At 63.5% G+C, this 109,331-nt stretch carries 119 protein-coding genes, 3 tRNA genes and 1 pseudogene (2 of these 123 only partly in view); 47 read left to right on the top strand and 76 right to left on the bottom strand.

Going from position 1 to position 109,331, the window contains the following annotated elements:
• The 3 genes from BcanWU425_RS16770 to BcanWU425_RS16760 form a co-directional block, all read right to left on the bottom strand.
• Positions 1-181: the start of a TAXI family TRAP transporter solute-binding subunit gene (locus BcanWU425_RS16770; protein WP_231190886.1), read on the bottom strand. 1,187 nt of this gene lie to the left of the window's left edge; only the first 181 of its 1,368 coding nucleotides appear in the window; the start codon lies at positions 179-181; its stop codon lies off the left edge, out of view.
• A gap of 113 nt (positions 182-294) precedes the next feature.
• Positions 295-1,527 carry an HlyD family secretion protein gene (locus BcanWU425_RS16765; RefSeq protein WP_018458148.1) on the bottom strand — a complete coding sequence of 411 codons (1,233 nt, stop codon included), beginning with the start codon at positions 1,525-1,527 and terminating at the stop codon, positions 295-297.
• Complete coding sequence (locus BcanWU425_RS16760) at positions 1,520-1,930, bottom strand: hypothetical protein (protein ID WP_018458147.1); 411 nt, start codon at positions 1,928-1,930, stop codon at positions 1,520-1,522. The genes BcanWU425_RS16765 and BcanWU425_RS16760 overlap by 8 nt, the downstream gene beginning before the upstream one ends.
• A 181-nt stretch (positions 1,931-2,111) precedes the next feature.
• On the opposite strand from BcanWU425_RS16760, the gene BcanWU425_RS16755 reads away from it, so the two are divergent.
• Together BcanWU425_RS16755 and ppk2 are read left to right on the top strand one after the other, a co-directional pair.
• Positions 2,112-2,564 carry a hypothetical protein gene (locus tag BcanWU425_RS16755; RefSeq protein ID WP_204511558.1) on the top strand — a complete coding sequence of 151 codons (453 nt, stop codon included), beginning with the start codon at positions 2,112-2,114 and terminating at the stop codon, positions 2,562-2,564.
• Positions 2,565-2,600: 36 nt separating this feature from the next.
• Positions 2,601-3,401, top strand: a complete 801-nt coding sequence (gene ppk2, locus BcanWU425_RS16750) for a polyphosphate kinase 2 (protein WP_018458145.1) — start codon at positions 2,601-2,603, stop codon at positions 3,399-3,401.
• A gap of 100 nt (positions 3,402-3,501) precedes the next feature.
• On the opposite strand, the gene BcanWU425_RS16745 is transcribed toward ppk2, so the two are convergent.
• The 6 genes from BcanWU425_RS16745 to BcanWU425_RS16720 form a co-directional block, all read right to left on the bottom strand.
• The gene (locus tag BcanWU425_RS16745) at positions 3,502-3,960 is read right to left on the bottom strand and encodes a hypothetical protein (protein WP_083926504.1); all 459 of its coding nucleotides are present in this window, start codon (positions 3,958-3,960) and stop codon (positions 3,502-3,504) included.
• Positions 3,961-4,133: 173 nt separating this feature from the next.
• Complete coding sequence (locus tag BcanWU425_RS16740; protein ID WP_018458143.1) at positions 4,134-4,571, bottom strand: hypothetical protein; 438 nt, start codon at positions 4,569-4,571, stop codon at positions 4,134-4,136.
• A gap of 31 nt (positions 4,572-4,602) precedes the next feature.
• Complete coding sequence (locus BcanWU425_RS16735) at positions 4,603-6,303, bottom strand: aspartate:alanine exchanger family transporter (RefSeq protein ID WP_204511559.1); 1,701 nt, start codon at positions 6,301-6,303, stop codon at positions 4,603-4,605.
• Between the two features lie 14 nt (positions 6,304-6,317).
• Entirely contained in the window at positions 6,318-9,071 is a 2,754-nt protein-coding gene (locus BcanWU425_RS16730; RefSeq protein WP_204511560.1) for a decarboxylase, read from the bottom strand.
• A 168-nt stretch (positions 9,072-9,239) separates the two neighbouring features.
• Positions 9,240-10,973, bottom strand: a complete 1,734-nt coding sequence (locus tag BcanWU425_RS16725; RefSeq protein WP_204511561.1) for a SulP family inorganic anion transporter — start codon at positions 10,971-10,973, stop codon at positions 9,240-9,242.
• Positions 10,973-11,647: a YoaK family protein gene (locus tag BcanWU425_RS16720; protein WP_018458141.1), complete on the bottom strand. Its 675-nt coding sequence runs from the start codon at positions 11,645-11,647 to the stop codon at positions 10,973-10,975. Before BcanWU425_RS16720 ends, BcanWU425_RS16725 begins: the two co-directional genes overlap by 1 nt.
• 130 nt (positions 11,648-11,777) lie before the next feature.
• Between BcanWU425_RS16720 and BcanWU425_RS16715 the strand changes: the two genes are divergently transcribed.
• The 3 genes from BcanWU425_RS16715 to BcanWU425_RS16705 are packed head-to-tail and all read left to right on the top strand — an operon-like array spanning position 11,778 to position 14,369.
• A complete protein-coding gene (locus tag BcanWU425_RS16715) occupies positions 11,778-13,466 on the top strand; it encodes an aspartate-alanine antiporter-like transporter (protein ID WP_204511562.1) in 1,689 nt (562 codons plus the stop codon).
• A gap of 11 nt (positions 13,467-13,477) precedes the next feature.
• Positions 13,478-13,729 carry a hypothetical protein gene (locus BcanWU425_RS16710; protein WP_157643051.1) on the top strand — a complete coding sequence of 84 codons (252 nt, stop codon included), beginning with the start codon at positions 13,478-13,480 and terminating at the stop codon, positions 13,727-13,729.
• A gap of 28 nt (positions 13,730-13,757) precedes the next feature.
• Positions 13,758-14,369: an invasion associated locus B family protein gene (locus tag BcanWU425_RS16705; RefSeq protein WP_026233509.1), complete on the top strand. Its 612-nt coding sequence runs from the start codon at positions 13,758-13,760 to the stop codon at positions 14,367-14,369.
• A gap of 15 nt (positions 14,370-14,384) precedes the next feature.
• Here BcanWU425_RS16705 and BcanWU425_RS16700 read toward each other — a convergent pair whose 3' ends face one another.
• Positions 14,385-14,702: a response regulator transcription factor gene (locus BcanWU425_RS16700; protein WP_018458137.1), complete on the bottom strand. Its 318-nt coding sequence runs from the start codon at positions 14,700-14,702 to the stop codon at positions 14,385-14,387.
• Positions 14,703-14,946: 244 nt separating this feature from the next.
• Positions 14,947-15,570: a response regulator transcription factor gene (locus tag BcanWU425_RS16695; RefSeq protein WP_204513954.1), complete on the bottom strand. Its 624-nt coding sequence runs from the start codon at positions 15,568-15,570 to the stop codon at positions 14,947-14,949.
• 374 nt (positions 15,571-15,944) lie between these two features.
• Here BcanWU425_RS16695 and BcanWU425_RS16690 point away from each other — a divergent pair, with 374 nt between their 5' ends.
• Entirely contained in the window at positions 15,945-16,631 is a 687-nt protein-coding gene (locus BcanWU425_RS16690; protein ID WP_204511563.1) for a helix-turn-helix domain-containing protein, read from the top strand.
• On the opposite strand, the gene BcanWU425_RS16685 is transcribed toward BcanWU425_RS16690, so the two are convergent.
• The 7 genes and pseudogenes from BcanWU425_RS16685 to BcanWU425_RS16655 all read right to left on the bottom strand — a co-directional run bounded on the left by BcanWU425_RS16685 (position 16,579) and on the right by BcanWU425_RS16655 (position 22,706).
• On the bottom strand, positions 16,579-17,067 hold the full coding sequence (locus tag BcanWU425_RS16685; protein WP_051113036.1) for a potassium channel family protein: 489 nt from the start codon (positions 17,065-17,067) through the stop codon (positions 16,579-16,581). The two genes, BcanWU425_RS16690 and BcanWU425_RS16685, sit on opposite strands and share 53 nt — an antisense overlap.
• A gap of 147 nt (positions 17,068-17,214) precedes the next feature.
• Positions 17,215-18,327 (bottom strand): acetate/propionate family kinase, encoded by a 1,113-nt coding sequence (locus BcanWU425_RS16680; protein WP_204511564.1) that lies wholly within the window; start codon positions 18,325-18,327, stop codon positions 17,215-17,217.
• A 151-nt stretch (positions 18,328-18,478) separates the two neighbouring features.
• A complete protein-coding gene (locus tag BcanWU425_RS16675; protein WP_204511565.1) occupies positions 18,479-19,594 on the bottom strand; it encodes an AI-2E family transporter in 1,116 nt (371 codons plus the stop codon).
• Between the two features lie 83 nt (positions 19,595-19,677).
• Positions 19,678-20,190 (bottom strand): annotated as a pseudogene (locus BcanWU425_RS16670) (metal-dependent phosphohydrolase); the annotation flags it as partial.
• 357 nt (positions 20,191-20,547) lie between these two features.
• Entirely contained in the window at positions 20,548-21,303 is a 756-nt protein-coding gene (locus tag BcanWU425_RS16665) for an outer membrane protein (protein WP_204511566.1), read from the bottom strand.
• Positions 21,304-21,478: 175 nt separating this feature from the next.
• Entirely contained in the window at positions 21,479-21,754 is a 276-nt protein-coding gene (locus BcanWU425_RS16660) for a hypothetical protein (RefSeq protein WP_204511567.1), read from the bottom strand.
• Between the two features lie 433 nt (positions 21,755-22,187).
• On the bottom strand, positions 22,188-22,706 hold the full coding sequence (locus BcanWU425_RS16655) for a hypothetical protein (RefSeq protein ID WP_231190716.1): 519 nt from the start codon (positions 22,704-22,706) through the stop codon (positions 22,188-22,190).
• A gap of 1,296 nt (positions 22,707-24,002) precedes the next feature.
• Between BcanWU425_RS16655 and BcanWU425_RS16650 the strand changes: the two genes are divergently transcribed.
• A complete protein-coding gene (locus BcanWU425_RS16650) occupies positions 24,003-24,176 on the top strand; it encodes a hypothetical protein (RefSeq protein WP_162847287.1) in 174 nt (57 codons plus the stop codon).
• Between the two features lie 166 nt (positions 24,177-24,342).
• Positions 24,343-24,618 carry a hypothetical protein gene (locus tag BcanWU425_RS16645; protein ID WP_204511568.1) on the top strand — a complete coding sequence of 92 codons (276 nt, stop codon included), beginning with the start codon at positions 24,343-24,345 and terminating at the stop codon, positions 24,616-24,618.
• A gap of 130 nt (positions 24,619-24,748) precedes the next feature.
• On the opposite strand, the gene BcanWU425_RS16640 is transcribed toward BcanWU425_RS16645, so the two are convergent.
• The gene (locus BcanWU425_RS16640) at positions 24,749-25,045 is read right to left on the bottom strand and encodes a hypothetical protein (protein WP_231190715.1); all 297 of its coding nucleotides are present in this window, start codon (positions 25,043-25,045) and stop codon (positions 24,749-24,751) included.
• Positions 25,046-25,104: 59 nt separating this feature from the next.
• Here BcanWU425_RS16640 and BcanWU425_RS16635 point away from each other — a divergent pair, with 59 nt between their 5' ends.
• Positions 25,105-25,791 carry a hypothetical protein gene (locus tag BcanWU425_RS16635; protein ID WP_231190713.1) on the top strand — a complete coding sequence of 229 codons (687 nt, stop codon included), beginning with the start codon at positions 25,105-25,107 and terminating at the stop codon, positions 25,789-25,791.
• Between the two features lie 22 nt (positions 25,792-25,813).
• On the opposite strand, the gene BcanWU425_RS16630 is transcribed toward BcanWU425_RS16635, so the two are convergent.
• Positions 25,814-25,887 (bottom strand) — tRNA-Gly (locus tag BcanWU425_RS16630).
• 352 nt (positions 25,888-26,239) lie between these two features.
• Positions 26,240-28,651 carry an ATP-binding protein gene (locus BcanWU425_RS16625; protein ID WP_204511569.1) on the bottom strand — a complete coding sequence of 804 codons (2,412 nt, stop codon included), beginning with the start codon at positions 28,649-28,651 and terminating at the stop codon, positions 26,240-26,242.
• Positions 28,652-29,012: 361 nt separating this feature from the next.
• On the opposite strand from BcanWU425_RS16625, the gene BcanWU425_RS16620 reads away from it, so the two are divergent.
• Positions 29,013-29,726 (top strand): substrate-binding periplasmic protein, encoded by a 714-nt coding sequence (locus BcanWU425_RS16620; RefSeq protein ID WP_026233506.1) that lies wholly within the window; start codon positions 29,013-29,015, stop codon positions 29,724-29,726.
• Between the two features lie 7 nt (positions 29,727-29,733).
• Here the strand turns inward: BcanWU425_RS16620 and BcanWU425_RS16615 are convergent, their stop codons facing one another.
• Together BcanWU425_RS16615 and BcanWU425_RS16610 are read right to left on the bottom strand one after the other, a co-directional pair.
• Positions 29,734-29,937: a hypothetical protein gene (locus tag BcanWU425_RS16615; RefSeq protein ID WP_026233505.1), complete on the bottom strand. Its 204-nt coding sequence runs from the start codon at positions 29,935-29,937 to the stop codon at positions 29,734-29,736.
• 29 nt (positions 29,938-29,966) lie between these two features.
• Positions 29,967-30,188, bottom strand: coding sequence for a hypothetical protein (locus tag BcanWU425_RS16610; protein WP_231190711.1), 222 nt, complete (start codon positions 30,186-30,188; stop codon positions 29,967-29,969).
• Between the two features lie 166 nt (positions 30,189-30,354).
• Between BcanWU425_RS16610 and BcanWU425_RS16605 the strand changes: the two genes are divergently transcribed.
• Positions 30,355-30,741: a YciI family protein gene (locus BcanWU425_RS16605; protein WP_007611703.1), complete on the top strand. Its 387-nt coding sequence runs from the start codon at positions 30,355-30,357 to the stop codon at positions 30,739-30,741.
• Positions 30,742-30,750: 9 nt separating this feature from the next.
• Here the strand turns inward: BcanWU425_RS16605 and BcanWU425_RS16600 are convergent, their stop codons facing one another.
• Complete coding sequence (locus tag BcanWU425_RS16600; RefSeq protein ID WP_204511570.1) at positions 30,751-31,341, bottom strand: TMEM175 family protein; 591 nt, start codon at positions 31,339-31,341, stop codon at positions 30,751-30,753.
• A gap of 127 nt (positions 31,342-31,468) precedes the next feature.
• On the opposite strand from BcanWU425_RS16600, the gene BcanWU425_RS16595 reads away from it, so the two are divergent.
• The gene (locus tag BcanWU425_RS16595) at positions 31,469-33,526 is read left to right on the top strand and encodes an ATP-dependent helicase (protein ID WP_204511571.1); all 2,058 of its coding nucleotides are present in this window, start codon (positions 31,469-31,471) and stop codon (positions 33,524-33,526) included.
• A gap of 56 nt (positions 33,527-33,582) precedes the next feature.
• The gene (locus BcanWU425_RS16590; protein ID WP_204511572.1) at positions 33,583-34,563 is read left to right on the top strand and encodes an NADPH:quinone oxidoreductase family protein; all 981 of its coding nucleotides are present in this window, start codon (positions 33,583-33,585) and stop codon (positions 34,561-34,563) included.
• Between the two features lie 2 nt (positions 34,564-34,565).
• Here BcanWU425_RS16590 and BcanWU425_RS16585 read toward each other — a convergent pair whose 3' ends face one another.
• Genes BcanWU425_RS16585 through BcanWU425_RS16575 form a run of 3 tightly spaced genes read right to left on the bottom strand, consistent with a single transcriptional unit; the run spans position 34,566 to position 37,689 of the window.
• Positions 34,566-35,819 (bottom strand): metal-dependent hydrolase family protein, encoded by a 1,254-nt coding sequence (locus tag BcanWU425_RS16585; RefSeq protein WP_231190709.1) that lies wholly within the window; start codon positions 35,817-35,819, stop codon positions 34,566-34,568.
• A gap of 17 nt (positions 35,820-35,836) precedes the next feature.
• Complete coding sequence (locus BcanWU425_RS16580; RefSeq protein WP_204511574.1) at positions 35,837-36,334, bottom strand: GAF domain-containing protein; 498 nt, start codon at positions 36,332-36,334, stop codon at positions 35,837-35,839.
• The gene (locus BcanWU425_RS16575) at positions 36,331-37,689 is read right to left on the bottom strand and encodes an MFS transporter (protein WP_018458110.1); all 1,359 of its coding nucleotides are present in this window, start codon (positions 37,687-37,689) and stop codon (positions 36,331-36,333) included. The genes BcanWU425_RS16580 and BcanWU425_RS16575 overlap by 4 nt, the downstream gene beginning before the upstream one ends.
• A 171-nt stretch (positions 37,690-37,860) precedes the next feature.
• Between BcanWU425_RS16575 and BcanWU425_RS16570 the strand changes: the two genes are divergently transcribed.
• Together BcanWU425_RS16570 and BcanWU425_RS16565 are read left to right on the top strand one after the other, a co-directional pair.
• Positions 37,861-38,727, top strand: a complete 867-nt coding sequence (locus BcanWU425_RS16570) for a LysR family transcriptional regulator (RefSeq protein ID WP_231190707.1) — start codon at positions 37,861-37,863, stop codon at positions 38,725-38,727.
• 156 nt (positions 38,728-38,883) lie between these two features.
• Positions 38,884-39,915 carry an LLM class flavin-dependent oxidoreductase gene (locus BcanWU425_RS16565; protein WP_204511575.1) on the top strand — a complete coding sequence of 344 codons (1,032 nt, stop codon included), beginning with the start codon at positions 38,884-38,886 and terminating at the stop codon, positions 39,913-39,915.
• A 121-nt stretch (positions 39,916-40,036) separates the two neighbouring features.
• On the opposite strand, the gene BcanWU425_RS16560 is transcribed toward BcanWU425_RS16565, so the two are convergent.
• A tRNA-Tyr gene (locus tag BcanWU425_RS16560) sits at positions 40,037-40,122 on the bottom strand.
• A gap of 206 nt (positions 40,123-40,328) precedes the next feature.
• On the opposite strand from BcanWU425_RS16560, the gene rlmB reads away from it, so the two are divergent.
• Complete coding sequence (gene rlmB / locus BcanWU425_RS16555; RefSeq protein WP_018458107.1) at positions 40,329-41,159, top strand: 23S rRNA (guanosine(2251)-2'-O)-methyltransferase RlmB; 831 nt, start codon at positions 40,329-40,331, stop codon at positions 41,157-41,159.
• A 61-nt stretch (positions 41,160-41,220) separates the two neighbouring features.
• Here rlmB and BcanWU425_RS16550 read toward each other — a convergent pair whose 3' ends face one another.
• Both BcanWU425_RS16550 and BcanWU425_RS16545 read right to left on the bottom strand, forming a co-directional pair.
• Positions 41,221-41,754, bottom strand: a complete 534-nt coding sequence (locus BcanWU425_RS16550; RefSeq protein ID WP_085383403.1) for a hypothetical protein — start codon at positions 41,752-41,754, stop codon at positions 41,221-41,223.
• A 41-nt stretch (positions 41,755-41,795) separates the two neighbouring features.
• Entirely contained in the window at positions 41,796-42,281 is a 486-nt protein-coding gene (locus BcanWU425_RS16545) for a hypothetical protein (protein WP_204511576.1), read from the bottom strand.
• Between the two features lie 283 nt (positions 42,282-42,564).
• Here BcanWU425_RS16545 and BcanWU425_RS16540 point away from each other — a divergent pair, with 283 nt between their 5' ends.
• Both BcanWU425_RS16540 and BcanWU425_RS16535 read left to right on the top strand, forming a co-directional pair.
• Positions 42,565-43,065 carry a hypothetical protein gene (locus BcanWU425_RS16540; RefSeq protein WP_204511577.1) on the top strand — a complete coding sequence of 167 codons (501 nt, stop codon included), beginning with the start codon at positions 42,565-42,567 and terminating at the stop codon, positions 43,063-43,065.
• 167 nt (positions 43,066-43,232) lie between these two features.
• A tRNA-Thr gene (locus BcanWU425_RS16535) sits at positions 43,233-43,307 on the top strand.
• A gap of 79 nt (positions 43,308-43,386) precedes the next feature.
• Here BcanWU425_RS16535 and BcanWU425_RS16530 read toward each other — a convergent pair.
• The 7 genes from BcanWU425_RS16530 to BcanWU425_RS16500 all read right to left on the bottom strand — a co-directional run bounded on the left by BcanWU425_RS16530 (position 43,387) and on the right by BcanWU425_RS16500 (position 49,445).
• On the bottom strand, positions 43,387-43,614 hold the full coding sequence (locus BcanWU425_RS16530; protein ID WP_018455400.1) for a DUF6894 family protein: 228 nt from the start codon (positions 43,612-43,614) through the stop codon (positions 43,387-43,389).
• Between the two features lie 3 nt (positions 43,615-43,617).
• Positions 43,618-44,349 carry a Crp/Fnr family transcriptional regulator gene (locus BcanWU425_RS16525; protein ID WP_204511578.1) on the bottom strand — a complete coding sequence of 244 codons (732 nt, stop codon included), beginning with the start codon at positions 44,347-44,349 and terminating at the stop codon, positions 43,618-43,620.
• Between the two features lie 174 nt (positions 44,350-44,523).
• On the bottom strand, positions 44,524-44,937 hold the full coding sequence (locus BcanWU425_RS16520) for a GFA family protein (protein WP_204511579.1): 414 nt from the start codon (positions 44,935-44,937) through the stop codon (positions 44,524-44,526).
• 75 nt (positions 44,938-45,012) lie between these two features.
• Positions 45,013-46,851 (bottom strand): outer membrane protein assembly factor BamB family protein, encoded by a 1,839-nt coding sequence (locus BcanWU425_RS16515; RefSeq protein ID WP_204511580.1) that lies wholly within the window; start codon positions 46,849-46,851, stop codon positions 45,013-45,015.
• 102 nt (positions 46,852-46,953) lie between these two features.
• Positions 46,954-47,667 (bottom strand): class I SAM-dependent methyltransferase, encoded by a 714-nt coding sequence (locus BcanWU425_RS16510; protein ID WP_204511581.1) that lies wholly within the window; start codon positions 47,665-47,667, stop codon positions 46,954-46,956.
• A gap of 67 nt (positions 47,668-47,734) precedes the next feature.
• Positions 47,735-48,454 carry a class I SAM-dependent methyltransferase gene (locus BcanWU425_RS16505; RefSeq protein ID WP_204511582.1) on the bottom strand — a complete coding sequence of 240 codons (720 nt, stop codon included), beginning with the start codon at positions 48,452-48,454 and terminating at the stop codon, positions 47,735-47,737.
• 826 nt (positions 48,455-49,280) lie between these two features.
• Positions 49,281-49,445 carry a hypothetical protein gene (locus tag BcanWU425_RS16500; protein ID WP_007602663.1) on the bottom strand — a complete coding sequence of 55 codons (165 nt, stop codon included), beginning with the start codon at positions 49,443-49,445 and terminating at the stop codon, positions 49,281-49,283.
• A 102-nt stretch (positions 49,446-49,547) separates the two neighbouring features.
• Between BcanWU425_RS16500 and BcanWU425_RS16495 the strand changes: the two genes are divergently transcribed.
• Entirely contained in the window at positions 49,548-49,922 is a 375-nt protein-coding gene (locus BcanWU425_RS16495) for a hypothetical protein (RefSeq protein ID WP_018455392.1), read from the top strand.
• 304 nt (positions 49,923-50,226) lie between these two features.
• Positions 50,227-50,481, top strand: a complete 255-nt coding sequence (locus BcanWU425_RS16490) for a hypothetical protein (RefSeq protein WP_018455390.1) — start codon at positions 50,227-50,229, stop codon at positions 50,479-50,481.
• Between the two features lie 39 nt (positions 50,482-50,520).
• On the opposite strand, the gene BcanWU425_RS16485 is transcribed toward BcanWU425_RS16490, so the two are convergent.
• The 4 genes from BcanWU425_RS16485 to BcanWU425_RS16470 form a co-directional block, all read right to left on the bottom strand.
• Positions 50,521-50,763 carry a hypothetical protein gene (locus tag BcanWU425_RS16485; RefSeq protein ID WP_018455389.1) on the bottom strand — a complete coding sequence of 81 codons (243 nt, stop codon included), beginning with the start codon at positions 50,761-50,763 and terminating at the stop codon, positions 50,521-50,523.
• Positions 50,764-51,016: 253 nt separating this feature from the next.
• A complete protein-coding gene (locus BcanWU425_RS16480) occupies positions 51,017-51,724 on the bottom strand; it encodes an outer membrane protein (protein WP_085384994.1) in 708 nt (235 codons plus the stop codon).
• 286 nt (positions 51,725-52,010) lie between these two features.
• Entirely contained in the window at positions 52,011-52,406 is a 396-nt protein-coding gene (locus BcanWU425_RS16475; RefSeq protein WP_018455387.1) for a hypothetical protein, read from the bottom strand.
• A gap of 389 nt (positions 52,407-52,795) precedes the next feature.
• Entirely contained in the window at positions 52,796-53,170 is a 375-nt protein-coding gene (locus tag BcanWU425_RS16470; protein WP_204511583.1) for a His-rich protein BRANT, read from the bottom strand.
• 242 nt (positions 53,171-53,412) lie between these two features.
• Here BcanWU425_RS16470 and BcanWU425_RS16465 point away from each other — a divergent pair, with 242 nt between their 5' ends.
• Together BcanWU425_RS16465 and BcanWU425_RS16460 are read left to right on the top strand one after the other, a co-directional pair.
• A complete protein-coding gene (locus tag BcanWU425_RS16465) occupies positions 53,413-53,955 on the top strand; it encodes a tetratricopeptide repeat protein (RefSeq protein WP_085351154.1) in 543 nt (180 codons plus the stop codon).
• A 110-nt stretch (positions 53,956-54,065) separates the two neighbouring features.
• Positions 54,066-55,454: a serine hydrolase domain-containing protein gene (locus BcanWU425_RS16460; RefSeq protein ID WP_231190704.1), complete on the top strand. Its 1,389-nt coding sequence runs from the start codon at positions 54,066-54,068 to the stop codon at positions 55,452-55,454.
• Here the strand turns inward: BcanWU425_RS16460 and BcanWU425_RS16455 are convergent.
• Positions 55,441-57,006, bottom strand: coding sequence for a S10 family peptidase (locus BcanWU425_RS16455; RefSeq protein WP_204511585.1), 1,566 nt, complete (start codon positions 57,004-57,006; stop codon positions 55,441-55,443). The two genes, BcanWU425_RS16460 and BcanWU425_RS16455, sit on opposite strands and share 14 nt — an antisense overlap.
• Before the next feature lie 254 nt (positions 57,007-57,260).
• On the opposite strand from BcanWU425_RS16455, the gene BcanWU425_RS16450 reads away from it, so the two are divergent.
• From BcanWU425_RS16450 to BcanWU425_RS16440, 3 genes are all read left to right on the top strand, one after another.
• On the top strand, positions 57,261-58,040 hold the full coding sequence (locus BcanWU425_RS16450; protein WP_085351151.1) for an NAD kinase: 780 nt from the start codon (positions 57,261-57,263) through the stop codon (positions 58,038-58,040).
• 87 nt (positions 58,041-58,127) lie between these two features.
• The gene (locus tag BcanWU425_RS16445) at positions 58,128-58,673 is read left to right on the top strand and encodes a response regulator (protein WP_007611745.1); all 546 of its coding nucleotides are present in this window, start codon (positions 58,128-58,130) and stop codon (positions 58,671-58,673) included.
• A 31-nt stretch (positions 58,674-58,704) separates the two neighbouring features.
• Positions 58,705-59,283 (top strand): Hpt domain-containing protein, encoded by a 579-nt coding sequence (locus BcanWU425_RS16440; RefSeq protein ID WP_018455380.1) that lies wholly within the window; start codon positions 58,705-58,707, stop codon positions 59,281-59,283.
• A 122-nt stretch (positions 59,284-59,405) separates the two neighbouring features.
• Here BcanWU425_RS16440 and BcanWU425_RS16435 read toward each other — a convergent pair whose 3' ends face one another.
• The 4 genes from BcanWU425_RS16435 to folE all read right to left on the bottom strand — a co-directional run bounded on the left by BcanWU425_RS16435 (position 59,406) and on the right by folE (position 63,096).
• Entirely contained in the window at positions 59,406-60,581 is a 1,176-nt protein-coding gene (locus BcanWU425_RS16435) for a DUF2336 domain-containing protein (protein ID WP_204511586.1), read from the bottom strand.
• A gap of 206 nt (positions 60,582-60,787) precedes the next feature.
• Positions 60,788-61,822, bottom strand: coding sequence for a transglycosylase (locus BcanWU425_RS16430; RefSeq protein ID WP_018455378.1), 1,035 nt, complete (start codon positions 61,820-61,822; stop codon positions 60,788-60,790).
• Positions 61,823-61,953: 131 nt separating this feature from the next.
• Positions 61,954-62,376: a phosphoribosyl-AMP cyclohydrolase gene (gene hisI, locus BcanWU425_RS16425; RefSeq protein WP_018455377.1), complete on the bottom strand. Its 423-nt coding sequence runs from the start codon at positions 62,374-62,376 to the stop codon at positions 61,954-61,956.
• 27 nt (positions 62,377-62,403) lie between these two features.
• The gene (folE, locus tag BcanWU425_RS16420) at positions 62,404-63,096 is read right to left on the bottom strand and encodes a GTP cyclohydrolase I FolE (protein ID WP_007602630.1); all 693 of its coding nucleotides are present in this window, start codon (positions 63,094-63,096) and stop codon (positions 62,404-62,406) included.
• A gap of 231 nt (positions 63,097-63,327) precedes the next feature.
• Between folE and BcanWU425_RS16415 the strand changes: the two genes are divergently transcribed.
• Complete coding sequence (locus BcanWU425_RS16415; protein WP_007602629.1) at positions 63,328-63,783, top strand: iron-sulfur cluster assembly scaffold protein; 456 nt, start codon at positions 63,328-63,330, stop codon at positions 63,781-63,783.
• A 57-nt stretch (positions 63,784-63,840) separates the two neighbouring features.
• Here the strand turns inward: BcanWU425_RS16415 and BcanWU425_RS16410 are convergent, their stop codons facing one another.
• Positions 63,841-64,740 carry a COG3904 family protein gene (locus BcanWU425_RS16410; RefSeq protein WP_204511587.1) on the bottom strand — a complete coding sequence of 300 codons (900 nt, stop codon included), beginning with the start codon at positions 64,738-64,740 and terminating at the stop codon, positions 63,841-63,843.
• A gap of 253 nt (positions 64,741-64,993) precedes the next feature.
• Here BcanWU425_RS16410 and yidD point away from each other — a divergent pair, with 253 nt between their 5' ends.
• The gene (yidD, locus tag BcanWU425_RS16405; RefSeq protein ID WP_018455375.1) at positions 64,994-65,332 is read left to right on the top strand and encodes a membrane protein insertion efficiency factor YidD; all 339 of its coding nucleotides are present in this window, start codon (positions 64,994-64,996) and stop codon (positions 65,330-65,332) included.
• A gap of 91 nt (positions 65,333-65,423) precedes the next feature.
• Positions 65,424-65,636 carry a hypothetical protein gene (locus tag BcanWU425_RS16400; RefSeq protein WP_026232939.1) on the top strand — a complete coding sequence of 71 codons (213 nt, stop codon included), beginning with the start codon at positions 65,424-65,426 and terminating at the stop codon, positions 65,634-65,636.
• Here BcanWU425_RS16400 and BcanWU425_RS16395 read toward each other — a convergent pair whose 3' ends face one another.
• Together BcanWU425_RS16395 and BcanWU425_RS16390 are read right to left on the bottom strand one after the other, a co-directional pair.
• Positions 65,637-66,851 (bottom strand): hypothetical protein, encoded by a 1,215-nt coding sequence (locus BcanWU425_RS16395; RefSeq protein ID WP_204511588.1) that lies wholly within the window; start codon positions 66,849-66,851, stop codon positions 65,637-65,639.
• A 2-nt stretch (positions 66,852-66,853) separates the two neighbouring features.
• The gene (locus BcanWU425_RS16390) at positions 66,854-68,221 is read right to left on the bottom strand and encodes an APC family permease (protein ID WP_018455372.1); all 1,368 of its coding nucleotides are present in this window, start codon (positions 68,219-68,221) and stop codon (positions 66,854-66,856) included.
• Between the two features lie 328 nt (positions 68,222-68,549).
• Between BcanWU425_RS16390 and BcanWU425_RS16385 the strand changes: the two genes are divergently transcribed.
• Positions 68,550-69,890: an alpha/beta hydrolase gene (locus BcanWU425_RS16385; protein WP_204511589.1), complete on the top strand. Its 1,341-nt coding sequence runs from the start codon at positions 68,550-68,552 to the stop codon at positions 69,888-69,890.
• Between the two features lie 68 nt (positions 69,891-69,958).
• Here the strand turns inward: BcanWU425_RS16385 and BcanWU425_RS16380 are convergent, their stop codons facing one another.
• Both BcanWU425_RS16380 and BcanWU425_RS16375 read right to left on the bottom strand, forming a co-directional pair.
• On the bottom strand, positions 69,959-70,348 hold the full coding sequence (locus BcanWU425_RS16380) for a hypothetical protein (RefSeq protein ID WP_026232937.1): 390 nt from the start codon (positions 70,346-70,348) through the stop codon (positions 69,959-69,961).
• A gap of 92 nt (positions 70,349-70,440) precedes the next feature.
• Positions 70,441-71,613 carry an MFS transporter gene (locus BcanWU425_RS16375; RefSeq protein ID WP_085396177.1) on the bottom strand — a complete coding sequence of 391 codons (1,173 nt, stop codon included), beginning with the start codon at positions 71,611-71,613 and terminating at the stop codon, positions 70,441-70,443.
• Between the two features lie 186 nt (positions 71,614-71,799).
• Between BcanWU425_RS16375 and thrS the strand changes: the two genes are divergently transcribed.
• From thrS to BcanWU425_RS16360, 3 genes are all read left to right on the top strand, one after another.
• On the top strand, positions 71,800-73,881 hold the full coding sequence (gene thrS, locus BcanWU425_RS16370; protein WP_162496431.1) for a threonine--tRNA ligase: 2,082 nt from the start codon (positions 71,800-71,802) through the stop codon (positions 73,879-73,881).
• 93 nt (positions 73,882-73,974) lie between these two features.
• Positions 73,975-74,538, top strand: a complete 564-nt coding sequence (locus BcanWU425_RS16365) for a nitroreductase family protein (RefSeq protein WP_162496430.1) — start codon at positions 73,975-73,977, stop codon at positions 74,536-74,538.
• A gap of 63 nt (positions 74,539-74,601) precedes the next feature.
• Positions 74,602-75,870: a serine hydrolase domain-containing protein gene (locus BcanWU425_RS16360; RefSeq protein ID WP_085396171.1), complete on the top strand. Its 1,269-nt coding sequence runs from the start codon at positions 74,602-74,604 to the stop codon at positions 75,868-75,870.
• Between the two features lie 439 nt (positions 75,871-76,309).
• Here BcanWU425_RS16360 and BcanWU425_RS16355 read toward each other — a convergent pair whose 3' ends face one another.
• The 3 genes from BcanWU425_RS16355 to BcanWU425_RS16345 all read right to left on the bottom strand — a co-directional run bounded on the left by BcanWU425_RS16355 (position 76,310) and on the right by BcanWU425_RS16345 (position 78,436).
• The gene (locus BcanWU425_RS16355; RefSeq protein WP_231190702.1) at positions 76,310-76,756 is read right to left on the bottom strand and encodes a hypothetical protein; all 447 of its coding nucleotides are present in this window, start codon (positions 76,754-76,756) and stop codon (positions 76,310-76,312) included.
• A gap of 12 nt (positions 76,757-76,768) precedes the next feature.
• Positions 76,769-77,050, bottom strand: coding sequence for a hypothetical protein (locus BcanWU425_RS16350; protein ID WP_018455363.1), 282 nt, complete (start codon positions 77,048-77,050; stop codon positions 76,769-76,771).
• A gap of 312 nt (positions 77,051-77,362) precedes the next feature.
• Positions 77,363-78,436, bottom strand: coding sequence for a hypothetical protein (locus tag BcanWU425_RS16345; protein WP_204511590.1), 1,074 nt, complete (start codon positions 78,434-78,436; stop codon positions 77,363-77,365).
• Positions 78,437-78,678: 242 nt separating this feature from the next.
• Here BcanWU425_RS16345 and BcanWU425_RS16340 point away from each other — a divergent pair, with 242 nt between their 5' ends.
• Complete coding sequence (locus BcanWU425_RS16340) at positions 78,679-79,719, top strand: patatin-like phospholipase family protein (RefSeq protein ID WP_085361736.1); 1,041 nt, start codon at positions 78,679-78,681, stop codon at positions 79,717-79,719.
• Positions 79,720-79,735: 16 nt separating this feature from the next.
• Here BcanWU425_RS16340 and BcanWU425_RS16335 read toward each other — a convergent pair whose 3' ends face one another.
• Both BcanWU425_RS16335 and BcanWU425_RS16330 read right to left on the bottom strand, forming a co-directional pair.
• A complete protein-coding gene (locus tag BcanWU425_RS16335) occupies positions 79,736-80,164 on the bottom strand; it encodes a CBS domain-containing protein (RefSeq protein ID WP_085351136.1) in 429 nt (142 codons plus the stop codon).
• 189 nt (positions 80,165-80,353) lie between these two features.
• On the bottom strand, positions 80,354-81,130 hold the full coding sequence (locus tag BcanWU425_RS16330; protein WP_018455359.1) for a rhomboid family intramembrane serine protease: 777 nt from the start codon (positions 81,128-81,130) through the stop codon (positions 80,354-80,356).
• 526 nt (positions 81,131-81,656) lie between these two features.
• Between BcanWU425_RS16330 and BcanWU425_RS16325 the strand changes: the two genes are divergently transcribed.
• On the top strand, positions 81,657-82,211 hold the full coding sequence (locus tag BcanWU425_RS16325) for a PAS domain-containing protein (RefSeq protein ID WP_085361735.1): 555 nt from the start codon (positions 81,657-81,659) through the stop codon (positions 82,209-82,211).
• Between the two features lie 13 nt (positions 82,212-82,224).
• On the opposite strand, the gene BcanWU425_RS16320 is transcribed toward BcanWU425_RS16325, so the two are convergent.
• Complete coding sequence (locus tag BcanWU425_RS16320; RefSeq protein ID WP_204511591.1) at positions 82,225-82,611, bottom strand: COG4315 family predicted lipoprotein; 387 nt, start codon at positions 82,609-82,611, stop codon at positions 82,225-82,227.
• A gap of 145 nt (positions 82,612-82,756) precedes the next feature.
• On the opposite strand from BcanWU425_RS16320, the gene BcanWU425_RS16315 reads away from it, so the two are divergent.
• Complete coding sequence (locus BcanWU425_RS16315) at positions 82,757-83,263, top strand: GNAT family N-acetyltransferase (protein ID WP_204511592.1); 507 nt, start codon at positions 82,757-82,759, stop codon at positions 83,261-83,263.
• 32 nt (positions 83,264-83,295) lie between these two features.
• Here the strand turns inward: BcanWU425_RS16315 and BcanWU425_RS16310 are convergent, their stop codons facing one another.
• Complete coding sequence (locus BcanWU425_RS16310; RefSeq protein ID WP_204513959.1) at positions 83,296-85,293, bottom strand: DEAD/DEAH box helicase; 1,998 nt, start codon at positions 85,291-85,293, stop codon at positions 83,296-83,298.
• A gap of 368 nt (positions 85,294-85,661) precedes the next feature.
• Here BcanWU425_RS16310 and BcanWU425_RS16305 point away from each other — a divergent pair, with 368 nt between their 5' ends.
• Complete coding sequence (locus BcanWU425_RS16305) at positions 85,662-86,402, top strand: metallophosphoesterase family protein (RefSeq protein WP_204511593.1); 741 nt, start codon at positions 85,662-85,664, stop codon at positions 86,400-86,402.
• Positions 86,403-86,454: 52 nt separating this feature from the next.
• Positions 86,455-86,808 (top strand): cupin domain-containing protein, encoded by a 354-nt coding sequence (locus BcanWU425_RS16300; protein ID WP_085361730.1) that lies wholly within the window; start codon positions 86,455-86,457, stop codon positions 86,806-86,808.
• Between the two features lie 37 nt (positions 86,809-86,845).
• Here BcanWU425_RS16300 and BcanWU425_RS16295 read toward each other — a convergent pair whose 3' ends face one another.
• The 4 genes from BcanWU425_RS16295 to BcanWU425_RS16280 all read right to left on the bottom strand — a co-directional run bounded on the left by BcanWU425_RS16295 (position 86,846) and on the right by BcanWU425_RS16280 (position 89,646).
• The gene (locus BcanWU425_RS16295; RefSeq protein WP_085385015.1) at positions 86,846-87,358 is read right to left on the bottom strand and encodes a hypothetical protein; all 513 of its coding nucleotides are present in this window, start codon (positions 87,356-87,358) and stop codon (positions 86,846-86,848) included.
• A 114-nt stretch (positions 87,359-87,472) separates the two neighbouring features.
• On the bottom strand, positions 87,473-87,901 hold the full coding sequence (locus BcanWU425_RS16290) for a VOC family protein (RefSeq protein WP_204511594.1): 429 nt from the start codon (positions 87,899-87,901) through the stop codon (positions 87,473-87,475).
• 110 nt (positions 87,902-88,011) lie between these two features.
• A complete protein-coding gene (locus tag BcanWU425_RS16285) occupies positions 88,012-88,491 on the bottom strand; it encodes a DUF5680 domain-containing protein (RefSeq protein WP_085351128.1) in 480 nt (159 codons plus the stop codon).
• A 3-nt stretch (positions 88,492-88,494) separates the two neighbouring features.
• Positions 88,495-89,646, bottom strand: a complete 1,152-nt coding sequence (locus BcanWU425_RS16280; RefSeq protein ID WP_204511595.1) for a zinc-binding dehydrogenase — start codon at positions 89,644-89,646, stop codon at positions 88,495-88,497.
• A gap of 301 nt (positions 89,647-89,947) precedes the next feature.
• On the opposite strand from BcanWU425_RS16280, the gene BcanWU425_RS16275 reads away from it, so the two are divergent.
• The 4 genes from BcanWU425_RS16275 (at position 89,948) to BcanWU425_RS16260 (ending at position 94,001) form a co-directional block, all read left to right on the top strand.
• The gene (locus BcanWU425_RS16275; protein WP_204513960.1) at positions 89,948-91,144 is read left to right on the top strand and encodes an MFS transporter; all 1,197 of its coding nucleotides are present in this window, start codon (positions 89,948-89,950) and stop codon (positions 91,142-91,144) included.
• A 52-nt stretch (positions 91,145-91,196) separates the two neighbouring features.
• Entirely contained in the window at positions 91,197-92,363 is a 1,167-nt protein-coding gene (locus tag BcanWU425_RS16270; RefSeq protein WP_204511596.1) for an MFS transporter, read from the top strand.
• A 68-nt stretch (positions 92,364-92,431) separates the two neighbouring features.
• Positions 92,432-93,043 carry a PilZ domain-containing protein gene (locus BcanWU425_RS16265; protein ID WP_085396156.1) on the top strand — a complete coding sequence of 204 codons (612 nt, stop codon included), beginning with the start codon at positions 92,432-92,434 and terminating at the stop codon, positions 93,041-93,043.
• 331 nt (positions 93,044-93,374) lie between these two features.
• A complete protein-coding gene (locus BcanWU425_RS16260; protein WP_026232931.1) occupies positions 93,375-94,001 on the top strand; it encodes a transglutaminase-like cysteine peptidase in 627 nt (208 codons plus the stop codon).
• 527 nt (positions 94,002-94,528) lie between these two features.
• Here BcanWU425_RS16260 and BcanWU425_RS16255 read toward each other — a convergent pair.
• A complete protein-coding gene (locus tag BcanWU425_RS16255) occupies positions 94,529-96,100 on the bottom strand; it encodes a porin (protein WP_231190700.1) in 1,572 nt (523 codons plus the stop codon).
• Between the two features lie 472 nt (positions 96,101-96,572).
• Between BcanWU425_RS16255 and BcanWU425_RS16250 the strand changes: the two genes are divergently transcribed.
• The 6 genes from BcanWU425_RS16250 (at position 96,573) to BcanWU425_RS16220 (ending at position 101,794) form a co-directional block, all read left to right on the top strand.
• Positions 96,573-97,454 carry a recombinase family protein gene (locus BcanWU425_RS16250; RefSeq protein ID WP_231190698.1) on the top strand — a complete coding sequence of 294 codons (882 nt, stop codon included), beginning with the start codon at positions 96,573-96,575 and terminating at the stop codon, positions 97,452-97,454.
• 60 nt (positions 97,455-97,514) lie between these two features.
• A complete protein-coding gene (locus BcanWU425_RS16245) occupies positions 97,515-97,832 on the top strand; it encodes a hypothetical protein (protein WP_231190696.1) in 318 nt (105 codons plus the stop codon).
• Between the two features lie 703 nt (positions 97,833-98,535).
• Complete coding sequence (locus BcanWU425_RS16235) at positions 98,536-98,898, top strand: hypothetical protein (protein WP_231190692.1); 363 nt, start codon at positions 98,536-98,538, stop codon at positions 98,896-98,898.
• Positions 98,898-99,059: a hypothetical protein gene (locus tag BcanWU425_RS16230; RefSeq protein ID WP_231190690.1), complete on the top strand. Its 162-nt coding sequence runs from the start codon at positions 98,898-98,900 to the stop codon at positions 99,057-99,059. The genes BcanWU425_RS16235 and BcanWU425_RS16230 overlap by 1 nt, the downstream gene beginning before the upstream one ends.
• A 303-nt stretch (positions 99,060-99,362) precedes the next feature.
• On the top strand, positions 99,363-99,965 hold the full coding sequence (locus BcanWU425_RS16225) for an ATP-dependent DNA ligase (protein WP_231190688.1): 603 nt from the start codon (positions 99,363-99,365) through the stop codon (positions 99,963-99,965).
• A gap of 158 nt (positions 99,966-100,123) precedes the next feature.
• Complete coding sequence (locus tag BcanWU425_RS16220; RefSeq protein ID WP_231190687.1) at positions 100,124-101,794, top strand: GmrSD restriction endonuclease domain-containing protein; 1,671 nt, start codon at positions 100,124-100,126, stop codon at positions 101,792-101,794.
• A gap of 101 nt (positions 101,795-101,895) precedes the next feature.
• Here the strand turns inward: BcanWU425_RS16220 and BcanWU425_RS16215 are convergent, their stop codons facing one another.
• From BcanWU425_RS16215 to BcanWU425_RS16160, 13 genes are all read right to left on the bottom strand, one after another.
• A complete protein-coding gene (locus BcanWU425_RS16215; protein ID WP_231190686.1) occupies positions 101,896-102,318 on the bottom strand; it encodes a hypothetical protein in 423 nt (140 codons plus the stop codon).
• Entirely contained in the window at positions 102,315-102,467 is a 153-nt protein-coding gene (locus BcanWU425_RS37715; RefSeq protein WP_445818652.1) for a DUF6527 family protein, read from the bottom strand. The genes BcanWU425_RS16215 and BcanWU425_RS37715 overlap by 4 nt, the downstream gene beginning before the upstream one ends.
• An 83-nt stretch (positions 102,468-102,550) precedes the next feature.
• Complete coding sequence (locus BcanWU425_RS16210) at positions 102,551-102,979, bottom strand: hypothetical protein (protein ID WP_231190685.1); 429 nt, start codon at positions 102,977-102,979, stop codon at positions 102,551-102,553.
• Complete coding sequence (locus BcanWU425_RS16205) at positions 102,976-103,386, bottom strand: hypothetical protein (protein ID WP_231190885.1); 411 nt, start codon at positions 103,384-103,386, stop codon at positions 102,976-102,978. The genes BcanWU425_RS16210 and BcanWU425_RS16205 overlap by 4 nt, the downstream gene beginning before the upstream one ends.
• A gap of 180 nt (positions 103,387-103,566) precedes the next feature.
• Positions 103,567-104,142, bottom strand: coding sequence for a hypothetical protein (locus BcanWU425_RS16200; RefSeq protein WP_231190684.1), 576 nt, complete (start codon positions 104,140-104,142; stop codon positions 103,567-103,569).
• Between the two features lie 28 nt (positions 104,143-104,170).
• The gene (locus tag BcanWU425_RS16195) at positions 104,171-104,494 is read right to left on the bottom strand and encodes a hypothetical protein (RefSeq protein ID WP_231190683.1); all 324 of its coding nucleotides are present in this window, start codon (positions 104,492-104,494) and stop codon (positions 104,171-104,173) included.
• Complete coding sequence (locus BcanWU425_RS16190; RefSeq protein WP_231190682.1) at positions 104,484-104,963, bottom strand: hypothetical protein; 480 nt, start codon at positions 104,961-104,963, stop codon at positions 104,484-104,486. Before BcanWU425_RS16190 ends, BcanWU425_RS16195 begins: the two co-directional genes overlap by 11 nt.
• Positions 104,963-105,394, bottom strand: a complete 432-nt coding sequence (locus tag BcanWU425_RS16185) for a hypothetical protein (RefSeq protein ID WP_231190681.1) — start codon at positions 105,392-105,394, stop codon at positions 104,963-104,965. Before BcanWU425_RS16185 ends, BcanWU425_RS16190 begins: the two co-directional genes overlap by 1 nt.
• Positions 105,391-105,663: a hypothetical protein gene (locus BcanWU425_RS16180; RefSeq protein WP_231190679.1), complete on the bottom strand. Its 273-nt coding sequence runs from the start codon at positions 105,661-105,663 to the stop codon at positions 105,391-105,393. Before BcanWU425_RS16180 ends, BcanWU425_RS16185 begins: the two co-directional genes overlap by 4 nt.
• Entirely contained in the window at positions 105,660-107,072 is a 1,413-nt protein-coding gene (locus BcanWU425_RS16175; RefSeq protein ID WP_231190677.1) for a hypothetical protein, read from the bottom strand. Before BcanWU425_RS16175 ends, BcanWU425_RS16180 begins: the two co-directional genes overlap by 4 nt.
• A gap of 55 nt (positions 107,073-107,127) precedes the next feature.
• Positions 107,128-108,810 carry a hypothetical protein gene (locus tag BcanWU425_RS16170; RefSeq protein ID WP_231190675.1) on the bottom strand — a complete coding sequence of 561 codons (1,683 nt, stop codon included), beginning with the start codon at positions 108,808-108,810 and terminating at the stop codon, positions 107,128-107,130.
• Positions 108,807-109,241 (bottom strand): phage tail assembly chaperone, encoded by a 435-nt coding sequence (locus BcanWU425_RS16165; RefSeq protein ID WP_231190673.1) that lies wholly within the window; start codon positions 109,239-109,241, stop codon positions 108,807-108,809. The genes BcanWU425_RS16170 and BcanWU425_RS16165 overlap by 4 nt, the downstream gene beginning before the upstream one ends.
• Positions 109,238-109,331 carry the 3' end of a host specificity factor TipJ family phage tail protein gene (locus tag BcanWU425_RS16160; protein ID WP_231190672.1) on the bottom strand. The gene runs 3,695 nt beyond the window's last position, so the window shows 94 of its 3,789 coding nt (coding positions 3,696-3,789); its start codon lies off the right edge, out of view — the gene reads right to left on this strand; its stop codon occupies positions 109,238-109,240. Before BcanWU425_RS16160 ends, BcanWU425_RS16165 begins: the two co-directional genes overlap by 4 nt.

The following is a 109,331-nucleotide window of genomic DNA, read 5'->3' as shown; positions in this document are numbered from 1 at the left end:
GCCGGCTCGCCAACGCCGATACCAGACGCGTGGCTTCGCCATCCAGCGACCCGACCGCGATGGTCAGCGTCGTCGGGTGAGAGTACCAGCGGTAGCCGAACAGGCCCGCTCCAAGCACGAGCACAACAGCGCTGGCGACAATGAAGGAACGAAGCCAGATCGGCATTTTTGCGGGGACCATGTGGCGCTCATAGTGAATATGCGCTGGGTGGTCGGACTGGCTCATGATGCCAGACCGGCTCAACTGAGGCGCATCGCTGAACCGACGTGCGATTCAAACCAAAGCGAAGCCGGTCAGTGCCCGCTCAGCACCAGCGTCTTGATCGGCAGCAGCAGCGCCTGAATTCGCAAGAGCATGGCGTGCACGAGGCCGACACCGTCGACAACATGCAGAGCGACGGCCCGACCCGTGCCCGTCTCCTTTGCGGATATCTCCTCGTGATTGCTGGTATAGGCATTGACGATGCAGCTGCTGCCCGGCGTCACGCCTTCAAGTCCGCCCTTATAGAGCGGCTCAAGGAAGGCCAGGATCGTGCCGGGCCGGCCGACGTTCTGCGCTTCTATCAGTTGCTCGCCACTTCGGAACTGCCCGGCTGCGATGTAGTCCTGGACACTGGTGACGACCATGGGAATGATCACCCACGGCTTCGAGATGCAGGTTGCTTCCGCCACCATGCCGACCTTCATCACCTGCGCCTCGATCTGACCAAAGCCGGCCTGCAAGGCGCGCCTGCCGGCGCCGTCCGGAACCAGCACGCCGGCCGGGCGCATCAGCTGATTGACGACATCGCCGGTGCGGACCAGGAATTGCTCCACGCGGCCGTCGACACCGGCGCGAACGAAGGTCTTGTCCAGATCGACCTGCGCTTCCGCCAACGCCGCCTGGCCGCTCGCTTTTTCAGCCGGCAACAGCGTTGAAAGCCGCAATGTCGCTGACGTCTTGGACGCGGTGGCCGAGTCCACACCAGCCTGCCGCTGGTTGACCACGACCTGTAATTTCTCGATATCGCGCTGCGGGACGATACCGGGGTTGCGGCGCTGCAACTCCGTCTTGACATCCAGCTCGTCCTTGGCCTGCTGAAGGCTGGCCTTGGCTTCCTGGATCTGCGCTTCGGCTTTGACGACGTCGTTTTCGGCGCTTGTCATCGCAGCGTCGACCTCGGCGATCTTGCGGGTGGCTGTTTCCAACGCAGCCTTCTGCTTCGAACCGTCCAGCCTGAACAGCACATCACCCTTCTTCACGGCCTCGCTGTAGCCGACATTGACTTCCGCGACGCGGCCCGAGCCCTCGGGCAGGATCGGCACCGTGCGGAAATAGAGCGTGGCCGAGGTCGTCGACGGATGAAAGTAGAAGATCATCGTGATCAGAGAAATCGTGAGCATCAGGCAGCCGGTGATGCCCCATCGCAATTCGTACCAAATGGAAAAGAACGTGATCTCTTTGCCGAAACGTTTGCCTTGGGCATAGCGGCGGTAGAGGTAGTCCGGCAGGATGGTCAGAAGAGAGCAGAACATGAGCTCAAACATGGCTGTGTTCCTTCCCCTTGACGATCGGCTTCTCGACCGGCGGCAGGATTGGCAGTTCGGGCTCGCGGCCCTCACCGGGCGCCGCGTCAGCGATTCTCTCGACCGAGCCTGCGATGCTCCGCAGCGGCGTGCCGAAATCCGGCAGGTCGATCATTGCGAGCAGAAGGCCGGCCACCCAGAAAATGTGCATGTGCGTAAAGAGCGAGATGATGCCCAGCACGGCCACGATCTCGAACTGCAGCTTCTGCGACTTGTGCGCCATTCGTTCGGGGAGGCTGTGCAGCTTCCAATAGAGCGTACCGACCCAGAGCACGCTGCCGATCAGGAAGATCCCCATCACCACCATCAGCACGTCCGTGCCGCTTCCCGGCGCGAGATAGAACGGCAGATGATGCGGGGCCAACGGATGAATTTGCTCGGTCAATGGTCGCCTCCACAGAAGGGATCAGGGCGTTCTGCGCGCCGGCTCGTTACCGTGGCCGCGCAGGTGAGAAAATTGCTTGATATGAATCAAAGGTCCGGACGGCGCGAGCCATACCTTAGCCCTGACTCCGATCCCACAGCAAGCCAGGAACGCACCAATCATGCCCGGCATCGATGAGCTCATTCCCAACGCACTGCAAATTCGCAAGGAAGCTGCGCTCGAGGAAGCCAGAAAGGCCGAGGAATATGTTCGCCTCGCCGCCGCGGCCGAAGCCGAGAAACGCGACTTGATCGAACGGCTAAGCAAACCGTCCGGAAAATCCGAGGAGGAGAAAATCAAGCTCGCCTCGACCATCATCCAGCGCGCGGTTCGCAACGGCCTGACCGAAGTGCAGGTCTATCGCTTCCCGAATACCCTGTGCACCGACAAGGGCCGCGCGATCAACCAAATGGAGGCGGGCTGGGAGAAAACGCTGACGGGAATTCCAAAAGAGATCTTCGAGCTCTGGTCCGAATACCTCAAGCCGCGCGGCTATCGCATCGGCTATCAGGTCATCGATTTTCCCGGCGGCGTGCCCGGCGACATCGGCGTCATCATTTCCTGGGGCGACTGATCACGTTTCGGCCGAGTTAAGAGAAGGCGGAGCGGCATGGCAAAGGACGAAGCCTCAGAGCGGATGAAGCGCAAGGACTACGAGAAGGAGCTCGAAAAGCTCCAGATCGAGCTTTGCCATCTCCAGGATTATGTAAAGGAAAACAAGCTTCGAGTCATCGTCCTGTTCGAAGGCCGCGACGCGGCCGGCAAGGGCGGCACGATCAAGGCGATCACTGAAAAGGTTAGCCCGCGCGTGTTCCGGGTGGTGGCGCTGCCGGCGCCATCGGATCGCGAAAAGACGCAGCTCTTCTTCCAGCGCTACATGAAGCAGTTTCCGGCGGGCGGCGAGATCGTGATCTTCGACCGGAGCTGGTACAATCGCGCTGGCGTCGAATATGTCATGGGATTCTGCTCGCCCGCCGAGCACGATCGTTTCCTCTCGCTCTGTCCGCAGATGGAAAAGTACGTCATCGACGGCGGCATCATCCTGATCAAGATCTGGCTCGAGGTCGGGATGGACGAGCAGGAGCGCCGCTTCCACGCCCGCATCGACGATCCGGTGCGGCAATGGAAGCTGAGCCCGATGGACCTCGAATCCTTCAAGCGCTGGTATGATTATTCGCGCGCGCGCGACCTGATGCTCAAGAAGACGAGCACGAAGGACGCCCCATGGTACATCATTCGGTCCGACGACAAGCGGCGGGCGCGGCTGAACTGTATCGCGCACATCCTGGAGGCTATCCCGCACAAGCGGATCAAGAAGGACGAGGTGAAGCTGCCGAAGCGCTCCGACAAGGGACGTTACAATGACCAGGCCCCCTTGCGCGGGATGAACTTCGTCGCCGAACGCTATTGACGAAGTGATCGGGCCGCACGGCGCGCGCGGTCCGATCGTTGACGGTCAGATCGATGCTGCCGACGGACTTCGCTGGGTCCGTCAGCAGCGCATTCCCTCCTCAATACGGATACTGGTTGGGGCAGACCCAATTGCCGTACGTGTCCTGATAGCAACCGTTGTTGTAGTTGTTGTTGTAGTATCCGTAGGCGCCCGCGGCGGCCGCACCGACGGCAGCAGCACCGTAAGCCGCGCCTCGATAGCCATATCGCGGATAGCCTCCAGGATAACCGGCGACGGGACGGCCCGGACGGCCCGCAACGGGGTAACCGGGGCGACCCGGACGACCGGCGATCGGATGGCTTGGCCGCGGACCTCCTACGTAATGGCGTCCGCCTCCGCCATGGATCCGCCCGGCGTGAACGGCGCCGCCATGGAAACCTCCGGCGCGCATGCCCCCTCCACCTCCGCGATAGCCACCACCACCGCCACCTCCGCGGCGGGCATAGGCATCATCGGGAATGAGCGTGGCCGTGAGAAGAACGACGGCCGCAACAAGAGCCAGAAGATAACGAAGCATGGCATGTCCTCCCTCGATATGGGTGCCGTGATCCGCTTTCGACGATGCCTCGCGGAACGCGGTTGGCACCCGAACATGGCACTGAGTTGCGGCCGCTTCCCTGACTTACGTGCATGAGAGAAGCAGCCGCCATTCAAGAGCGCCGCGACCGCCGAATCGGCGCGACTGCCGCTCTACCGCTTCAAAGCTATCGTCACGCCCCCCACAGCGGCTGACAGCTCCGCACCGACCTTCGGCCCGCTAAGCTGCAGAATCACGCCGTTGCCGTTTTGCAGCTGAACGGCACCTGCGCCGGCGGCGACGGCACCGCCCGCACCGCCCACAGCATAAGAGCCTTCGATCGACTCCGGCCCCCTCAGGTTAAGAGCGCGGCCGACCAGCTTGGTGGTCGAGGCGCCGATCGTGAAGCCGACGCTCATGCCCGAGACGGTGAAGGGATATTTGTGGCCCCGCAGCAGCAGAACGCCCTCGCCGCCACCGACGCCGACGATGAATCCGCCTTTGGTGAAGACCACGGCGACCTGGCCGGTCTCTGCCTGCGACGGCGTGCCGAAGCCGGCGACGCCTGCCAGCGAGGCGACCAGGGCGGCATAGATAGCAACTTTTCTCATGAGTTTTATTTCCTCTGGTTGTGACGCCGAGCTATTGAGCCAGGATCATTGCGAAGTAGCCGAACACGGTGAGCAGGATGCCCGATACGGCGTAGCCGACTGGGAACCCGATCCAGGGCACGGAGCTCTGGATTTCCACCGCGGCTTCGCGGCACGGACCGGAGTGCGACCGCGCACCGGCAACGCCGCCCATCAACACGGCCGGATTGATCTTGAAGACGTGATACCCGATCGCCCAGACGACGAACGGCGGGATCGTGCAGGCGATGAAGCCGGCGACGAAGATCTTCAACGCGACCGCACCCGTGAGCTGCGCCAACAACCCGGCGCCGGCATTGATGCCGACGATGGCGACGAAGACCACGAGACCGAGATCCTCCAGCACATTGCGCGCCGCGTTCGGTGTGTTGCCGAAGAAGCGCAGCCGGGAGACCAGCGAGGAGACGATCACGCCGGACAGCAACAATCCGCCAGCATTGCCGAGGCCGATCTTGGCACCGAAGGCCGGGAATTCGATCATCCCGATCAGGAAGCCGATGATCATGCCGGCGGCGAGCGTCAGCAGATCGGTCGAAGTGTTGGTCCGCGCAATGCGTCCCCACATCTCGCCGAGCTCGTTGACGGCCGACTTGATACCGACCACCGAGACGATGTCCATCCGCTGCAACTCCGTCTTGAGACCGGCCGGAATCTGCACGCCGCCACGTTCGACCTTGGTGACCTGCAACTGACCGGCAATGGCCGTCTCGCGGAAGGATTCAAAGGTCCGTCCGGCCATCTCCTTGTTGGTGACGAGGATGTCCGCCTGATCCATGGGAATGCCGAGCGCCTTGGCGTCGGCAACCTCGGGACCGATCAGGCCCATCTTGTCGGTGAGATGCTCGGTCGAGCCGCCGAGCGCGACGACGTCGCCCTTTTGCAGGACGAATTCGGGATCGGCGCCCTGCGGTTCTCCTCGGCGCGCCACATTGACGATGCGATATTCGGGATTCATCGTGCGGAATTTGGCAATGCTCATGCCGACCTGGGCCGGATTGTCTAGCCGGTAGGCACGGAGGCCGAACTGCCGGTAACCGGTCAGGCCACCACCCTCGAGGTCCTTGACGCCAAACTCCTGCTCGTACTGCTTGGCTGCGACCTTGGCGTCGACGCCCCACCAGCGCGGCAGATATTTGCAGATCAGGATGATGCCGACGGTGCCCCAGATATAAGTGATGCCGTAAGACAGCGCGATCATGCCCGACGCATCTTCGGGCTTCATGCCTTCAGGCAGCTTGACAACGCCGGAGGTGATGGCCTGCTCGGCCGAACCGATCGCGGCCGACATGGTCTGCGACCCCGCCAGCATGCCACCGGCAGCTCCGATCGGCAGTGCGAAAAGCTTTGCGCAGATGACGACGAGCGCCAGACCGAGCACGCTCGACACGAGGGCCAGGAGGCAGAATTTGAGCCCATCCCCCTTCAGGCTGTTGATAAAAGACGGGCCGACACGCAGGCCGACGCCATACATAAACAGGTAGTAGAACAGGCTCTTGGCAAAGTTGTTCAATTCGAGCTTCACGCCATAGATCGACGCCCACACGGATAGGCCAGCGCCCACCACGATGGCGCCGGCGACCATGCCGAGGCCGTAACCCTTGATGCTGGCCCGGCCGATCCAGACGGCGAGCCCGACGACGAAGAACAGCAACAGAAACGGGTTCTGCTGCAAGAACGTGAAAAACCCTTGCATGTCCGTCCCCTTTATTACGATGCCGCCTTCAGCTTCGGCGCGGCGCCGGGCTTGGGCCGGCCGATCTTCGCCAGGGCTTCGGCACGTACGAGCTTCAGCCCCTCCTTGGCGTCGTAGCCGTGGATTTCCTTCACATCGAGCTTGCGCATGAAGTCGATGGTTTCCTGGGTGATGACCTGCCCCGGCACCATGATCGGGAAGCCCGGCGGATACGGGATCACGAAACTGGCAGAGACGAGGTCGGGACCGGCCTTGAGGCGACGGTCGATCTCGGAATCGCCGAGCCGGATATATTCGCATCCCGCTGCGTCATAGGCCGAGTAGAAGCCGCTGCGGATATCGCCCTCATTGGTCCTGGTGCCGGCATCGCCACGGAAACTGTCGTGAAACTGCGAGAAGTTCGGCAGGTCGGGCACATCGGTCATCAGACTCTTGACCCGCGCCTCGAAGGTCTTCGTCGCATTGGCGCCGCCCTGAACCAGCCCGCGGTCGACCTCGCCCGCAATCTCGGCCAGCACCCTCACCAGATGCGCAACATCGCTGCGGGTGTTGTTGATGTTGGACTGGAACAGCACCGAGTTGCGCGAGGTCTTGTTGATCTGGATGTTGTACTCGTTTGCCAGGATTCCCTTGAACTGCGTACCGTCGTATCCGGCGGTGCCGCACACCAACGTCATGCGGGTCGGATCGAGGCAGAACTCGTCGTCGTCGAGGCTCTTCAGGACACTCGCCCAGTTTGTGCCGGTGGCCAGATAGTCGGTAAACCCGCTCTGGCGGTATTGCGCCGGCACCATCGCGTCCGCACCGAGAATCCGGAAGTATTTGGAGATCAGCGGATTGTTGTTGACCGCCCGACGGATCGCGAACGCGATTTCGATCGCGTTCGCCACCAGACCGTAGCCCTCGAGCTCCATCTGACGCCGCGAGACATCGAGGCTCGCGATGAGTTGCTGGTTCGGGCTGGTCGACGCGTGCGTGAATACCGCCTCCTTGAACTGCTGCTCGACGGTGTGGAATTCGACGTCCTTGACCGACAGCATCGAACCCTGCCGGATCGCCGACATCGACTTGTGGGTCGAGTTGGTCTGGTAGACGCGCAAGCGTATCTGGCGCGGGTCCGGGATCAGGCGAGTCTTCAGAAGCACCTCATCCGCGGGGGTCTTGCCGAGGTCGGCCTGCTGCTTCTCGTAAGCCGCGGCCGATTTCGGGTCATGCATCCAGGCCTCGATCTCGTTGGCGGCGCCCATCGCGGTCCGCCGCCGCAGGAACGGGGAGAAACGTGCAAAGCCGAACCAGGCTTCGTCCCACAGGAAGATCAGATCGGGCTTGATCGCGAGGCATTCCTCCATCACCCGCCGGGTGTTGTAGATGTGGCCGTCGAAGGTGCAGTTGGTCAGGTCGAGCATCTTGACGCGGTCCAGTCGGCCGTCGGCCCTCGCATTCAGTAGGGCCTGCTTGATGGTCTTCAGCGGCACCGCGCCGTACATCGAATACTCGGTCATCGGGAACGCTTCGACATAGATCGGCTGGGCGCCGGCCAGAACCATGCCGTAGTGGTGCGACTTGTGGCAGTTGCGATCCACGATCGCGATGTCGCCTGGCCCGAGCAGCGCCTGCACCGCCATCTTGTTGGAGGTCGAGGTGCCGTTGGTCACGAAGAACACGCGATCGGCGCCGAGCGCGCGTGCCGCCTTGTCCTGCGCTTTCTTGATGGTACCGGTCGGCTCCAGCAGGCTGTCGAGACCGCCGGTGGTCGCGCTGCTCTCCGCCAGGAACAGATTCAAGCCATAGAACTCGCCCATATCGCGGATCCAGTCCGACCTGAAGACAGATTTCCCGCGAGCGATCGGCAGCGCATGGAACGTTCCGATCGGGCGTTGTGCGTATTTCTTCAGGTTGTCGAAGAATGGCGTATCGAATCGATCCTGGATCCCTTCGAGGATGGAGAGATGGAGCTCGAGGAGCTCCTCGATGGAGTAGAATATCCGCCGAACCACATTGGCCTCGGGGTTCCCCGCCATTTCCTCGACGTCGCGATTCGACATCAGATAGATGTCGAGCTCGGGACGTACCCGCTTGATGACGTGGGCTAGCCGGAGCGCGGACGCGTCCGACTCGTGATTGATCCCCGCGGCGGCGGTCATGGTGCGCAATACCGGCGCGTCGTGACGCGAGCGCAGACCGAACCCCTCGTTGATGACGACGGCGGCGATATTGGGGTTGAGCATCGTCGCGCAGAAGGCGTCTTCCAGACTTCCGACGATCACCGGCTCATAGACGAACGAATCGACCGGACGGCGCAACTTGCGCCATTCGGCAGCGAGAGCTGGCCACTTTTCGGAGGAGACGCCGGTGACGACCAGCGTTTCGAAATAGGGTCGCCGAGCTGCATGCGATCCGAAAGTTGACGGCACAAGCTCGGGCGCATCACCGTCGCCGTCGTCCTTGGCATCCCAGTCGCCGGCAAGCTGGCGGAAGGATCTCGTCATCAATGCCTGCGTGATGCGCGTCGCGAGAGCAAGTGAACCCGCCGCATCCCCGGCCGAGGCGGCTTCCCGCAAAGCCGCCATCAACTGCAGCCCCGGATAGCCGTGAAACTCCTCTATCACGGAGAGATCGGCCAGGGCCGCGTCAAACATCGCACGGTCGCCGCCGCGCGCCCATACCTTGGCTGCTTCGACCAGATCGCGCCAGTCGTCTGCCCGTCCGCCGGGCCCGGAAATGAACTGATCGATGCGCTTCTCTGCAGGCTTGGCGTCCTTGGACATGTCTCTCTCCGGATCTTTGCGAGGTCGCAGCCGGATCGTGATGCCCGCTCACCTCAGTTTATTGATCCAAGTCAACGGACGCGCATCTTGAAGAGACGCGAAGCACCTCGCGATGCAATATCGTCCGAGGTGGTTGCCCGATTCCGATTGCAGGCGAGAGAGATCGGATCAGAGCCGGGTGGCCAACACGCCGGCCGGATCCTCCGATCTGGGATCAGACGATTGCTTGCTTTCACCGAGCACGCTGTCGACCGAGCGAAGCCAGGTCGCACTGTCGGTCTTTTCCGCCAATCCCTCGGCCCGCAGCAGATCGCGCAATTGTGCATGTGCACCGACGATGCAGAAGGCGATATGGACCGAGGCGAGCTTGTCGTGAAGGTCGCGCAACATGCGCGCCCCAGCCAAATCAATGTAGGGCGAAGCGGAGAGATCGCAGACAACCAGCCTGATATCGGACGACTTCAGCAAGGCATCCGACACTGTCTCCAGGATTGTTTCGGCATTGATGTAAAGCAGCGAGGCTTCCGGTCGAAAGGCGATGATACCGACCAATGGCTCGACGCCTTCGTGCCTCGCACCATCGGAGTAGCGGCCGGTGCCCGGGAGCCGGCCGAGGAAGGCGACATTCGGACGTGAGGCTCGCGCCAGGAGCAGGACAATCGAGGCAATCGCCGCCAGCAGAACGCCTTGCAATATCCCCAGGAGCAGCACGGATACCAGCGCAATTGCCGCAGCGTAAAAGTCTATGCGGCTGACCTGCCACATCCGCAACAGCGCGCGGATGTCCACCAGCCTGTACACGGCAGCAAAGACAATCGCCGCCAGCACCGTCTTGGGTAGATTCGTCAGGGCTCCCGTGAAGAACAGCAGGCACAGCGCCAGTGTCGTCGAACAGATGACCAGCGCCAGCGGCGTGCGCGCTCCGGCATTATCGTTGACCGCAGATTGCGACAGCCCGCCGGCCACGGGATAGCCGTGGCCGAAGGCGGTGATGAGGTTGGCCGCGCCCAGCCCCAAAAACTCCTGGCGGACATCGAGGGCATAGCCATGCTTGGCAGCAAAGCTGCGCGCGGCGGAGACGCCTTCTATGTAGGCCAGCAGCACGCATCCCGCAGCCAGCGGGAAGAGCTCGTCGGGCTCCAACAATCCAAAACTCGGCAACCCGATAGCTGGCAATCCCTCTGGAATTTTCCCGGTGACTGGTACGCCAAGCGACGGAAGCCCAAGCAACGTCGCTACGACAATCGACAGCGCCACGATCGTGAGTCCGACCGGCCTTCCCGGCAGCCGCCGTTCTCCCACCAGCAGCAAGAAGAGCGCAATGGATCCAATCGCCAGAACCAGCCAATTGATGCCGCCGAGCTGACCCGCGAGCTTGATGGCGCGATCGAAAAAATTGTGACCGCCTCCGGCAACGCCGAACAGGCTCGGCAACTGGCTCATCATGATGGTAAGTCCCGCGCCGGCCTTGAAGCCGACCAGGATACTGTCGCTCACCAGGCGGACGAGAACGCTGAGCTTGAACAACCATGCGATCAGGCACAGCAACGCCACCGCGCAGGCGGCCAGGCTCGCGATCTGGGCGTATTTCGCCGCGTCTCCGCCGGCCAGCGCCCCGACGGTGGCCGCAATCATCAGAGAGATCGCAGAGGTCGGACCCACCGCAAGCTGGCGCGACGACCCGAGCAGCGCATAGCCGATGCCACCAAGCATGTAGCCGTAGATGCCGATCTGAGGCGGCAGGCCCGCCAGCGTCGCATAGGCAAGTGACACAGGGAGGGCGTACGCCGCGAGGGTGATTCCGGCGATCACGTCCGAACGGAGCCAAGCGCGGTGATAGTGCGCCAACCAGGTTGCAGGCGGAAACAAGAAGATCCAGCGCCATTTCCGCCCGGAAGACATCAGAGCCTGCCCTCGTCGCTAGAGACTTCGCAGAGCAAAAGCACGACCAGAAGCGCGATCACGGGGAGACCGAGCGCGAGATTCGGGATTTGCTTTGTCGCGAAGGCGCCCACAGCCGCTCCGAGACCGAAGGTTACACATAAGGTGGCGAAAATGCCGGGGGGACGGAGCGTCCCATCCCCGGAGGCCGCAGCGAACAGGCCTTCAATCGCCTGCCGCATGTTGCCCGTGATCATGACGGAGCTGTAGAGCACGCCCTCGACCTTCGTGAAGACGGCGCTCTGCACGGCGGCGACGAAGGAAATGCCAAGCGTTCCCGCAAGATCCGGCAGGCGATTGTGCAGGATGGCGATAGTAACCAGCAGCAAGATTTCGATCAGCGTACCGATCGCGCTGGCGCGCGCTCCGGTTGCCCGTCGCAGCCATGCAGCGACCAGGATACCGGCGGCGAATGCAAGGATCGGCGGAACAAAGTGCAGCGCCTTCGTCCAATTTCCGATCGAGCCATAAACCCACAACAGCACAAGGTTTGCGGTCTGGGCATTGGCCATCACGCCGTGGATGATCCACGTATAGGCGTCGATATAGCCTCCGGCGAAGGCAAGCAGCAGCGCAATCGGCACCGTTTCGTCGCGGCGTATCGACGAAGCAGCGGCAGTATCCATCGTGCTCATGTCCGAAGATCGGCTTTGACTCTTGAGGCTCCACAAGGAGCAAGCTTGCCGCCGACCAGGATTGATCTGGATCAACTGTCGCCAGCTTTCGGCAACGAGATTGACCCCTAACTACTGGAGGCAATGCGCCATGATTACCGTCAGGTGGATCATCTCTGCCGCGCCGGAAATCTTCCTGCTGCTGTCGGTCGCGCTCGGCACCATCCTTGGCCGCGTCCGTATTTTTGGATTTTCGATCGGCACCACCGCATGCACGCTCATCGTGGCGGTCCTGATCGGGCAGCTCGGCACCTTCACATTTCCAGCGCTACTGAGAGTCATCCTCTTCAGCCTGTTCGTATTCACGATCGGGTACCGGTCGGGGCCAGAGTTCTTTGCTTCTCTGAGCATCCGGACCTTGGCGCAGGTCGCCCTCGCGCTCGTGCTTGGCGGCACCGGGCTCGTCATCGTTCTCATATTTGCCAAGGCATTCGCACTCGGTCCCGGCACCGCTTCGGGGCTCGCTGCGGGAGCCCTGACGCAATCTTCGGTGATCGGCACCGCATCCGGCGCGCTGGCCCAACTCGGGCTCGCCAAGGACGTGCTGGAGCAGCAGGACGCGAATATCGCCGCCGGATACGCGGTGACGTACGTCCTTGGTTACATCCTCACGCTTCTGTTCGTACCCTTCGTCGCGCCGAAATTGATGCGGATCGATTTGAAGGCGGAGGCTGCGAAGCTGGAAGCGGAGCTGTCGGGAGGAAACCCGCCGCAGACCGAAAATCTGCATTATCGAAAGTTCCAGGCGCGCGCGTACCGGGTGTCGGCAGCGGCGGGACGCACGGTCGGCGCGCTCGAAGACGAGATCGGCAGCCGCAGCGTAATCGAGCGGATCGTGCGCGGGGGAGCTGACGTCGAGCCGCATCGCGACACGGTTCTTGAAGCGGCCGACGACATCGTCATCGCGGGTCGCACGGCGGCCATTGTCGCCGCAAAGCCGATTGTTGGCACCGAAATCGACGCCGACGAGATCCTGAAGGCTCTTCCAGGCAATGTGGTCGACGTCCTCGTCGACAATCGCAAGCTCCACGGCCGCTCCGTCAAGGACGTGGCCGACCGCGTCGGCGACGCCGCGCGCGGCGTGTTCCTGCGCACCTTGATGCGGATGGGACGCGAAGTCCCCTTGAGCGCGGACACCCGCGTCTATGTCGGTGACGTCATGACGCTGGTCGGCAGCACCCGCAACATCGAGCGCGCCGCCTCGCAGGTTGGACAGATCCTGAGCTCCGAAGATCGTACCGACATCGCATTCCTTGCCGCAGGCATTGCCATAGGTCTGCTTGCCGGTCTCGTGAGCGTCAAGATCGGGTCTGTGCCCCTGACGTTGGGAGGTGGCGGCGGCGCCCTGATTGCAGGGCTTTTCTGCGGCTGGCTGCGCTCTCGGCGGCCGACGATGGGTGCAATGCCCCCCGCAGCGCAGCAGACGCTGAGCGATCTCGGCCTTGGTGGCTTCATCGCTGCGATCGGGCTCGGGAACGGCCACGCGGCCTGGGTCGCAATCCAGTCGCAGGGCATGTTGCTGGTCGGCATGGGCCTGGTCGTCACGCTGGTGCCGCTGATCGTGACCACCCTGTTTGCCCATCGCGTACTCCGCATGAACCCGGTCATCATTTGCGGAGCGCTGGCCGGCGCCATGACGGTCGACGCCGCCGTGACCGGCGCCTGCGAAGTAGCAGAAAGCCAAACCCCCGTGCTCGGGGTCGCCGTACCTTACGCTGTCGGCAATGTTGTGCTCACCGTGCTTGGACCGATCATCGTGGCCAGCACTTTCGCCGGTTGAAGGAGGCGCGCATGAACCTGCGGCATGCTTCGACAGTGACCTACTTCGCCGCGGCATTGAGCATCCTGGCCTGCTTTCTAGCCCCGGGACGCGCCGACCACAATGTTCGTATCCAGGAAGAGGTCTGGGCCTTGCCACTGCCGCTACCTATGTTCGCCTATGTGGTTCGGCCCGTCAGCGAAGGACATTTCCTCATCGGCTCGCCCGATACGATTCCGATGTGGGCACCGCTCGTCGAACGATTCCTTGACGCGCAGAAATAGCCGCAGAGCTGGCGCCTGGAGGCAGAACATGATCGACGCAACTTCAGTGCTTTTGTCCGGGCGTGCGCTCGTCTGCGTGTCGATATTGTTCGCGGCGGCTGTTGCCCGACCAGCTTCAGCGCAGAATATAGCCGCGCCAAAGCCGACCCCAGAGGTAAAGTCCGCCGAAATCGCACCTCGCGGGCAGCGCGAAGCCGAGGAGATCACCTATGGCGGCTGGACGAAGCTTTGCGTACGGCCTGCAGGAACGCCGATGCTGTGCCGAACCTCGATCACGGGGCGGTTTGCTACGGGTCAGATGGCAATCCGCGTGGACCTCATCGAGCGTGACGGCGACCCCATTGCGCGCCTACAAGTGTTTGTTCCCGTCGGCATGTATCTGCAGAAGCCGGTCAAGCTGACGATCGACGGGGCCAACGTCCAGTCATTGCCTTACACCTGGTGCCTGAGCAATACCTGCATTGCCGCCGACGCAGCCGATCCCAAGTTCATCAACGACATGGATGCCGGCACGGCTCTCGTCCTTGAGGTCACCGACTCCAACCTTCTGTCTCTGACGACGTCATTGCCGCTGGCACAGTTCGGCCCGGCTCACAAAGGCGCGCCTGCACAGATCCTGGAGCAGGACATCGAGGAGTGAGCAGGTGAGAACAACTCAAGCGCTCTTGGCGCAGGCGCGTTCAACCGTTGCGATCAGCTCGCTGGCCGCGAAGGGCTTGCTCAAATAGGCCGCACATCCGGAATCGATCGCGGCCGCCTGATTTGCCTGGCTGTCGTTGCCCGTGATGTAGACGACAGGCACCTTAGCGCCGTCACTTGCCAGCTTGCGCCGCAGGGCGATACCCGACTCGCCGTTCAGATTGACGTCCAGCACGAGGCAGCACGCGTCTTCGAGGTGGCCATGACTAAGCAATGCACCGGCGGACTCGAAAACAACCGCGGTAAAGCCGTGGTTCCGCAGCAACCGCTCCATGCTTCGCCGCATCGATGAATCGTCATCCACAACGTATATTGACCTGCGTGCAAACAATGGGTGAGCTTTCTCATCGAACACTCTGCACCCGCCTCACAACGACGAGGCGCCGCAAATGTTCCTGCGCAAATCCAATGGCCAACTAGGCAGTCGTTGCCAGAATCTGTCAACAATATTTCGTATTGTCCTATCGTACAGGTCTGATCGCGAGATTGACGTCACCTACCGCAAACAGTCCGACGGTTCACGCCGGCTGCGAGCTCAGAAGTCCGAGCCGCTCGGCGACGGAGACCAGCTCGGCCAAGGACGGCACCTGCATCTTTGTCATCACCTGGTGCCGATGCGCCTTTACGGTGCGCTCGGTGGTTCCAAGCTCGTAAGCGATTTGCTTATTGATCTTCCCGCGCACGATGAGGTCGAAGACCTGTCGCTCGCGTCGCGTCAGAGACGTCAAACGAGCACGAAACGAATCCAGCTTGCCCTGTTGGCCGCGCACCACCTCTTGTCGAACCAGTGCGCGCTCGATCGCGCCGATCAACTGTTCCGAAGATACTGGTTTGGTCAGAAAGTCTTCCGCGCCGGCCTTGATCGCGCGAACAGTCGTTGCGGTATCAGCATGCCCTGTCAGGAATACGATCGGCAACGGCGAAGGTCGTTGGGCGAGGCACGCTTGCAACTCAGGGCCGCTCAGGCCCGGAATCTGCACGTCGAGCAGGATGCAGCCCGGATGTTCGGAGCCCGGGGGATCCTCGAGCAATTGTTGCGCCGACGCGTAGGTCACAACCTCATAGCCGGCGAGCTTGAGCCGACGCTGGATGGCGGTGCGAAACGATGGGTCGTCATCGACCACATAGACGAAGCCAGGCAATGTTTTCCTCCCGACCTGTTCTTGCAAGCAGAACACCCACCGCTCGCGCAAGCCTTAGAAGCAATTCAAGACGCCTCGCACCCCGAGGTCAACATCAATGAAAGCAGCCCGCCCGCAGTGGCACGACTTCAGGCGGAATGCGCGACGTAAGCCTAGGCCGCGCAATCCGACAGATGTTCTGACAGGTTTCTCATCCAGCGCACCATCGCCGTCCCTGTACTTTGGTACAATGCACCTACAGACAATGGTTGCAAAGCCTGCTTTTGGCTTAAACAACCTTTGCGGGAAGGGTGATTTATCGGCGGCTCCGTATTCCCGGTGATGGAAATAAGCTGCTCGCGGCTATCGCGTCAGCACCAGTTCGGGAGTTGGCCATGCTGGTTCGCAACGCTGCCGACGCTTCCTCGCGGCACCATTCACTCCGCGAGCTTGGCCTGAATACCAGTTCAAATCCGATCATCAGTTTAAACGAATTTACCTATAAAAAAGGCATCGAAATCTACGGCGAGAAAGAGCCGGCCGAATACGTCTATCAGGTCAAATCAGGCGCCGTGCGAAGCTACAAGCTCCTGTCAGACGGGCGTCGCCAGATCGGCGCCTTCCACCTGGTTGGCGACATCTTCGGGCTCGAAAACGGCAGCGAGCATAGATTCACAACGGAAGCGATCGTCGACACGACCGTACGCCTGGTTAAACGGCAGAGCCTTGAACTCGTCGCAGAAGGCGATGCCATGGTTGCCCGGAACCTGCTCAGCATGACCACCAACAACCTTCAGCATGCGGAAGATCACATGCTGCTGCTCGGCCGCAAGACCTCGCTGGAGCGGGTGGCGGCCTTCCTGCTCGAGATGGATACGCGGCTAACGGCCGCAGGAATTCTGGCCCTGCCAATGTCCCGGCGCGACATCGCGGACTACCTCGGATTGACCCTGGAGACCGTGTCCCGCGCCCTGTCCCGCCTTCACGACCTCGGCATCCTCGGCTTCATCGGCAACACCCAGCGGCAGATCATGCTCCTGGACCGGCATCAGCTCGCAGCTCTTGATGATCTCCAGAATTGAAGCCGGGCGCCGCGATTGCCGAGAGATGTTCAAGGGTCTTGCGTAACACCTCGAACAGGACTGCGGTCGACCAGCCGAACATCAGAATGCCGTTCATGGCAGTCATCGGCCCCGTCAGCCGCCATCCCTGCACTGGCGTGACATCGCCGTAGCCCAGCGTGGTGTAGTTCACGAAGGTGAAATACAGCAACTCGCTCCCCTCGGGCGCGGCACCAACCAGAGCGTAAGCCAGCGCCCAGACAAGAACCTCGACCGTGTGTGCAACCATCAAAATGACAGCTATCGTGACCATCACCGCCATCATGTGAGATCGGGGCCGCATTGTATGCTTCAATCCCGCGCTGCGGGCGATGTCGATCGCTGCGACGGTCACCAGCGCATGAATCATGATGTTGATCACGCTGATGAAAGTGCCGAGCAGAAATTGGACGACCATCGCGAGCTCCCGGACTGGTGCGGTTTGATTGGTCAGCACTGCCATCCGGCCCGCGGTACGATGCGGGCGTTTGATGCAGATCAACGTGCCGCGGGCGTGCACGCGCATTGCGCACACCCCGGCCACCAGGGAGCCCGATCATGACGCTCAGCTTGGCGCTCCCGGGCTACGGTTCATCAGCAGTGCCAGCGTGTGCCTGGCGATCATGATATCCTCGTCGGAGGGCACGACGTAGACCGGGATGCGGCTCGCTGGAGACGATATCAGCCGCGATTGCAGTGCGTTCTCTTTTGCATCGAGCTTGACACCGAGCCATGCGAGCTGCTCCGCCACGCGCGAACGGAGCAATGCGGAGTTGTCGCCGACCTCTGCCGTGAAGACGAACGCGTCAAGGCCCTGCAACGCAGCTGCGAGCATGCCCGCGTTGAGACCGATTCGATAAACGAAATGATCGATGGCGAACTTCGCGCTCGCGTCCTTACTTGCTTTGAGCTGACGCATATCACCGCGGACCGCGACTTTCGGATCGATTTGCCCCGCTCGCACCCCCATCGGCAATCCGTCGAGCGCGGTGAAGGCCATTGTGCTCTCTACGCTTAGTCCACCGCTGAGCGCGCACATCGATGCCTCGCTCCCGAGACGCGCGACTATCACCCGTCTCATCGCGATTTCCGGCGCAATCCTGGGCAAGGCCTTCGCAATATATTCGTAAGTGAGACCATGAGAGCCGTAGCGTCGTACGCCCTCGGCATAGAGCTGACGGGGAATGGCACAATCGTCGGCGACCGCGGCACGCGTTCGGTGAAATGCGGTGTCGAAGCAGGCGACCTGCGGGAGCGCCAGGAAATTTGCCAGGATCGAACGGATTGGCGCCAGATTATGCGGGAGGTCAAACGGCGCCAACGCGGTCAACCGCTCCAGGCACGCCAGGACTTCGTGATCGATGAGGACCGGCCGGTCATGCTCTGTACAACCGTGAATGACGCGGTGCCCGACTGCAATCGGATTTATATGAAGCTCGTCCCGCAACCAGGTGCTGGTGATGTCCATCGCAGCCGCAACATCCGGCACTGTTTCGACTGGATAAGCGCGATTGGCGAGCGGACCACCGCCAGCCTTGCTCGCCCGCAAGCGCGGACAGCGCCCGATGCCGTCCATCTGCCCCTTGAGCCATTGCCGTAGCCTGCCGTCTCCTTCGACAGAGTAGATCTGGAATCGGAGATCAGAGGAGCCGGCATTGATGACAAGGATGGTGTCCATGGCACTCACACGGCAAATGTTGCGGCATGCCGACGCCCGGCATCGACTCTGACGGTCCGAGCAACGTCAGCTGGCCATCCAGGCATTTCCACCACCATCTCCGACCGGTCGTCGTATCTTCACCCGAGAGCTTCCATCGAGCTCATGGAGGTCAACGCTCGATTGCCAGCTGTGCGGGCGCAGCCCGTTCAACGCGGATCCAGGCGACTGTCAACTCCCAGACGACAGACAGAATGATCGGTCCGATGAAGAGGCCGATGATTCCATGGAAGAGAGTTCCGCCGATCACTCCGATCAGGATGACCAGCGCCGGCGTGGTCAGGCCGCGCCCCATGACGAGCGGTTTCAGGATATTGTCGAGCACCGACACGATCACGAGAAACACCGTCAGCAGGAGCGCGATCGGGAATTCCTTGTCGGTCCATATCCAGATGATGACCGGCAGGATGACGATGGTCCCGCCGATCTGCACGATCGACAGCAACAGCACCACGAAGGCAAGAAGGCCCGCGCTGGCGATGCCGGCGAGCTTGAAACCTATTCCCGCCAACAAGGCCTGGATGATAGCAACGCCGATCACGCCTTGAGCCACCGCACGGATCGTGGCTCCGGCCAAGTCCAGGAAATGCTCGCTTTGGTCCGGCACGATGCGCGACAGAAAGCTGCGCCCTGCGGCCACGAGCTGAGGTCCATACGGAAACAGCACGCCGGCCACCGCCACCGACAGCAGAAACTTGACCGTTCCCACACCGGCATTGCCGGCAAACCCAAGCAAGGTGGTCGCGAATGGCTTCAAATAGGGCACGACCGCGCGCAAGAGCGACCGGAGGTTGGTCGTCGCCTGATCCCAGAGATCGAAGAGCTGAGGCCCGATGAGTGGCCACTCCTTGAGAGACTGCGGGGGCGAAGGCACATGCAATTCACCAGCCGTCACCTGGGCGGCGAGATCCGTGATCCCGTCGACCGCGCCCATGCCCAGCCAGGTCGCCGGACCGATCACCACAGCCAGGTTGACGAGCGTGAGGATCGTCGCCGCAAGCTTCGGCCGCCCACCGAGAATGTCGCTGAGGCGGCGAAACACCGGGTTCAGCGCAGCAGCAAGCACGACACTCCAGGCCAATATGGGGATGAATGGACGGACCAGGAGGAGCGCCCAGACGAGCAGCAGCCCCAGCAATCCGAGCCGGATCAGAAGCTGGATGATCTCGTCTCCGGAGAATATCTGACGGAGTGTTTTCACGGACGCGCCTTCAGTCATGCCGCGCATGCTGAGGCGAACTAGCCCCTGCTCTCACGCCGCACGCTTGATCCAGATCAAGCGTCGAGCCTCTTCTAGGGCTGTGGTCCGGTCTAGGGCTGTGGTCCGGACAGAGTCAGCTCGCGCTCGGCCCGAACTACGTTGCCGTAGAGACTCGTATCCATTGCCGGCCTCGGGACGTCACGTTGAGATGACGTATCGCCGGCTGGATCTGGGGAGCTACGTTACTCCAAGAGAATGGCGGATATTTGTAAACGATATCCGCCGGCGTCGCGTAGCCCAGGGTCTTGTTGAGACCGATCTCCTCGAATTCGTAGAACAGCGCGTTGGACTTCTTCAGATAGTTGGGATTGCCGAGCTGACCGATCAGATCGGCGGCCCGTAACAGCAATCCCTCCTCTTCAATGAGGCTGTCATTCGAAGACATCGTGTAAGGAAACCCGGGTGTATTCGATCGCCCGAGAGACCCGGTCAGCATCCACCTGCCCGACGGAATCCAGCCGCTCCAGCACGAACAGTTTTGAGCGATCGACATGGTATGGCGCGAGAGCCGCATCGGACGATCCTCGCGGCAGACGAACCGTTGTGCCGGTAACGTCCGCAACGCGCAGCTTCCACTACGGCTCCAAAAACAGGAGGCCAAAAATGAAGCCATCCATCGCATTAGCAGTTGCATTGATGACGGTCGGGTTCGTCTTCACGAGTTCTGGGAGCGCCAACGCCGTCGCATACTGCCAATACGTTGGACTATCCCGCGCATTGCGTTGCAAGACCGGGCGTCGTCCTGGAGTGCGTCCCGTCGCGCGCGCTGCCGCACGAGAAGCAGTGCGGCCCGGCACTCCGACCAATCCCGGCGGTCCGGTCGATCGCGTGGTCAGGCGCTGAGGATAGGACGCGACAAAGCGCAAAAAAAGAGGGCCGGCGTTGCTGCCGGCCCCCTGAAGACATCCGATCGGGAGAGTTCAATACCTCGCGACGACCGGATTGCTGCCCCAGCCAAACCGGTAGTTGAAGCGCACGGTGAGCATATCCACGGCCTGGGTGATCCGATCGTTCACGAAAGCAGCAAGTCGCGGATCAGCGACCGTAAACGAATTATTCCGGTGCCCCATGAACAGATGGTCGTATTCGAGACCCACCGACCAGTTCGGCGTGAAGCCATACTCGAATCCGACACCGATAACACCACCCCAGCGGGTTGCGCTTTGCGCCGCGAGCTCGGCGCCGGTCGCAGTATCAAGTACGCTGAGGCGATTGTCTGTCACCGCAGCGCCGCCCTTCACGTAGAGCAGTGACGCATTCCAGGCGTAGCCAATCTGGCCGGTGAAGAGGCCGATAGCGCTCGTTTTGGCGCGCGTTGAGAGCGTTGGATCGAACAGGCTGACGCGCTGATTGCTCAAGTCCGCCCAATCGCCCTGAGCTTCCAAACCAAACACCCACTGGCTGGCCTGCCAGCGATAACCAAGCTGGCCACCGATAACACCACCGGAACGATCGCGGCAGCCGGAAGCGACGGCGATGCCGGCCGCGTCAAGGAAATCGACACAATTGTGGTTCTGCGCCCAGCCACCATTGCCGCCGATGTAGAGCCCCGTCCAATTGTAGATCGGAATAATCGGTGCCGGGGGCGGCGCCTTCACGGCCATATCGGCAGCCATGGCGGGTCCCATGGCCAGCGTCACCACGCCAATGGTTGTCAGCAGAAGTCTTTTCATCATGCTCTCTCCTTGCCGGCCGCTTTTTGATTGCTCGAACGGCGACTTGTTGCACTGCGATCATCCCCCAACTTCCAGCTGAAACTCTACGGGCGAGGGCACAAACTCCACGTGCCATAATGGCAACACTCAAGACATTTCGAACGCGATATCGGCATGAAGCACCAAGACATGCTGCCTATTTCTCCGGGTCGCGCTTGTCATCGTGGCCGCCAACCTCTTCGCCTCGGTCTTGCTCTATCCAGGACGGAATGTCGCTCGAGGGAATCAGCCGTCGTGGCAAAAAGGGATTGAGCGTGCCTGCAAACACGATCAATCCCTCATTGAATTTCTCTCGCGCGAAAGCCCGCGCCTCGGCTTCGCTCTCGAATGTGCGTGTCTCCCGTGGACTTCGCCGCTTCGGCAAGGTCCCACGCTTGTGCACCTCGAATGTGACGTACCAGGTCTGCGGCATCCGCCAGCTTCCGGATCGCGATCAAGCAGACATCTGCCGGCCAACGATGATCGGTGAGAGCATGTTGACGTCCTAGTTGCGCCGCTCTTCACGGCGCTCCGTGCGCCCTGTATGCCTTTCCTGGCGGCGTTCAGTCCGGCCCGTGCGCCGTTCCTGACGCCGTTCGTGGCGGGCTCCCCGCCTCTCCTGGCGTCGCTCCATGCCGATCGTCTGCGCCGACACTTCTGTTCCTAACAGCACCGTGCCGGATGCCGCCAATCCGAATACAGCGGCCCATCCGAGCAATGAAAGAGCCCCGCGACGATCGATGCCGTCAGACCTTGACCTTTCACTCATGCCAGTTACTCCCGATCTTAAAGGACGTTTGATTGGGCAATGCCTCGACGTGCACTCGTTGATAGTGTCGATGGCGGGCGCCCCCCTCCGAAGATGCTCACCAAACCTGGTTGCCAAACCAGCCGTACTGCGGCGGCCGCGCGACGAGCCGGATATTTCTTTCGATGTGCCTCCTCGCACTTTTGTTTTGACGCTGCGGCTTCACATCAGCTTTTGTCGACGGACGCGCCGGCGGTCGTTCGGCATCGGCTGCTCCTAGCTGAGCGAAGGCCTCGCGAGCGCGCCTCTGTGAGAGGTCGGCGCCCGGCAGGGCACCAGGCTCGACCTTGGCGATGTCGGTTGCGACAATCGTCGGCAGGCTGGTGTCGATCACGACCCGCTCGGGCAATTTCCAATCGGAATGGATGCGGATGGTGGCGGAGCGCGCAGCTCCACCGTCGATGGCAGGCCGATCCTGCAACAGGGCGTCCACAACGAAGAGCATCGCGAGCAACGCACCGCCGACATAGACCAGATATCGCGAGATGGGCATTGTCGGCGCCATTGCCGCCGCAGACCTTCGTCTGGCAAGCAACGGGCCACGGCGGAAGGATTGGCGAAGAAATGCGACCTGCATGGGCATGGCTGCCTAAATCGAGCCGCCGTTGCTTCCGCCGCGGCGCGCCCCTGGTGAAGCACTTGCTGATGCATCGGTGGCGCTTCACTGGTAAGCGCACGCACGCTGCAGCAGGCTAATGTTCACCGCGTTCGAATGCGGCGTCGCTTGAGCCAGATCAACAAACTGAATTTTCGCAACACCGCCTCGCGTAGTATCGCGCGGCTTGGTCAGTGGCTGTGACATGCCCCTTGGTACAATGACCGGAAGGTCAATTGCAGAGATGTGGCACGCAACGCAGAGTTTTCACCGCGTACATCGAGCTTCTGGCAGGGAGGGACGATGATGAGTCAATTCGAGCTGAGTTCGCGCGCAGCACTTTGTCGGCAGCTCGCAAGCGAGGATGCGGCAAACCGCACCGTCTGGATGGCTGAGGCAAGAAGCTGGTCGCTTATGGCGGCAGAGGCGCTTCGTGATGAGCGCGGATCGGACGAGGGTATCGTCGCCAGATTCTTCTTTGCGTTCAGCAAATTGGTCGCTGCGCAACAGGATCCTACGAACCGATCGGCAGAGATGATGAAGAGCAGATCCCGAACCGCGATGCCGTCTCCGAGCTCGTCCCCGACTGCCTGAAGCATTCTGGCGAAAAGCACTCGCACAATTGCATACTTGGCTCCAGTGCAGAGAGAGCCGGCGCTGCCACCGTGACAGCGAGCTTTCCGATGGCGGGCCGCACTTGTCGGGCTGGAGCGCTATCCTCCAGATTCGCATTATTTGATCCGAACTGATTCGGCGAATTCGAAGGAGAAGCAGATTCGATTTGTTTGATTCCCTTGATCTAACGCAAATCGCCGCCCTGTTGTGGCGTTGAAGTTCATTTTTTGAGAACGTCCATGAAGTCGATAAGCGCAAGGAAGATTGCCGTTGCCGTCGCCGCGCTCGTATGCGGCACGACGCTGTTCATTGGCTTGACCGACTGAGGCGGGATCTCGCTGCGACTCGACAACGCCCAAGCGGCCGCCCGATTGTACGTCACTCCTTATTGTCGCGGTCACTACTACACGAATGACGGTTTGTCCTGGTACGCGGTGCGAGCCTATTACTTCGGCGGATCGTGGAGTTACGGCTATAGCGGCTGGCCGACTATGCGGCGCGCAATTGCACCGGATGCGTCCCAGGCTCGTTGGTGAAGGGCGGTGATGGCATCATGTATGTGTGCCAATAGAGCTTGATGATGGCGCGATGGGCGGCGCTCATTGAGCCGCCGCCTCTCGCGCCAATCTGCGCTCAGGAGATCGACGCCTAGGGGAGGATACCATGACCTATGTTCTGGTCGTCATCAGCTGGCTTGGCGTCGCGAATGGCGCCGTCATATCGACACAAGAGTTTTCAAGCGCAGAGCGTTGCGAGGTAGCCCGGATGGCGTTGATGGAATACGCAAAAGCGCGCAGCAGCGACGAGACGCTGAGACCGCTCTGCGTGCAGAAGTAAAGAGTCGGAGAAGCTCGCTCCCGCCCCCATTCTGCTGGAAGCGTCTTCGCGTGTCGCCCGCGCTTACCAGCTGCACCGTTTTCTTGCGATTCCTTGACCTTGATCAATGGTCCGAGCAGCGAACCATGGAGCGATCCAAATTCCCTCTCACAGGACGGAGACCATCATGAAGCGTGGCATGCTCACAAGATTATCTCTCGCAGGTGCCGTGATCGCCCTCGGAGTGTCCGGCTCAATCGACTGGTCGGCCGACGAAGGCCTGTCGCTCTCGGTAGGCCGGGCAGAAGCACGGGTCGGACGCCCCTTGACACCCGTGTCAGTGGCCGGCGTTGCACGGCGCACCACCAGGCGTGCGGTCGTAGGCGGCGCGGCAGTTGGTGCGGCTGCGGTGGGCACCGCGTGTGTCCGCGTTCTGGTTAACGGCAGCTACGTCTGCCGCTAACAGCTCTTGCTGGCAGTACGTATACCGCATCCTGCAGGATGAGTTCTTGCAGGATGTGCTGTTCAGGTCGAGCTTCAGATAGCTGGCGCATGGGCGGCGAGGACGCAAAATCCGATTGGCATTGGCGTGGTCATCGGCACGGTTGATTGGATGTTTCATCTCTACCGTCAAACGTGGTCCCCAGAAGACAGCTAAGCGACTTCAGCCTTTGAGCCCCGGTCAGTGCCGGGTTCATGAGACTGGCATCAAAATAATCGGTGAGTACATCTTGCAAGATGGCCGACGACTGGGGACGCGCCGGGTCGCAAGTATTGACACCGCTTTCGTCGATCAGCTCTTCGAAAGACTGCTCTTCAAAGAAGTGAAAGGCGAAAAGATCGAACGCCGTACGACGGTCATCACGCGATGAAGACCGCACGTAGCGCATGGAACGTCATTTCCCGAGCACATCCGGGCTTGCTCCCGCCTCGGAATCCCTTCGAAAAGATGGGCCTGCAGTCCAGTTCGCGCGAAACGTCGCACGCGACCTTTGCGGAGCTTGCAGCTTTCCGGACGAAAGCGATCGAAATGGGTTATCCGTCGCTTGCCACCAGTGCACTGATCGGCTGGGAGTTGCTTCAACGCGAGGCCCACATTTTCATTGGTTCCACGGCTGATCACTACCGCCCCCCGAGCCACGTCTACGTCATCAACTACAAGACCAGCACTGGATCTTGGGACCCCCTATTCAACGCCAAGGGGAAGGCACTTTACCCGCTGCTAATGGCAGAGCTCGACGCGATCAAGGAGCTGCGTCCGACAGGAGGTCTGATGTTGCGACGTGATGGGAGCAGTCTACCCTGGTTTGGCAAGGGCGAGACGCTGACTCAAGTCCAACGCATCACGAAGAAGATTATCTTGGCTGCAGGTTTACGGCCCGAGCTAACTTTTACCTCTTTCGGCCGCCACCGCGGCACGACCGAAGCAAGGCACATCCGGGCTCACGGAAACGCAGCTAATGAAGAAGGGTCAGTGGTCGTCGACGGCAGCTATGGCGCACTATCTGCACGACGACGATCAGGCAAAGCAAGATGCGCAAATGAAATGCATCAAGCGGCGTGCAAAACAAGCGAAAGGAAAGTGAACGTTTGTCAGAATGAGAATGCGCGGCTTGTCAGAATGGAAAGGCCTTAACGCGCTAAGTTATTGAAATAATTGGAGCGGGTGAAGGGAATCGAACCCTCGTATTCAGCTTGGAAGGCTGCTGCTCTACCATTGAGCTACACCCGCGACAGGGGCTCCCTAACACGGCCGGGCGGCGGTCTCAACTGCCCAGGATCAACTGCCCAGATGGGGCTTCCAGCGCTTTCCCGGCCTTGCGAACAGCCGCTGGTTCCTCCGGACCCGCCTCCCCTTAACAATGGCGGAATTGCCGCCTATATTGAAATCTTCCGCAACCAACGAAAGGAGGTGATCCAGTGTCTTTTACCAAGCGCTGTCACCTCGCTGGGATCGCCCGCTAAGCCTTGAATAGAGGCTTGGCATCGGGGCGCTCTCAGCCCTGGACCAGCGAGCAAGAAATCGGGCGCGACGGGGGCCTTCCCCCGCCGCGCCTTTTTCGTTGGCATCGCGCGCCGGCTGCTCAGGCGGGCGGCTCGCCGGCGAGCACCTCGCGGATCCTCGATGACAGGTCCGCCTTCCGGTACGGCTTCCTCAGCAACGCAACGCCGGGACCGAGATGACCGTCGTGGTCGAGGGCGTTGTCGGTATAGCCGGACGTATAGAGCACCCTCATCCCCGGGCGGAGGCGGCGCACGGCCTCGGCCAGTTCCTGCCCGTTCATGCCGCCGGGCATGATGATGTCGGTGAACAGCAGATCGAATTGGGCGCCCTGCTGAACCAGCGCAAGCGCGGTTGCGCCGTCGCCGGCTGCGAGGGTGCGATAGCCGAGGCTGCCGAGCTGGGCGATGACATAGCCCTGCACCAGCGGATCGTCCTCGACGACGAGAATCGTCTCGTGCCCGCGTGCCGCCGCGGGCGCCTGCAGCGACCCGGGCCTCGCCTGCGCTCCGCCCGCAGATCGCGGCAGAAACAGCCGAATCACGGTGCCGCGGCCTTCCTCACTCTCGATCGCAACGCTGCCGCCGCTCTGCTTGGCGAAGCCGTAGACCATGCTGAGGCCGAGCCCGGTGCCGCGACCGACCCCTTTGGTGGTAAAGAACGGCTCGAACACGCGGTCGCGGATGTCGGCGGGGATGCCATGGCCGGTGTCCGCCACCGCGACCATGATGAAGGCGCCGCGCGTGGCGTCGCCGTCACCGGCACCATCCGCGCCATCGAATTCGCGGTTCGCGGTCTCGAGCGTCAGCGTGCCGCCGCCAGGCATCGCATCCCGCGCATTGACGGCGAGATTGATGATCGCCGACGACAGCTGCGACGGATCGGCCATCGCCGGCCAGGCGTCGTCCGCGAGGCGGGTCACGATTTCGACGTTTCCGCCCAGGATCGGCTTCAGCAGCTTCGCCGTCTCGAGCACGAGGCCGTTGACGTCGATCTCGCGCGGTTCCAGCGGCTGGCGACGCGCAAAGGTCAAGAGCTGCGAGGTGATCTCCGCGCCTCGCGCCGCCGCATCGTCGATGAGCTGGGCGATCGCGGCGAGGTCGGGCTTGTCCGCCAGTCCCTCCCGGATGATCTCGATGGTGCCGGTGATGACAGTGAGCACGTTGTTGAAGTCATGCGCGACGCCACCGGTGAGCTGACCGATCGCATCCATCTTCTGCGACTGGCGAAGCCGCTCCTCCGTCTCGTGCTGCTCGGTCAGATCAGTAGCCGAACCACGATACCCCATGAAGCGTCCGTCGGCGCTGAACACCGGCTGGCCGTTAACGCTGAAATGGTGCGCGCGGCCAGCCGCATCGCGGCCACGATACTCGAACTTCCGGAACGGCTCGTGGCGATCCAGCGTGGCCCAGTGACTGCGCCATTTCTGCGGCTCGGCATCGTGGTCGAAGGCGGCGTCTGAACGGCGCCTGCCGATCAGCGCCTTGGGGTCCATGCCGAAAGCACCGGCCCGATCTGAAATATAGGTGAACACGTGATCCGGACCGGTCTCCCAGAACCAGTCGGATGCGGTCTCGGCATAGTCACGGAAGCGCTGCTCGCTCGCGCGGGCGTTCTCCTCGGCGCGCTGCCGTATCTTCAGGTCACGCTCGAGATTCCCATTGGCCTCGCGCAGCTCGCCATAGGCATGTTCGAGGTTGGCACACATGGCGTTGAAAGCAACGACGACCTTGTCCAGCTCGTCGGCATCGTCAGGCGACCGGCGCTCCAGGCGCAGAGGCGGCGGCGGCCGTCCGAGGCTGTACTTGCCGACGTATTCAGCGATGGCGACGAGATGCCGGGTCACCAGCAGATGAAACATGTAGATGATGAACAACGAGACGAGGAACGTCTTTGCCGCCTGGCTTGCCAGAATGACGAGGGCCCTGTTCAGCAATTGCTGATAGACGTCGCTCAGCGTCGCCTCGACCCGGAGCGTGCCGATGGCGCGCGAGGTCCCCTGCAACACGGTGGTCAGCGGAAATTCCCGGGTCATGATCGAACGGGTGTTTCGCTCGCCGACTTCGACACGGATCGGATTTGGCCGATCGGCGATCTCGCGGACTTCCGCCGCACGGATGTCAGGCAGCCGCAGAATGCCATCGAGCTGGAGCTTGAGCTGGTTCTGGTCGAGATTCCACAGGCTCTCTCCGAGGCTGCCCGTAGTGCTGCGGCCGATCTCGTCGAGCCGCGTCTCAATCAGTCCGACCTCACGATTGTAATCCAGATAGAGCTGGAGCGCGGTCAGGGTCAGCGTCACGACCGATGAGAACAGCAGCACGGCGGCAAGCAGCCGAGGCCCGACGCCGCTGCGCGACCAGTTGAAGATCCGCGACAGGAGCGCCGCGAACATCGGAGGCGCGAGCGGGGCGCCGATGCCGGTCAAATCCTGCTTCGCAGCCGCCGGCGCAATGGCGCGGCCACGCTTGATATCATCGTCACCTGCGTCGCCCATGCACCATGTCCTCGAAAATGGCGGCACCTGCTCAGCTTACCGATCGCAGCCGCGAGCAGGTGAACGGTTGAGGCGCTGCCTCAGCACGCGATACACGTGGCGATCTTGTCGGCCGATGATCCTGTTGGCCCTTGGGCGGCTTGAGCTCGACGGGGTCATATCTTGCGCCCAGCAGCAGGATTCCCAGGCAAACTACCACCTCGCGTGCTAGAATGACATCGGTGAAAGTCCGGAGCCGCCATACAGCGGGAACGCGCTCTCAACGTTGCGGACCGGCGCAGCCGCCATCTCCGGTAGATCGCGGCACCGGAGTCCGATGGTAGCAGGGCACGCCCAAGAGGCATGGCCAGGGAGATGCGTCATGAGGCGGATAGTCGTGGTCTGCCTGTTGCTGCTCGCGGCAGGCCCGTCGCAGGCGCAAGAGGTCATCAGGCTGGCGCGCATCGCCGATATCCCCGATCAATATGTCGGCGGCGAGATGCTCCGCGCGGTCTATGCCCGGCTGAACATCAAGCTCGAATTCGAGGATGTGCCCGGCAAGCGCGCGCTCGCGCTGTCGAGCACCGGCGAGGTCGACGGCGAGGTCCAGCGGATTGGAACGCTCTCTCGCGACTATCCGACGCTGATCCAGGTGACACCTGCGATCAATTACATCGAGCCTACTGTCTTCACCACGAAACTGCAGTTCGACGTCGCTGGCTGGAATTCAATTAGGGACTACAGCATCGGCATCGTACGCGGCGTCGGCTCGTCGGAAGCCGGTACGCGCGGCATGACCCGGGTCACGGCGACGACAAGCCTCGACAACATGGTCAAGATGCTCGACGCCGACCGCATCGACGTGATGGTCACCGACCTCTTCAGCGGGTTGGCTGCGGTGAGGAAACTCAATCTCCAGGCCAGGATCCACCCGCTCTCACCACCCCTCGAGCGCATCAGCATCTACCACCATCTGCATGAACGGCATCGCGATCTCGTGCCGAAGGTCGGAAGGATGATCGAGCAGATGGAGGCGAGCGGCGAAATCGCCCGGTTGCGGGAAACCCTGATCAAGCAGGTGCTGAGCGGGATGTGACACGCGGTCAGGTCGTGCGAGTCCGCTCCCGCACCGCAACCGCCGCGATCAACAGCCCGACGCACCAGGCCATGGCCGCCCGCGGCGGCTCGCTGCCGAGAAGCACGGTGAAGATGCCCGCCAGCAGGCTTGGCGCCATCGCCTTGCCGGACCTGCTCGCGAGCGAGAGCAGGAACGGCATCGCGGCGATCGATATCTGCACGACGTTCATGGTTACAGGCTGTTTCGCAAGCGTCGGGCTTAGAAGCCGCAAACGCTCATTGCACGCGGGCGCTTGCCGCGCCGGCTTTCGACGATGCGCTCGCCGCCGCTCTCGGCCGAGCTGCCGTAATAGCGATGGTGGCCGCTCTGGTCGTGCAGATCCGCAAGCTCCGACTTTCCCGCCCGACGCGCGTCGCAGATGATCTTGCAGATGATCTTGATGGTCGACATGGCCGCCTCCGAAGTGGTCTTGGTGGCCATCAGTCGCGCCGATTTCGGGCAGCGTTCACACTTTTCGGCCGTAATCGGGTTTCGGGAAGGTTTCGTCGCCGCACCCCGCGACGCAATATTTCCGCAGCCCCATTGTCGGCGGCGACGGTGGTGATACGTCCTTCGGACACGCGCAGCGAAAATCAACGAGGTGACGATGCTTTACGCCATCCTGGCCTATCACGTGGAAGACGAGATCTTGTCCTGGACGCCCGAAAAGGATGCCGCAGTCGTGGCCAAAGTCATCGAGGTTCAGGCGCCCCTCCGGGCAAGCGGGCATTTCGGCCCGGCCGCCCGCCTGGATGAGACCCGAAAGGCCCGCACCTTGCGCGGCCCCGGCGCGGGCGTGGTGCTGGACGGCCCGTTTGCCGAGACCAAGGAGCAGCTCCTGGGCTTCCACCTCGTCGAATACGACACGGATGAGGAGGCGATCGCGGCCGCGCGGACGCTGCGCCAGGTCAATCCGTCAGCGGTCTACGAAATCCGCCCTGTCAAGCTTTACGTGCCGGCCGATGGGTTCGGCGCGACGCCCTCCGGCGAATGAGCGGCAGGCCTATTTGTCCGTCCCGGTCGGCCCGACATAGAAGCGCTGGATCAGCAGGCCACCGAAGGCGATGAACCACACGAACGGCGCGGCTTGCGGCGCGAACGCCGCAACGACCGTGCCCGGGATAAACACCAGCAGCGGAAACAGCGAGGCCATGATCTCCTGGCGCCAACCGCCCAGGATCCTCCACCACAGCCAGGCATTGAGGCCAGCGATCGCAGTCAGGTGCAGGCCGTAGAGCACGGCGACCGCACTGCTCGTGGGGTAGTTGGTGTAGAGGCCGTTGGTCACCGGCAGCAGCACGATCGACAGCAGGAAGAACAGATTGAGGATCACCGCGCCGCGGCTGCCGACCGGCTGGCGCGCCAGCCGGCGGTGATGGCTGATCCAGAACACGCCGGCGATGATGAAGCTGAGCGCAAGACCCGCGAGCTTGCCGGAATAGACCCGGGCGAGATCGTTCCAGTCGGGCGCGCTGGTGAAGACCGCGGCCCTGGGCAGGTCGTAGGCGAGCAGCGTCATGGCGACGCCAAAGATGGTGTTGCTGAGCGATTCCAGCCGTCGCATCTCGAACTGGTCGGATTTGAGCTCGGTCATGCCGGGTGGCGCTTTTCGGAATGGAACCTTGGGCCGTCTTGTCCCTAGGTCTTAACATCGGTCCCGTCCAGACGCATTGCGATTCGCAGCGGGATCGCCGACTCTGGCTGTTTCACCGGGGCGATTCGTGGCGACATATCTGGACACGCTCAATGCGGAGCAACGCCGCGCCGTGGAGCATGGCGTGGCCGATGGTGCGACCGTGGGCGCGCCCCTGCTCGTCATCGCCGGTGCGGGCTCCGGCAAGACCAACACGCTGGCCCACCGCGTCGCGCATTTGATCGTCGCGGGCAGCGATCCGCGCCGTATCCTCTTGATGACGTTCTCGCGCCGCGCCGCGGCCGAGATGGCCGGCCGGGTCGAGCGCATCGCCCGAAAAGTGCTCGGCGAGAACAATGCCGCGATCATGCGCGACGCGCTCACCTGGGCCGGCACGTTCCACGGCATCGGCGCACGGTTGCTGCGCGAATATGCCGAGCGGATCGGCGTCGATCCTGCCTTCACCATCCACGACCGCGAGGATTCCGCCGACCTGATGAATCTGGTCCGGCACGAGCGCGGATTGTCGAAGACGGAGTGCCGCTTTCCCGCCAAAGGCACCTGCCTGTCGATCTACTCGCGCTGCGTCAATGCCGAGATGGAGATCGAGAAGGTGTTGGGGGCGCACTATCCCTGGTGCGCAGGCTGGGCGGCCGAGCTGAAGGGCCTGTTCGCGGCCTATGTCGAGGCCAAGCAGGCCCAGCACGTGCTGGATTACGACGACCTGCTGCTCTACTGGTCGCAGATGATGAGCGATGCGCTGATCGCGGAAGAAATCGGCGGCCGCTTCGATCACGTCTTGGTCGACGAATATCAGGACACCAACCGCCTGCAATCCTCGGTCCTGCTGGCGCTGAAGCCGGACGGACGCGGCCTCACCGTCGTCGGTGACGACGCGCAGTCGATCTATTCGTTCCGCGCCGCCACGGTCCGCAACATTCTGGATTTTCCGCAGAGCTTCTCGCCCCGCGCCGAGATGATCACGCTCGACCGCAATTACCGCTCGACGCAACCCGTGCTGGCGGCGGCGAACGGCGTCATCGGCCTGGCGCGCGAGCGCTTCACAAAAAACCTCTGGACCGACCGCAGCTCCGCGCAAAAGCCGCAGCTCGTCACCGTGCACGATGAGACCGACCAGGCCCGTTACATCGTCGAGGAAGTCCTGGCCAACCGCGAGCAAGGCGCGCTCCTGAAGCACCAGGCAGTGCTGTTCCGGACCTCCTCGCATTCGGGCCCGCTGGAGATCGAGCTGACCCGCCGCAACATCCCGTTCGTCAAGTTCGGCGGGCTGAAATTTCTCGATGCCGCGCATGTCAAGGACGTGCTCGCGCTGCTGCGCTTCACCGAAAATCCGCGCGACCGCGTCGCGGGATTTCGCATCCTGCATCTCTTGCCGGGCATCGGACCGGCGACTGCGCAGCGCGTGCTCGACCAGATGGCGGAGAGCACCGATCCGCTCGCTGCGCTCGGCCAGCTCCCGGTGCCGCCGCGCACCGGCGCGGACTGGACCGGCTTCGTCCGCACCATCGAAAATTTGCGCTATTCGGAATGGCCGGCCGATCTCGAACGCGTGCGGCTCTGGTACGAACCGCATCTCGATCGCCTCCACGAGGATTCCGAGACCCGCCGCGCCGATCTGATGCAGCTCGAGCAGATCTCGAGCGGCTATGCCTCGCGCGAGAAATTCCTGACCGAGCTCACGCTCGATCCGCCGGATGCGACCAGCGACAAATCCGGGCCGCCCTTGCGCGACGAGGACTATCTGATCCTCTCCACCATCCACTCCGCCAAGGGCCAGGAGTGGAAATCGGTGTTCGTGCTCAACGTCGTCGACGGCTGCATGCCGTCGGATCTCGGCGCCGGCACCAGCGCCGAGCTCGAGGAGGAACGCCGCCTGCTCTATGTCGCGATGACGCGCGCCAAGGACGACCTGCACCTCGTGGTGCCGCAGCGCTTCTTCACCCACGGCCAGCAAGCCAAGGGCGACCGCCACGTCTACGCCTCGCGCACCCGCTTCATCCCGGAGCCGCTGGTCTATCTGTTCGAGCGCACCGCCTGGCCGAAGGCTGGGGCAGGCGCGGCCCGCACGGCGGCGCAAGGGCCGAAGGTCGACATCGGGGCGCGGATGCGCGGAATGTGGCGGTAAGACACAAGAGGCTGGTGTCGAGACGTGTCAGCATAACTGGACAACAGAGGTCCGACATGAAAGCCGTCGTCGTCGAGCAATACGCGCCGATCGATCAAATCGCCCTGAAGGACGTTCCGTCTCCACACATCGGGCCCGGACAGCTGCGTGTCCGGGTAGAGGCTGCAGGAATCGGATTTGTGGACGGTTTGAAGATGGAGGGGCGCTATCAGACCAAGGATCCCCTGCCCTTCATTCCCGGAACCGAATTCGCAGGCATCGTGGACGAAGCCCCCGGCGCACCGGGCGGCTATCAACCCGGGATGCGCGTAATGGGGATGACGCGCTCGGGCGCGCTTGCCGAAGAGATCGTCGTCACCCCCGAAGCGCTCTATCCCCTGCCGGACAGCGTCGCGGCGGAGGTCGCCGCTTCGTTTCGTGCCAATTACCTGACCGCCCTCTATGCGCTGAGTGCGCGCGCGTCGCTCGGCGCAGGCGAACAGCTTCTGGTGCTGGGCGCAGCGGGCGGCACGGGAATCGCGGCCGTCCAGATTGGCAGGCTGCTCGGCGCCCGTGTGATCGCAGCGGCATCGACACCAGACAAGCGCGAGTTCGCGCGACAGCACGGCGCCGATGCCGTGGTTGACTACACGCAGACCAACTGGCGCGACACGCTGAAGGAATTGACCGAAGGACACGGCGCCGACGTGATCTTCGACCCCGTCGGCGGCGAGATCTCGGTGCAGGCCTTTCGCTCCATCGCCTGGCGCGGCCGTCATCTCGTGGTCGGTTTTGCCGCCGGCGCGATCCCTGCATTGCCGTTCAACCTGCCACTGCTGAAGGGCGGCGCCCTGCTCGGCGTCGACCTCGCGCAGCTTCCAATCCGCGAGCCCGAGGTGCAGAAGCGCCTCATGTCGGAGCTGACGGCCTGGTTGGTCGACGGCCAGCTGAAGCCTGTGGTCGGTCGCATCTTCGCGCTGGATGACTTCCGGGAAGCGTTCAGGACGATGCAGACGCGCGGGGCGCTTGGCAAGATGGTCGTGCGCATCTCGAAATAGGATTAGCTACGCGCCCCCAGCCGGTCGAACTGGACCTTGCCTGCCTTCATCACCATCGGGATGTGCTCGCCCTGGCCGAGCAGGCAGGCCACGTCGCGGAGCGGATTGCCATCGACCACCAGCAGGTCCGCAATGGCTTCGGGCATGATGCGGCCGAGCTTGCCCTCCATGCCGAGGACCTCGGCGCCGACCAATGTCGCGCTGGCGATGACGGCGCGCGGACCGAGAATCTCGGCGCGGATGCGGAATTCGTCGCTCTGCAGACGCTGCGACGGTCCGAGCAGGTCGCTGCCGAACCCGATCTTTACGCCGGCGTCGCGGTAGATCGTGAGCGAGCGCAGGCCCGCGTCGCGGACATCGGCGATCTTGGCAACGCTTTCGGGCGGCAGGCCATATTGGGCACCCTCGTTAGCCAGCGCCTCGTAGGTGACGAGCGTCGGCACCACATAGGCGCCCTTCTCGGCCATCAGCTGCGCGGTCGGAGCATCGACCAAATTGCCGTGCTCGATGGTGCGCACCCCGCAGCGCACCGCGCGTTCGATCGCGGCAGCGGTGTAAGCGTGGGCGAGCACATAGGTCTGACGCCCGCGCGCCTCCTCGACAATGGCGCGGATCTCGTCCTCGGAGTACCCGAAGGCGCCAACCGGATCGGTCGGTGAAGCGACGCCGCCGGAAGCCATGATCTTGATCTGGTCCGCCCCCATCTGGAGTTCCTCGCGCGCCGCCTTGCGCACGCCGTCGACACCATCGGCAACGCGCGCCAGCGCGCCGACACGCACGCAGCAGGGGCACGGTGCGTCGCTGGCAAGATAATCCGAGCGGGCCCGCATGTCGCCGTGCCCGCCGGTCTGGCTGAGCGCACGACCCGAGACGAACAGCCGCGGACCGTCGGTGAGACCGGTCTCGATCGCCTGCTTCAGCGCATGGCCGGCGCCGCCGGCGTCGCGCACGGTGGTGAAGCCCCGCCGCAGCATGCCGCGCAGCAGCAGCGTTGAGCGCAGCGTCACCAGCACGTTCGGCATGTGCACCTGCTGCGCCAGATTGAGCTCGACGGCGATCGCATGCACATGCAGGTCGATCAGGCCGGGCATCAGCGTCTTGCCCTTCAGATCGACGGTGCGGTCGGTTTCCACTTGGAGCGGCCGATCGGAGACCTCCTTGATCAGACCGTCCTCGACCAGCACGTGATGTCCCTCCAGGAGGTCCGGCTGAAGCGGATCGAGCAGAGCGGCGTTCTTGAAGAGCACACGGGACATGACGACTTCCTGTCTAATCAGGACTGGATGAGCAGCGCGGGCAAGGCGAACTGGGCGAATGGGAGACACGCAGCGACATCGTCCTTGCCGTACCAGCCTGCCTCATGGAGCAGATTGAGCGAGCCGAGCGTGCGCCCGCGCCAGCGCACGGGCATGTTGAGCACGCTTTCGCAGCCGAGCGAAGCGATCAGCTCGTGATCGGAAAACACCCCGCGCAGATCGTCCCGGGTGCGGCCGATATAGGCCTCGCCGCGGTCGAGCACAGCCTCGGTCCACGGCCCCGGCGCCAGGCGTTTGCGGCCGCCCGCCGGGTAAGGTCCGGGAAGATTGGAATACACCCGCGCTGCTTCCCTCGTGTCGGCGTCATAGGTCAGGATCGTGAACAGCTTGTGCCCGATCGCCGACTTCAGGGCGTCGTCCAGCGCCGAGTACAGGGCATCCGGCTGATCCGCCCTGCCCTGCGCGGCCGCCACCGCGCAGAGCAGCGGATCGGATCGGTGTTTCGTCTCCCTCATGCGACTTCGCCTGCCGCGATCTCTTCCAGCGAACGGCCGCGTGTCGGCACGCCCATCAGCACCACGGTGAGCGCGCCTAACAGCAGCACGCTCGTGGTGAGGCCGAACACGCCGGCGAAGCCAAAATTGGGATAGAGATAGCCGACCAGGATCGGCGAGACGATCGCACCGATGCGGCCGATCGCGGAGGCGAGCCCGGCGCCGGTGGTTCTGACGGCCGTCGGAAATACCTCGGCGGTATAGGCATAGACCCCCGCATAGGTGCCGTTCATGAAGAAGGACAGCAAGATTCCGGCGACCATGATGTGCTGATCGCTCTGCGCGAATGCAAGTCCAAGCGCGCTGGCGCCGCCGAGCACCATGTAGGAGGCAATCGTCGCCTGCCGGCCGATGCGCTCGTTGAAGTACGCAGCGCTGAAATAGCCGGGAATTTGCGCGCAATAGATCGCGATCGAATAGGCGAAGCTCTTGGTGATGCTCATGCCGTTCTGGACCAGAAGGCCGGGGATCCAGACGAAGAAGGAATAGTAGCTGAACGTGATCGTAAGCCACATGATCCAGGTCATGATGGTGATGCGCGCCTGGCGGCCGGCGAGGAGCGCGGCGAAATTGGCAAGCAGCGTACCACCAGTCACGGCAGGCGCCGTGATTTCGACGACCGGTTGCGGCAGGACATGGCCTTGGCTCGCAAATCCGGCCTCGATCCTGTCCAGCACGGCTGCGGCTTCCTTCTCCCGGCCCCGGCTTTCCAGCCAGCGCGGCGATTCCGGCAGCGCCCTGCGCCACCACAGCAGCATGACGACCGGCACCGCGGTGATCACCAGTACGATGCGCCAGCCGTTCTCAGAGGCGGGCACGATGAAATAGCCGAGCAAGGCCGCCGCGACGAAACCGAAGGAGAAGAATCCGGCCAGCGCGCCGGTAAAGCTGCCGCGGTAACGCCGTGCGACGAATTCCGCCAGATAGGGCGCAATGATCGCGCTCTCCGCGCCGGTGCCCATGCCCGCGACGACGCGGGCGGCGAAGAAGGACGACCAGTCGTTCACCGCAGCGCTGACGATGGATGCGACGCAATAGAGTGCCAGCGCCGACATCATCACCGCGCGACGGCCGATCAGGTCACCCAGCGTGCCCGCCAGCAGCGCGCCGAACAGGAAGCCGATATAGGTGCTGCTGCCGAGCACGCCGATCTGGACGCTCGACAGATTCCAGGTCGTGCGCAGCACCGGCAGGATGAACGCCAGCACGGCTGCGTCCATCGCGTCGAACATGTAGCCGAGCCCGCCCATCAGCAGTAGATGCTTGTGGAAGCGTGCGAATGGAAGGCGCTCGATCCGCGCCGAGATCATCGACATGAAAGTCCCCCTCTGTCTGGCGGCCCGGCACTCCGCTCGTTCCCGGGCGGAACCATAGACAAGGAGATATTATCGTCATAATTTATAATCATGATCTAGTACATCACTGGGGTAAATGTTCTGTCGTTTCGCTCGCTCGACCTCAACCTGCTGAAAGTGTTCGAGGCCCTGATGACCGAGGGCAGCGTCACGCGCGCCGCCAACGCGCTTCTGATGACGCAGCCGGCGGTCAGCAATGCGCTCGCACGCCTGCGGGACGCGCTCGGCGATCCCCTGTTCGTCAGGTCCGGCACCGGCATCCGTCCGACTCAGCGCGCCGTGGTGCTGTGGGAGCCGATCGGCGAAGCGCTCGAAACCGTCCGCGGCGCGCTCGACGAGCAGGTGTTCGATGCGCACCGTGCTCAGACCGAGTTCAGCCTGTCGATGTCGGATTACGTCGCCTCGCTGGTGATGCCGAACCTGCTGAACCATTTCGGCAAGGTCGCGCCCACGGCGCGAATCCACACCGTTCCCAACACCATTTTGGAGATCGCCGACCAGCTCGAGGACAATCGCGTTGATTGCGTCCTCAGCGTCTATGTCAACGAGGCGCAGCAGCCGGCCGCCATCCGCTCGCGCTCGCTGTGGACCGTCGACTACGCCTGCTTCATGCGGCGCAGCCATCCACTCGCCGCGATGAAGCGGCTGAGCACGCGCAGCTTCCTCAACGCGGGGCATGTCGATGTGAGCCTCGCCGGCAAGACCTTGCCGTCCTACGACCTCTTCCTCGCCTCGCGCGGGCTGTCGCGTAACCTGGTCGCGACCGTCAATCACTACAGCGCCGCCTACGAAATCGTGCGCCAGTCCGACCTGATTGCGGTGCTGCCGAGCGATCTGCGCTCGCAATCCCGGCACGCGCCGTTCCTGCACGCCATGCCGCTTCCGCTCAAGGCGCCGCCGCGCATCGTCAGCCTGTTCTGGCACCAGCGCAACGACACCGTACCGGCGCAGCGCTGGCTGCGCGACACCCTGGTCGAGATGTTCGCCAGGTCCGACTGAGCCGCGGGCGGCGGGGCCCCCCGAAACCACGAAAGAAGGGAAACAATGGGTTTCTCGAAGCAGCATTGTGTTCCAGTTCCTGCTGCTTAGCTCCAACCAAAGCAATCCCCTCCCCCAATGACAGGCGCGCAAGCCGCGCCCGCAGAGATCTCATCAATGACCGCACCGCTCGAATTCGGACTGGACACCTTTGGCGACGTCACCAAGGACGTCTCCGGCGCGATGCTTCCGCACGCGCAAGCGATCCGCAACGTCGTCGACGAGGCGGTGCTCGCCGACGAGCTCGGCCTCGACTTCATCGGCCTCGGCGAGCATCATCGCGCCGACTTCGCGGTCTCCTCCCCTGAGACCGTGCTGGCGGCAATCGCATCGCGGACCAGGCGCATCCATCTCGGCTCGGCCGTGACGGTGTTGAGCTCGGACGATCCGATCCGCGTCTTCCAGCGCTTTGCCACGCTCGATGCACTCTCGAACGGGCGCGCCGAGGTGATCCTCGGCCGCGGCTCGTTCACGGAATCCTTCCCGCTGTTCGGCTTTGATTTGCGCAAGTACGAAGAGCTGTTCGAGGAGAAGCTCGATCTGTTCGCGGCGCTGCTGTCGCAGAAGCCGGTGACCTGGGAAGGCAAGCTGCGTCCGCCGCTGAAGGATCAACTGGTCTATCCCCCGGTCGAGAACGGCACGCTCAAGACCTGGATCGGCGTTGGCGGCAGCCCGCAATCGGTGGTGCGCGCGGCGCATTACGACTTGCCCTTGATGCTCGCGATCATTGGCGGCGATCCCGCGCGCTTCGCACCCTTCGTCGATCTCTATCATCGCGCGTTCAGGGAGTTCGGCCGCCCGGCACAGCCGATCGGCGTGCACTCGCCCGGCTATGTCGCCGAGACCGACGACCAGGCGCGCGAGGAGCTGTGGCCCGACTACAAGGCGATGCGCGACCGCATCGGCAAGGAACGCGGCTGGCCACCGATGGGCCGCGACGAGTTCGTCAATGAGGCCGAGCACGGCTCGCTCTATGTCGGCTCGCCGCAGACGGTCGCGCGCAAGATCGCCAAGACGGCAAAGGCGCTCGGCATTTCGCGGTTTCAGCTGAAGTATTCGGCGGGCCCGCTGCCGCATGGCAAGCTGATGAAGAGCATCGAGCGCTATGGGCGGAAGGTAGTGCCGATGGTGCGGGAGATGATGGGGTGACTTGCGCGCTTACCCAGTCCGCCTGCGCCCTCCGGGCTGCGGCGCGACAGCCTTCGCTCACTTCGCGCCATGACCATCGGTGCCGGCTTGCCGAGCCGTAGCTCGCGAAGCGAGCGAAGGCTGGTGGGGGAGGCAGGACTCGAACCTGCGAAGCCATAAGGCGGCTGATTTACAGTCAGCTCCCTTTGCCACTCGGGACACTCCCCCGCTCGACGGCAGCACAATCGGGCCGGACCTTGCCGGCGACCGAAGACGGCCATGGAACGTGAAGGCCGCGACAGCCCGGATGGGGGCGCGACCGGGCGCGGTTATCGGCGAAGCGATGGGGTAAAGTCAACCGAGGCGAACAGCTAAAATCGCCCCCGACACCACCCAAATTGCCATATTCCGGGACCCGTGACACAAGCGAGCCCATGAAGGATCGAAAATTCAACCCGAGGGGCCCCCGCGGCGGGTCTAAGCCCTTCAACAGGCCCGGAAAATCGGCCGGTCGCCCGGCCCGCCGCGATCGCGATTCGGACGCCGACGGGCTTGTCATCCTCTATGGCTGGCACACCGTCTCCATGGCGCTCGCCAACCCCCAGCGGCAGATCCGCAAGCTGACGCTGACCGAGAACGCCGCAAGGCGTCTGGCGGACGAGAACATCGCGATCCCGGTCACGCCCGAGATCGTCCGGCCCCAGGAGATCGACCGGCTGCTGTCGCCCGACGCCGTGCACCAGGGCCTGCTCGCCGAGGCCGATCCCCTGCCCTCGCCCGACATCGAGGATTTGGAGCAGGACGGCATGGTGCTGGTGCTCGACCAGATCACCGATCCGCACAATGTCGGCGCCATCCTGCGCTCGGCGGCCGCCTTTGCGGTGAAGGCGATCGTCACCACCGCGCGTCACAGTCCGGAAGCGACCGGCGTGCTGGCCAAGGCCGCCTCCGGCGCGCTGGAGCTGGTCCCGATGGTGACGGTGCAAAACCTCGCCCGCGCATTGACCACGATGAACGAGCTCGGCTTCCAGACTGTCGGGCTGGACAGTGAAGGCAGTGCGGATCTTTCCGAGGTCACCCTGCGCGAGCCGCTCGCGCTGGTGCTGGGCGCGGAAGGCAAGGGCCTGCGGCAATTGACACGCGAGACCTGCAGCGTCGTGGCGCGGCTCGACATGCCCGGAGAGATCAAGAGTCTCAACGTCTCGAATGCCGCCGTGCTCTCGCTCTATGTCGGCGCGAGCCGGCTCGGGCTGATGAAGCGGTAACAAAACAAAACGCCCGTCCGCATCGCGGACGGGCGTCTCGTTGGCTCAACCGATCAAGCGATCAGTAATAGCGGCGCAGCACACGGTGGCCGCCATAATACGGCGCATGGCGCGGGGCGTAGCCGTAGCGCGGACCGTAGCCGTAATGCGTGCGCGGCAGATAGCCGGCGCGCGGGCCGTAGCCGTAGCGATACGGACGGTAATACGGGCGGCGGTAGGGATAGGCGGCCGGCGCTTCGACCGCGGCGGCACGATAGCCATAGCCGTGCCCATAGCCATAACCACGGCCGTAGCCGTAATTGGCGGGCGCAACCACCGCGTCCTCACGATAGGTCGGATACGGCGCGAAGGCGCCCGGGCCGGTGTAGGTCGGGCCCTGGTTGACGTGATAATATTGCGTGGTGGGCTCGGCGAGACGCTCATAGGCGCCGTAGCCATACCCGTAGCCTGCCCCATAACCGCCGCAGCCGGTGTTACAGCCGGAATAGACCGGCGCGACCGGCTGGCACGGATCGAAGCCGCAGGCCGCGGCGGGCGCGGTGGCGGCGAACATCACGGCAGCCGCCGCGACCAGTCCCGAAATCATCTGACGCATTACTCTCTCCTGTTGATTTCCGTTTTTTGGATTGTCGTTTCTTAACCCGGCGGCTTGCCGGGCATCTCTGCACGCGGCCGCGGCCGAGGACGCCGCGGCTGGTCGTTGAACTCAGGCGCGAGGATCACCGGCGGCGAATTGACGGGCACGTCCATCTGCGGCGGCAGCGGCGCCGATTGGGCGCCCCAGCTCTGGTGATAGCTATCGGGCGGCTTGGGCAATTTGCGGTTCGCGGGCGGTTCGACCTCGAGCCGGCCATAGCCGGGCCGCAGGCCCAGCGTCGGGTAGTAGTGGCCGACGTCCGTGGGCTGGCGCTCGGCGACATAGCGTCCGCCATAGATCGTGGGCTGCACTTGGACGTTCTTCCCCAGGCCCCAGGTCCCCTCGATCACGGCATAGGACGCGTCGATGTTGTTGATGATGATGGGCACGCCGGGGCGACCGGGAACGACGATATCGAAGCCGCCGCCGGCAAACGCCGTCGCGGGCAGTCCGATCAGAAAGGCGGCGAGCGCAGATGCGCGCATGAGGGGACCCCATTTATTCGGCGACAACCTACCCGATGGCGGCGCAGAGAGGGTTAAGGCCCTCTCACCAATTGCCGGTAAGCCTAATGTGTAAGGATTGCGCGCCGCTCAAATGCGCCAAAGCGAACTAGCGAAGCATTAACGCCGCCGGATCCTGCAGTCCGGAACCGTCGCGCGTGCTCACTTCCGTTTGACTATGGCTGACGAAAATCCGGCGGTTTCAGCGGAACGTCCGGCGTCTTCCGCGTTTAGCCCCCGTCAACAAAACGGGAGCCAAACAATCATGAACGTCAAACTTCTCGGAGCCACGGCGATTGCGGCGACCCTGGTGGCAGGCTCTGCCATGGCGCAGACCGTGATCACCAATCCCGGCCGTTGCGCGGCGCAATTCCCCAACGCCAACTGCCAGAACGTCGGACCGGGAAATCCGTACACCGACAGCGGCTATCGGCATCGTCGCGTGTCCTATCGCCAGACCAACAACGGCGATTGGAATAACGACTGGAACAGGAGCCGCACCGGCTTCTGGCCGACCGACGTCGCCGCCGGCGCGGTCGGAGCAGCCGCTGGCGTCGCCGGCGCAGCCATCGGGACTGCGGGCGCAATCGCAACCGCCCCGTTCCGCGCCACGAACGACGCCTACGCCTACGACAACAGCTGGGATAACCGCGGCTGGGACAATCGGGGGTGGGACACCCGCACCTACGCCCAGCGCAACGGCTTCGTCTGCACGCCCGGCGCCTGGTTCAAGGGCGAAGACGGCCGCCGCCACATCTGCCAGTAAGGCGGTTTGAACCGAACGCGACAGATCGGGCGGCCCTCTTGGCCGCCTGATTCATGTCTGCATCGGGGCTCCCGGGTTCTGGCACTTTCCGGTCAAGTCTGGTATTGCGGCGCGCACGGGCGGACAGCCCCGGCATAGGCCGGGCCTGCCCCGCTTCTCCAGGCGTCGCCGGCTTAGCTCAGCGGTAGAGCAGCGGTTTTGTAAACCGAAGGTCGGGGGTTCAATCCCCTCAGCCGGCACCACCGATTTAGCCGACACCGCGGCCTGATAGATCGGGGCACTCCTCCGTCTAACGACAGCTAGAATCGATTTCCCACGCAATCACGTCAGAGCTTTCCGGGCGACCGTTACACTCAACTCGAGCAGCGGGTGCTTCTCGTTCCTGACTATAATGAGGACCTGCGCCCCCTTTGCCGACGCAACGTCTCTGGCAATCGAGGTCGCCATTGCGATCGCCTCTTTTTCGGCGGCTTCCGGGCCGGGCAAATCCACCCCATCCTCGTCGACCGCAGCGAAAAAGTCGTCCTTGATATCGAAGTAGAACTTCATGGCTCAGAGCGACGGATTGAGATGAAGGTAAAGCACGTCGAAGTCTGCTATTTCGCGCAACCTGGCTTCATCAAGGATCGATATTCTTCCCCGCTCCAGGTCCAACACGCGCTGAGCACGTAGCTGCTGAACGACCCGATTCATGTGGACCACACTCGTGCCGACGGCGTCGGCGAGGAGTGCCTGAGAGGCCGGAAAGTCGAAGGACAGGCCGTCCGCTCGACCGATCGCCATCAATCTGGTGTAAAGCTCAAGCACGAGATGCGCCACGCGGCTTGTGGCTTCGCGTTGACCAACGTTGCAAATCCACTCCCGGAAGATCGCGGCGTCGGTCAGTGTATCGCGCCAAAGCGCTTCGGCCACGTTAGGCCGCTTTCTTATCAGTGAGCGCACCGCTGCATGCGGAATGAAGCCGAGAACGCTATCGCCAAGCGTGCTGACGTCATGGTCCATCACATGTAGAAAGAGACCCTGCAGATCGGGAATGTCGCCGGGTTGGTGAAAGGCCATGATTTGGCGGTGGCCATTGCCGACGATCTTTGATCTCAGGATAAAGCCATCAACGACAAGGCAGCACGCCGAAGGTCGATCTCCGAGAGAAACGACCGGCTGACCGCCAGCCATCCGTTTCACCGTGATTGGCAGATGACGGATAGCGGCCTCGTCCTCTTCATCAATTTCGGTGCTGACCCGCAACCGCCTCAAGAAAGGTTCGAAAATTTCCGCGTTATTCATCGTTGGCTCCGGTCGGCAAACGAGTTTCTGTCACGTTCGTTCCAACCCGGACCGCTAGCTATTGCCTCACGCGAAGCAGAGGGACTGCCGCAGATTCCACCCTCGCGGAACCGCACGGGAACGGCGTCAATTCATCTCGCCGCGAGCCTTGGAGCGAAATTTGACGCGCAACGCTCACTTCGAATGCTTCGGTGCGCTGCTTTGCTGGAAGTGCTCGGCGCCTGATATCTCCACCCAGGCATGTTTCGACTGTTCGAAAACCGAGCGGATGGGCGCCGGGTAGTTCGGAACCGCGATCGCGCCCACGGCAACGCCGATCATCGCAGGCAGATTGTCCGCTTTCCAATAGACCGTCGAACCGCACTCGGGGCAAAAATAGCTGCGGACCTTGCCGCCGCTTGCGGCTGTCCGGACGTACTCCTTCGACGTCCCTGAGATCGTGACGCCCTCCGCCGGATAGAACGCACCGACCCCGAACGGCGCGCCGGTTCGACGCTGGCAGTCAATGCAGTGGCAGGCGACGACGAGGCTGGAAGGTCCTGGAAGCGACAGCGCGAGAGCGCCGCACCTGCATTGGGCATCGATCATCGAAGCTCCTTCCTCCTCAATTGGCTGACAGGTTCTGTCGCTCGGCTGGAGCGCAGGGCAATCCAGGACGGACCCTCACTCCTTCGCAACCTCGAACGCCAGCAGTGCGTTGCCGGCGACGCCGCCCCACTGGCCGTAGCCGGAATTGGTGTAGAGCATTCCGCCGGCGATGATCGGCCCGGGGCCGTCGATCGCGCCGCCATGAGCAGGGGCGCCGTTCACCGTCGTATAGTCTCGCGCCGTGTCGTATTCCCACAACAGCTTTCCGTCGGCCGTCGCGTAGGCGCGCAGAAAGCCGCTGACGCCGCCGGAAAACACGACGCCGGGGATCAGGCTCACGGCAGCCGACAGCGCAGGGCTGCATTGGAGGCGATCGCCACAGGCGACAGGAGATACTTCCATCGCAATTTTCCCACTGGCGAGGTCGAGGCCGAACAGACCGCCGCCTTGGGTGGCATCGAGCCGCCGCGTACCATCGCGCAGGAACCGCACGTCGGAGTTCGCGACATAGATGCGATCCTGGTCGGCGGCCGAGCCCCACTCGCTGCCGCCGAGCGCACCGCCCTTCCCGATCCGCGTCTGCCACAGGATCTTGCCGCCATCATCAGGATCGAGCGCGTGCACGACGCCGGACTTCTGCGCGATGGCAAGAACGCGCCTGCCGTCACGCAAGGTCACGAGGATCGGCGACTGGCCAAAATCGTGGTCGGGCCCGTGATCTTCAGGACAATTGGTCTTGTCCGCGCCGAAGCACGCGACAATGAAGGCGTCGCTCGGCGTCGCCTGCTGCTTCCAGAGCAGCTTACCGGTCGCAAGCTCGAAAGCGAGGACCGCATCGGCGGTTGCGGCCGGTGGATTCGAATAGGAATTGCTGGTCGCGACGTAGACGGCGTTGCGTTTCGGATCAATCGTCGGTGCCGACCACACCGCCGCGCCGGACGGGCCGAACAGCTGCGTGCCTCTCGCATTCTTGCCGGTCGGATGCGCCACCTCAGGGATCGTGTAGGCCTGCCACACCGGCTTGCCGGTCACTGCCTCGAGCGCGACCACGCTGCCGCGGAAAGTACAGCATTCGTAACTGGCCTGCGAACCGGCGGCCTCCTCGAGCGAGGAGACCGGGATATAGAGCACGCCGGAATGCAGCGTCGGCGCTCCGGTGATGCGAGCTGCCGGGTGCTCCTCGACCTTGGTCTTCCAGATCAGCGCACCAGTCAGTGCGTTCACCGCATAGGCATTGGCGCGCAGGTCACCGAAGAAGATCGCGAACTGATCGGTGCCGGGAAGCGGCCCGAAGCTGATCGCCGCGCGAACCGCGGCATCGGTCGGCAGCGTCCACCTCGTGCAGCCGCTTCGCGCGTCGAGCGCGTGCACCTTGCGGTCAGTGCCGCCGATAAACAGCAGACCGCCCACGATGGTCGGCGGCGCAAACGACACCGAGGCGCCGGGAAAGGCATAAGCCCATTTCAACCGCAGGCGCGGTACCTCTTCCCCGGTCAGGCCGGCCATTTCGGTCGACTGGAAGCGGCTGTTGGCAGCGTCGACGCCCCATCCATTCCAGCGCGGACCATCGAGCGGCTGCGGAAAGAAATTGACCTGCTGCGTGCAGCGTCCCTCCGCATCGACTGCATTGTCGCCCACCGCGGCCTTGCCGGTGACGAAGGCGGCAATCGCGCGCCGTTCCGATTCGCTGCGGTCCTTCGCCATTGCCGCCATGCTTCCAGAAGTCAGCGTTCCCAGCACATGATCGAACGACATCGCCTGCATGGCACCGCGGCCTGGCACACGGCTCTGGCCATCACCGCCATCGTGACATTGCGCGCAGTGGCTTGCGTAGAGCGCAGCGCCGTCCTGCTGCGCCAACGCGGGCGCGCAGCACCAGACCAGCATGGCGACGGCGACAACACTCGGTCTCATGGCGTGCTCCAACATCGTCACCGCAATGCGAGACGGCATCATGCAACCCAAAGTATAGCGCGAGGGCAATCACTCACGCAACGGACGTTCCGCCCGCGTCCGTCATATCCCCCGGGCAGTGAGGACACGATCGGGCAGTTCATCGAGCCGCCACAGCCCGAGGCTCTTGTCGCGCCAGCCGCCACTGCCCTCTTCGCAACGCTCGTTGATCAGCACGCGCGGCGCCGGCCAGTCGAACGGCGCCTTCTCCATGTTCAGCGCCCGCCAGTCGCCGTCCTCGCAATCGCGATTGTCGTCCCATTCGGGAAACGTCGTGACCAGCAGGAAACGTGCGCCGCTGGCGCGAAAGTTCGCGACGGCGCGGACGATGTTGTCGAAACTCAAATGCACCAGGCAGTCCCGGCACAGCACCACATCGGCGCGCGGCAGTGCATCGCGCGTGATGTCGGCAACGAGAAACCGGCCTGACAACTCACCGCCAGCCACGCGCTTGCGATTGGCCGCGATCAGCGACGGCACGATGTCGATGCCGGTGTAGTCGAGATGCAGCTTCAGGCGGCCGATCCACCCCGCGTCGCCGCAGGGCGCATCGAGCAGCGAGCGCGCGCCGAGCCGTTGCAGCAGTGCAGGAAGCATCTCGCGGACCGCGACGGTCGCGGGATCCTCCGAGCCGAGGCCCGACACCGAACTGGCCGCGCCCCACAGGTTGGTCCGCTCGATCCGCTCGAACCGCGCGGCCAGATCGAGGCCGACAAAATTCTCGCGGTCGGCGGTGAACCGCTCATGGGCGAGCACGGGTGGGCGCTTGGAGATCATCGTCCGGACCTTAAGATTACGTTGTGAACACTGTGGTCATGCGTTCCATCCGAATCTCATCCCATCCTCAAACCGGTTTCTGCCACTCCATGATGTGGAAGTAAGGCACCCGGCGATGAAAGGCATTCCTGTCGGGGTCGCCGCCGCTGGGCTGCGGCTCGACGAAAAGGCGCAACAGGAGCCCCTGATCGAGTAGCAGCGTCATGTAGGTGCTGAGCGGACGATGCCAGTTCAGAATTCGGATGCCGCGCCAAGTCACCCAAGTCGGCCGCTCCTCCATGTAATGATCGATGTTGAAGCGCAAGGCGCCGTCGCCGTCACGCGTCCAGCCGTCGGGCGGACCCGCGGTGTTGAAGCTGGTCAGATTGGCAATCAGCAGCGTACCGCCCGGCCGCAGCGCTGCCACGATCTTCCCGATCGCCGCACCGAGATGGGGCATGTCGACCAGGCTGAGATAGCTGACGACCAGATCAAATGGCGCTTCGATCTCCATTGTTTCAGCTCGGCCAAGCCGGTAGTCGCCCTGCGGGTCCAATTCCATGGCACGCGCGAGCAGCGCTTCGGTCGGGTCGATGCCGGTGGTGCGGATGCCGGCGCGCTGCATGATGCGACAGAAGCGCCCCTCGCCGCAGCCAACGTCGAGCGCATTGCGGAAGCCGCGCCCTTCGATCCGCGCTCGCATCGGCGCGTCCAGCACGAAGCGGCGACCATAGTCGCCGTCTTCACCCTGCTCGACGATCCAAGCAGCCGCGGACGCGGTCCAGCCGTCGCTGATATCCTCGTTCATGGATCGACCTTCGGGAATGGACGTTGGCCGCACGCATTTCGGGCGCGGCTACTGACCACAGATTGGATCAGAGTTGAACATGAGGTAGCATGCGCATCCCATGCGTCCCTATACCAGCCGAGAGATCGCCAAGATCACCGCGGGTGCTGTCGCGGCGATCGTCGCAACGGGCTTCCTGTTCGCGATCGCGATGTCCCTCTTGCTGCCGCAATAAATCAGCTGCTTGCCGGGGCGCCGTGCCGCCGGAGTTTGTGCCACCCAGCCGGTTGCTGTCGCTCACCAGCATCTTGGCCGTGGAAAGCACTTGGCCAGCGTCGAGGACGACGCTTTAAGCTCGGTGGACGCCGCGCCCACCGTCTTGATCTCGCCGGCTGCGCGCTCAAAGCCGTCGGCAAGGTTGACCATATCGCGCTTGCGCTGATGGGCGGCTTGCTTCTCAACCTCGATCTGCGCTGCCGTGAGACGACCTCGATCCGTGGTTTTTGAAGATTTGTCTTTGCAGATTTGTCCTGGCCATGTCCCGATCGCGTCCCGCCGGCAGTTTGGGGAGCGATCCGGGCATGGTCAGGCGGAACCCGTCAAGGGCGTCGGCCGTTGTCGACCCATGCGGATCAGGGAAGAAAATCGAAACATGTTTCTGCTGGCCACGGTGACGCTGTGCTGTAGCGCCTTGGCCGGGGCTGTTGCGCTGTTCGAACAGGCTCCCTGGCCGGCTCCGGCAAAGCAGCGGGCTGAAACGGTAGCAATAGACGGGACCACGCCGACGCCGGTTCGGGTGGTCGGGGCGCCGTTCGAGCCCAACCTTAATCCGCGGGAGCGCTAGCGCTCACCCCGGCGAGACGTCGGCGCCCTCCTCCGGACGGCGTTTGGCGCGGGCCAACTCCTCAACGAACGCGATCACCTCCGCCCGTTTGTCGGGCGGCAGCGATAGGAACGCGCGGACGAGCCTCAAGCCCTCGGCTTCGGCTGAATGGTCTGCTTTGGCATCCATTCCCCACTGTCGGGCGGCCGGGAAAAATATGCAATCCCCCACCCAACACCTTCTTGATTCGGCCGGCCAGCTTTGCTGGAATGGCGCCAACAGGGGTGCACCATGAAGTGGATCGCGGAACGCGACGCGCTGATCGCGCAGACAATGGCTTTCGTCCAATCGGTAACCGGCAAAAAGGATGACTTGCATCCACCGGAGATCCCGACGGCGACAGTGGCGGCGTCGGTGCAGATCGCCCCCGTCAACACCATCATCGGGACCGAGCCACTTAAGGCCGCTCCGCCGCAGCCGTTACCTCTCCCGTCGCCCCGGGTGGCGAGCCACGACGTCCGCACCGAAATACAGGCCCGCATCGCCAATTTCCGCAAGCATCAGGAGCGGTTCGAGCGGGAGCGCGAGGAATATTGCGCGGCCACCCTGACCAAATTGCGGGCCGCCATCCGCGAGCCCTCCTCCCGTCCACCGGCTGACAAGTAAAGCCGGATCTCCCGTCGCTGGCCTAAAGCCAGGACCACACTAGCCAGAGATTGGCCGCGCAGGCGCCGAACAGGGCCAGCGTGAGGGGCAGCAGCATGTGCCCGCAAGAGGTTTTCAGGTCCGTCGTCATGACCGAAAACATCCGCTGATTCCGCCAAATGAGTCCCGTGGATTCTTTTTTCCGGGATTCAGGACTCGTTAAGGACTCAGGACCCGGCGGCCCTGATCACGGCCGCGTGATCGACCGGCGAGCGGAACCCCTACCCCGTCAAATTCGTTAATGCGCTTTCCAGGAGCGGGAACAATGCCCTACGCCCTGTTCTGCAACGATGCCCAGATCAGCAAGGCCTATCCTGACGAGTCCGACGTCTGGAGGCTCGCGCAGCGAAGTGGCCTCGTCGTGGACGTAACTGCGGATGACAACCGTCCCGGGCCACGCCGGGTGCTCGACAACGATTACGAGATCAAGCCGTGCCGGGCCGCACAGGGCGAGGACCCGGCCCGGAACAAGGCCGAGGCTGATCGCCAAGCGAGGATGGAGCTTGAGCTGAATTCCTAAAGAGGAATCGAAGCTGGGAAGCCAGAGCTCAGGAAAAGCTTAGGGGGTCGCGGTGGCCAGTGACGCCTGCTCGCCCGCCAGAGCCACGCAGGCCTTCCGGCGATGCAGCCCACGGATCGCGCCGGTGACCTTCAGCACCTTACCGGAGGAGCACGAGGCGTCCTTGACGAAGGCCACCTCGTAGGGTGCCAGCATCAGAGGCTCGGATTTGAGGATTGTTTGGGCAGCGCACGGCAAACTGACGAAGCACGAGAGCACCACAGCCGACACCAAGATACGCATGTCCGTCGTCCCACCAGCCCGGTAATTGTCATATAACGCGTTCCGGCGCGCGAGTTCCGTAAGCTGCAAAAATTATTTTTGCTTTACCCCAGCTCCATGACGCGCGCGAGAAAGCGCCCGCCAGAACGTTTGCCTGCAAATGACGCGCCAGATGGTTGACGCGATGCAAACAAAGGACTTGCGAACGAGGGCTGGGCAAACGAAAGGCCGGCGAGAGCCGGCCTTTGTCAGGTCGTGGGTCGCTGGTGGCGCGTCAGTAGCGCGAGGCTGCCGGACCGCCCCAGCCGAAGCGGTAATTCACGCCGACCTTGACGGTATGCTCGTCCTCCCGGCCGCGGACGCCGACGACGTCAGCCGGACCGGAGGTGATCGTCGTGTTGCCGAAGTTGTAATATTGGTACTCGGCCTTGGCCGACCAGTTCGGCGCGAACATGTATTCGAGGCCAGCGCCAACGGTATAGCCGTCCTTGCTGTTGCCGGTGGCGGTGAAGGGCTGCGGGACGCCGGCGACATTGACGCCAAGACCGCCATTGCGCCAGGCATAACCGCCCTTCGCGTAAAGCAGCGCCGGTCCCCAGGTGTAGCCGATGCGACCGGTCACCGAGCCGAGCTGGTCGGTATTGGAGGTCACCTGCGTGCCCAGCGGGAACGTAGCGCCGCCGTTGTTGGTCGGCAGCCAGGAATACTGGGCCTCGACACCCATGACCCAATTGGGCGCGAACTGGTAGTCGAAGCCGCCCTGAACACCGCCGAGGAAGCGCGCGTCGCTCGACTGGAAGCTGCTGTCGCCGGCAAAGGCGCCGCCGACATGGCCACCGATGTAGAAGCCGGTCCAGTTGTAGATCACCTGCGGCGGCGTGTAGGCCGGAGCCTTGGTGTAGGTGCGCGCCTGCATGTCGGCTGCGGCAGCCGGCGCAGCCAGCGCAAGCAGGGCAACCGCGCCCAGCAAAATCCTCTTCATGATTATCCCCGTTCTTTCAATTCGACACTCAGGAAACAACGTGGCGTGAATTGGGTTGCTTCGAGGCGATGCCGGAACGTTGATCGTTCGTTACTGTGACGGAGCGGCAACAGCGCGATTTTGTTCCGTCCGACAGGCGCGTGCCGACGGTTTTTTCCGTCGGAAACAAAACCTTCCGTAACGATTAGTCGCAACGCGAAACCACCCCGTTCAAAGCTCCCCGAAATGTGATCCGGCAGCTCCGGCGGGCTTTGTCTATCACCAAGCGATGAAGGTGGGCTTTGCGCTACCGCGTCATCTTTTCAAGTTCCGGAAAGGGTACGTAAACCGCGCCCGCGCACAGCTCGCTGGCGCGATCGACGACGCGGTCCGCCCGGCCGTTGACGAAGATCACGGCGCGCTCCCTCATGGCCTTGTAGGTGCCGTCGGTCTCGCGTGGGGTGAAGTGCAGGCAACTGACGTAGAACTGGCGGCCTCCGACCTCGCGCTGCGCCGGCTCGGCCATGCTGGCGTCACGCACGCCGACGGGATTGTTCAGATAGCTGCGCATCAAGGCCAGCGTGTCGCCGCGGAAATTATCCGGGAACGGTTGTGGACCTCCGGCCTGGGTCCCCTCCATCAGGGTTGGACGGTCACCATCGCTGCCGAAACATCCCGTGAGCGCCAGCGGCAGTGCCAGCATCAACGCCAAGCTCACTGCGCGTTCCGCTAGTCGCCGCACCGCTTACGCTCTCCGCTCGATCAGTCTCGGAGACGTTCCAGCCCCAAGGTTGCAATGATGCATGTCTACAGGTGTTTTGCCCGACGAGTCAAACGGATTCGTAAAATCCGCAAATACGCCACCCCTTAAACCATTGATTTATCTACGACCCGCTACTGTGCATGGGGTTGTTTTCGAGGTTTTGTTTGCGGCCGCCAAATCTGGGACGTTGCTCGCGGGCTTCAGCATGGTCATACCGGCCCGCCGCCAGCACCTCGAGCTTTCGCGCAAGGCGTGACGAACGGGCCGGGCCTGAATTCCTCACGCGGCGGCCGGGGCAATGCTAGGACGCCGCCGCGCAGGCTCAGTCGTTAGCTGCGCTTCTCCATCGTCGCCGGCTTGGTGACGTCCGGCTGCGTCTTCAGCGACTTCTTCGCTGACAGATGCTTGTGGTGGTGGCGATGCTTGCGCACGGTCTTGTGCTCGTCCGGTGTGACGGCGGCGTTGGCGTTCATCGCCTTCGACTTGGTGTCCACCTTGGCATCGGCCTTGACGTCCGAAGCCTTGACATCCGAAGCCTTGGCGTTGGTCTTGAGGCCGGCATCGGGTTTCGCGGCGGTGGTCGACACCTTGGTCTGGCTCTGGTCTGCCTTGATCACCGGCGTGGTCGTGGTGGTCTCGGCTGCGAAGGCCGGGGCTGCGATCACGGAGGCTGCGAGCAAGGCTGCGGAAATGGTCTTCAACATGGTTGGTCTCCTCTTGGAAGGATCTTGAGGCGGGCGCCCTCTCGCCAACCCTTTGATCGTAGGTTGGAGCCTAGGAGGCTCGCACTGAACCCAATCTGAAGCCCACAGCAGGCTCCCGTTCATCTGGATGACAAGTTTGTCATCCGCCCTAGGCCAGGATGCCGGGAATGTTTTTGCCTGATGGGTGTTCCGGTCTTTGGGCAATCGTGTAGGATCGCCACGTTCCATACCGGAGAACTTATATGCGCAAACTCTCAATGCTTCTTGTGCCGGGACTTGTCGCCGTGTCGTTGGCAGCGGCTCCGGTGCTGACCAGCGCCTATGCCGCCGGCAGCGATGAGCCCTCCTCGCCACCGAAATCCGACACTTCGACCAAGAAGGGCAAGAAGAAGAGCTCCTCGGTCAGCGATCCGAAATTCCTTGCTGCCTATCGCACCGCCTACACCACGATCTATGACAATCACGACTACACCGGCGCGATCGGCCAGCTGAAGTCGCTCAAGCGCGACGACGTCGCCGACGTCGCCAATCTGATCGGCTACTCCTATCGCAAGCTCGGCGACTACCAGTCGTCGAAGGTCTATTACGAGCTCGCGCTGAAGGACGATCCCAACCACGTCCGCACCTGGCAGTACTATGGCCTCTGGCAGCTCGAGCAGGGCAACCGCGAACAGGCGCAGTATCACCTGAACAAGCTCGCCTCGCTCGCCGGCACCGACAGCTCCGAATATCGCTCGCTCGCCGCGGCACTCGACAAGCCGACCGGGGCGACTCTCGTCTATTAAGAACATCGCATCTCCGGATGGGACGAACGGGCACAACCGTAGGGTTGTGCCCGTTCTGCGTTCTCGGTTAGCCTCTCGCATCAAACACTCTCCTGGTAAATCGGTGCGCAATGGACAAGTGGCTGCGATCCGCGATCGACTACATCGGCTCCTGGATCGAATTCCAGCACACCACAATCCAGCAGCCGGGCGTCATGGTCGCCTTCGTCCATCGCGGCGAGGTGGTTGCCGAGCATGCGTTCGGCCTCGCCAATCTCGACACCGGCGAGAAGCTCACCCCGCGCCACCGCTTCCGCATCGCCTCGCACTCGAAGAGCTTCACCTCGGCCGGCGTCATGAAGCTGCGCGAGCAGCGCAAGCTCCGGCTCGACGATTCCATCGGCCAACATGTCGCCGGCCTGCATCCGCGCGTCGCCGAAACGACGATTGCGCAAGTGCTCTCGCACAGCGCGGGACTGACGCGCGACGGCGCCGATTCCGGCCAGTTCATCGACAGCCGTCCCTATCTCGACGCGAACGAGCTGCTCGCGGAATTGAAGCGGCCGACCGTAATCGAGCCGGGCACACGCTTCAAATATTCCAATCACGGCTTTGGGCTGATCGGTCTCGTCATCGAGGCCGTGACGAAGGAGCCCTACCCGGTCTGGATCAAGCGCGAGATCATCGAACCTGCGGGCCTGCGCGAGATCGAGCCGGACGCGCCGCTTCCCAAGGGCGCGTCGTTCGCGCGCGGCCACACTCGCAAGCTGCCGTACGGAGAGCGATGCGTGATCCCCGGCGACAATCCCGCGCACGCGATGGCCTCCGCCGCCGGCTTCATCGCGACCGCCGCCGATACCGCCCGCTTCTACGCGCAGCTCGCGCCCAATGCGAAAAAGAGCGTGCTATCGGTCGCAAGCCGCCGCGAGATGACGCGAAACCATTGGCGCGTGCCGCAAAGCTTCGAGGCCTATTACGGCCTCGGCGTCAACGCCGGCAAAACCGACGGCTGGGATTGGTTGGGCCATGGCGGCGGCTTTCAAGGTTACATCTCCAGGACCTGCTCCATCCCCGCTTGCGAGCTCGCGATCAGCATCCTCAGCAACTCCATCGACGGCGCGGCCCCGTTCTGGATGGACGGCGCGATGCAGATCCTGCGCGTCTTCCAGTCCCGTGGTGCACCCGACCGCCGCGTGCGCGACTGGACCGGCCGTTGGTGGACGATCTGGGGCGCGAACGACCTCGTGCCGGTCGGCAACCGCGTGCTGGTCGCCAATCCCCAGTTCAACAACCCGTTCATGGACGCCGCCGAGATCGAGGTCACCGGCCGCGACACCGGCAAGCTCGCCTGGGCCGCCGGCTACTCCAGCCACGGCGAGCCGGTCCGCCGCGTCCGCGACAAGCGCGGCAAGGTCAGTTACGTCTGGATCGCGGGCGCCAATATCAAGCCTGCGGCCGTCGTAGCCCGCGAGATCGCGCGGCGATACAAGCCGCGCAAGCGACGGGCTACTCCCGAATGAGCGTCTCGACCTCGCTTCGAAGGGCCTGCCGCGAGCCGTCGCGCGAATAGAACATGTGGCCGCCGGGATAGACCACGAACTTGACCCGCTGCGTTGCGAAGGCCGGCAACTGGTCGAGCACCCGCTTCGATCCGAAATAGGGGGTGGCGAGATCGAACAGGCCGTGCGCGACCAGCACGTTCAGCTTCGCATCCGTGGCAAGGATCTGTCGCAGCTCGGAGACTGATTGCGGCGGATTGATGCCGCGGCCGAAATCCCAATGACCCTCGACGGCGCCGTTCAACACCTCGTAGGAGCCATCGGGCCGCCAGTTGAGCTTGTGTGTCAGCAGGTCAACCGCCGCACTCGTCAGCGGCGCCTGCAGCGCATCGCCGGAGGGATCACCGAACCGCGAGCTGCTCGAATCCGGATAGGGATCAAGGCCGCGTACCGAGCCATCGTAGCGCCCCGTCACCTTGCCGTTCTTGCGGTCGAATTCGCGGCGGAATTCGCCGACGTCGAAGCGGCCGGCAAGCCGACGGCTCACCGCCTGGTCGATGCCGGTGAGCTCGGCGACCTTGTCGGCAAGACGATTGGTGGCCTCCTTGTCCGCCTCGCCCTTGACGAGGTCGGCCAGGAATTCGCCGCGCGCGTAAGCCTCGACGTCGGCGAGATCGGCGCGCTTGACCGGGCCTTTCGCCGCGCGCGCCACCGCCACATAGCTCGGCAGCGTCGCGACATATTGCAGGAGGCTGGTGCCGGTGAATTCGCGGAAGTCCAGGAGCGGCGACACCAGGATCAATCCCCTGACGCCGACGCCGTGCTGGAACTGCAACTGGCGCACCACCTTCGGCCCGCGAATGCCGCCATAGCTTTCGCCGGCGACGTATTTCGGCGAGGTCAGCCGCTCGTGCTTCTCGAGCCAGCGGCGGATCACCAACGCGATCGAATTGACGTCGCCGTCGACGGAGTAGAACGACTTGCGCGCGTCTTCGCCGGTCGCGACGAAGCGGCTGTAGCCGGTGCTGACGGGGTCGATGAAGACGAGATCGGTGAAATCGAGCCAGGTCTCCGCGTTCGGCTTCACCTCGGGCGAGGCGGACGGCGACAGCGCTTCGCCATCGAGCGGCAGCCGCCACGGCCCGGCCGCGCCGAACTGGAGCCATGCCGAAGACGCACCGGGACCGCCGTTGAACAGGAAGGTCACGGGGCGCGTCGCACGGTCGGCGCCGTCGAGCTCGTAAGATGTATAGGCGATATCGGCCAGCGGCTCGCCCTTGCCGTCGAACACGCGGATCGATCCAGCGGTCGCGGCGAAATTGAGCGTGCGGCTGGGAAGATCGAGCGTCTGCTTCGTGGTCGAATCCGACGGAAGACGGTGCGGCTCGGCGGATGGCGATGCATTCTGCGACGCGCTTTGTGCGCCGCCGCGCCCGCCCTTCTGTCCGGCTGGCGCTGCCGCCTCGGCGCGCGGCTGCGGCGGATCGTCGGCGCGCGCCAATCCTGCGAGCGCGAATGCCGATACCGCCAGCACCAGGGTCGCACGGCGGAGCACCGGCATATTCATATTCATGGTCGTTCTCCCTGCCCGGCGACGACCACCGGTGCGGACCGCAAGGCTAGCGCGGAATTGCGACGGTTTGGGGATCATGGCTCCGGCGGCGCCTGAAGAGCCCGGTGGGCCACAAATCGACCCGGTTTCATCCTCAAATCGGAATGGGCAGTTGCCGGACTGCTGTGAAGGGTGGTCATCCTCGACAATCGGGGTCGAGATCGTTAGACGAGCCCGGCGGAACTTTCTCGAGCCAGCGGCCCTGCCCGGAAACCATGACCAAGCCAGCGCGATACGACCGGATCGCCTTCGTCGCCAGCCCGAGCAGCGAGGCGCAAGCCGCCTTCGGCCAGCTCACCAGGGACTTCGGCAATTGCGATCCGAAGGACGCCGACATCGTGGTCGCACTCGGCGGCGACGGGCTCATGCTTCAGACGCTGCATCAGCACATGCATACGGGCAAGCCGATCTACGGCATGCACCGCGGCACCGTCGGCTTCCTGATGAACGAGTACTCGACCGTCGATCTTCGAGCCCGCCTCGAGGCCGCGCAGGAATCAGAAATCCACCCCCTCCTGATGCGCGCGACCGATGCCAACGACCGCGTCCACCTGCATCACGCCATCAACGAGGTCGCCCTGTTCCGGCAGACCTACCAGGCCGCGCGCCTGCGGATCCTGATCGACGAGCGCGAGCGCATGTCCGAGCTGATCGCCGACGGCATCATGGTGGCAACGCCAGCCGGCTCGACCGCCTACAATCTGTCCGCCCAAGGACCGATCCTGCCGATCAACGCCGCGCTGCTGGCGCTGACGCCGATCAGCGCCTTCCGCCCACGACGCTGGCGCGGCGCGCTGCTGCCGAACACGGCTTATGTCGTGATTGAGGTGCTGGAGGGCGACAAGCGCCCCGTGGCGGCGGTCGCCGACCACGACGAGGTGCGCGATGTTCGCCGCGTCGAGGTGCTGTCCGACAAGACCATCTCGATGCGCATGCTGTTCGACCCCGGTCACAGCCTGGAAGAGCGCATTCTGCGCGAACAGTTCGGCTCCTGAGCCGCCCGCCGGACTGCCGATCGCAACCCTTCATTAACCCCCGGCGAGATATGGTTAACGAAAGTTGACCACTTCGGCCCGGGCTCCATGTTCCGCATCGATTTCAACAAGCTGCGTTTCCTCGTCTGCGACGACAATCCGCACATGCGTCGCATCCTGCGGACGCTGCTGCATTCCTTTGGCGCGCGTGAAGTCTACGAGGCCGAGGACGGGGCCACGGCGCTGGAAATGTACAGCCATTACGTGCCCGACATCGTCATCACCGACTGGGCGATGCCGATCTTCGATGGGCTCGAGCTGGCGCAGATGATCCGGCAGCCGGAATCCAAGGGCAATCCCTACGCGCCGATCATCATGCTGACCGGCCATTCCGAGAAGCGCCGCGTCACGGTGGCGCGCGATGCCGGCGTCACCGAATTTCTGGCCAAGCCGATCTCGGCCAAGGGGCTCTACCAGCGCATCCTCAACGTGGTCGCCAGTCCCCGCCCCTTCATCAAGACCAAGACCTATTTCGGCCCGGACCGCCGCCGCAACATCAACTCAGCCTATATGGGCCCCGAGCGCCGCGTCGGCGAAAAGCACGAGGTGCTGCAGCAGCCCTCGCTGCTCGACAAGGCCCGCTCCTCCATCTAGCGCAACGTCTCTCACGATCGAGGCCGATATCATGGCGAAGAACAGCGCAAGAGACATCGAGATCACGGCCTTCGCCACGCATCAAATCATCACGCAGCCCAACCCGCTGAGGTCGGTCCTGCGCCGCGTCGAAGACAAAGACATGGACGATCCGATCGGCCGCGCCGAACAGGCGCTCGCGGGCCTTGCTGGCGAGTTCAAGGACTGGATGGCGACCGAGATCAACCGGCTGTCGGCCGCCTACGTCGCCATCCGGCACGACGGCTTCAGCAAGGACAGGCGCGACGAGTTGTTTCGCGCCGCGCACGACATCAAGGGCGATGCCGCGACTTTCGGCTATCCGGCGGCGGCGGGCGTAGCCGAGAGCCTGTGCCGCGTCATCGAGCACGCGCCCGATCTCGAAAAGGTACCGGCCGAGCTGTTCACGCACCACATCAACGCCATCCTTGCCATCGTGCACGAGAACACCAAGCTCGACAGCATCAGCGTCTCCGCCGAACTCAGCCGGCGCCTGCGCAAGGTCGCCGATGACTATCTCGCCGACGCCAACCGCGATCGCCCCGAGCATCTCGAGGTGATCCTGGCACCGAGTATCGCGCCGGCGGGGTAGCTTCGCCGTTCGCGAGGTGTTGTAGGGTGGGCAAAGCGAAGCGTGCCCACCAATCGACATGAATTGTGCGGAGAGACGGTGGGCACGGCGCAATGCGCCTTTTGCCCACCCTACACGTCTCGTTACGCCGCAATCAGATCGTCATAGACCGGATCAACCGTCTCGTCCGCGACCAGCTCGTCGCAGAACAGCCTTGCCTCTTCGCGCGCGGATTCGGTGGCGAAGCGGCGGAGCAGGACCATCAGCGGCTCGGTCGCGCCGCGGTCGGTCTCGCAATGGGTGAGCACGCGCTCGACCATGCGGCGGCGCAGCCTTGCTGCATTGTCGTCGCTGTCGACGAAGCCCTGCTCGTGGCAGGCATCGAGCGCGACCTGGAAGGCTGCAAACGTCGCCTCGGGAAGCCCGGCGCGGCGGAGCAGCGCGTGCAGGCTGTTGCCGCCGCGATCGTGCAGCAGCGCGGACACGCGCGCCAGCGGCAGCTCGGCGAGCTCAGCCAGCGCCGCATCGAACAGGTCGAGATTGCTCGACAGCAGCGCGCGCAGAATGAGACCCGCGGTGAGCTGGCCGGTGATGCGCAGGTGCCGAACAAGCCCTTCCATGTCTTCGCCGCGCGAGCGCGCCGCAATGTTCATGGTGGAGCGGTCGCGCGCCTCGGTCGCGATGCGCTCGGCGCGGTCGGCAGTCAGCCAGTTCCGGGCTACGACGAATTGGGCCAGCGTCTCCGAGAGTTTGGCCACCAGCGCGGCGCGCGTGGCAGACGGCAGATCCTCCAGCACCAGCATCGCCTCGCGGATCGCGGCGAGATGGCCGTGACGCTCGACGATGCGATCCCAGGAGAAGGGCGCAAGCTCGGCATGAGGATTTTCGATCAGCTCGAGCGCTGCCGCCGCGCAGCCGACTTCGGCAATGGCGGCGCAGACCGATACCGGCAGCGCGATGCGGCGGGCGACCGCGCACTGCACCTCGTCGTTGCCGGTCGCGACGATGTCGACGAGATCGGCGTCGATCAGCAGCGGAGAATGTTCGAGCACGGGCAGCGCGACGGTCGGCTGGTCCGCCGACAGCGCCCGCACGATCGACGCCGGTGCCTCGGTACTGCGCGCAAACGCCTCGGCCATCGCCTGCCGCACCAGCGGCGAGGGATCGTCAAGCAGCATCAGAAGCGCGCCTTCAGCGGCAATACGGTCGTCATGGGAAAGGTCTGAGATCAGCCAGGCCCGGGCCAGCGCCCGCGTCGCCTCGGCCCGCTCGCCGGCGGGCGCCGTCCTGATCCAATTGATGAACTGCCGAACAATCATGGTGCTTCCGGCTTACGCAACGAAGACGAAGCGGTGACGGCTTGTCACCTGCAACACAAAATAAACCACGACGCTTAATAAAGCGTTCACCATAACTGGCTGGTTTTATTGACGTTTTGTTAAGGGAACAAAGGCGGCCCGTTCACGCACCGGGCCCTGCGCAGCAGCGTTCCCGCTGCGACGTGTCCGAGACACGGGAGTGCGTATTAGCTTGAGAACGTGCCGCTGCGATCGCTGAACAGATCAAGCGGCTGGGGCGGCCGGACGTCAGGCGTCCCCGATGCGGCCGAGGTCGCGGGTGCGACCGAAGTGAGCGAGGCATTGTTGCCCCACAATTTCTGCACGGTCGTCGAGACCGGCTGGGTGGTGTCGCCGGGCTGATAGATCGAGCGAAACACCGGCGTGATCGGTGTATTGTCCGCGGCCGTCGTTGGCACTGTCGCGCTGACCGGCATCACCGCGCGTGTGTTCGGAAAGGTCTGGAGATACGCGGCATTGTCGATCAGCGGCGCGGCAGGCTGTACGCCGTTGGCGCTCGCGACCTGCGTGGTCGACGTGCCGCCATACATCGCCATCGCGCTGCGGGTGGTTTTCGAATTTGCCGCGCCGGCGTAGCGTGCATCCAGCACGGAATAGACCTCGGAGATGCTGCGCGCGCGGCCGTCCTTGGCGTAGAAGATCGAGCGATTGGCGGACGCCGCGTTAGGAAACAACCGCGCGCCAACCGCTTGCGGATTGTCCTCGGCATTGGCGATCAGTTTCGCGGCGCCGCCGACGCCCATGAAATGCGCCATGTAGAGTTCGCTGTCGGACGGCCTGCGGCCGAGCAGGCCGGTGAGCTTGAAGCTGTTCGACTGCGTCAGCGCAGCCGCCATGCTGGAGGCGGCCTCCGGATCGTCGCGCAGCTTCATGATCGACCGCTTCATCGCGGGATCATCGACGGTGTAGGTGCCCGACGACGTCCTGGTGATGGCGTCCGAATAGTTGCCATAGCCGAGCTGGGTGCCCGCTTCCTTCACCGTGCCAAGCCAGGTCTGGTCGATGAACTGGTAGAGCCCGTGCGCGGATGACGTAGTCGCCCCCGCCGTGGGATCGAAATCCGATTCCATCTTGGCGGTGGTCAGCATGTACTGGAAGCTGACGCCACCTACGTTCGAGGCCTGCTTGATCGCACTGGCGACGCGTGCCCGCGACGGATCAAGGACCGCCGCCTGTGAGACACTGGAATTGTCGACCGACATGATGAAGTGCCCGCCCGCATGGCGTTGAGGCGCGCCGGCAATTCGACGCCCTGTCGTCTCACCGTGGGACAGATATGGTTAATGCGGGGTAAATTCGGGCCGCCAGCGCCGCCCTCCGCATGACGGCAGGACTACTTCTTGTACACCGCGTCCGGATCGAACAGCCTGTCCGCATCGACAAAGACGAGCCTGGCGCCGCCGTCTTCGGCCTCGACCTTGCGGTAGAAGCAGGACCGGCGGCCGGTGTGACACGCAGCGCCGATCTGCTCGACGCGCAGCCAGACCGCATCCTGATCGCAATCGGTGCGGATCTCGAGCACGCGCTGGGTCTGACCTGAGGTCTCACCTTTTCGCCACAAGGCATTGCGCGAGCGGCTGAAGTACCAGGCTTCGCCGGTCGCGATGGTCTTGCGCAGCGCCTCGTCATTCATGTGCGCGACCATCAGCACGTCGCCGGTGGAAAATTCGGTCGCGACGACCGTGACGAGCCCGGCCGCATCGAATCTCGGAAGGAAGGCGAGACCTTCCTCGGTTTCATGGGAGTGAGCGGACACAACGCCCTCGCCGGTCTATTCGCGAGGTCAGCGCTGCAGGCCTCGCACCAGGGACAGAAAACGCGCCTGTTCCGCCGGATTGTCGCGGAACATGCCGGTGAAGCGGCTGGTGAAGGTGGAGGCACCATGCTTGGCGACGCCGCGCACCGACATGCAGGTATGCTCGGCCTCGATCAGCACGGCAACGCCGCGCGGCTTGAGGATCTCGTCGATCGCTGCCGCGATCTGCGCGGTCATGTGCTCCTGGGTCTGGAGCCGGCGGGCGAAGATGTCGGTGAGGCGCGCAAGCTTCGACAGGCCGACCACGCGTTCCACCGGCGTATAGGCAATGTGCGCCTTGCCGTAGAACGGCATCATGTGATGCTCGCATTGAGAGGTGAACTCGATGTCGCGCACAAGGACGAAGTCGTCATAGCCGGCGGTCTCGCCGAAGGTGCGATCGAGCACCTCGGCCGGGCACTGGTGGTAGCCCTGATAGAGTTCGTCGAAAGCCTCGACCACGCGGCGCGGCGTGTCGAGCAGTCCCTCGCGGTTGGTGTTCTCGCCGATATAGGCAAGCAGCGTCTTCACCGCCTGCTCGGCCTCGGCGCGCGCCGGGCGCGGCTGGTCGGCGCGGACGGCGGCTGCAAGGAATTCGGAAGGATCGAGCTCCGCCGGACGGCTCTCGGGCTGCCGATCGGAGGGCTTGTTGGGGCGGATGGATTTGATGGTAGCGTCCATGTCGACTCCGTTCGACGGCCTTGCGGCCGGAGTGTCACCGGCAGACGGGGCGGCGAGCCGCCGGACGCCTGAGAGAACAGTTTCGGCGAAAAGGTCTTCAAATTATAACGCCGGCAGCACGGTTCTGGATCACACCATCGCTGCGGCGCTGGACTGTTTTTCCGCCAGTTCCGACCTTATATAGGGCCGTGGACGGCGCACGCCAAGGCCGGTCCTGCTGGACTCCATCACATGCTGAACGACATTTATAACAAGCGGATCATCGAACTGGCCGGGAATATTCCGCGGCTCGGGCGGTTGCCGGATCCCGATGCCACTGCCACCGCCCATTCCAAGCTGTGCGGGTCGACCGTCAAGGTCGACCTCAAGATGGAGGGCGAGAAGGTCACTGACTTCGCCCATGACGTGAAGGCCTGCGCGCTGGGACAAGCTTCTTCCTCCATCATGGCAAGTCAGATCGTCGGATCGACTGCGAGCGAACTCCGTGAGTTACGCGAAACTGTTCGCAAGATGCTGAAGGAGAACGGCGCGCCTCCTGAAGGCAAATGGGAAGAGATCAAGTTCCTCGAGCCGGTCCGCGACTACAAGGCGCGCCACGCCTCGACGCTCCTGACCTTCGATGCCGTGGTCGATGCCATCGGCCAGATCGAGGCGAAGGCGAAGCAGCCGGCTGCGGCGCAAGGCTGATTCCGGAGGCTGATCCGGGCTCGTCGCTCGACCCGGAAATAGATCAGAGATTCGAGGCTACTTCTGCGACGCCGCAACCGGCGTGGCCACGCCGCCCGTGGGCACTAGGGCTTCCGCCGTCTTGGTCGACTTCGCAGGCTGCTCCGGTTCCGCACCGAACCTCGCCTGGGTCTTCGGTGCAAGCTCCGCCATTGCCGGCGCGGAGATGTCGACATGCGGCAGCACGTCGGCCACGAGATCCGTCGTCACGAGATTGGTCAGCTTGAGCTCGCCTGCATCGAGCTGATGCAGATCTTCCCAGGGCGGGACGCTGAGCGCGAGCGACAGCAGATCGCCGGCACCGCCCATGTCGAACGTGTATTTGGCAAGCCGGCCGATGTCGCGCTCCACGATCATCAGGTCCTGCGCGCTGTAGCTCGCCGCCTTGGCATCGTCGGCGCGATCGCCCATCCAGATCTGGTGAACCCGGACATGGGCCGCTTCCGGCACGTAGCGCTTCTTGCCCGCCAACAGCAGGAACACGCACATGGATTCGCAATAGGCCTCCGGCGCGACTGCCGGACGGGCCGACTGCCCGCCGCGGTTCTGAACGCTAACGCCGACCGTGGTCAGAAGTCCGAGATTGCGGAAGCGCCGGCCGAGCGTGATCGCGTCGTTGACGGAACCGCCGCTGGAATCCAGCACCACGGTGGCGCCGCCGAGCTGGCGCCCGCGGGAAAACTCTTCGAAGTCCCGGGGCGTATCGGCGGTGATGATGCCGACTGCACTGACCCAACCGCGGCAATTCGGTTCGCAGGCGACCCAATTGAACTTCATCGGCAGCTTGCGCTCTTCGAGGGCAGCACCGGCCCGGGCAGACGACCCGAGCATCGCGACGGCGCCAGCCAGCACGACTCCACAAGCGGCGATTCCTACCAGCAACCAGCCGCGAAGATTGAGCGCCTTCAGAAGTTTCAAACTGGTCCCTTCCCCAAGTCCCAAGCCTTAGCCCAAGCCTTACGGCGAGCCGACTCAGCCAAGCCCCGTTCCGACATTCCAATGAGTCTCACATGGACGTCACAAAAATGGTATCCGGGGGAATACAGCTCGTCCATAGGCATTTGCTGCACTGCTCCCAAAAAGCACGCAAAATATGACGTACAAACAACAGCTTACAGTTCCCTGCACCGGAACCGCGCAAAACCTCGCCCACGATCTCAGCAAAGCGCCCATGAAGCAATCAGCCCGCGAGCCCTGTTCCAATCCCGTCGCGGGCGCGCTCCGGCTTCCACGCAGATTCGCCCGCGCGCTGATCTGGCTCTACCGCCACACGCTCTCGCCGCTGGTTGGCTACAATTGCCGGCACCTGCCGACCTGCTCCACCTATGGCGACGAGGCAATCGAACGGTTCGGGCTGTGGGCCGGCGGCTGGATGACGCTCGCACGCCTGCTCCGTTGCAACCCTTTCGGCACCTCGGGCATCGACAACGTGCCCCTCACCGCACCACAGGGCGCGCGCTGGTACTTGCCTTGGCGCTACGGCCGCTGGCGCGGCGTCAACGCATCCTGAGCATGATGCGGCGCCTCAGGTGTCGCTACCTTGAGTGGAACCGAAACTCTCTCCTCGCGTTGCTGTGATGCTCCCGCGGGAGGAAACAACAATGCGCTGGAAAATCAGCCCTCATTTTCACGTCAGACTTGGACCGGATTCCCGGGGTGGTTCGCGAGGCCACGATCCCAGAACCCTCGACATGCTCGCCATCATCGCCCTGCTGCTGCTCGTGGTCGGCTCCGGCTGGTATCTGGAGACGAGTCTTGCCACGCCGCCTAGCACAACGGCGTTCATCGTGCCGAGCCAGAGCGTGCACTGGTAATTAGCGGGACCAGAAAAAGCGTCCGGGTGGCGGCGGGACCGGCTCAGGCGGACGTGGCCGCTTCGGACGCAGCGGTTTCGGCGATGGCTCGGCGGACGAGGTGGTCTCCGCCCCCGGCGCCGTCTCGCTTCCCGGCACCTTCACCGCCAGCAGCAAGTTCGACTCGTGCATCCGCCAGCGGTAGCCGACGCCGAAATCGATCGGCTGGGCGCGCGTGAACAGCGCGGCGTAGCGTTCCTGGTAGCGGCCGGGGAATTCGCCGATCGGTCCGAGATAGCGGCCGAACGGGAAGAACCGCCATTGCCGCGAATTGTAGCTCGAAAGCGGAATGCCGGAATCGTCCTGGACGATGGTCGCGCTGTTGGTGAGCAACCAGTCGCGCGCCACGGTGAAATTGCCGGAGTGCAGCAGATAGGACGCACTCTTGATCAGGCTGTTGCCGGGTCCGAGCGTCTCGCAGAACTTCAGGAATCCTGCCGCGCGTGCACCTGAATTGGAGAGATCGGTCGAGAAATAATACAGCGTGCGCGCCTCGCCGTCGGGGCCCGCAAAGGTGATGCGGGCGCCGCGCGTCGCGTTCGGTCCTGGATTGTCGTTGCCGACATGCACGCCGCCCCTGTCGTCGAGTGCGACCATCTCGACATTGCGGATGATCTTGCCGGAGCGAACGAGGAAGACGTAGAGGATCGGCAAGGTGCCGTTGACCTGGTTGGTGTGCAGGTCGACCTTCATTTGCTTGGTGATGAAGAAGGAAAAACTCAGGATCGAGCCGAGCGAGCGCTCGACATCATAGAGCGCGGCGCCGACCGAACTGCGCGGCAATCGCGTCAGGTCAGCCACTGCACCGACCGGCTCCAGCGCGCCAAGCACGTAAGTGCTGGCCTTGGGATAGAAGGCGTTGGCGTAGAGGAAGTCGGGGCCGCTGAACCAATAAAACATGGTCGGCTTGGTCGCCGCCAAATTGACGTCGGCCCAGTTGCGGATCTTCGCGAGCTGGCGCTCCTCGAGCTGGGCGAAGGCACTGTCGAAGAATCTCGCGTGGCGTTGCCAACCCGAGTCCTTTGTGAGCGGCACCAGCGGCGAATCCGCCGAAGGCTGCATGCCCGCGAGGAAGCGCGCGGTGCCGTCGAAGGTTGCCTCGGCAGCACGTGCGGACGAGACGGCCGCAGCCAGCAAGGCGAGAGCCACGGCCGCAATTCTCATGGGTCGAAACATGTCTATTCGCGATTGTGTGACGTGCCAGCGGCGACTGGCCGCCTGCGGAAAACAGCATAAATCAACAGGCCCGAGACCATGACGAGCATCCCCGATAGCGATTGCACCGGCCGCTCAGTCAATAAATAGTACATCATGAACGCGGTCACGAGCAGGAACACGAGCGGCGTGAACGGGTATCCCCAGGCACGATAGGGCCGCGGCAAATCGGGATCCGTGATGCGCAGCTTGATCACGCCGGCGACCGTGAAGAACGAGCAGAACAGCAGCGCGAACTGGATGAAGTCGAGCACGGCCTCGAAGCTGCGCGTGAACAGCAGCAAATTGGCGACGGCGAGCTGAAACAGGATGGCATAGGCCGGCGCGCCGCGCACCGATCTCCGCGAGAACACGCGCAGCGCCGGAATATCCTCCCCCATCGTCATCATCACGCGCGGGCCGATCCACATCATCGCGCTGATCGAGGAGATCAGGCCGAAACAGATCATCGCGCCGACGATCCGGCCGCCGAGATTGCCGAAGATCGCGCTGCCGGCGACGCTGGCGACGTCGAGCTGACCCGCGAGCGCGCCCACCGGCGTAGAATGGAGAAACACCGCATTCAGCGCGACGTACAGCACGAGCACGATCAGCGTGCCCGCGAGCAGCGCACGCGGCAGGTCCCGCTGCGGCATGTTCATCTCGCCGATGATGTAGGTCGCGGCATTCCAGCCCGAGAACGAATACATCACGAATACGAGCCCGATCGCGAAAGGCGCGCTGACGATATGCACGAGATCACCCGCCTGCGGCGTGAAGGCGATCGGCTGCGGCACGCCGACGATGAAGCCGGCGACCAGGAAGGCAACGATCAGCACGACCTTCAGGATGGTCGAGATCAACTGGAACGTCGAGGAATGCCTGACCCCTGTCAGTTGCACGAGCGAGACCAGCCACACCACGGCGATGGCAAGCGGGATCGGCGGCACATCGGGGACCACCGATTTGGCGTATTCGCCAAAGGCCATCGCGGCGAGCGCGACGGGTGCTGCAAAGCCAACCGTCGCCGACACCCAGCCGGCGAGAAAGCCGAAGGCGGGATGATAGGCTCGGCCGAGGAAATTGTATTCGCCGCTCGAGCGCGGAAACATCGCGCCGAGCTCGCTGTAGGAGAATACCCCGCATAGCGCAACGATCCCGCCGACCGTCCAAAGCAAGAGAATCGAGAAGCCCGAGGGAATGTCCTTGACCTGGAAGCCGAGGCTGGTGAAGACGCCGACCCCGATCATGTCGGCCACGACGATGGCGGTTGCGACCAGAACGGAGACCCCGGACCCGCTTCCGGTGAGCCGGCCGGTCCAGGGTGCAGTACCCGCATCTGATGCCGTCATCGCCGTCCTCAACCTCAGGCGTCACGCCTCGTGGGAAGCATCGTGCAGCTCGGTCCAGTCAATCCAAGCAGGGTTAACAAGGGTTAAATGAGGCGGGGCCAAATCGGTACTCCAGCACCATCAATGCACGAACGGGCAATAAAGCGTCGTAAACACCGGGACATCCCGTCTCCCTCCCCCACAATCGCGACACGATTGCGTGGTCCCTTTGAGCGTTCCGGATGTGGGGAAGTTTCTCCGGACACTTAACGTCGCCTAAACGCCCATCGGCTCAATTGCCTTAATGATTGCCGATGGACTTGTGGTCATGACTTGGGGTCATGGGTGAATGGTCGGGGCCGTTCCGAAACCGAGAGCTGACATCCGCGCCGACCGGACCACGTCCGGCGCACGCGGTCGTGCGCTTCGGACCGCTCTGATCTCAGCCTTGGTGCCGTTGTCGCTGACGCTGGTTCAATGCGGCAAGGCACCCAATCCGGCAGCACTCGCGGCGAACTCGCAGGCCAACGTCCAAGCCAACGTCCCAGCCAACGTCCAGGTCGTCGCGAAGACAAACCAGCTCGCAAGCAGCGACACGTTCGAGGATCGCTTCCCGGCCCCCCAGTTCAGGGAGCGCTTCCCATCCGCGAGCGAGGGTTTTCTGCAACGGCAGATGTCGGACTTCTCACCCAAGCGCGCCGTGCAGCCGCAGCCGGAGCAGGCGCCTTACAAGGTTGCTTCGCTCGCGCCGCAGGCCCCCTACCAGCGTCCGCCACGCGAGGACCTGACGACGCTCGTCAGCATGAAATCGTCAGCCTTCCCCTATTTCGGCAACAACCCTGCCTCCGACGCGCCATTCCTCAACATCTCCAAGGGCGACCGCCGCGGCCACCGCAGCTATTCCGGGCGCGTGTTCTGGCAGGACGAGACTTACAACGATAACCGCGTCCTGATGCACGTGCCCGAACATTTCGACGTGCGGAAGCCAGGCGTGATCGTGGTGTTCTTCCACGGCAATGGCGCGACGCTGGAGCGCGACGTGCGCGACCGCCAGCTGGTGCCGCAACAGATCACTGATTCCGGCGCCAACGCCATCCTGCTCGCACCGCAGATGGCGGTCGATGCCGCCGATTCCAGCGCAGGAAAATTCTGGCAGGCTGGCGGCCTCAAGCGCTTCATCGACGAGTCGGCGAACCATCTCGCCCGCCTCACCGGCGATCCCAACAGCGCCCGCGCCTTCGCCAACATGCCGATCGTGATCGTCGGCTACAGCGGCGGCTTCCTGCCGACGGCCTGGAGCCTCGAGGTTGGTGGCATCGGTGACCGTGTCCGCGGCGTCGTGTTGCTCGACGCCGTCTATGGCGAGATGGACAAGTTCGCCTCATGGATCGAGAGCCACCGCTCCGGCTTCTTCGTCAGCTCCTACACCCGCTACACCGCACGGCGCGACCGCGAACTGATGAGCACGCTGCGGCAGAAAGGCATAACCGTCTCCGAAGACATGGACGGCCCCTTGCGTCCGGGCAGCGTGGTGTTCGTCGAAACCGGGGACGGCATCACGCATCGTGACTATGTGACGCGAGCGTGGACGCGGGACCCGCTCAAGGACGTCCTCGTGAAGATGTCGGCGACGCCATCACTCGCGCTCACGCGCGTGGCCTCCACCAATCCATCCCCGTCGGGCCGGTAAGCCCGCGATATTGCGCCGTCGGTATTTTGGCTAGGTGGGCCTGTAACTGTCGCAGGCCCTGATCTGCCTCAGGTCTTTGGCAGCTTCGGAATGCTTTCGGCAAAGCCGTTGAAGCAGGCCAGCCGCTCGTCCTCTTCCTTGAAGAAACGGCAATCGGCGTAGCCCTTGGCCTTGGCCGGCTTCGGCTTTGGCGTCGGCGGGATCACGGCGTCGTAGCAATTGAGCCGGTCCTTGGTGCCGTCATCGAGGTCCAGGCAAGCCTGCAGCCGCGCCGCGATGGATTGTGGCTTGCCCTTCGGCGCGGCAGCCGGCTTGGCCGCAGCCTCCTTGGTGCCCGCCTTGGTCCCTTTGGGCTTGACCTGCACCAACGGCTTGTCTCCGATCATTGGTGGCTTGTCGGCTTGCGCGAAAGCGGAAGCTGAATAGAGCACCGCGGCAACCGCCAGAATCATCCTCATCTCAGTCAACCCTCTTTGGTCCCCATGACCGGCCTTCTAGCCTCCCGGCGCGCGGTTTGCCAAGCACCTTGCGCACACAGGCACGCTTCCGTTCAGGCCGGGGCGGCTGTTGCCGGCCGGGGCCGGGTCAGGACGACCAGGATCAGCGCCACCACCACGAAACCGACTGCGACGAAGCCGAGCGTATGCAGGAGCTCGCGGGCGAACAGCAGTCCGCCGACGGCAGAGCCGACCGCCTGGCCGATATAAAGGACGGAGGTGTTGAGTGCGACGGTCGCCGATGCCAGCGACGGTGCGGCCGAGACCAGCCGCACCTGCTGCATCGAATTGGTCGCGGCAAAACCGAGGCCCCAGATCGCGACCGCACCCGCCATCAACGCGAGCGTGCCGGCGCCGAGTGCCCAGCCCGTGATTCCTGCAAGCAGCAGGCAGGTGAACAGCAGCGAGGTGCGATAGGGTCCCGAGGTGTCGACGATGCGGGTCGCGATGACAACGCCGAGGAAGCCGCAGACGCCATAGAGAGCGAACACCAGGCCGATCGCATCGGGCCCTGCGCCGGTCAGCTTGTTGAGCAGCGGCCCCATGAAGGTGAACACCACGAACTGCCCGGACATCTGCAACATCGTGATCGCAAGCAGAAGCCGGATCGTTCTGTTGCGACCGACCGCGCTCCAGGTCTTCAGATCCACCGGCGTCCCCTTCAAGCCCCCCGGCAGCCGCATCAGCAACAGCAGGAAGCTGACGCAACCGAGCGCGCCGATTCCGCCATAGGCCGCGCGCCAGCCATAGCGGCTGGCGATGAAGGTGATCAGCGGCAGGCCGACGGCGGCAGCGAGCGACCAGCCGAGAAAGATGTAGGCAATCGTGCTGCCGCGACGCTCCACCGGCACGATCAACGCCGCCGTACCGGCGGCCTGCGGCGTGTAAAGCGCGCCGACCGCGAGCATCACCAGGCGGATGACGAGGAGGCTCGCATAGTCGGGCGCAAAGGCCGAGGCCAGATTGCCAAAAGCGAGCACCGCCAGCGTCGTGGTGAGTAACGCCCGGCGCTCGATCCGGCTGGTGAGCCAGGCCGTCAGCGGCGAGCCGATGCAGAGGATGACAGCCCCGAAGGTGATCAGGAGCGCAGCCGCATGGATGCTGACGTCGAGCCCCGTCGCCAATTCCGGCAGCATGCCCGCCGGCGCCAGTACTGAGCAGCCGGTGACGAGATTGCCGAGCATCAGGGCGGTTGGCGCGAAACGGCCGGCGCGTGCATTTTCCATGCAAACGCATGTAGAGCCGCCTTGCGACCAGTTAAAGGGCGTTGCCCGGAATAGTTCGTGCAGCGCCTCCGCTTTTGCGCGCCGGTTTCTTGGAAATGCCGGATTGCGCAGGCCGACTCGCCTGATATATCGCTCGTTCCCGCTTACCTGCGCTCGTTCGCAGGAGTGAGCCTCAGGAGACATGCCATGACCGACCAGCCCAAGGACCCATCCAAGGACCAATCCAAGTCCGAGCAGCCCAAATCCGAATCCGGCTTCCAGTACAGCCTCAGCAATTTGAGACCCGTGACCCCACCGGAAAAAATCACCCTCACCTTCCCCGACGGCGCCCGGCGCGAATACGCCAAGAGCATCACCGGCCTCGAACTCGCCAAGGGAATTTCGCCGTCGCTGGCCAAGCGTACGGTCGCGATGGCGCTCGACGGCGTGGTCTCCGACCTCGACGATCCCATCGAAGCCGATGCCAGGATCGAGCTGATCAACCGGGACGATCCGCGCGCGCTCGAGCTGATCCGCCATGACTGCGCCCACGTGCTGGCCGAAGCCGTGCAGACGCTGTGGCCGGGCACGCAGGTCACCATCGGCCCCGTGATCGAGAACGGCTTCTATTACGATTTCTTCCGCAACGAGCCGTTCACGCCGGAAGACTTTGCAGCGATCGAGAAGAAGATGCGCGAGCTCATCGCGCGCGACAAGCCTTTTACGAAGGAGGTTTGGGATCGCGAAAAGACCAAACAGGTGTTCCGCGACAAGGGCGAGGCGTTCAAGGTCGAGCTGGTCGATGCCATTCCCGGCAACGAGCCGATCAAGATCTATTACCAGGGCGACTGGTTCGATCTCTGCCGCGGCCCGCACATGACATCGACCGGTAAGGTCGGCAACGCCTTCAAGCTGATGAAGGTGGCCGGCGCCTATTGGCGCGGCGACAGCAACAACCCGATGCTGACCCGCATCTACGGCACGGCATTCGCCAAGCAGGAGGACCTCGACGCTTATCTGAAGCAGATCGAGGAAGCGGAAAAGCGCGACCATCGCAAGCTCGGGCGCGAACTCGACCTCTTCCACTTCCAGGAGGAAGGTCCGGGCGTCGTGTTCTGGCACGCCAAGGGCTGGACCATCTTCCAGCAGCTGATCGCCTATATGCGACGCCGCCTGGCCGGTGACTATAGCGAGGTCAACGCCCCCCAGATCCTCGACAAGTCGCTGTGGGAGACCTCCGGCCATTGGGGCTGGTACCGCGAGAACATGTTCGCGGCGCAGTCGGCCGGCGAGGAGGCCGAAGACAAGCGCTGGTTCGCGCTGAAGCCGATGAACTGCCCAGGCCACGTGCAGATCTTCAAGCATGGCCTGAAGAGCTACCGCGACCTGCCGCTGCGGCTCGCCGAGTTCGGCGTGGTGCACCGCTACGAGCCGTCCGGCGCGATGCACGGATTGATGCGCGTGCGCGGCTTCACCCAGGATGACGCGCACATCTTCTGCATGGAGGATCAGCTCGCCGACGAGTGCCTGAAGATCAACGAGCTGATCCTGTCGACCTATGCCGATTTCGGCTTCACCGGCGATCTCACTGTGAAGCTGTCGACCCGGCCGGAGAAACGCGTCGGCACCGACGCGATGTGGGATCACGCCGAGCGCGTGATGGCGACGGTGCTGCGCGAGATCCAGTCGCAGAACAATCACATCAAGACCGAGATCAATCCGGGCGAAGGCGCCTTCTACGGACCGAAGTTCGAATATGTGCTGCGCGACGCCATTGGCCGCGACTGGCAGTGCGGCACCACGCAGGTCGACTTCAACCTGCCGGAACGGTTCGGTGCGTTCTACATCGACCACGACAGCGGCAAGAAGCCGCCGGTCATGGTGCACCGCGCGATCTGCGGTTCGATGGAGCGCTTCATCGGCATCCTGATCGAGCACTATGCCGGCAACTTCCCGCTCTGGCTGTCGCCGGTGCAGGTGGTGGTCACCACCATCACGTCGGAAGCCGACGAGTATGCCAAGCAGGTGCTGGAGCAGGTCCGGCGTGCGGGACTTCGAGCCGAGATCGACCTGCGCAACGAAAAGATCAACTACAAGGTCCGCGAGCATTCGCTCGCCAAGATTCCGGCACTGCTCGTGGTCGGCAAGAAAGAGGCGGAGACGCAGTCGGTCTCGATCCGCCGGCTCGGCAGCGACGGGCAGCAAGTGACGACGACGGTGGAAGCCATCGCCGCCCTCGTCGACGAAGCGACCCCGCCGGATGTGAAGCGAGCGCGCAGCGCGGCCTGACATCTGAAATCGGTCTAAACTCGCTTTCGGTTGCGGGCGTGCATTCCTATGTGGGGATTGCACGCCCGACGACCAGCCGAAGAGGAAACCGCAGTGCCCGACGCCATCGAACTCCTGAAGACCCGCCGCTCGGTCAAGCCGCGCGAGATGTCCGGACCCGGCCCCTCCCCCGCCGAGCTCGAGACCATCCTCACCATCGGCGCGCGCGTGCCCGACCATGGCAAGCTCGCGCCCTGGCGCTTCATCATCTTCGAGGGCGATGCGCGCCAGCGCGCCGGCGAGGTGATCGCAAAGGTGTTCGCCCGGAAGAATCCCGGCGCGGCGGCGGCCGATGTCGAGACCGAGCGCAAACGCCTCATGGATGCGCCGCTGGTGATCGGCATCGTCAGCTTCACGAAGCCGCATCCGAAGGTGCCGGCCTTCGAGCAGGAATTGTCGGCCGGGGCCAGCGTTATGAACATCGTCACGGCCGCGGCGGCGCTCGGCTACGGCGCCTGCTGGCTGACCGGCTGGTTCGCGTTCGATCGCGACGTGCTGGATGGCCTCGGCCTCAAGCCGGACGAGAAGCTCGCGGGCTTCGTCCATATCGGCAAGCCGACCAGGCCGAGCGGAGACCGTCCGCGACCGGTCCTTTCTGAAATCGTGACGCGATTTTAATCGAAGGCGTGTTGACGCCTTCGACGTCTTGCGGCTTTGATCCCGGCGAGGGAGGAAGCCCGGATGAAGCGTCGTGAATTTCTGGTCGGAGCCGCGCTGCTGGCCGGCACGATGGCGCGAAGCCGCGCCGCCGACGTCCCCGCGCCGTCGTCCGACGGGCTCGACCGTATCACAGCGTATTTCGACAACGAGGTGACGAATGGCCGGCTGCCCGGCGCCGTGGTGCTGGTCCAGCAGCACGGCAAGCCGGTCTATCTGAAGACTATTGGCGTGCGCGACACCAGGACCGGTCTCGCGATGACGCCCGATACGATCTTCGCCATCCACTCGATGACCAAGCCGATCACCTGCCTTGGCGCGATGATGCTGATCGACGAGGGCAAGCTCGCGCTCACCGACCCCGTGTCGAAATACGTTCCCCTCTTCGCCGACACCAAGGTGGGCCTCGAGGTCACCAATCCCGACGGCACGTTGCACCTGGATCTCGTGGCCCCGGTCCGTCCCGTCAACATCGAGGATCTCCTGCGGCACACCTCGGGCATCAGCTACGACTACATCGGCGGCAAATGGGTGGAGCAGGCCTACAAGGCCGCCAATATCTTCGAAGGTCAATTCAACAACAGGGAATTCGCCCAACGGATCGCAAGGCTGCCGCTGGCCCGGCAGCCGGGAACGCTGTGGCGCTACGGTCATTCCACTGACGTCCTCGGCAGCGTCATCGAGATCATCTCGGGCCAGACGCTGTACGAATTCCTCAAGCAGCGCATCTTCGATCCGCTCGGCATGAGCAGCACCAAGTTCGCGCTGGCGACCGAGGACGAGCTTGCGCGGATGGCGCGGCCGCTGCCGAACGACAACATCCTGCTCGCCGCCGAGCGCGAGCGCCTCGATCACCCCGAATGGCAGTCCGGCGGCGGCGGGCTGCTCTCGACCATCACCGACTACCAGCGATTCGCGCAGATGCTGCTCAATGGCGGCGAGTTCGACGGCAAGCGCTATCTGAGCCCCGCTGCCTTCAAGGCCATGACGACCGATCACGTCGGGCCGGGCTCGGGCGTCGGACGCGATTACTTCTATTTTCCGGGCGACGGCTTCGGCTATGGCTATGGCCTCGCGGTGCGGACCGATCCCGGCAACACCAAACCGCCGCCGCCGGGCTCACTCGGCGAGTTGAAATGGGACAGTGGCAGCGGCACCTATTTCGGCGTCGATCCCAAGCTCGACATGGTCTACCTGCTGATGCAGCAGACCCAGAACGAGCGCAGCCGCATCACGCCGGCCTTCAAGGCGCTGGTCTACGACTGCTATCCGTCCGAGTTACGCCGTCCGTGAATCTCGCTCGCCGAAATCGGCGAGCAGCTTTGCGATGTCGGCGGCGTATACTCCCATCATCCTCGTCATTGCGAGCGCAGCGAAGCAATCCGGACTGCCCACGCGGAAAGACTCTGGATTGGTTCGCTGCGCTCGCAATGACGGAGTCTGTGGGTGGAAGCGTCGCACTTCCATTCGCATTCCGGATCGCAGACGCACCTTCGCATCCTCGCGGCTTGTTCGCCCGAGCTTTGCTTGGTCGTCTGACCCTCGATTGAAAGAGGGCGCAGGGAAGACCGGGTGCCGGCTGGCACCCGCGGTCCACTGTGCGAGATTGTCGTAACAAAGATTGCACAGCGGCATACAGGTGAAGCCAAAACAACCGGCCTTCCCTGCGCAGTGGCTTTACGGCTTATGTCGTGCTCTCCCCGGGGAGCGATGCACTATTGCCCCCGTCGCCTTACGGATGGCTGACGCGTGCGCCCGGTTGGGCAACCCACATCACCGCAACGCTTGACGCACAGACCCCGGGCGTCAGGACCACACGATTTTGCCGTACGCCGATCACACCGGTCGTGTGCGCGAGGCCTTCGCTCACGGTTGCCCGCCCTGCGAAGCCGATCGCGCCGATGTGACTAACGTCCACCGCCGTCCGGCCCGCGTTCGTGACGATCGCGATACGCCCCTCTTCCTTGGGCCGGGTTGCGGCGACACATACGTCCTTTCCGAAATTCGGTAAAGCGGAATATTTTCGCGGCTCGCGTTGACCGACAATTTGGGTGTTTTGCCCGTCGGGCAACGCAAGGTCTTGTAGCCCGGATGAGCGAAGCGACATCCGGGATTCCGACCACGAGCTGTCCTGGGTATCGCTTCGCTCACCCGGGCTACGGGACTTATCGGACTGCACGCGCAGTCCCGACTAGTCCTCGCTGGACGTCGCCAAGCGGTTGCGCAGATGGGCCTGCGACAACAGAAAGAACAATGCGCGCTCGCCATGATATTTGGCGGACGGCCGAGTGCGCTCGAAGCCATCGGCAAATTTCTTGCCGGATTGGTCGCACACCTGCCACCGCCAGCCGAACCGCTTACGCCTGGTGAGGATCACTTCGAACATGCCGACGAGCTTGGTCCCCTGCTCCTTGCCGGTCTCGCAGACGCACGAGCCTGCTCCGGCCTCCCCCGTTGGAGTGATGTCCGACATATAACGCGGCAGGATGGAAAGCGAATAAAATTGATTATCGGAAATAGGTATCTTGCACCGGCTGTGAGGAAGTCGCGGCGCCGCTGGAATAAGCCGGCGGTGCCGGTGTTGATCGGTCCTGCTTGGTAGCGCTGCCAGAGCTGTTCAAATCGAAACGCCAACAATCGCAACAGCAAGCGGAGCAGCGGAAAGCATCTGCTTTCGCACACGGGACTGGCGGTAATAAGATATGGGAATCCATGCGCTGAATGAGAAGTGTTCACCAGGCACGAAGACCAGCGTCGGGCCGCATGCGGCATCACCGCTCAAGCACTACCGCGCGACGACCTCGACTTCGCCGTCGACGCCGTTGACGACATTGAAGCCGCGCTCGTAGACCTTGCCCTCGTTCTTGGCGATGGCGCGGTATTCGCCTTCGGAGAGCACGACGCGGGGAAAGGCGCCGATCGATTCCTTGATGACGTCGCCGCCCGGGGTCAGTACCGACCAGGCGGTGTTGGCGAGCGCCTCGCCGCCCCTGTCGCTGACGAGCTTGAGCGTGATGACGGCAGCGCGGTGGGTGATGGTGACGTCGGTGAGCTTGCTGGCCTGGACGCGGATGTCCGAGCGCACCACCGAATTGGCGTCGCCGTAATTCGAGATGATGTAGTAGGTGCCCTCCGGCAGCAGCACGACGTCGCCGGCGGCGACGTTCGGCACCAGGGAGGCGCGTTCGCCGGATTCGAACTGGCTCCCCTTGTAGATCGCGAACGAGATCTGGTTCTGCGGAATGCGACTGGTGCCGACGCGGCCCTCGATGCGCAAGCCGCCGGCGGGCAGCACGAAGGACTCGCGATCGGTCTCGGCTTTCAGGCTGACGGTGCGCACCGCGCTGACGAGGCCAAAGGCGACATGCACGACGTAATTGCCGGGCGGCAACACGATGTTTGGCGTGGCATTACGATCTTCGCGAATCAGCTTGAAGGTGCCGTTCTCGTCGGGACGATCGGCAAACACGCGCCAGACCAGGCCGCTGGTGATCGGCGGGGTGTCCTTGCCGTATTTCGCGGTCAGCGACAGCACGCCCTGTCCGGGCACCGCCGCGTTGAGCGGCGGGGCGGATGGCACAGTCGTGACCGCGGGCGGCGGCATGCTGGGCGTGGTCGGCTGCAACAGGGTCGGCGGCAGGCTCGGCGGTCCGGCACCCGGGCCGGAGGGCGGCGCCAGACTGACGGCACCGCCGGGATCGGGCACCGAAGCGGGCGGCACCGGCGGCGGACGATCGGAGAAAAGCTGCGCCTGCGCAGCATTTTGGCCAAGAGTATAGAGGCAGGCAGCAAGGACCAGCACCGGCAGCAGCGATGTGCTGCGCCGCCATCCGATGATGCCGTCACCCCCGAGAGTCATGCCACCTGCTTTTCACCGAAAACGCGGCAAATTCAAGCCTCTGGATCCCCGAGAAATACGGCCAATACGGTTCTTTGGAACCCGGCTGACGCCTGCGTGATTACCCCAGGGGCACCCGTCCCTCGCCATACTCCTGCCCCGCGCGCTTCCCAAACCGGCATAAACCATGCTTCGGCCCGGTTCTGGCGGAGCGCGAGTGCGGTGCCTAGTCTGATGGCGGGTCCCGGCGTAGGAGAGTTTCGGTGCTGGACATATTGAAGGGTCGGGGTTCGAACAGCGATAAGGTCGGCGAGAAAGTCGGCTTGGGCAGCATCCGCCGGCCGGTCATCGGCCTTGCCCTCGGCGGCGGCGCGGCGCGCGGCTTCGCTCATATCGGCATTATCAGGACCCTGCTCGCCAACGGAATCGTGCCTGACGTCGTGGTCGGCACCTCGATCGGCGCAGTGGTCGGCGGCCTCTATGCAGCCGGCCGGCTCGATACGCTGGAAGAATGGGGCCGCAGCCTGCAAGGCATGCGCAACATCCTCGGCTATCTCGACATCCGCCTCAACGGCTCCGGCCTGATCGGCGGCGAGAAGCTGGCGACCCGGCTCGAGGCTGCCTGCGGCCAGAGCCAGATCGAGGATCTCCCGGTCAAGTTCGCCGCCGTCGCGACCGAGGTCCGCACCGGCCACGAGATCTGGCTGACGCGCGGCCGCGTAGTCGACGCGATGCGCGCCTCCTACGCGCTGCCCGGCATCTTCTCTCCGGTCCTGATCGGCGATCGCTGGCTGGTCGACGGCGCATTGGTGAACCCGGTGCCGGTCTCGGCCGCCCGCGCGCTCGGCGCGGAAATCGTCATCGCCGCAAATCTTTCCAGCGACATCTTCACCTATTCGACGACGGTCTATTCGCACGGCGCGATGCCTGAACCGGTGATCCCCGCGACCGAAGAGCCGGCGTCAAAGCGGCGCTTCCCGAGATTCTTCTCGCCTGAGAAGACGGTGAAGCGCGAGTTCTTCGGCGGCGGCAGCGCCCGGCCCGGCCTCTCCTCGGTGATGGTCGACGCTTTCAACATCATGCAGGACCGTATCACCCGGGCCCGCCTCGCCGGCGATCCGCCCGACATGCTGATCACACCGCGGATCGGCCAATTCGGCTGGTTCGATTTCCACCGCTCCGAAGACCTCATCGCGCTGGGCACCCGCGCAGCCGAGCGTGCGCTGGAGTCCATCCAGGAGGCAATCCACGAACTGGCGCCCGCGCCCGAGGGCGCCGCGCCCAAAGCCGACCAGCAGGCCTGATCAGGCGGTCTACTGATCAGGCAGTCTTGATGTAGTCGCGCAGAGCTTCCTGCTCGGCCTCGTATTCCTGCACCCGACGCTTGACGATGTCGCCGATCGAGATCAGGCCGACCACCTTGCCGTTGTCGACCACGGGCAGATGGCGGAACTTGCCGGTGGTCATCATCTCCATGAGTTCGGCGACCGTGTCGGTCTCCTTGCAGGTGACCACCTTGCGGGTCATGACCTGCGAGACCGGCTCCTCCAGCGCGCCGGCGCCGCGCTCGCCGATCACCCGGACGATGTCGCGCTCCGACAGGATGCCTTCCAGCCGGCTCTGGTTCATCACCAGCACCGCGCCGATCTTCTTGTCGGCGAGCAGTTTGACCGCGGCAGCCAGCTTGGCGTCGGGCTCGACGCTCATGATCTGGTGGCCCTTGGTGTTGAGAATCGAACGTACCGTCATTGTCGCCTCCCTGAATCGCAACCGTCCGCTGTTCGCGGTCCGGACTTGTTCTTCGAGTCTTCAACTAACAGTTTCAGCGCCGGTTTCACGTTCAGGCGCTTTGCGAAGCATCGCCGCTAGCGGCCTGTCGCTTCGGAACATTCTTCTCGGGAATGATGGATGAATTCGGGCGGCGCCGCAAGCGCCGCTTCAAATGCGGTCTGAAATGTCCCGTGATGACGCATCCGCAGCATCACTTCGCACGCGCGGCACCGGATCGAACAGCGCGAACAGCAACAGGCCGGCAAGGAAGCCGCCGATATGCGCCTGCCAGGCGACGCTCGTGGTCTCGCTGTCGACGCCAATCGCGCCGACGCCGAAGACGATGTTGACGCCGAACCACACCGCAAGAAAACCGAGCACCCGCCCGTCGCGCAACGCGCGCGACAGCGGCAACGCCGGAACTCTTGCGGCGGTATCGGCATCCGATCGGCTGAACGACAGGAAGCTGCCGCGAACGAAGGCGAAGCGGATCGCCGCCGCCATCGCGCCGGACACCGAGGCCGAGGCGCCGATCATCGGCGCCACCGCGTGCTCATGGGTGACGAGATGGGCGAGCGCGCCGGCCGCCGCCGTCACCGCGAGGAACAGGAAGAACCTGATGGCGCCAAAGCGCCGCGCCAGCGCGCTGCCGAACGGCAACAGCCACAGCACGTTGAAGCCGAGATGGGTGAGATTGGCATGCAGAAGCGAATAGGTGACGAAGGTCCAGACCTTGGCGCCGGCTCCGCCGGGGATCTCCAGATTGAGCAGCGAGGAATCGTAGCGCTTGGGGATGAAGCCGAAGACGTCGATGGTCCAGTTCTCGAGCTCCGGCGGCAGCAGCACCCGCAGATGGATCACCGCGAGCAGGAGGATATAGGCGGTCAGCGCGAACGGCAGCGTCAGGATCGGCTCGCGCGGAGCCTCCTCAACGACGGCCGGCACCCCCAGCGAAGCATCTTGCGACGAAGGATCTTGCGGCGGAGAATTTGGCGGGAATTCCAAGGGCGGCTTCGCTTTCAGGCGCGATCGGAGCGACAGGCTTCACGACAAGCCTTGGAGATAGTCGCCTTTGCCCGCGCTGCGCAAGTGCACAAAAGGAAAAGGCAGGGCCCTGGGAAAGCCCTGCCTATCCGTGTCGGACTTCCGGTACCCAGAGAGACGGGAGTATCCCCACCCCTCCCCGCGGCCGGTGACCAAACTGTTTGACGCCTGTGTACAGGCCTCGCCGAGAACCTGGAGAAAAGCGGCGAGGCTTGCGACCGCGATCACCATAGCAGCGGGGCGGTGCACGGAAAGCGCATAGTTAATTTAACGTTAACGACGCAAAGGCAGCGCCAGGAGCACCGAAAATGCCGCTGCGGCATGGACGCTGCAAAGCCCCTCCTGCACAACAACACAGGGATCGCGGCTGCACTGAAGCGGGACAGGTTTGTCCCGCGAGGTTGCGCCCCGGGGTAAGCGTTCAGCCATGAAACATCCGTCGAGCCGCGAGTTCTTCGCATATTGGGACACCAAGCGGGGCACCGCGCGGGCCCCTGACCGGGCCGATATCGATCCGGCCGCCGTGCGCGGCCTGCTCGGTGACATCTTCGTGCTGTCCTGCGAGCCCCATCTCGGCTTTCCGTTCCGCGTCGCCGGCACGCGCGTCTGTGCCCTCGCAGGGCGCGACCTCAAGGATGCGAGCTTTGCGGCGCTGTTCAACGAGGCTAGCCGCCGCGAGATCGAGGAGATCACGACCATCGTCGCCGATGAGAGCCTCGGGGCAATCGCCGGCGTCACCGCCGCGCGCGAGGACGGCAGCAAGGCGTATCTCGAGCTGCTGCTGCTGCCGTTCAACGCCCGCCCGCATACACCGGTGAGCGTGACGGGCGTGCTCGCGCCGTTCGACGACGAATGCGGCGCGCTGGGCCCGTTCGCCCTCACCTCCTGGCGCTATCTGCACCAGCCGGAAAAACTGCTGCCGCGCGCGATCCGCAAGCTGCAGATCGCACGCGGGCTGATGGTCTATGAGGGGCTGCGCTAGCAGTGCACCGCGCTCACGGCATCGCCAGATGCCAGGCGCCGTTCAGAAAGCCGTCGCCGGTGACGTCGCCGGGCTTGGTGTCCTTGGCAAAGGTGTAGAGCGGCTTGCCCTTGTAGGCCCACTGCTTCGAGCCATCGTCGCGCGTGATGACGGTGTAGCCGTCGGCGGCGGCATCGCTCGCCTCGGCCTTCAGCACCGGCCAGTTGGTCGCACACGGACCATTGCAGGCCGACTTGCTGTCAGCATCCTTGTCGAAAGTATAGAGCGACATGCCCTTGGCGTCGGTAAGCACGTTCCCTTTGTCGGTCTTGCCGGTCTTGGTCGGCGGTGCCGCGAAGGCAGCGGGAAGCAGCGCCAGCGATATTGCGAGCGTGAGCGCGAGGCGGATCGATGACGTCATGGTCTCTCCTGTCAGGCAATGGGCTTGCATGGGTAGGACGCCGCGCGAGCCGTCGTATTCCTGAGATCGCGGCAAAGATATTTTTCGCTGCAAGCCTCGTCGCATCGGAATAAACTGGGATGATGGAGATGGACGACGGATCGACATGAGCAAGCCGCATTGGCGTCCCGCCCGCGCCTCCGATCTGCCGGCGATCAGCAAGATCGCAGCGCAAATCCATCCCGATCTGCCTGAACGCCCCGAGGTGCTTGCGGAAAAGATGCGGCTCTATCCCTATGGCTGCCGCGTGATCGTCGCGGACGACGGGATCGTCGGCTACGGTCTGGCGCATCCCTGGATGCAGCACCGGATTCCGCCGCTCGACGGCTTCCTCGAGCAATTGCCCGGCGATGCGGATTGCCTCTATTTGCACGACGTCGCGGTGCTGCCCGACTTTCGCGGCGGCGTCGCGCGCGACTATGTCATCGCGATCGAACAGCTCGCGCGCACATCAGGAATCGCGACGCTCGCATTGGTGTCGGTCTACGCCACGCGGCCGCTGTGGCAGCGTCTCGGCTTTCGGCCGGTCACCGCGGATGCGGAGCTGCGGGCGAAACTCGCGTCCTACAGCGACAGCGCGACCTACATGCTGCGCGACCTCGCTGCGACGTAACGCCCCTCCCCGTCGACGCCGGTAGGCTGCCGTCAGGCGCGATGCTTCTTTTTAGTCTTCGGCTTCTTCCCGGCGGCGCCCTTCTCAGACCACGACGTGACCGAGGGCTCAGCGTGGCCCGGCTTGTTCTTGTGCTTTTTCTTCTTTGCGAAGGAAGGAGCATCGTCGAATTTCGGCGTGCGCTCGGCGTACGGCTTTTCGTGCGGTTTGCCGTGTATCTTGCCGTGTGGCTTGCCTTGCGGTTTGAACCCGTTCGGCTCGCGCGCGCGTTCGCCCTGGCGTTCACGATGATCGCTGTCGCCACTCTCGCGCCGCGGCGCGTGGGGCCGCTCTTCCGATGCCGCCTGCCGTTGCGGCGCATCCGCCATCGGCTCGAGACGGATATTGTCTTCCTTGTCCGGACGCTTGATCTTCACGGCGAAGGATTCCGCGACCCGCTCGGAAATTTCGAACTCGGTCGTGGTGTCCATGATCTTGATCGCGCCGATGTCGTTCTTGTCGATGCCGCCACGACGGCAGATCATCGGCAACAGCCAGCGCGCTTCCGCATTCTTTTTTCGTCCGATGTTGGCCCGGAACCAGACGCTGCCATCCGCCATGCCATGTTTCGACGACGATTTTCCCGCTTTGGGCCGCGCCCTTTCGGGCCGATCATCGCCACGCGATGCGCGGATATCGTCGCGCGGTGCGCGCGTATCATTGCGGCCGCGATCCTCGCGCGGCCGACTGCTCCGCTCGCCGGGATCCATAATGTCTTCGGGCGACGGCAGCCGCGCGCGATAGAGCCGTGCGAGTGACGCGGCGATCTCCTCGGCCGACCGCTCGGCCAATAGCGCCTGCGCCAGCGCCAGATCGTCGGCGGTGGTCTCCTCCGTGAACAGCACGTCCTTCATGCGCTCGTGATCGAGCTTGCGGATCTCATCCGGCTGCGGCGCCGTCCCCCAGACCGCGTCGATGCCCGAGACGTTCAGCAGCATTTCCGCACGCCGCCGCCGCACGGGCGGCACCAGCATGACGCTCGTCCCCTTGCGGCCCGCGCGGCCGGTGCGGCCGGAGCGATGCTGCATGACCTCGGCGTCGTTGGGCAGGTCGGCATGAATGACGAGATCGAGGCTCGGCAGATCGATGCCCCGGGCGGCGACGTCGGTCGCCACGCAGACGCGCGAGCGTCCGTCGCGCAGCGACTGCAGCGCCGTGGTTCGCTCGTTCTGCGTCAATTCGCCTGACAAAGCGACCACGGAGAAGCCGCGCTCCAGCAGTGCCGCCTGCAAGTGCCGGACGCCGTCGCGCGTGCTGCAGAATACCAGCGCGCTCGGCGCCTCGTAGAAGCGCAACACGTTGACGACGGCGTGCTCGGCATCACCGGGCGCGATCCGGATCGCGCGGTACTCGATATCGGCGTGACCGCCTTCGTCGCCGGCGACCTCGATCCGGAACGCCCGCTGCTGATACTGCTTGGCCAGCGCGACGATGCCGCGCGGGAACGTCGCCGAGAACATCAGGGTGCGGCGCGTGTCCGGCGTGGTCTTGAGGATGAACTCCATGTCCTCGCGAAAGCCGAGATTGAGCATCTCGTCGGCCTCGTCGAGCACGACTACCTTCAATTCCGAGATGTCGAGACGGCCGCGGCGCAAATGATCGCACAACCGGCCGGGCGTGCCGACGACGATATGAGCGCCGGCCGCAAGCTCGCGCTGCTCGCGCCTGGGGTCCATGCCGCCGACGCAGGAAACGACGCGCCCGCTCGCATGCTCGTACAGCCAGGCCAGCTCGCGATGGACCTGCAAGGCAAGCTCGCGGGTCGGCGCCACGATCAGGGCAAGCGGTGCACCCGCCCGCTCGAACCGCTCGGCGTCGCCCAACAGGTCCTTGGCCATGGCGAGCCCATAGGCCAGGGTCTTGCCGGAGCCGGTCTGTGCCGAAACCAAGAGATCGCGGTCAGCGGCCTCGTCCGTGAGTACGGCGAGCTGAACGGGGGTCGGACGGTCGTAATTGCGCTCGGCCAAAGCTCGGGCGAGCGGCGCACTCATGGTCGGAAAAGACACGGGATAAACCTTGGTTGGTCCAGGCGCGGAACGTCGAGCCGCGCGACCTGAAGCTGCGTAGGCGGCAAATGGTCCAGCCGCACGCGTGGTGATCTGATTTGGACGCTCTTTACGCCAAGTGCGGGCAAATCACCATGCCTATGACGCATGGCTTTGGTGATGCCGAGAAGAAGCTTACTGGCCAGCTCGACCCACTACATCCAGCGTTTTCGGGGCATTTTACTGCATATAGCGGGATTTTGGGGCGAGGCTGCAGATTTTCACGGCCACCTCGCTTAAATTATGCGCGGTTGAAGCTGCCGGAGACGCACAACAGGGCTAAGCTCAGGCCGATTGGACTAGGGAGCACGACGATGCGATTGGCAGTCATTTCCGATATCCACGGCAACCTTGCCGCGCTCGAGGCGGTGCTGGCCGACATCAAGGCGCGTGGCGTCGATCGTACGGTCAACCTTGGCGATTGCGTCACCAGCCCGTTGTGGCCGAAAGAGACTTTCGAAGCGCTCGAGGCGCTGTCGTTGCCGACCGTACGCGGAAACCATGATCGCTGGATTGAGGAGTTTCCGGACGACAAGCTCTCGTCGGCGGGTCTGTTTGCGCGCAACGCATTGACTGCGGAGCAACGTCTCGCACTCCACAGCCTGCCTTCCCAAATACGGCTGGACGATGGGATCCTGGCCTGCCACGGCACGCCCGAGAACGATACGACATGCCTGCTGGAAGAAACGCTCGACGACGGCCGCTTCGTACCGGCACGCGGCGACGTGCTGGCAATGCGCCTCGCGAGTGAGCCGACGGCGCGTGTGGTGCTGTGTGGTCATAGCCACCGCCAGGCCGTCGTTCACGGACCTCATGACTGTCTGGTTCTCAATCCAGGGAGCGTTGGTTGCCCGGTCTTCGCAGACATTCCCGTTGCCGCAAACCTGGAATACCGCTCGCCGCACGCGCGATATGCAATCCTCACGAAGCGACAAAGGGGCTGGCAGGCCGAACTCTTGGCCCTCGAATACGATTGGGACGCCGCATCGTCCCGTGCCCTCGCCAACGACCACCCGAAATGGGCGCAGGCCATATCGTCGGGATATGTCAAATAGCTGCTGGCATCGCTCGACCCAAATTGTGCCGCACGGAAGAACGGGAGAACACATGGCCGACGGAATCTCGCTTGCCGACAAGCTCGCGACATTTGGGGATTTCTGGTCCCCACGCACGATCACGACCTTCAACGATTGCGACGTGATGGTGGTGAAAGTGAAGGGAGAATTCACCTGGCACAAGCATGACGACACCGACGATTTCTTTCTCGTCCTGAAAGGCAGTTTGGAGATCGAATTACGGGATCGCACGGTGACGCTTGGTCCGGGCGAACTCTATGTCGTGCCCAAAGGTGTCGAGCATCGCCCGGTCGCGCGCGAGGAAGTTCATCTCCTGCTCATCGAGCCGACCGGCACGCCGAACACGGGCGACAAGGCCACCGCCGCGGACCGCAAGCTCGCATAGATGGCAACTCGCCCAGCGCAGCTCTATGCCTGCAGCCTTAATCCCTGGAGGTCACCAGGCTGCTGAAGCCGCCGACCAGTCTAGCTCTTGCCCGCACAAGAGTGTCCCTGGCCGCGCGGCTCAGTGCGCGGATGGCGCGCCAGGCGTCGGTTGCCTGCAGCCACGCCTTCACCTCGGAGTACTTCCCATAGGCCCAGGCGAAGGCCGGAATCCGCATCAGCTTGTCGCGCGTGAGATGGAACAGGCGCTCGACCAGCACCAGCTTAAGCAGTTCGCCGACAAGAAAAGTCACGGCCCCCATCACGATTTGCCCGGTCGCCGCGAGATAGGCTGCCACGGGCTTGACCGGCTCCAGGATAATGACGGGTACCGAAAACAAGGCGAGCGAGCAATAAGGCGACAGCGATCTGATCCAGCCCCGCAATCGCTTCAATTGGAGATGCCGCCCGATCCAGCGCGAGATTGGCCTCGCCACGGCCATGAAGACCGCATCCACCAGGAAGTAGATGGCGGCCGCGATGTAGGTCAGGGGCTTCAGGTTCTGCTTCACGATGAACTCTCCCGTGAACTGAAAGCCGTAACCTGGGCCTAAGTTTCACCCCGGCTTGAATAACTCGCGGATTTTCGATGGAACTTTTCGTGTACGGGCCCGCCGCTGCCCGGTTCAGATCTCCGCATAGATCTCCAAAAGATTACCGTCGGGGTCGCGGAAGAACAGCGTCCGATGCCCGAACGACTGGTTCGTCGGCGGTGACAGCAGCGCCACGCCGTGGCGTGCGAGTTCGTCGGCACACGCATCGACTTCGGCCGCGGACACCTTGAAGGCCAGTTGCAGCGAGGCACTGCCTGCCGGCGTCGGCGCGTCAGCCGCGGTCCGGCTTGGCCTTGCAAGAGCCAGCGTGTTGGGGCCCAAGCCGTACTCGATCCAGTCCGGCGACAGCTCCCGCAGCAGCGGAAATGCGAGAACCTCCTGGTAGAAGCGCCGCATCGCCACCATGTCGCGCGCGAAAATGACGGTGTAGTCGATCGCACGGATGGCGCGGAAGGGCGAGCGGGTGCGTTGGATCGGTTCGGTTGTCATCTCGTCCTTCATTCAAAACGCCGGCCCGTAGCCCGTATGGAGCGTAGCGGAATACGGGGAGCCCCAGGCGAGAATCCCGGATTACGCTGCGCTCCGTCCGGGGCTACAGGGCTCGCCAGACTTTATCGCAACAAACCGCCACTGTAACGGACCGCATAGAGCGGCACGCCATCCTGCCGCGCAATCGTCTCGACACCGTGGAAACGATCGAGCGCGCCCTCGACCTCGTTTCGATAAATCATGCCTGCCTGCTCGAACAGATGCGGGCCCCGAAACGGATACTCGACGCTGACATCCAGCAACGCCTGGCGCAGGAATTTGTAGATTGCGAGGAAGATGTCTCGATCCGTGATCTCCGCACGGACGCCACCGCTGTAGCTCATCGACCAAACGACGCGGTCATCCCGGGACACGGTTTCTTGGCCAACGAAAAACCCCATCCCGAAATAGATATCGCGATAGGCATAGGGTGCCGCACGATGCTCGAGCTGCTTTGAGCCTCTGAGCAGCGGAGCGGCGGTGGCGTCGTCGTCCATCCCCGCATAGGTATGGCGCTTGGCTTCGACCAGGAACGCTGCGAGATCTCCGGGGATGGACGACATCGGTTATTCCACCAGTTCCGGCCACGGCACGATGGTCGACTTCACCGTCTTCATCGCCATGGCATCCCTGACCGCCTGTGCGACGCCTTCTTCCGTGAACGGATAGATTGTCTGCATCTTCAGCCAGGGATATTTGCCCGCCGTGCGATGGAGCATGTCGACGCCGAGCGGCAGATCGTTGGCGGTAAAACCCCAGGAGCCCAGCACGTTGATATCCTTGGTGCAAATGCGGTGCCATGAAGTCTCGATCGAGCCGGCGTCGGTGAACTGGCCCATCTCGACATAAGTGCCACCGTCGCGCAGCATCTCGATGCCTTCGGGGCCGGCGGAGGGATGGCCCGAGCAATCCATCACCAGATCGGCGCCGAAGCCGCCGACGATGTCGCGCACGCGCGCGATGCGTGCCTCGGGCGATTTGATCTCCTCGATGTTCACCGTCGCCTCGGCGCCGAACTCGCGCGCGAGCTTGAGCCGCGGCTCCTCCGGCGCCCCGACGCAGATCACGCGCCCTGCTCCCATCTCCTGCGCGGCGGCGACCGCGAGAATGCCGATCGGGCCCGAGCCCTGGATCACCACAGTGTCGCCCCAGGAAAAACCGCCGGCGCGGCTGGCGCGATTGAAGGCGCGGATGCAGGACGTCAGCGGCTCCGACAGCGCACCCAACCGCAGCGACATGTCGTCAGGCAATTTGTAGATCTTGGTGCCCGGCAGCATGTCGAGATCGACATAGACATATTCGGCCCAGCCCCCCCACATGTGAGGCGCCTTGTCGAAGCCGAGATAGCGGCCGTAATAGACCGGCGTCAGGCATTTGTTGGCGGTCAGGGGATAATGGATGCAGTAATAGCAGCTGCCGCAGGGCATCAGCGGCGGGATCATCACTTTTGATCCGACCTTGAGCGGCTTGCTCATGAAGTCCTCGGTGAATTCGTCGCCGCATTCGACGATGATTCCGCCGAGCTCGTGGCCGAGCGTGAACGGCCATGGCAGCGGCTTCGGCCAGTGCCCTTTCAGGATGTGCAGGTCGGTGCCGCAGACGCCGCACGCGCCGACCTTGATCAGCGCGGCCTTTTTGCCGACCTTCGGCCACGGCACGCTGCGGATGACGGGCTCGCTGCCCGGCCCTGCGTGGGTGCAGACGCGGATCTGGTCCATGGCGTGTCCTCGATGCCCGTCTGTTATGATTGATTGGTGCGGGCTGAAGCGAAGCGTATGTGAGATGCGCGCTGGTGCCAAGCCGCGGTCTCGTAACCCGCATGAGCGAAGCGACATGCGGGGCCAGCATTCCCGGATATCGCTTCGCTCATCCGGGCTACGGGACCCTGGTCTCCACACACCCAAGTGCCTTGAGCGCTCGACGGCGAACGTGTAGGCACGGCGCCAAAGTCCCACCCCAGGTGCCCGCTTGAACCCCCTCCCTCAAAATCCCGTGGTCGCGTCCGGCTCGTTCGCAGCGATGAGGTCGGTGCCCTACCGGCTCCAGTTCATCGCTTACGTGCTGGCGATGATGGCCGACAATATCGAGCATGTGATCAGCTATTGGGTGGTGTTCCAGAAATTCCATTCGCCGGCGTTGGCCGGCTTTGCGGTGCTGTCACACTGGCTGCCGTTCCTGCTGTTCTCGGTCGCGGTTGGCGGACTGGCCGACCGGGTCGATCCGCGCCGCATCATCCAGTGCGGCATGCTGCTGTTCATTGTTGCCTCGGCCGGATGGGGTTTCTTCTTCATCACCGACGCCATCCAGATGTGGCACGCCATGCTGCTGCTGGTGGTCCATGGCTGCGCCGGCGTGTTGTGGCAGACGCCGAACCAGCTTTTGCTCTACGATCTCGTCGGTCCCGCTGATCTTCCGAGCGCGGTGCGGCTGAATGCGATGGCGCGCTATCTCGGCATTCTGGTCGGACCTGCCGTCGGCGGAATCATCATGCTGACGCTCGGCACCTCGCACGGCATCATCTTCAACACGCTGTTCTATCTGCCGATGCTGCTGTGGCTGTTCTGGGCGCCGGTGCGGGACAAGAGTGTCGCGGTGCGGCGCTTCGCCGTGCGCGGCCTTGCCGACATCATGCTGACCATCCGCGCCATCGGCACGCAGCCGGTGCTGACGGCGATGACTTGGCTTGCCGGCCTCACCTCCTTCATGATCGGCAATGCCTATCACGCCCAGATGCCAGGCTTTGCCGGCGATCTCGGCCACGGCGATCCCGGAATCTCCTACAGCGTGCTGCTCGCGGCCGATGCCGCCGGCGCACTGCTCGCCGGCATCGCGCTGGAATCCTGGGGGCGGCTCAAGGGCACGCCGCGCACCGCGATCATGCTCGCCATGCTGTGGAGCGTGGCGCTGCTCGGCTTCGCCTCGGTGCGGATCTATCCGGTCGCGATCGTGCTGTTGTTCTTTGCAGGCTTCTTCGAGCTGTCGTTCAATACCATGGCGCAGGCGCTGGTGCAGTTGAACGCGCCGTCCGACATTCGCGGTCGCGTCGTCGGCCTCTACAACATGGCGGGGCTCGGGATGCGGGCGTTCAGCGGCATCACGGTCGGACTGTTCGGTGCGGCGATCGGCATTCACTGGTCGCTCGGGCTCTCGGCCGCGGTGCTGCTGGCGCTGCTATGTCTTCTCTATGGGCGCGCGACGAGGAAGACGGCCGGTTGACTCCGGCGTCTCCCCACCGCACGCTTGATATAGGGTTTGGGGAGATGAAGCGTTGCGCAATCGCTGGGGCATACTTGCGATCCTGTTCGTCGTTCGCCTCACCATCGCATTCCAGTTCCAGAGCGTAGCCGCGGTCGCGCCGCTGCTGCAGCAGAGCTTCGGCGTCGGGCTCGCCGATATCGGCATCCTGATCGGACTCTATTTCACACCGGGCATCGTGCTGGCGCTGCCGGGCGGCGCGATTGGCCGGACGCTTGGCGACAAGCCCACCACGATCGTGGCGCTGCTGCTGATGACGGCGGGCAGTCTCGTCATGGCCATCACCGACGTCTGGGGCTGGCAGATGGCGGGCCGGCTCGCCTCCGGCGCCGGCGGCGTGCTGCTGACCGTGCAGCTCACCAAGATGGGCACCGACTGGTTTGCGGGGAAGGAGATCGCTACCGCGATGGCGATCTTCGTCAACTCCTGGCCGGCCGGCGTTGCGATCTCGCTGCTGGTGCTGCCGGCGATCGGCACGGCCTATGGCGCGGGCGCCGTGTTCCTCGTGGCCGGCGCGCTCACCGCGATCGGCATTGTGCTGATCACGTTCTACCAAGCACCGCCGGGAGCAACCGCCAGCGCGGCCGGCTCCGGGCGGCTTGATCCGCTCGCGCTTCTGGCGGTGATCGTCGCGGGCGCGATCTGGGGCCTCTATAATGTCGGCTTCGCCATGATCTTCTCGTTCGGCCCCTCGCTGCTCGCCGAGCGCGGCTGGAGCATTGCCGCGGCGGGATCGGCGATCAGCCTCGTGATGTGGCTGTCGGTGATCTCGGTGCCGGCAGGCGGTTATCTCGCCGATCGCTTCAAGCGGCCGTTCGTGCTGGCTATCGTGGCCAGCCTGGTGGTGGCCGGGCTGCTGGCCTGGCTGACCCGGTCCGACGCCGTGATCACGATCCTCGTCCTGATCGGCCTGATCGGCGGCCATCCGGCCGGGCCGATCATGAGCCTGACCGCCCGCGTGCTCGTGCCGGAAACCAGGGCGATCGGGATGGGCGTGTTCTACACTCTCTTCTATGCCGCGATGATGCTAGGACCGGCGGTGGCGGGCCGGCTCGCCAAATCGGCCGGCACGGCCGCGGTCGCGCTCGACCTCGGCGCGCTGACAGTGCTGGCCTGCCCGCCCCTGATGTGGCTTTTCGAACGCATTGTGTCTGTTCGTCATCGCCGCGCCCGATCCTAACGCGGCATTAACCCTGTGCACCTTAGGGTCGTCCCGGACTCCGCCAGGCGGGGGGTCGGGTTGTGAAAATGGCGTTGGCGCACAAAAGATTTCTTCCGGCCGCCGAGGAACGTCGGCGTTTCCAGCGGGTGAAGGTTCACCTGCTCGGCCGCTACATGCTGCCGGACCGCCGTGAATTCCCCTGCCAGGTGATCAACATGTCGCCGGGCGGGCTGGCGCTGCTGGCCCCCGGCATCGGCAATGTCGGCGACCGCGTGGTCGCCTATCTCGACCATATCGGCCGCGTCGAGGGCAAGATCACCCGCATCATCGACAATGGCTTCGCCATGACGGTCGGTGCCACGCCGCGAAAGCGCGACAAGCTTGCCGCACAGCTGACCTGGCTCGCCAACCGCGACATCCTCAATTTGCCGGAAGACCGCCGCCACGATCGTATCGTGCCGCGCAATCCGATCGCGGTGCTGACGCTCGAGGACGGCACCAAGATGACCTGCCGCATCATCGACCTCTCGCTGTCGGGCGCCGCCATCGCCGCGGAGAACCGCCCCCCGCTGAAATCGACGGTTCTGCTCGGCCGGGTGCAGGGCCGCGTGGTCCGAAACCTCGAAGATGGCTTCGCGCTCGAGTTCATGCATTCCCAGCCAATTGAAACTCTCGAAGAGAGCGTTACCGCGCGGTAAAGCGCGAAGGCACCAAAACCACTGCATTTCCAGTACTGAAGGCGGCCTCCGCGATGCGGACGCCGCCTTTTTCATGGGTGGCGTCGAGGCTCGCGCGGGTTAACGCGGAGGCTGCGGGAGCGTGCAAACAACGGTTCCGCCAGCGTTTCCGCGTTAATCCATAAAATTTGAATCAATTGCAGTCATATCGAATTTTATTCAAGTTTGACTCAAGTATAGATCGAATTCGCCGCGTGTTTTACTTGCATTCGTCTCGACTTGACTTGACTGACTTAGCGGCAACTCAAAAGCTGCCTGCGCAATGTGGTCCCAACAAGAAACGGGGGCCGCAATGTTTGATTTCAGGGGACAGGGGAAGGGATTGGCGCTCGCCGCCATGCTCTTCGGAATGAGCGCGGCAGCGCAGGCCGGCGAAGGCCGTCTGCTCTACGCAAGCCTCGGCGACACCACGCGTGCGCCGATCGGCTGGGTCGAGTTCTGTGCGGACAATGCCGCTCAGTGCCAGGGCGCACCGACGCAACCGCGTGACATCGTGATGTCGCAGGCTGCATGGCGCGACCTCGTCAAGGTCAATCGCTGGGTCAACGAGACCGTCAAGCCTTTGACCGACCAGGAGCACTGGGGCGTGATCGAAAAGTGGTCGCTGCCGTCGGACGGTTACGGCGACTGCGAGGACTACGTGCTGTTGAAGCGCAAGATGCTAATCGATGCCGGATGGCCGCGCGAGGCCCTGCTCATCACCGTGGTGCGCGACAAGAAGGGCGAAGGACACGCGGTGCTGACGGTGAAGACCGACAAGGGCGAGTTCGTTCTCGACAATCAGAACGAGAACGTCGTTGCCTGGACGGAGACCGGCTACCGCTTCGTCAAGCGCCAGTCGCAGAGCGATCCCAATGTCTGGGTCTCGCTCGGCGACACCAAGCCGGCGGTCTCCACCGCCAGCGCAAGGGATCAGTAGAGACAAACGAAAGAGATACGCGACCCGGTCACATCCCCACCCCTCCCCGTCCCAGACCGGTTCGCGCGCGGCCAGCCATCCCCCAATGGCTGGCCGCAACTTTGCCGGCCCGGCGAAAACCGCCAAATTCCTTCGGAATCAAAGCGGTCTAGCCGGGTCGGTAAAGACGTCTCAATACGCCTCGATACGGAACATTCCCCAAACACGACATCCCGACACGGGGAAAAGCAGGGGAATTTGTTCTCTCTGCGTTCGCATGCGATAAGAGGTACTGGCCTCCTAAGTTGATTGTCGCAGTGGCCTATTTTGATTTGTCGCCATCGCCCAGCTTGCCCAAGGCGTCCGCAACCCAGCCTGCCTTTCGGAGCACCCGTTCACTCTCCGCCAAGGTTCGGTAGCTCCGTTCCATGGATTCCCAATCTTGCTTCCGAAGACAGCAAAGCCCTCGGCAGTTTCCCGCCGAGGGCTCTGAGGAGCTCTCGGCAGTTACCTGCCAAGAGCTCCCGTCTCTGTCGTCTAGAGCGAGCTTACCAGTTGCGCTGAGCGCGGAGGAGCAGGGTGATGGTGTCCTGATCCTTCAGCTCGTAAACCGCAGCCGGCTTGGCAGTGACACCGGACGGAGCCACGGCGACCACGCCGGCGTACTTCTGGTCAAGATGGGTCCAAGCAAGGTCAGCCGAGAACGTCAGGTTCTTGACCGGGGTCCAGCGGGTGATCAAACCGACCTGGCCGATGGCGAAGTCAGGGTTACACGAGGTAACGCCAGCCACAGCCGCGCCGGTGACGAACGTGCCGCCAACACCGCAGATAGCGGCCTTGCCCAGCGAACCGTACTGCGCCTGAGCGTAGGCACCGTAGATCGCGGTGTTCCAGTATGGATCCCAGTTATGGGTGTAGGCACCGCGGAAGCCCCAGGTCTTGATCGATTCCTGCTGGCTACCCGTGACGTAGACGGTGTCGGGAGCATTGGCGAAGCCGACGCTCTGGTAGGCGATGCCGGAAGATCCGAACATCGAGTAGCTGCTGCCCGCCAGGTTCTGGAAGTTGTAGCGGGTCGCACCATCGGTGTAGACGCCCTGGATGTTGATCACGTCACCCGCACCAGTCGGGATGTTCTTGATCGACAGAGCGAGCTGAGCAGCCCAACCCCACTTGTCATCGGGATGACCGGTGGGTTCGGTCGCGCCGTAGTAGGCAACGTGGTTGTCATGCGCAGCGACTGATGCCTGGAACAGACCCCAAGCCTGGTCGACGCGGACCATAGCGACGAGGTTCGGCGAACGCGAACCGCCGATGGCGTTGACGCCGTTTGCGCCACCAACAATGCCAGCCACGGATGCGCCCGACAGGTTCTGATTGCCGGCCTGGTAATAGGCCGTCGCATCTTCAGCCGAGAACGACGCCGTCACGCCCTGACCGAAGTCAGCGGTGTAGGTGAACTGGTTGACACCAGTGACCGTGCCGGAACCGCCGACGAGACCGTCGTAGTTGTTGCCGGGATAGTTGGTCCAGGGCGCGTCGAACTGCGACACGGCCTTACCCATGGTGAAGCCAGCGAACTGGATGAAGGCGTAGTACACGCCGAGCGAACCGCCGGAGGTCGCGCCGTCGGTGCCGTTGACGGCCGAACCAACCAGTGCCGGAGAAGCACCCGCGGTATTGAGCGCCAGCGTGCTGCTGTAGGCGGTGCCGCCGGTGGCGCTGCCAGTGCCGTTGTAGTTACCGGTGGTCCAGGAGAACACGCCGTCGAAGAAGGTACGGACGACGCCGTACTCGGTCGCGGTGCGCGTGTCGATGTTGAGATCTTCACGAGCGCGCATGGTGTAGTAGTTCGTCAGACGGTTGCGCGCGCCATTGTTGCCGGTGAACTGGCCGCTGTAGTCCGAGTTGGTGTTCAGCGCGACTTCAGCGCGCAGATAACCACCCAGCTTGATGCAGGTGTCGGTGCCGGGGATGTAGTAGAAACCCGCACCGTACAGGGAGCAGATCTTCACGTATTCGACCGCTTTGGCCTTCACGGGGAGATCGGCTGCCTGCGCTCCGCCAACAGCGAGCAGACCCGCCGCGGAACCGAGCAAAAGGCTCTTAACCAACTTCATGTTAAACCTCCAAGTTTGCCATAGGGAAGGTTCCGGATCCGCTGGGTGAAGACACCCTAAGGTTGGTTCCCTTGTCCCTTAAATTCACCGCTTAGTCGCTTCGCGCCTTCGGACACACCCGCTGAACGCGAGGGACTTAAGCGAACCACCTAAGACGGGACGACCTCGGGATGCCCCCCTCCGTCGCTCAGTCACCATGATCGATGGTCCCAGCCCACGCAACATCCGAACACGTTCAAAGAGGCTGGGAACGATTGAATCCCGAAGGGTGTTGCACAAAAATCACGCACCCATTCCGGGCGAGTTCGCTTTAACCAATTGAATCTACTAACGTTCTTTTATTTCACATGGCCGTGATACGTAAGTGAGCCGCCTCCCCGCCCCCATCGAGCTAGGATGCGACGGTAGAATGTTTGCGCGAGAAAGGCCGAATCGGGCCGCTTGCGAGCGGCTCTGTGGCGCAGGCGAATGGATGTCCGATAACAAGAAGCACAAGAAGATTTCGGCAGCTCCCAGCTGGTTGGGGCTCAGCGAAGACCGTCAGGCATTCTTGCTTCTCCCGGATCGGGCCAAGATCGTGAAGCGGATTTTCGACCTCGCGATCGGTGGAATGGGCAGTTACGCAATTGCCAAGTACCTTGATGCTCAACAGGTGCCGACCTTCACGCAATCCTCCCAGTGGGATAACACGACCATCGACTACATGCTCAGGAACCGCGCGACATACGGCGAGCATCAACCCAAGAGCTTTGCAGCCGGTCACAAGAAGGGGATTCCAAGCGGGCCTCCGATGCCCGACTACTATCCCGCGGTAATAGACAAAAAGATGTTTGAGGCTGCGCAGGTGGCGCGTCGACAAAATCTTGCGCACCGCGGCCGCAAAGGAACTGATCTCGCCAGCATCTTCGGAGATCTCTGCTTCTGCGCCTACTGTGGAAGTAATGTTGTATTCCACCGCATCTCCAATGTGCAGGTTCTAGTCTGTGAACGCGCCCTGGACGATGGCGGGTGCAGCCGTTCGGCCTGGACGTACAAGGATTTTGAGACCAGCGTTCTGGCCTTCTTGGCACATCCGGCGCTCGCCGAAAGGCTGAGCGGATCGCAAAGACTATCGCTGCTCGATCTTGCCGAAGAAATCAGAAAGCTTTCGACCGATCAGATCGAACGGTATGCAGCCAGAGTGAACATGGCGATTTTGCTGAAACAGATCGTGGCAAAGCTCGTTGTTCACAGTGCTGGCGCGACATCTCACCCACGGCTCTCCCTCGCGCAAATCCGAAAAGACATGGCGGGGCGTTGCATCGATGTAGAGCTACGCGATGGCCCACTCTATCGCTGCATTTCCGTTGCTTGAGTCGCAACCAGTCGCCTCTGAGCCCCAAAATCTTCCCGGGTCTCGTTTGGTAATAGAGCCATGTCAGACGACCTCACCATGCGCCGCACCGTGATCGGCGGCGAAACCGCACCTGATGATTACGAGGTGATCTGGGACGAGCTTTCGATCGGGCGGATCTTTCGCGGCGCCGGCGTCGGCGGCACCGCCGGCTGGTCCTGGTCGGTCTTCCTGCCCAACGTCCCCCAGCGCGACCAGCACCGCGGTGGCGCCGGCAGCCTCACCGAGGCCAAGGCCCGGTTCCGAACCGCATGGGAGGATCTGCACGGCCAGATCGGCTACGACCAGATCAGCAAGGCCCGCGAGATCCAGGGCCGCCGGCGGCCGTGGCACCGGTAGAGCATCGCGGGCGCGCTTAACTTGCGTGAAGGCACCCATCCGACGCGCGTTGTATACATGCGAAGGTGGGGAGGCCGAATCAATGCTGAAGCGAGTGGCCAGAGCCGAGCAGCATCCACACTGCGACAACTGCGACATCCCGACAATCTTGAGAACTTTCATTCTCGACACGGGGTCCGGTCGCGAAGTCGGGGTGTACCAGTGCCCCAACTGCGCAAAGCTGCACTGGAAAGAGTGAAGCGCCTCCATTGGCGGATGCGTTCGCGTTCGCAATGTGTTCGGGGCGGATCAAATTCCTTGATTTATCTCAACGTAAGCACAAAACGAAAACAGGCTGAGGCGGTCATCACAGCGGCCTGTCGCCGGAACTGGAACCATCATTGTACGTTGATTGCGGCAGAGTCTTTGGTTGGTGTAGGACCATGACGCAGCGCCGCAGGATCATCCAATCTTCCCCGCTGGATATAAGGCTAGCGGAGGAAGCGAAGCGCCTTCGCGAGAAAGCCAAAGAGGTCCCGCCGGGAACGGCCCGCGAAGCACTTCTTCGCCAGGCGCGCCAAGCTGAAACGGGCTCACAGATGTCCGCGTGGCTTACATCTCCGGGACTGCAACCGCCCAAATAGGGCTGTATAGTTTGCGAACTCCGGGCGCGGAACGATCAGTCATCTCTGACGATTAGCGCTTAGTCCTGTGGAGTTTGCGTATGCGTTCCTCGCCCTCGATGGTGCTGGCCGATCGCCTCGACCGCGACATCTACCTGGTCCTCGAAGACTTCGGCGCGCGCGCCGGGTGCGCCTGGCGCGAGACGGACGAAGCGGAGACCGACCTTGAGACCGTGCTGCGAGGGCTCCTCTCCGGCCAGTATGCCTATCCGGTCCGGATCGTGTGCTTCAACGCGATCGAGGGCTGGTCGCGCGACGCCACTTCCGATGTCGCCGACGCGGTGGCTCAACGCGCGGCCGACAGCGATGATGATCTCTCCGCCGCCCTGCAGGCCTTCATCAGTGCCAACGCAACCAGGCGCTTCGACGTGCAGCTCGCACTGCCGCTACAGGGCGCCGCTTGATGTTCCGGGAGGGCAAGACGCAAGGCCCTGCGCCGCAAAACGAGGGCGAGCACTTCATCCGCTGCCCGGTGTGCGGCAAGATGCTGGACATGCGTGACCTCGGCGACGTGCTCGACCATCTGCACGGCCAGGAGATCGAGGAAGAGCCCACGGCGCACTGACGGAGGACCGGACATGGCATGCGCCCGCTGTGACGGCACCCACTGGGTTTGCGAGAACCATCCCGATCGCCCGTGGGACGGGCCAAAGGCTTGGGCTGCGGCGCCGCCGGGGAGCCCTGCCCCGACTGCAACGATGCCGCGCCGGACGAGCTGCCGGTACTACCGAAGGGCTTCGACCCCGCTCTCACCAGCATCGAGGTGATGCGGCCTCTGCTGAGGAACCCGGCTGGAAAGCCGCGCCGGAAGCCACTGAAATAGGCCGTCCGACTCCAAAAAGGCCGCGCCAAGCCCTATCTTTTGGCCATGCTGAAAACGTTCGAGTTCTGCCTGCCCACGGCGGCCAAAGCCGTGCCCGTCGGTCCCGACTGGATCCACGAAATCAAATATGACGGTTACCGCCTGCGCGTCGAGCGCCAGGGCAAGGCCGTGCGGCTGATCACCAGGAACGGCCATGACTGGACCAAGCGCTTCCCCTGGATCGTCCAGGCCGCGCTGAAGAACCGCGAGAGCCAATTCGTCATCGACGGCGAGGCCGTCGTGCTCGGCGTCGACGGTGTGTCCGACTTCAACGCTCTGCACTCGCGCAAGCACGACGACGAGGTGCAGCTCTACGCGTTCGACGTCCTCGCGCTCGGCGGCGAGGATCTGCGGCAACTGCCGCTGTCGATGCGCAAGACAAATCTGGCGCGGCTGCTGCGCGGCCGGCCCGACGGCATGTTCGTGGCGCCGTTCGAGCCAGGCGAGATCGGCACCGAGCTGTTCGACGCCGCCGCCCGTATGGCCCTCGAGGGCCTGGTATCGAAGCGCCGCGATCGCCGCTACAGCGGCGGTCGGTCGAAGGACTGGATCAAGGTGAAGAACCGCAGCCATCCCGCGATGACGCGGGTGATGGACTCATTTAGCTGAGAGAGCTTTCGCCGGAAACGTCGGTGGGCCGACTCAATCGGCTTTGAACACGACGCTGAACCGAACACACCCGGCGATGGGAATATTACTACTTCGTACCCATCACCTCGGTGCTACCATGAGTAGCGCCGGGGGAAGATTCGTGCCCGCAAGGGACTATGAACGCCGCCCGCTGTCTGGAGCATTATGGGGCTGAGGGAATGGCAACGACCGGAGTAAACCTTGATGCGCTTATTCCGCGGGAGGATTTGGCGGTTGGCGAAGGGATGGTCAGCGGAACCCAAGGCGAGGAAAAGCTAGGGATCACACATTTCCAGCCAAGATCGTTCTTCAGCACTGCGCTTAGGAAGCCAGAATTTCAGCGGGAAACCGTACATTGGACCCCAGCCAAAATAGTCGATCTTGTGACCGCGTTTCTGGATCGACGGCTGATCCCCGCAGTGATCCTCTGGCGAGCAGGTCAGTACAACTTCGTGGTGGATGGGGCGCACCGCCTGTCCGCCTTGCTGGCATGGATTTATGACGATTATGGCGATGGAGAGCTCTCCAAGAAGTTGTTCGGGCCGTACATCGCCCCCGAACAACTCACATTGGCGAACAAGACACGAACCCTTATCAAAGATCGGGTCGGGCACTTCTCCATTTTTCAGGCGGGGGTTGAGTTTCCAAAGGCAGTAACTGAGGAACAGAAATCGCGCATTAGCAATCTAAGCGTCACGCATTTCATCGCTCAGTGGGTTCCTGCCGCGACTAAAGAGGCGGCTGAAGATTCGTTTTTCAAGATCAATGACGCTGCAACGCCACTAGATCCAACTGAAAAACGGATTTTGCAGTCGCGGCTGTCCGGGAACGCGATAGCTGCTCGCGCCGTTGCTCATGGTGGAAAGGGATATGCCTATTGGAAAGACTTTGACAGCGATGTGCAGGCTGAGGTCGCAAGGTTGTCAGGGCAAATTTATACGCTGCTTTATAGGCCGCCACTACAATCAGACGGGCCAATAGACACATTGGATGTTCCAGTTGGGGGGCGCGGATATAGCGTCTTGCCGTTCGTGTTTGACCTCATCAATTCAATAAATGCAGCCAAGGTCGCCGATTCAACCAAGAAGACGGCTAGGGACAAGGTGGAAAAAGACGCCACCGGCTCCATCACGGTTACATACCTGAAGCAAGTCCTGCGGACGGTTTCCCGCATCACAGGGAAAGAGCCGGCCTCTTTGGGGCTTCATCCCGTTGTCTATTTTTACACTAAGGGCGGCGCTTTCTCACCGTGGGCTTTTTTGGCGTGGGCCGCGATGATTGACGACTTGTTCGAGCGCAAGGCGGTCAATGCATTTTGCGACGTGCGGCCACTCGTCGAAAAATTTCTAATCGAAAACAAGTGGGCTATGACGGAGATTATTCACAAGAATGGCAGTGGAAGCAGGAGTACGCCTTGGTTGAAGCGCTACTGGGAGCACGCGCTAAACGCTTTTGCTCAAGGTCTCTCGTACGAGGAGGTAGAGCAGTCTGCGCTAGATGCATTCCCATTCCTCAAGCACAAAACGCCGGTAATCCGCCTACCCGGAGAACAAAGCGCAAAACGCATCAGCGCGTCGACAAGAACCGCAGCGATATGGGATTCTCAACTCCCCGGCGCTCCAAAGTGCGATATTTGCCACGGCGTGTGGCACCGAAATTCAATCCAAGGGGACCATGTACTAGCAAAGCGTGATGGGGGTGACGGTCGCCCTTCAAACACCGGCATTTCTCATCCCTACTGCAATTCTACATACAAAGATCATTTGGCTAAGGAGTCTGGGGCTTCCGTTTCGGCAGAACCTTCTTAAGCGCAGCCTCGCACACAAATAGAAAAGCCCGGCGCAAGGGGCACCCCGCACCGGGCTCAAAGTCTGGGAGGTTTGACACGACAGAGGACGTCGAGGTCCCCTCACTCTTGCTTGCGACGAGAGACGTAGCGCAGCCCGATCGCGTGCCGGGTGCCGGCGTGATGCTTGTTGGCGAAGGTCTGCGGCTGGAATTGGAAATCGATCGGCAACCCGGTTTGCTCACGCAGCCAGCCGGCGAGCGCCACCGTCATCACCAGCCACTTGGGATCGTGCTCCCAGTGCCCGTCGAGCGAATGACAGTCTGGAAACTCGCGCGCGAAATCCTCGTCCTTCATTATCATCCGCACGTCGACGTCGCGGAAGTCAGGACGCTCCAGGCAGGAGCCGACAAGATAGCAGCCAAAGGCGTCCGGCCACGCCTCCTCGAGCTTCTGGCAGGCCAGCTCGAGCCGGAAGATCGCAGGCGCGCCGACATAGCAGAACTTCTGCCGGCGGGGCTTCTGGCGAACAAGCAGCTTGCTCATGCGTTCGTCACCTCGCCGTTGGTGATGAAGCCATGCCACCCGCAACCACCCGGGCCGTTGCAATTGATCGATGGCGACAGCGTCGGAGACTGTTCATCGTGATTCCAGTCCCATGTATTGGCGTTGATCGGCCACGGCTTCAGAAGCACATGGCATTCACGCCCTGCCCTTTTCGGACATTTGAACCAGCAACGATCCCGGCGCGGTCCATAGTGCTCGATCCTGACGTCACTCACGCGCGACGGCCATAATCGGGGCCAATATTCGGTACCAGCCAGCTCTTGCCATCGATATCAGGCGTAAACTCGCCGTTGCGCAGCCAGCCGTGATAGTCGCCGGCGATGATCGAGGGCGAGCAGGTGATGTTTGGCCAGGTGCCTGTCACCTGCCAGCCGCTGCCGTTCGACGACATGCGGTCGATGCACCAGATCTCGCCGTCGGGGCAGACCAGCTCGATCGGCGGCCGCTTGCCCGCCCAATCGCGATAGTAGTGTGGCGAGAGGAAGTCGTGGCCGAGATATCGATCGAGATACCAGTCGTTGAACCAACCCATCCCGGGCAGGAAGACGCGGCGGTCATTGCGCCACATGCCGTCGGCAACGGCCTTGTCGCCGAGTGCCTTGTATTCGGTGAAGGTGAGCAGCGCGGGAGCCAGCCTCATGTCATACTTCCCGGCATGAAGCAGCGGATGCTCGGCCCCTGGTAGCCCCAGATCGGCCACACCATGGTACGGCCGGCGCGGTTCGGCTCGGTGAGCACGGCATCCTCGGACACGTCCACCCAGACCATGACGTTCTTGTCGGCCGGATCGTTCGAGCGTGGGATCCGCACGCGGTACCGCACGCCGGCGCTCTGCCAATCGACGTCGGGGAGCGCATAGCCGTCGGCATCCGAGCAGCACGGGCCCTTGCCGCTGCGCAAGCCATCGAACCACGGCTTCAGCGCCGAATTGGCGTAGCGGCCGTCGTCGCGGGCAAACGCCGCGCCGGCGAACGCCAGCAGGATTCCGACCGCGACCAACAGCGAGGCCACCGTGGATTGCGGCCCCGTGCGGGCCTTATGTGCCATCACCAGGCCGATCACGACGACCAGCGTCGCAAGCGCAAACAGGATGTAAGCCGCCATCGCAGTGCACCTTTCAAACCAGGCCGAGCGCGGCGATGGCGGCGACGGCGAGACACATCAGAATCGGTGCAGCAATCATCAGCGTCATAAGAATGTCGCGGCCCACGGCCCGCCGCTGACCGCTCATGACGCGCCTCCATGGAGCAGCGTGCCTGCGCTATGCGCTGCGGAAGGATTGACGATCACATAGCCGGCGATCGAGCGCGCATGCAGCCGCGTGGCGTGGCCGCCCGAGTTGGCGTCATAGACCTGCCATTTGCTGCCGCCGAGGTGCTGCTCGAGCACAAAGACATGGTGCCGGCGCACCGCGACCATACCGGCGCCGGGCGCCGCGCGCGGAAATTTGAACCAGGCCGCCGCTAGCCATAGCGATCGCACGGGACTTCCGAACACGCGCACAGCGGCGCCGCAGCCGCAGAAGGCGCGCGAAGGACAGCCCGCAGGATGGCTGACGATGGTTGCCTCTCTCTGCAACCTCGGCGCCATCGCGCGCGGGCGATAGATCTTACGGGCCACGCCGAACCCGCCCATGGCCTTGACAACGCGCTCGCCACGCGGCGAGTTGACGACGCCTTCGCAGGGAAAGAAGACGTTGCAGCCCGGGTCGACCATGACGGATCGAACGTGTCGTGGGCGAGCATCGGCGTGGCCGGCGAACATGGCGCAGCACAGCGCCGCCAGGATAAGGCGGATCAGCATTTTGACTTCCTTTGGTTGGTGAGAAAAACTAGTCCGCGTTGTGGTGCAGGCGATCGACGGCGCGGGCGATGTCGAGCAGATCTGCGCGGCGGTTGGTGGCCTTGGCGAGATCTTCCATCGCGTCGCCGAGCCGCTTGATCTCGGCCGTGAAGTTCTGCATCGCCATGTGATCGGCCAGCAGCGCCTGGATGCCGACTGAGCCGGAGCGATGCTCGATCTGGTCTGCCGGCTTCGGCCGACGCGAGCCGAAATATGCCACGGCCATCGCCGTCAGCCCGCCGCCGCCAACCAGTGGAGCGAGAAACTTCATGGCTTCGTAGAGCGTGATCGCGTCTGAGGCCTCAGCCGCCATTGCCACTGTCCCGCGCCGACGGCGATGCGTGGTCCTGCCCGCAGCGATAGCAGCTGTAGGCCTCGAAGAAGATGAACACGACCAACACATACCGCATCGGGAAATCGGGAGCGCCGTTCTGGACCGCGAGCCCATACAGCGCGGACAGGATCAGCCACCACACTAGGCCCGACATCGCACCGACGAAGCGCAGCACCGGCGTCCTGCGCCAGTTGCCGTTGATGTAGAGTGCGACCAGACGCAACACGCCGAGGCCGACGCCGGTCCAGCCCCAGAAGCCCTCGCCCGCGATCGCCAGCAGATACTGATATGTTGGCCCCCGCATCATATTGCCGGGCACCGCAACGCTCGCCGACCAGACCAGGATCATCCAGGCGAGCATGTGCTCGACGGTGCGGGTCGGATATTTCTCGTAAGCCGCATGACGGAAGAAGGCATGGGCTAATTTCCGACTGAGAGAACGATCCATCAATCGTCGTCGCGCGGCTGCAGCAGCCTCTCGATCGCGCTGCGCGGCGGCCGCGGCGCCGGCGGCGTTACGATTGGGAGCGTCGGTACCGACTCGAGCGGCACAGCTGGTGCCTCGACCTTTGCCGGCAGCACGCGATCGCGGATCCGCCGCACCAGGCTCTTGCGCTTGACCGGCGCAGGCGTTGCCTTACGCACCGGCGCCGCGTCGATCGACGCCGGCCGCGCCGCGGGACGCTTCCAGCGGCAACCACCCACGCCGCCTTCGACCTGGCTGTCGATCCAGTCTTGATCATAGGCGCGCGCCCCCCGCACCTCGTAGGGCGGTGCCTCGAAGATCTTGCACTCGCCGCCGGCGATAGAGCCAGGCCCACGCGAGGCGCAGCCGCCGAGCAGCGCCGTCAGCAGCACGATCGAAATGATCTTGATCATGACGCACACCTTCCCTCGCTCTGGACCCAGCGGCCGCCGCGGTCGCGGCACTCGCGCCAGGTGTTGCGCAGGTCCGTCGCGCGGCCGATCGCGCGCTGATCTTCGGCGGCGATATCGGCGAGCGCGCGCGCATAACCGGCCTGGTAAACCTGATGATGCCAGACGCCGTACGCGGTCGCGGCAGCCAGCAGCAGGCCGCCGGCGACGATCAGTTTCGTGACCAGGCTTGAAGCATCGAGCAGCGCCAGGCCCGCTTTCAGATACATCATTGCCGTTCTCCGGTTTGCACGGCGAGCGTCGAGGTCTTGATCGCGCGCCAGGAATTGTAGGCGATGAAGGCAAGTCCCCCGGCGCCGAGCAGCAGCCAGATCTCCGACGGCACGCCGGTCACGTAGCTCCAGGCCGTCGACAGAAGACCGGGATGGTCGTCGACGACGTCGCGATGATCGGTGAAGAAGTCCCAGGCCTCGGAGACGTAGCTGCTCACGGTCTGCCAGACGGCCGTCAGCGCCGCGACGATCGAGCTCCACAGCGCCGCGAGATAGTTGCGCTTGGCCGGCGCCACCTCGGGCGCCAGCTGGCTCACCAGCTTTGGATCGGCCGCGGCGCGAGCCGCGCTCACCGGGCGAAACCATCCGACGCTGCCGTCGGGCTGGACCTCGGTCTCGGCCGCGAGCAGCTCGGCCCGGACCTGGTCGGCGATGCCGTGAAACTCGTCGACCGAGGACGGCAGCACCAGCGCAACGCCGCGATCGTTCATGAAGCCGCTGAGAGCCCCGCTGATGCCGCTGCCCCAGCGCCCGTCGATGATGCCCGGGCTGTAGCGCCGCGCCTTCAGGCGGCGCTGCACGTCGAACAGCACCGGATCGCCGCGCACATCAGGATCGAGCGGCTGCACGTTGGGCCGAGCCGTTGCAGGATCGGCCGCCGGCGCGCCATCCTCGACGTCAGCCTGGTCGCCGGCAGGATCGAGCGCCACGAACGGCGCCGCCGGCGCGACCGCATAATCGGCCAGCGCCTGCTTGGCCCTGGCGAGATACTTGCGGCATTCCGCCATGCCGTTGCTGCCGCCGTTGATGATGCGCCGGACCGTGACGACGTCGTCGCGATCGGCGGCCGCGTTGCAGCGGCCGTCCTGCGCCCATTCGAGATAGGCGGCCATGAATGCCGAATCCGGCTGGTGCAGCAGCTCCGGATGCTCGACCAGCGGCAGACCGGTTTTCTTGGCCATCGCCGCGTAGTTGCTTTTGCCGGTCGCCTGCATCATGCCGCCGCCGCGGTAGAGCCAGCCATCGTTCGGCCCGGTGTTGTTGAACTCGCGCATCTTGGAGGGATTGCCGACGCCATAGACGCGGTTGAACAGCACGGGACCACGCTGCGCGATCGGCAGCGCCGCGATGCGCTTGGCCTCGGCATCTGTCACCCGCGCGCTGTGACGACCGATGCCGAAGATCTCCATGATGCGGGCGGCCCGATAGGCGCCGCTCTCCTCGAGGATCTCAAGGCCGCCGGTCTCGGTCATGATCTGCGCCAGGAAATGCGCCGCGCGCAGCCTGGTGGTGAGCTTCGCCTTGGCCACCGCATTGGGCCAGCCCCGCACGATTGCCGCGACCAAGTCGGCCCGCGCGCCGCCGCCGGCGATTGCCTTCAACTGCGCAGCCGTGATCGATTGCGACATCGGTCGCACTCCTTTTTTGTGATGGGAAAAGTGCAAAGGCGCGCGACAAATCGCGCTAGCTGTCCTTGCCGCGGCGATCGGTCCAGCCGAACGTATTGACGTAGATGGTCGTGGTCGCGGCGCTGGCGCGCTTCCTGATCTGTCCCGACGTGTTGGTTCTGACGACTTGCGAATAGGTCACGTTGACCGAGTTTGCACCGACGATTCCGGAGAAAATCGAAGTCGCCGGCAGCGTGTCGGTTTGATCAGGCGAGGTGATCATCCAGGTGGTGCCGCTCGCCGTATTGACACCGAGGCCGAAGATCTCCGCATCGACCTGGATACCCGTTGGCACGTTGAGCGTAACGAGCGCCGCCGTCGTGCCTACAGCGCTGACATCATCCTGCGTTGGCACCGCCCACAGGAACTTGTCGCCGAGTTGGCTGAACCTGGTCCAGTTGCCGGAGCCGTCCGTCTTCATGCTGCCGATGCGGCGCTTGAGCGTGTAGTTGGTCGGCAGGGTCGGTGCGCTCGCCGACGTCGAAATCAGGACATCCACGACGCCGGTATCCGGCCGCTTGATCAGATAGGCATGATACCAGGTACTGTTTGCGATCGTCCCCGTGTCGAGCGCACCGTTGCCGGTACCGACCGCCCAGGCGCCCGTGGTCTTGGAAATTGACGCTGCAAGCGACATGAAGTCGGTGCTGCTGTCGTCGACCGCGACACCCGCCGCGGCCGCGAAGGTCGACGAAGACCCCCCGGTCGAGAGCGTCAGTCCGGCGAGATAGCTGCGCGCCATCGCCGGAAGGCCGAGATTTTTGCGCGCCGTCGCCGCACTCGCGAGATCGGACAGATTGCTCGCACTCGACAGGTCGCCCGCGCCAGACTCGCCGACGACGTTGAGATTCCAGTCGGCAAAGGTGCCGCTGCCGCCGACCTTCGCGGAGGTCATGGTCAGTGTGGTGCCGCTATAGGTGACCAGGCCTTCCATCCAGTTGGCCGTGTTCGCCGCCGAGCTGGCGCGCACGCGGGCGCCGTTGGTGTAGGCGAGCCCGGCCTGGGTGCCGAACACCCTGGAGCCCGTGCCGATCGCAAGCGACGTCGTCGACGTTCCGCCATAGCCGGCGCCGGTCGCACCCGTTGGGCCGGTGTCGCCCTTGCTCGCCACCACCTGCCAATAGGTCGCGTTCGGCGCGGCGTGGCCGGATCCCGGCGTCGGATTGATCCAGACATAGGACGTCCCGGCATCGGTCATGACGTCGCCGACCGAATAGGTGGTCGCGCCGTTGTAGGCTCCCGTGAGGTTGAAGCCGCGGTAGATGCCGAGATAGGTCCAGACGCCTGAGGTCATGACCCAGACCTTGCCGGTGGTCGGCTGGATCGCGGTCTGGTCTTCCTCGCCGAGCGAGGGATCGGGCAAGGTCTCGTCGGCGCTGACGATAACAGGGATCTCGCGCGCGTTGAGCGCGATGACCAGCCGGTTGACGGTCGCCATCGCCTCGGCGCCGGCGAAGCGCTGCGGCGAGACCTGCCAGATTTTGTAGGCAACGCCCGCCTGCGCGCCGCCGCCCCAGGGCGGGATCACCAGATGCGTCGCGTCGGTGACGTCCGAGATGACCGACTGAAAATTGCCGATCTGGAGAATGTCCCCCGGCTTGGCACTGCCGTCATTCCAGATCGGGCCGACGCCGGTGACGGTGGTGCCGCCTGCCGCGACCGAGACGGTGCCGGTGGAATAGCTGACAAGCGCCGTCATGTGGTCACCTCCGGGGAAAGCGTCAATGTCGAGCCGTCCGGCCGCGCCGGGATCGCAGCCAGCATCGCCGCACTGGTCGCGTTGCCCTTTGAGCAATCGCGCAGCGCCTGGCGATAGACGGTCCAGGCGGCGCGGGCAGCGTCAGACATCGGATAGTCCGGCATCATGAACTTGTCGGACGCTGCCAGCTCGGCGCGGACCGCATCGCGCAGCTGCGCGACGCGATCCGACTCAGGATCATATGGATCGGTCCTCGCGACCAGCTTCCACGCAACCACATCGAACTGTTGCGTGCGCGGATCGACCGGCTGGTCGTCGAGCAGCGCGACCGCGCAGCCGGGATACGGACTCGCATCGAAACCATCACTGTGATCGGCGCCGTAGCCGTAGGAGACGATTTGCCCGGTCGTGGTGTCGTAATGAACGTTCATCGCTTCGATGCCTGTGCAAACAGGCACGCATTGGCCTTGACCACGTCGGCGCCGCCGCCGGCAACGCCCGTCGCGACAATGGGAACAGTG

The organism is Bradyrhizobium sp. WU425 (genome assembly GCF_021052305.1).
GTDB classification, from domain to species: Bacteria; Pseudomonadota; Alphaproteobacteria; order Rhizobiales; family Xanthobacteraceae; genus Bradyrhizobium; species Bradyrhizobium canariense_D.
This window is presented reverse-complemented; position numbering and strand designations above follow the sequence as displayed.

Bases quoted from the DNA above. Each gene is read 5' to 3' on its own strand.
- BcanWU425_RS16765 (WP_018458148.1), bottom strand. From the start codon at position 1,527: ATGTTTGAGCTCATGTTCTGCTCTCTTCTGACCATCCTGCCGGACTAC.
- BcanWU425_RS16755 (WP_204511558.1), top strand. From the start codon at position 2,112: ATGCCCGGCATCGATGAGCTCATTCCCAACGCACTGCAAATTCGCAAG.
- ppk2 (WP_018458145.1), top strand. From the start codon at position 2,601: ATGGCAAAGGACGAAGCCTCAGAGCGGATGAAGCGCAAGGACTACGAG.
- BcanWU425_RS16745 (WP_083926504.1), bottom strand. From the start codon at position 3,960: ATGCTTCGTTATCTTCTGGCTCTTGTTGCGGCCGTCGTTCTTCTCACG.
- BcanWU425_RS16740 (WP_018458143.1), bottom strand. From the start codon at position 4,571: ATGAGAAAAGTTGCTATCTATGCCGCCCTGGTCGCCTCGCTGGCAGGC.
- BcanWU425_RS16735 (WP_204511559.1), bottom strand. From the start codon at position 6,303: ATGCAAGGGTTTTTCACGTTCTTGCAGCAGAACCCGTTTCTGTTGCTG.
- BcanWU425_RS16730 (WP_204511560.1), bottom strand. From the start codon at position 9,071: ATGTCCAAGGACGCCAAGCCTGCAGAGAAGCGCATCGATCAGTTCATT.
- BcanWU425_RS16725 (WP_204511561.1), bottom strand. From the start codon at position 10,973: ATGTCTTCCGGGCGGAAATGGCGCTGGATCTTCTTGTTTCCGCCTGCA.
- BcanWU425_RS16720 (WP_018458141.1), bottom strand. From the start codon at position 11,647: ATGAGCACGATGGATACTGCCGCTGCTTCGTCGATACGCCGCGACGAA.
- BcanWU425_RS16715 (WP_204511562.1), top strand. From the start codon at position 11,778: ATGATTACCGTCAGGTGGATCATCTCTGCCGCGCCGGAAATCTTCCTG.
- BcanWU425_RS16710 (WP_157643051.1), top strand. From the start codon at position 13,478: ATGAACCTGCGGCATGCTTCGACAGTGACCTACTTCGCCGCGGCATTG.
- BcanWU425_RS16705 (WP_026233509.1), top strand. From the start codon at position 13,758: ATGATCGACGCAACTTCAGTGCTTTTGTCCGGGCGTGCGCTCGTCTGC.
- BcanWU425_RS16700 (WP_018458137.1), bottom strand. From the start codon at position 14,702: ATGGAGCGGTTGCTGCGGAACCACGGCTTTACCGCGGTTGTTTTCGAG.
- BcanWU425_RS16690 (WP_204511563.1), top strand. From the start codon at position 15,945: ATGCTGGTTCGCAACGCTGCCGACGCTTCCTCGCGGCACCATTCACTC.
- BcanWU425_RS16685 (WP_051113036.1), bottom strand. From the start codon at position 17,067: ATGGTCGTCCAATTTCTGCTCGGCACTTTCATCAGCGTGATCAACATC.
- BcanWU425_RS16680 (WP_204511564.1), bottom strand. From the start codon at position 18,327: ATGGACACCATCCTTGTCATCAATGCCGGCTCCTCTGATCTCCGATTC.
- BcanWU425_RS16675 (WP_204511565.1), bottom strand. From the start codon at position 19,594: ATGCGCGGCATGACTGAAGGCGCGTCCGTGAAAACACTCCGTCAGATA.
- BcanWU425_RS16665 (WP_204511566.1), bottom strand. From the start codon at position 21,303: ATGATGAAAAGACTTCTGCTGACAACCATTGGCGTGGTGACGCTGGCC.
- BcanWU425_RS16660 (WP_204511567.1), bottom strand. From the start codon at position 21,754: ATGCCGCAGACCTGGTACGTCACATTCGAGGTGCACAAGCGTGGGACC.
- BcanWU425_RS16655 (WP_231190716.1), bottom strand. From the start codon at position 22,706: ATGCAGGTCGCATTTCTTCGCCAATCCTTCCGCCGTGGCCCGTTGCTT.
- BcanWU425_RS16650 (WP_162847287.1), top strand. From the start codon at position 24,003: ATGACCTATGTTCTGGTCGTCATCAGCTGGCTTGGCGTCGCGAATGGC.
- BcanWU425_RS16645 (WP_204511568.1), top strand. From the start codon at position 24,343: ATGAAGCGTGGCATGCTCACAAGATTATCTCTCGCAGGTGCCGTGATC.
- BcanWU425_RS16640 (WP_231190715.1), bottom strand. From the start codon at position 25,045: ATGCGCTACGTGCGGTCTTCATCGCGTGATGACCGTCGTACGGCGTTC.
- BcanWU425_RS16635 (WP_231190713.1), top strand. From the start codon at position 25,105: ATGGGCCTGCAGTCCAGTTCGCGCGAAACGTCGCACGCGACCTTTGCG.
- BcanWU425_RS16625 (WP_204511569.1), bottom strand. From the start codon at position 28,651: ATGGGCGACGCAGGTGACGATGATATCAAGCGTGGCCGCGCCATTGCG.
- BcanWU425_RS16620 (WP_026233506.1), top strand. From the start codon at position 29,013: ATGAGGCGGATAGTCGTGGTCTGCCTGTTGCTGCTCGCGGCAGGCCCG.
- BcanWU425_RS16615 (WP_026233505.1), bottom strand. From the start codon at position 29,937: ATGAACGTCGTGCAGATATCGATCGCCGCGATGCCGTTCCTGCTCTCG.
- BcanWU425_RS16610 (WP_231190711.1), bottom strand. From the start codon at position 30,188: ATGGCCACCAAGACCACTTCGGAGGCGGCCATGTCGACCATCAAGATC.
- BcanWU425_RS16605 (WP_007611703.1), top strand. From the start codon at position 30,355: ATGCTTTACGCCATCCTGGCCTATCACGTGGAAGACGAGATCTTGTCC.
- BcanWU425_RS16600 (WP_204511570.1), bottom strand. From the start codon at position 31,341: ATGACCGAGCTCAAATCCGACCAGTTCGAGATGCGACGGCTGGAATCG.
- BcanWU425_RS16590 (WP_204511572.1), top strand. From the start codon at position 33,583: ATGAAAGCCGTCGTCGTCGAGCAATACGCGCCGATCGATCAAATCGCC.
- BcanWU425_RS16585 (WP_231190709.1), bottom strand. From the start codon at position 35,819: ATGTCCCGTGTGCTCTTCAAGAACGCCGCTCTGCTCGATCCGCTTCAG.
- BcanWU425_RS16580 (WP_204511574.1), bottom strand. From the start codon at position 36,334: ATGAGGGAGACGAAACACCGATCCGATCCGCTGCTCTGCGCGGTGGCG.
- BcanWU425_RS16575 (WP_018458110.1), bottom strand. From the start codon at position 37,689: ATGTCGATGATCTCGGCGCGGATCGAGCGCCTTCCATTCGCACGCTTC.
- BcanWU425_RS16570 (WP_231190707.1), top strand. From the start codon at position 37,861: ATGACCGAGGGCAGCGTCACGCGCGCCGCCAACGCGCTTCTGATGACG.
- BcanWU425_RS16565 (WP_204511575.1), top strand. From the start codon at position 38,884: ATGACCGCACCGCTCGAATTCGGACTGGACACCTTTGGCGACGTCACC.
- rlmB (WP_018458107.1), top strand. From the start codon at position 40,329: ATGAAGGATCGAAAATTCAACCCGAGGGGCCCCCGCGGCGGGTCTAAG.
- BcanWU425_RS16550 (WP_085383403.1), bottom strand. From the start codon at position 41,754: ATGCGTCAGATGATTTCGGGACTGGTCGCGGCGGCTGCCGTGATGTTC.
- BcanWU425_RS16545 (WP_204511576.1), bottom strand. From the start codon at position 42,281: ATGCGCGCATCTGCGCTCGCCGCCTTTCTGATCGGACTGCCCGCGACG.
- BcanWU425_RS16540 (WP_204511577.1), top strand. From the start codon at position 42,565: ATGAACGTCAAACTTCTCGGAGCCACGGCGATTGCGGCGACCCTGGTG.
- BcanWU425_RS16530 (WP_018455400.1), bottom strand. From the start codon at position 43,614: ATGAAGTTCTACTTCGATATCAAGGACGACTTTTTCGCTGCGGTCGAC.
- BcanWU425_RS16525 (WP_204511578.1), bottom strand. From the start codon at position 44,349: ATGAATAACGCGGAAATTTTCGAACCTTTCTTGAGGCGGTTGCGGGTC.
- BcanWU425_RS16520 (WP_204511579.1), bottom strand. From the start codon at position 44,937: ATGATCGATGCCCAATGCAGGTGCGGCGCTCTCGCGCTGTCGCTTCCA.
- BcanWU425_RS16515 (WP_204511580.1), bottom strand. From the start codon at position 46,851: ATGAGACCGAGTGTTGTCGCCGTCGCCATGCTGGTCTGGTGCTGCGCG.
- BcanWU425_RS16510 (WP_204511581.1), bottom strand. From the start codon at position 47,667: ATGATCTCCAAGCGCCCACCCGTGCTCGCCCATGAGCGGTTCACCGCC.
- BcanWU425_RS16505 (WP_204511582.1), bottom strand. From the start codon at position 48,454: ATGAACGAGGATATCAGCGACGGCTGGACCGCGTCCGCGGCTGCTTGG.
- BcanWU425_RS16500 (WP_007602663.1), bottom strand. From the start codon at position 49,445: ATGGATGCCAAAGCAGACCATTCAGCCGAAGCCGAGGGCTTGAGGCTC.
- BcanWU425_RS16495 (WP_018455392.1), top strand. From the start codon at position 49,548: ATGAAGTGGATCGCGGAACGCGACGCGCTGATCGCGCAGACAATGGCT.
- BcanWU425_RS16490 (WP_018455390.1), top strand. From the start codon at position 50,227: ATGCCCTACGCCCTGTTCTGCAACGATGCCCAGATCAGCAAGGCCTAT.
- BcanWU425_RS16485 (WP_018455389.1), bottom strand. From the start codon at position 50,763: ATGCGTATCTTGGTGTCGGCTGTGGTGCTCTCGTGCTTCGTCAGTTTG.
- BcanWU425_RS16480 (WP_085384994.1), bottom strand. From the start codon at position 51,724: ATGAAGAGGATTTTGCTGGGCGCGGTTGCCCTGCTTGCGCTGGCTGCG.
- BcanWU425_RS16475 (WP_018455387.1), bottom strand. From the start codon at position 52,406: ATGCTGGCACTGCCGCTGGCGCTCACGGGATGTTTCGGCAGCGATGGT.
- BcanWU425_RS16470 (WP_204511583.1), bottom strand. From the start codon at position 53,170: ATGTTGAAGACCATTTCCGCAGCCTTGCTCGCAGCCTCCGTGATCGCA.
- BcanWU425_RS16465 (WP_085351154.1), top strand. From the start codon at position 53,413: ATGCGCAAACTCTCAATGCTTCTTGTGCCGGGACTTGTCGCCGTGTCG.
- BcanWU425_RS16460 (WP_231190704.1), top strand. From the start codon at position 54,066: ATGGACAAGTGGCTGCGATCCGCGATCGACTACATCGGCTCCTGGATC.
- BcanWU425_RS16455 (WP_204511585.1), bottom strand. From the start codon at position 57,006: ATGAATATGAATATGCCGGTGCTCCGCCGTGCGACCCTGGTGCTGGCG.
- BcanWU425_RS16450 (WP_085351151.1), top strand. From the start codon at position 57,261: ATGACCAAGCCAGCGCGATACGACCGGATCGCCTTCGTCGCCAGCCCG.
- BcanWU425_RS16445 (WP_007611745.1), top strand. From the start codon at position 58,128: ATGTTCCGCATCGATTTCAACAAGCTGCGTTTCCTCGTCTGCGACGAC.
- BcanWU425_RS16440 (WP_018455380.1), top strand. From the start codon at position 58,705: ATGGCGAAGAACAGCGCAAGAGACATCGAGATCACGGCCTTCGCCACG.
- BcanWU425_RS16435 (WP_204511586.1), bottom strand. From the start codon at position 60,581: ATGATTGTTCGGCAGTTCATCAATTGGATCAGGACGGCGCCCGCCGGC.
- BcanWU425_RS16430 (WP_018455378.1), bottom strand. From the start codon at position 61,822: ATGTCGGTCGACAATTCCAGTGTCTCACAGGCGGCGGTCCTTGATCCG.
- folE (WP_007602630.1), bottom strand. From the start codon at position 63,096: ATGGACGCTACCATCAAATCCATCCGCCCCAACAAGCCCTCCGATCGG.
- BcanWU425_RS16415 (WP_007602629.1), top strand. From the start codon at position 63,328: ATGCTGAACGACATTTATAACAAGCGGATCATCGAACTGGCCGGGAAT.
- yidD (WP_018455375.1), top strand. From the start codon at position 64,994: ATGAAGCAATCAGCCCGCGAGCCCTGTTCCAATCCCGTCGCGGGCGCG.
- BcanWU425_RS16400 (WP_026232939.1), top strand. From the start codon at position 65,424: ATGCGCTGGAAAATCAGCCCTCATTTTCACGTCAGACTTGGACCGGAT.
- BcanWU425_RS16395 (WP_204511588.1), bottom strand. From the start codon at position 66,851: ATGTTTCGACCCATGAGAATTGCGGCCGTGGCTCTCGCCTTGCTGGCT.
- BcanWU425_RS16390 (WP_018455372.1), bottom strand. From the start codon at position 68,221: ATGACGGCATCAGATGCGGGTACTGCACCCTGGACCGGCCGGCTCACC.
- BcanWU425_RS16385 (WP_204511589.1), top strand. From the start codon at position 68,550: ATGGTCGGGGCCGTTCCGAAACCGAGAGCTGACATCCGCGCCGACCGG.
- BcanWU425_RS16380 (WP_026232937.1), bottom strand. From the start codon at position 70,348: ATGAGGATGATTCTGGCGGTTGCCGCGGTGCTCTATTCAGCTTCCGCT.
- BcanWU425_RS16375 (WP_085396177.1), bottom strand. From the start codon at position 71,613: ATGGAAAATGCACGCGCCGGCCGTTTCGCGCCAACCGCCCTGATGCTC.
- thrS (WP_162496431.1), top strand. From the start codon at position 71,800: ATGACCGACCAGCCCAAGGACCCATCCAAGGACCAATCCAAGTCCGAG.
- BcanWU425_RS16360 (WP_085396171.1), top strand. From the start codon at position 74,602: ATGAAGCGTCGTGAATTTCTGGTCGGAGCCGCGCTGCTGGCCGGCACG.
- BcanWU425_RS16350 (WP_018455363.1), bottom strand. From the start codon at position 77,050: ATGTCGGACATCACTCCAACGGGGGAGGCCGGAGCAGGCTCGTGCGTC.
- BcanWU425_RS16345 (WP_204511590.1), bottom strand. From the start codon at position 78,436: ATGACTCTCGGGGGTGACGGCATCATCGGATGGCGGCGCAGCACATCG.
- BcanWU425_RS16335 (WP_085351136.1), bottom strand. From the start codon at position 80,164: ATGACGGTACGTTCGATTCTCAACACCAAGGGCCACCAGATCATGAGC.
- BcanWU425_RS16325 (WP_085361735.1), top strand. From the start codon at position 81,657: ATGAAACATCCGTCGAGCCGCGAGTTCTTCGCATATTGGGACACCAAG.
- BcanWU425_RS16320 (WP_204511591.1), bottom strand. From the start codon at position 82,611: ATGACGTCATCGATCCGCCTCGCGCTCACGCTCGCAATATCGCTGGCG.
- BcanWU425_RS16315 (WP_204511592.1), top strand. From the start codon at position 82,757: ATGAGCAAGCCGCATTGGCGTCCCGCCCGCGCCTCCGATCTGCCGGCG.
- BcanWU425_RS16310 (WP_204513959.1), bottom strand. From the start codon at position 85,293: ATGAGTGCGCCGCTCGCCCGAGCTTTGGCCGAGCGCAATTACGACCGT.
- BcanWU425_RS16305 (WP_204511593.1), top strand. From the start codon at position 85,662: ATGCGATTGGCAGTCATTTCCGATATCCACGGCAACCTTGCCGCGCTC.
- BcanWU425_RS16300 (WP_085361730.1), top strand. From the start codon at position 86,455: ATGGCCGACGGAATCTCGCTTGCCGACAAGCTCGCGACATTTGGGGAT.
- BcanWU425_RS16290 (WP_204511594.1), bottom strand. From the start codon at position 87,901: ATGAAGGACGAGATGACAACCGAACCGATCCAACGCACCCGCTCGCCC.
- BcanWU425_RS16285 (WP_085351128.1), bottom strand. From the start codon at position 88,491: ATGTCGTCCATCCCCGGAGATCTCGCAGCGTTCCTGGTCGAAGCCAAG.
- BcanWU425_RS16280 (WP_204511595.1), bottom strand. From the start codon at position 89,646: ATGGACCAGATCCGCGTCTGCACCCACGCAGGGCCGGGCAGCGAGCCC.
- BcanWU425_RS16275 (WP_204513960.1), top strand. From the start codon at position 89,948: ATGAGGTCGGTGCCCTACCGGCTCCAGTTCATCGCTTACGTGCTGGCG.
- BcanWU425_RS16265 (WP_085396156.1), top strand. From the start codon at position 92,432: ATGGCGTTGGCGCACAAAAGATTTCTTCCGGCCGCCGAGGAACGTCGG.
- BcanWU425_RS16260 (WP_026232931.1), top strand. From the start codon at position 93,375: ATGTTTGATTTCAGGGGACAGGGGAAGGGATTGGCGCTCGCCGCCATG.
- BcanWU425_RS16255 (WP_231190700.1), bottom strand. From the start codon at position 96,100: ATGAAGTTGGTTAAGAGCCTTTTGCTCGGTTCCGCGGCGGGTCTGCTC.
- BcanWU425_RS16250 (WP_231190698.1), top strand. From the start codon at position 96,573: ATGTCCGATAACAAGAAGCACAAGAAGATTTCGGCAGCTCCCAGCTGG.
- BcanWU425_RS16245 (WP_231190696.1), top strand. From the start codon at position 97,515: ATGTCAGACGACCTCACCATGCGCCGCACCGTGATCGGCGGCGAAACC.
- BcanWU425_RS16235 (WP_231190692.1), top strand. From the start codon at position 98,536: ATGCGTTCCTCGCCCTCGATGGTGCTGGCCGATCGCCTCGACCGCGAC.
- BcanWU425_RS16230 (WP_231190690.1), top strand. From the start codon at position 98,898: ATGTTCCGGGAGGGCAAGACGCAAGGCCCTGCGCCGCAAAACGAGGGC.
- BcanWU425_RS16225 (WP_231190688.1), top strand. From the start codon at position 99,363: ATGCTGAAAACGTTCGAGTTCTGCCTGCCCACGGCGGCCAAAGCCGTG.
- BcanWU425_RS16220 (WP_231190687.1), top strand. From the start codon at position 100,124: ATGAACGCCGCCCGCTGTCTGGAGCATTATGGGGCTGAGGGAATGGCA.
- BcanWU425_RS16215 (WP_231190686.1), bottom strand. From the start codon at position 102,318: ATGAGCAAGCTGCTTGTTCGCCAGAAGCCCCGCCGGCAGAAGTTCTGC.
- BcanWU425_RS16210 (WP_231190685.1), bottom strand. From the start codon at position 102,979: ATGAGGCTGGCTCCCGCGCTGCTCACCTTCACCGAATACAAGGCACTC.
- BcanWU425_RS16205 (WP_231190885.1), bottom strand. From the start codon at position 103,386: ATGGCACATAAGGCCCGCACGGGGCCGCAATCCACGGTGGCCTCGCTG.
- BcanWU425_RS16200 (WP_231190684.1), bottom strand. From the start codon at position 104,142: ATGCTGATCCGCCTTATCCTGGCGGCGCTGTGCTGCGCCATGTTCGCC.
- BcanWU425_RS16195 (WP_231190683.1), bottom strand. From the start codon at position 104,494: ATGGCGGCTGAGGCCTCAGACGCGATCACGCTCTACGAAGCCATGAAG.
- BcanWU425_RS16190 (WP_231190682.1), bottom strand. From the start codon at position 104,963: ATGGATCGTTCTCTCAGTCGGAAATTAGCCCATGCCTTCTTCCGTCAT.
- BcanWU425_RS16185 (WP_231190681.1), bottom strand. From the start codon at position 105,394: ATGATCAAGATCATTTCGATCGTGCTGCTGACGGCGCTGCTCGGCGGC.
- BcanWU425_RS16180 (WP_231190679.1), bottom strand. From the start codon at position 105,663: ATGATGTATCTGAAAGCGGGCCTGGCGCTGCTCGATGCTTCAAGCCTG.
- BcanWU425_RS16175 (WP_231190677.1), bottom strand. From the start codon at position 107,072: ATGTCGCAATCGATCACGGCTGCGCAGTTGAAGGCAATCGCCGGCGGC.
- BcanWU425_RS16170 (WP_231190675.1), bottom strand. From the start codon at position 108,810: ATGACGGCGCTTGTCAGCTATTCCACCGGCACCGTCTCGGTCGCGGCA.
- BcanWU425_RS16165 (WP_231190673.1), bottom strand. From the start codon at position 109,241: ATGAACGTTCATTACGACACCACGACCGGGCAAATCGTCTCCTACGGC.